105 protein-coding genes and 5 tRNA genes (2 of these 110 running past the window's edge) are annotated in these 114549 nt (G+C 56.5%); 57 read left to right on the top strand and 53 right to left on the bottom strand.

The window, feature by feature from the left end; genetic code table 11:
* The 3 genes in view from GOV89_RS05195 to GOV89_RS05185 are tightly spaced (at most 53 nt apart) and all read left to right on the top strand, a layout consistent with a single transcriptional unit that may run on beyond the window.
* Positions 1-262, top strand: partial view of a sigma-54 dependent transcriptional regulator gene (locus GOV89_RS05195; RefSeq protein ID WP_171179966.1) — the end only. The gene continues 1148 nt to the left of window position 1, outside the view; only the last 262 of its 1410 coding nucleotides appear in the window; the start codon falls outside the window, past its left edge; the stop codon is at positions 260-262.
* 24 nt (positions 263-286) lie between these two features.
* Positions 287-865: a helix-turn-helix domain-containing protein gene (locus tag GOV89_RS05190; RefSeq protein WP_171237685.1), complete on the top strand. Its 579-nt coding sequence runs from the start codon at positions 287-289 to the stop codon at positions 863-865.
* Between the two features lie 53 nt (positions 866-918).
* Positions 919-2082 carry an MFS transporter gene (locus GOV89_RS05185; RefSeq protein ID WP_171237684.1) on the top strand — a complete coding sequence of 388 codons (1164 nt, stop codon included), beginning with the start codon at positions 919-921 and terminating at the stop codon, positions 2080-2082.
* On the opposite strand, the gene GOV89_RS05180 is transcribed toward GOV89_RS05185, so the two are convergent.
* A complete protein-coding gene (locus GOV89_RS05180; RefSeq protein ID WP_171179972.1) occupies positions 2074-2556 on the bottom strand; it encodes a hypothetical protein in 483 nt (160 codons plus the stop codon). The two genes, GOV89_RS05185 and GOV89_RS05180, sit on opposite strands and share 9 nt — an antisense overlap.
* A gap of 96 nt (positions 2557-2652) precedes the next feature.
* Here GOV89_RS05180 and trkA point away from each other — a divergent pair, with 96 nt between their 5' ends.
* The 5 genes from trkA to GOV89_RS05155 all read left to right on the top strand — a co-directional run bounded on the left by trkA (position 2653) and on the right by GOV89_RS05155 (position 7538).
* Complete coding sequence (gene trkA / locus GOV89_RS05175) at positions 2653-4029, top strand: Trk system potassium transporter TrkA (protein WP_171179974.1); 1377 nt, start codon at positions 2653-2655, stop codon at positions 4027-4029.
* Positions 4029-5567, top strand: a complete 1539-nt coding sequence (locus GOV89_RS05170) for a TrkH family potassium uptake protein (RefSeq protein ID WP_171237683.1) — start codon at positions 4029-4031, stop codon at positions 5565-5567. Before trkA ends, GOV89_RS05170 begins: the two co-directional genes overlap by 1 nt.
* Before the next feature lie 131 nt (positions 5568-5698).
* On the top strand, positions 5699-5938 hold the full coding sequence (gene hfq, locus GOV89_RS05165) for an RNA chaperone Hfq (RefSeq protein ID WP_005982826.1): 240 nt from the start codon (positions 5699-5701) through the stop codon (positions 5936-5938).
* Entirely contained in the window at positions 5938-7209 is a 1272-nt protein-coding gene (gene hflX / locus GOV89_RS05160) for a GTPase HflX (RefSeq protein ID WP_171237682.1), read from the top strand. Before hfq ends, hflX begins: the two co-directional genes overlap by 1 nt.
* A 20-nt stretch (positions 7210-7229) precedes the next feature.
* The gene (locus GOV89_RS05155; protein ID WP_171237681.1) at positions 7230-7538 is read left to right on the top strand and encodes a putative quinol monooxygenase; all 309 of its coding nucleotides are present in this window, start codon (positions 7230-7232) and stop codon (positions 7536-7538) included.
* A gap of 1 nt (position 7539) precedes the next feature.
* Here GOV89_RS05155 and GOV89_RS05150 read toward each other — a convergent pair whose 3' ends face one another.
* The 4 genes from GOV89_RS05150 to hemB form a co-directional block, all read right to left on the bottom strand.
* The gene (locus GOV89_RS05150; RefSeq protein ID WP_171234378.1) at positions 7540-7935 is read right to left on the bottom strand and encodes a nuclear transport factor 2 family protein; all 396 of its coding nucleotides are present in this window, start codon (positions 7933-7935) and stop codon (positions 7540-7542) included.
* Between the two features lie 109 nt (positions 7936-8044).
* Positions 8045-10507: a penicillin acylase family protein gene (locus tag GOV89_RS05145; protein WP_171237680.1), complete on the bottom strand. Its 2463-nt coding sequence runs from the start codon at positions 10505-10507 to the stop codon at positions 8045-8047.
* A 170-nt stretch (positions 10508-10677) separates the two neighbouring features.
* Complete coding sequence (locus GOV89_RS05140; protein WP_171179986.1) at positions 10678-11253, bottom strand: YSC84-related protein; 576 nt, start codon at positions 11251-11253, stop codon at positions 10678-10680.
* A gap of 145 nt (positions 11254-11398) precedes the next feature.
* Entirely contained in the window at positions 11399-12397 is a 999-nt protein-coding gene (gene hemB, locus GOV89_RS05135) for a porphobilinogen synthase (RefSeq protein WP_171237679.1), read from the bottom strand.
* A 119-nt stretch (positions 12398-12516) separates the two neighbouring features.
* On the opposite strand from hemB, the gene GOV89_RS05130 reads away from it, so the two are divergent.
* Positions 12517-13041, top strand: a complete 525-nt coding sequence (locus tag GOV89_RS05130) for a component of SufBCD complex (RefSeq protein ID WP_171179990.1) — start codon at positions 12517-12519, stop codon at positions 13039-13041.
* A 21-nt stretch (positions 13042-13062) separates the two neighbouring features.
* Positions 13063-16521, top strand: coding sequence for a transcription-repair coupling factor (gene mfd / locus GOV89_RS05125; protein WP_171237678.1), 3459 nt, complete (start codon positions 13063-13065; stop codon positions 16519-16521).
* Between the two features lie 145 nt (positions 16522-16666).
* Here the strand turns inward: mfd and GOV89_RS05120 are convergent, their stop codons facing one another.
* From GOV89_RS05120 to GOV89_RS05105, 4 genes are all read right to left on the bottom strand, one after another.
* The gene (locus GOV89_RS05120) at positions 16667-18325 is read right to left on the bottom strand and encodes a hypothetical protein (RefSeq protein WP_171237677.1); all 1659 of its coding nucleotides are present in this window, start codon (positions 18323-18325) and stop codon (positions 16667-16669) included.
* 58 nt (positions 18326-18383) lie between these two features.
* Positions 18384-19592, bottom strand: coding sequence for a multidrug effflux MFS transporter (locus GOV89_RS05115; RefSeq protein ID WP_171237676.1), 1209 nt, complete (start codon positions 19590-19592; stop codon positions 18384-18386).
* Between the two features lie 76 nt (positions 19593-19668).
* On the bottom strand, positions 19669-20328 hold the full coding sequence (locus tag GOV89_RS05110; RefSeq protein ID WP_171179999.1) for a DsbA family oxidoreductase: 660 nt from the start codon (positions 20326-20328) through the stop codon (positions 19669-19671).
* The gene (locus tag GOV89_RS05105) at positions 20325-21842 is read right to left on the bottom strand and encodes a class I adenylate-forming enzyme family protein (protein WP_171237675.1); all 1518 of its coding nucleotides are present in this window, start codon (positions 21840-21842) and stop codon (positions 20325-20327) included. The genes GOV89_RS05110 and GOV89_RS05105 overlap by 4 nt, the downstream gene beginning before the upstream one ends.
* Before the next feature lie 65 nt (positions 21843-21907).
* Between GOV89_RS05105 and GOV89_RS05100 the strand changes: the two genes are divergently transcribed.
* The gene (locus GOV89_RS05100) at positions 21908-22531 is read left to right on the top strand and encodes a helix-turn-helix domain-containing protein (RefSeq protein WP_171180003.1); all 624 of its coding nucleotides are present in this window, start codon (positions 21908-21910) and stop codon (positions 22529-22531) included.
* Here GOV89_RS05100 and GOV89_RS05095 read toward each other — a convergent pair.
* Positions 22520-22759, bottom strand: coding sequence for a hypothetical protein (locus GOV89_RS05095; protein WP_171237674.1), 240 nt, complete (start codon positions 22757-22759; stop codon positions 22520-22522). The two genes, GOV89_RS05100 and GOV89_RS05095, sit on opposite strands and share 12 nt — an antisense overlap.
* 543 nt (positions 22760-23302) lie before the next feature.
* The gene (locus tag GOV89_RS05090) at positions 23303-25132 is read right to left on the bottom strand and encodes an extracellular solute-binding protein (RefSeq protein ID WP_171237673.1); all 1830 of its coding nucleotides are present in this window, start codon (positions 25130-25132) and stop codon (positions 23303-23305) included.
* Positions 25133-25433: 301 nt separating this feature from the next.
* On the opposite strand from GOV89_RS05090, the gene GOV89_RS05085 reads away from it, so the two are divergent.
* Complete coding sequence (locus tag GOV89_RS05085; RefSeq protein ID WP_171180010.1) at positions 25434-26207, top strand: 3-hydroxybutyrate dehydrogenase; 774 nt, start codon at positions 25434-25436, stop codon at positions 26205-26207.
* Positions 26208-26271: 64 nt separating this feature from the next.
* Positions 26272-27297, top strand: a complete 1026-nt coding sequence (locus GOV89_RS05080) for a patatin-like phospholipase family protein (protein WP_171180012.1) — start codon at positions 26272-26274, stop codon at positions 27295-27297.
* Here GOV89_RS05080 and GOV89_RS05075 read toward each other — a convergent pair whose 3' ends face one another.
* From GOV89_RS05075 to GOV89_RS05065, 3 genes are all read right to left on the bottom strand, one after another.
* The gene (locus GOV89_RS05075) at positions 27298-27975 is read right to left on the bottom strand and encodes a DUF502 domain-containing protein (RefSeq protein WP_171237672.1); all 678 of its coding nucleotides are present in this window, start codon (positions 27973-27975) and stop codon (positions 27298-27300) included.
* 79 nt (positions 27976-28054) lie between these two features.
* On the bottom strand, positions 28055-28966 hold the full coding sequence (locus tag GOV89_RS05070; protein ID WP_171180016.1) for a pseudouridine-5'-phosphate glycosidase: 912 nt from the start codon (positions 28964-28966) through the stop codon (positions 28055-28057).
* Complete coding sequence (locus tag GOV89_RS05065; protein ID WP_171237671.1) at positions 28963-29856, bottom strand: PfkB family carbohydrate kinase; 894 nt, start codon at positions 29854-29856, stop codon at positions 28963-28965. Before GOV89_RS05065 ends, GOV89_RS05070 begins: the two co-directional genes overlap by 4 nt.
* Positions 29857-30025: 169 nt before the next feature.
* Between GOV89_RS05065 and GOV89_RS05060 the strand changes: the two genes are divergently transcribed.
* Entirely contained in the window at positions 30026-31168 is a 1143-nt protein-coding gene (locus GOV89_RS05060) for a HupE/UreJ family protein (RefSeq protein ID WP_171237670.1), read from the top strand.
* 7 nt (positions 31169-31175) lie between these two features.
* Here the strand turns inward: GOV89_RS05060 and GOV89_RS05055 are convergent, their stop codons facing one another.
* Complete coding sequence (locus tag GOV89_RS05055; RefSeq protein ID WP_171237669.1) at positions 31176-31796, bottom strand: thiamine phosphate synthase; 621 nt, start codon at positions 31794-31796, stop codon at positions 31176-31178.
* A gap of 163 nt (positions 31797-31959) precedes the next feature.
* Here GOV89_RS05055 and GOV89_RS05050 point away from each other — a divergent pair, with 163 nt between their 5' ends.
* From GOV89_RS05050 to GOV89_RS05035, 4 genes are all read left to right on the top strand, one after another.
* Positions 31960-32703 (top strand): RNA methyltransferase, encoded by a 744-nt coding sequence (locus tag GOV89_RS05050; RefSeq protein WP_171237668.1) that lies wholly within the window; start codon positions 31960-31962, stop codon positions 32701-32703.
* Positions 32704-32762: 59 nt separating this feature from the next.
* Positions 32763-33908, top strand: a complete 1146-nt coding sequence (gene ctaA, locus GOV89_RS05045; RefSeq protein ID WP_171237667.1) for a heme A synthase — start codon at positions 32763-32765, stop codon at positions 33906-33908.
* A 4-nt stretch (positions 33909-33912) separates the two neighbouring features.
* On the top strand, positions 33913-35382 hold the full coding sequence (locus GOV89_RS05040) for a carboxypeptidase M32 (protein ID WP_171237666.1): 1470 nt from the start codon (positions 33913-33915) through the stop codon (positions 35380-35382).
* Between the two features lie 447 nt (positions 35383-35829).
* Positions 35830-36525, top strand: a complete 696-nt coding sequence (locus GOV89_RS05035) for a THxN family PEP-CTERM protein (RefSeq protein ID WP_171180031.1) — start codon at positions 35830-35832, stop codon at positions 36523-36525.
* Positions 36526-36632: 107 nt separating this feature from the next.
* Here GOV89_RS05035 and gyrA read toward each other — a convergent pair whose 3' ends face one another.
* A complete protein-coding gene (gene gyrA / locus GOV89_RS05030; protein WP_171237665.1) occupies positions 36633-39356 on the bottom strand; it encodes a DNA gyrase subunit A in 2724 nt (907 codons plus the stop codon).
* Between the two features lie 192 nt (positions 39357-39548).
* On the opposite strand from gyrA, the gene GOV89_RS05025 reads away from it, so the two are divergent.
* Together GOV89_RS05025 and GOV89_RS05020 are read left to right on the top strand one after the other, a co-directional pair.
* Entirely contained in the window at positions 39549-39818 is a 270-nt protein-coding gene (locus tag GOV89_RS05025; RefSeq protein WP_171180035.1) for an usg protein, read from the top strand.
* Between the two features lie 101 nt (positions 39819-39919).
* A complete protein-coding gene (locus tag GOV89_RS05020) occupies positions 39920-40615 on the top strand; it encodes a hypothetical protein (protein WP_171237664.1) in 696 nt (231 codons plus the stop codon).
* Here the strand turns inward: GOV89_RS05020 and GOV89_RS05015 are convergent, their stop codons facing one another.
* Positions 40616-41569: a radical SAM protein gene (locus GOV89_RS05015; protein ID WP_171180039.1), complete on the bottom strand. Its 954-nt coding sequence runs from the start codon at positions 41567-41569 to the stop codon at positions 40616-40618.
* Between the two features lie 165 nt (positions 41570-41734).
* Here GOV89_RS05015 and zwf point away from each other — a divergent pair, with 165 nt between their 5' ends.
* The 10 genes from zwf (at position 41735) to GOV89_RS04965 (ending at position 56614) form a co-directional block, all read left to right on the top strand.
* Positions 41735-43189, top strand: a complete 1455-nt coding sequence (gene zwf / locus GOV89_RS05010; RefSeq protein WP_171237663.1) for a glucose-6-phosphate dehydrogenase — start codon at positions 41735-41737, stop codon at positions 43187-43189.
* Positions 43186-43857: a 6-phosphogluconolactonase gene (gene pgl, locus GOV89_RS05005; RefSeq protein ID WP_171234357.1), complete on the top strand. Its 672-nt coding sequence runs from the start codon at positions 43186-43188 to the stop codon at positions 43855-43857. The genes zwf and pgl overlap by 4 nt, the downstream gene beginning before the upstream one ends.
* Positions 43858-43861: 4 nt before the next feature.
* Positions 43862-45466, top strand: a complete 1605-nt coding sequence (gene pgi / locus GOV89_RS05000) for a glucose-6-phosphate isomerase (RefSeq protein WP_171237662.1) — start codon at positions 43862-43864, stop codon at positions 45464-45466.
* A 185-nt stretch (positions 45467-45651) separates the two neighbouring features.
* Positions 45652-47271: a long-chain-fatty-acid--CoA ligase gene (locus GOV89_RS04995; RefSeq protein ID WP_171237661.1), complete on the top strand. Its 1620-nt coding sequence runs from the start codon at positions 45652-45654 to the stop codon at positions 47269-47271.
* 201 nt (positions 47272-47472) lie between these two features.
* Positions 47473-48678: a site-specific integrase gene (locus tag GOV89_RS04990; protein ID WP_171237660.1), complete on the top strand. Its 1206-nt coding sequence runs from the start codon at positions 47473-47475 to the stop codon at positions 48676-48678.
* Positions 48675-49082 carry a hypothetical protein gene (locus tag GOV89_RS04985; protein ID WP_171237659.1) on the top strand — a complete coding sequence of 136 codons (408 nt, stop codon included), beginning with the start codon at positions 48675-48677 and terminating at the stop codon, positions 49080-49082. The genes GOV89_RS04990 and GOV89_RS04985 overlap by 4 nt, the downstream gene beginning before the upstream one ends.
* 95 nt (positions 49083-49177) lie before the next feature.
* A complete protein-coding gene (locus GOV89_RS22675) occupies positions 49178-49576 on the top strand; it encodes a hypothetical protein (RefSeq protein ID WP_217352139.1) in 399 nt (132 codons plus the stop codon).
* 163 nt (positions 49577-49739) lie between these two features.
* Positions 49740-50129 carry a hypothetical protein gene (locus GOV89_RS04975; protein WP_171237658.1) on the top strand — a complete coding sequence of 130 codons (390 nt, stop codon included), beginning with the start codon at positions 49740-49742 and terminating at the stop codon, positions 50127-50129.
* A 579-nt stretch (positions 50130-50708) separates the two neighbouring features.
* On the top strand, positions 50709-55586 hold the full coding sequence (locus GOV89_RS04970) for a type ISP restriction/modification enzyme (protein ID WP_171237657.1): 4878 nt from the start codon (positions 50709-50711) through the stop codon (positions 55584-55586).
* A 14-nt stretch (positions 55587-55600) separates the two neighbouring features.
* The gene (locus tag GOV89_RS04965) at positions 55601-56614 is read left to right on the top strand and encodes a hypothetical protein (RefSeq protein ID WP_171237656.1); all 1014 of its coding nucleotides are present in this window, start codon (positions 55601-55603) and stop codon (positions 56612-56614) included.
* A 39-nt stretch (positions 56615-56653) separates the two neighbouring features.
* Here the strand turns inward: GOV89_RS04965 and GOV89_RS04960 are convergent, their stop codons facing one another.
* The 4 genes from GOV89_RS04960 to GOV89_RS04945 all read right to left on the bottom strand — a co-directional run bounded on the left by GOV89_RS04960 (position 56654) and on the right by GOV89_RS04945 (position 59537).
* Entirely contained in the window at positions 56654-57013 is a 360-nt protein-coding gene (locus tag GOV89_RS04960) for a hypothetical protein (protein WP_171237655.1), read from the bottom strand.
* Between the two features lie 118 nt (positions 57014-57131).
* The gene (locus GOV89_RS04955) at positions 57132-58043 is read right to left on the bottom strand and encodes a hypothetical protein (RefSeq protein WP_171237654.1); all 912 of its coding nucleotides are present in this window, start codon (positions 58041-58043) and stop codon (positions 57132-57134) included.
* Entirely contained in the window at positions 58043-58912 is an 870-nt protein-coding gene (locus tag GOV89_RS04950; protein ID WP_171237653.1) for a hypothetical protein, read from the bottom strand. The genes GOV89_RS04955 and GOV89_RS04950 overlap by 1 nt, the downstream gene beginning before the upstream one ends.
* 550 nt (positions 58913-59462) lie before the next feature.
* Positions 59463-59537: transfer RNA gene (locus GOV89_RS04945), tRNA-Asn, on the bottom strand.
* A gap of 261 nt (positions 59538-59798) precedes the next feature.
* Here GOV89_RS04945 and GOV89_RS04940 point away from each other — a divergent pair.
* Positions 59799-60209, top strand: coding sequence for a hypothetical protein (locus GOV89_RS04940; protein ID WP_371810606.1), 411 nt, complete (start codon positions 59799-59801; stop codon positions 60207-60209).
* 130 nt (positions 60210-60339) lie between these two features.
* Here GOV89_RS04940 and GOV89_RS04935 read toward each other — a convergent pair.
* Together GOV89_RS04935 and GOV89_RS04930 are read right to left on the bottom strand one after the other, a co-directional pair.
* Positions 60340-60414, bottom strand: a tRNA-Asn gene (locus tag GOV89_RS04935).
* 76 nt (positions 60415-60490) lie between these two features.
* The gene (locus GOV89_RS04930; RefSeq protein ID WP_171237651.1) at positions 60491-61405 is read right to left on the bottom strand and encodes an MBL fold metallo-hydrolase; all 915 of its coding nucleotides are present in this window, start codon (positions 61403-61405) and stop codon (positions 60491-60493) included.
* Positions 61406-61449: 44 nt separating this feature from the next.
* On the opposite strand from GOV89_RS04930, the gene GOV89_RS04925 reads away from it, so the two are divergent.
* From GOV89_RS04925 to GOV89_RS04910, 4 genes are all read left to right on the top strand, one after another.
* Positions 61450-62769: an ATP-binding protein gene (locus GOV89_RS04925; protein ID WP_171237650.1), complete on the top strand. Its 1320-nt coding sequence runs from the start codon at positions 61450-61452 to the stop codon at positions 62767-62769.
* A 98-nt stretch (positions 62770-62867) separates the two neighbouring features.
* Positions 62868-63404 carry a hypothetical protein gene (locus GOV89_RS04920; protein WP_171237649.1) on the top strand — a complete coding sequence of 179 codons (537 nt, stop codon included), beginning with the start codon at positions 62868-62870 and terminating at the stop codon, positions 63402-63404.
* Between the two features lie 297 nt (positions 63405-63701).
* Complete coding sequence (locus GOV89_RS04915; protein WP_171173790.1) at positions 63702-64343, top strand: imm11 family protein; 642 nt, start codon at positions 63702-63704, stop codon at positions 64341-64343.
* A 160-nt stretch (positions 64344-64503) separates the two neighbouring features.
* Positions 64504-65291 (top strand): IS5 family transposase gene (locus tag GOV89_RS04910; protein ID WP_171237648.1). Its coding sequence is split into 2 segments (ribosomal slippage): positions 64504-64843 and positions 64843-65291, totalling 789 coding nucleotides; the frame shifts between segments, so codons are not numbered across the junction.
* A gap of 351 nt (positions 65292-65642) precedes the next feature.
* On the opposite strand, the gene GOV89_RS04905 is transcribed toward GOV89_RS04910, so the two are convergent.
* Positions 65643-65719: transfer RNA gene (locus GOV89_RS04905), tRNA-Ile, on the bottom strand.
* A gap of 107 nt (positions 65720-65826) precedes the next feature.
* Between GOV89_RS04905 and purM the strand changes: the two genes are divergently transcribed.
* The 3 genes from purM to rnd all read left to right on the top strand — a co-directional run bounded on the left by purM (position 65827) and on the right by rnd (position 68738).
* Entirely contained in the window at positions 65827-66873 is a 1047-nt protein-coding gene (purM, locus tag GOV89_RS04900; protein ID WP_171176150.1) for a phosphoribosylformylglycinamidine cyclo-ligase, read from the top strand.
* Positions 66870-67466, top strand: coding sequence for a phosphoribosylglycinamide formyltransferase (gene purN / locus GOV89_RS04895; protein ID WP_171237647.1), 597 nt, complete (start codon positions 66870-66872; stop codon positions 67464-67466). The genes purM and purN overlap by 4 nt, the downstream gene beginning before the upstream one ends.
* A gap of 114 nt (positions 67467-67580) precedes the next feature.
* On the top strand, positions 67581-68738 hold the full coding sequence (rnd, locus tag GOV89_RS04890) for a ribonuclease D (RefSeq protein WP_171237646.1): 1158 nt from the start codon (positions 67581-67583) through the stop codon (positions 68736-68738).
* Between the two features lie 6 nt (positions 68739-68744).
* On the opposite strand, the gene GOV89_RS04885 is transcribed toward rnd, so the two are convergent.
* The gene (locus GOV89_RS04885) at positions 68745-69275 is read right to left on the bottom strand and encodes a hypothetical protein (protein WP_171237645.1); all 531 of its coding nucleotides are present in this window, start codon (positions 69273-69275) and stop codon (positions 68745-68747) included.
* Between the two features lie 139 nt (positions 69276-69414).
* Here GOV89_RS04885 and GOV89_RS04880 point away from each other — a divergent pair, with 139 nt between their 5' ends.
* The gene (locus GOV89_RS04880; protein ID WP_171237644.1) at positions 69415-69825 is read left to right on the top strand and encodes a SufE family protein; all 411 of its coding nucleotides are present in this window, start codon (positions 69415-69417) and stop codon (positions 69823-69825) included.
* Between the two features lie 2 nt (positions 69826-69827).
* Here GOV89_RS04880 and GOV89_RS04875 read toward each other — a convergent pair whose 3' ends face one another.
* Both GOV89_RS04875 and GOV89_RS04870 read right to left on the bottom strand, forming a co-directional pair.
* On the bottom strand, positions 69828-70487 hold the full coding sequence (locus tag GOV89_RS04875) for a DUF1638 domain-containing protein (protein WP_171237643.1): 660 nt from the start codon (positions 70485-70487) through the stop codon (positions 69828-69830).
* A gap of 238 nt (positions 70488-70725) precedes the next feature.
* Complete coding sequence (locus GOV89_RS04870) at positions 70726-71424, bottom strand: B12-binding domain-containing protein (RefSeq protein ID WP_171237642.1); 699 nt, start codon at positions 71422-71424, stop codon at positions 70726-70728.
* A 275-nt stretch (positions 71425-71699) separates the two neighbouring features.
* Here GOV89_RS04870 and GOV89_RS04865 point away from each other — a divergent pair, with 275 nt between their 5' ends.
* On the top strand, positions 71700-72767 hold the full coding sequence (locus tag GOV89_RS04865; protein ID WP_171237641.1) for a PA0069 family radical SAM protein: 1068 nt from the start codon (positions 71700-71702) through the stop codon (positions 72765-72767).
* Positions 72768-72901: 134 nt separating this feature from the next.
* Here the strand turns inward: GOV89_RS04865 and gltA are convergent, their stop codons facing one another.
* Both gltA and gltX read right to left on the bottom strand, forming a co-directional pair.
* On the bottom strand, positions 72902-74197 hold the full coding sequence (gene gltA / locus GOV89_RS04860; RefSeq protein WP_171173804.1) for a citrate synthase: 1296 nt from the start codon (positions 74195-74197) through the stop codon (positions 72902-72904).
* Positions 74198-74319: 122 nt separating this feature from the next.
* On the bottom strand, positions 74320-75720 hold the full coding sequence (gltX, locus tag GOV89_RS04855; RefSeq protein WP_171237844.1) for a glutamate--tRNA ligase: 1401 nt from the start codon (positions 75718-75720) through the stop codon (positions 74320-74322).
* A gap of 78 nt (positions 75721-75798) precedes the next feature.
* Between gltX and GOV89_RS04850 the strand changes: the two genes are divergently transcribed.
* The gene (locus GOV89_RS04850; RefSeq protein ID WP_171237640.1) at positions 75799-77847 is read left to right on the top strand and encodes a ComEC/Rec2 family competence protein; all 2049 of its coding nucleotides are present in this window, start codon (positions 75799-75801) and stop codon (positions 77845-77847) included.
* Here GOV89_RS04850 and lexA read toward each other — a convergent pair.
* From lexA to GOV89_RS04820, 6 genes are all read right to left on the bottom strand, one after another.
* Positions 77841-78539, bottom strand: a complete 699-nt coding sequence (gene lexA, locus GOV89_RS04845) for a transcriptional repressor LexA (protein ID WP_171237639.1) — start codon at positions 78537-78539, stop codon at positions 77841-77843. The two genes, GOV89_RS04850 and lexA, sit on opposite strands and share 7 nt — an antisense overlap.
* Positions 78540-78617: 78 nt before the next feature.
* Positions 78618-79790 carry a gephyrin-like molybdotransferase Glp gene (gene glp, locus GOV89_RS04840; RefSeq protein ID WP_171237638.1) on the bottom strand — a complete coding sequence of 391 codons (1173 nt, stop codon included), beginning with the start codon at positions 79788-79790 and terminating at the stop codon, positions 78618-78620.
* Complete coding sequence (gene moaC / locus GOV89_RS04835) at positions 79787-80260, bottom strand: cyclic pyranopterin monophosphate synthase MoaC (RefSeq protein ID WP_171237637.1); 474 nt, start codon at positions 80258-80260, stop codon at positions 79787-79789. Before moaC ends, glp begins: the two co-directional genes overlap by 4 nt.
* Positions 80260-81072 carry an indole-3-glycerol phosphate synthase TrpC gene (trpC, locus tag GOV89_RS04830; RefSeq protein ID WP_171173816.1) on the bottom strand — a complete coding sequence of 271 codons (813 nt, stop codon included), beginning with the start codon at positions 81070-81072 and terminating at the stop codon, positions 80260-80262. Before trpC ends, moaC begins: the two co-directional genes overlap by 1 nt.
* A complete protein-coding gene (trpD, locus tag GOV89_RS04825) occupies positions 81069-82088 on the bottom strand; it encodes an anthranilate phosphoribosyltransferase (RefSeq protein ID WP_171173818.1) in 1020 nt (339 codons plus the stop codon). The genes trpC and trpD overlap by 4 nt, the downstream gene beginning before the upstream one ends.
* Positions 82085-82666, bottom strand: coding sequence for an aminodeoxychorismate/anthranilate synthase component II (locus GOV89_RS04820; protein WP_171237843.1), 582 nt, complete (start codon positions 82664-82666; stop codon positions 82085-82087). The genes trpD and GOV89_RS04820 overlap by 4 nt, the downstream gene beginning before the upstream one ends.
* Positions 82667-82865: 199 nt before the next feature.
* On the opposite strand from GOV89_RS04820, the gene GOV89_RS04815 reads away from it, so the two are divergent.
* The gene (locus GOV89_RS04815; RefSeq protein ID WP_171237636.1) at positions 82866-84284 is read left to right on the top strand and encodes a divergent polysaccharide deacetylase family protein; all 1419 of its coding nucleotides are present in this window, start codon (positions 82866-82868) and stop codon (positions 84282-84284) included.
* Positions 84285-84340: 56 nt separating this feature from the next.
* Here the strand turns inward: GOV89_RS04815 and trpE are convergent, their stop codons facing one another.
* From trpE to fabI, 5 genes are all read right to left on the bottom strand, one after another.
* Entirely contained in the window at positions 84341-85852 is a 1512-nt protein-coding gene (gene trpE / locus GOV89_RS04810; protein WP_171237635.1) for an anthranilate synthase component I, read from the bottom strand.
* Positions 85853-85863: 11 nt separating this feature from the next.
* Positions 85864-87705, bottom strand: a complete 1842-nt coding sequence (locus GOV89_RS04805; RefSeq protein ID WP_171237634.1) for a peptidylprolyl isomerase — start codon at positions 87703-87705, stop codon at positions 85864-85866.
* An 80-nt stretch (positions 87706-87785) separates the two neighbouring features.
* Positions 87786-88961, bottom strand: a complete 1176-nt coding sequence (locus GOV89_RS04800) for an aminotransferase (RefSeq protein WP_171237633.1) — start codon at positions 88959-88961, stop codon at positions 87786-87788.
* A 64-nt stretch (positions 88962-89025) separates the two neighbouring features.
* The gene (gene gpt / locus GOV89_RS04795; RefSeq protein ID WP_171237632.1) at positions 89026-89535 is read right to left on the bottom strand and encodes a xanthine phosphoribosyltransferase; all 510 of its coding nucleotides are present in this window, start codon (positions 89533-89535) and stop codon (positions 89026-89028) included.
* Between the two features lie 4 nt (positions 89536-89539).
* Positions 89540-90346, bottom strand: a complete 807-nt coding sequence (gene fabI, locus GOV89_RS04790) for an enoyl-ACP reductase FabI (protein ID WP_171237631.1) — start codon at positions 90344-90346, stop codon at positions 89540-89542.
* A 135-nt stretch (positions 90347-90481) separates the two neighbouring features.
* Between fabI and pdxH the strand changes: the two genes are divergently transcribed.
* From pdxH to GOV89_RS04770, 4 genes are all read left to right on the top strand, one after another.
* Positions 90482-91087, top strand: coding sequence for a pyridoxamine 5'-phosphate oxidase (pdxH, locus tag GOV89_RS04785; protein ID WP_171173832.1), 606 nt, complete (start codon positions 90482-90484; stop codon positions 91085-91087).
* 142 nt (positions 91088-91229) lie between these two features.
* Positions 91230-91736, top strand: a complete 507-nt coding sequence (locus tag GOV89_RS04780; protein ID WP_174836485.1) for a cold-shock protein — start codon at positions 91230-91232, stop codon at positions 91734-91736.
* Between the two features lie 6 nt (positions 91737-91742).
* Complete coding sequence (locus GOV89_RS04775; RefSeq protein WP_171237630.1) at positions 91743-92210, top strand: DUF192 domain-containing protein; 468 nt, start codon at positions 91743-91745, stop codon at positions 92208-92210.
* A gap of 43 nt (positions 92211-92253) precedes the next feature.
* Positions 92254-92330 (top strand) — tRNA-Pro (locus tag GOV89_RS04770).
* 11 nt (positions 92331-92341) lie between these two features.
* Here GOV89_RS04770 and GOV89_RS04765 read toward each other — a convergent pair.
* Positions 92342-92776 carry a hypothetical protein gene (locus tag GOV89_RS04765; RefSeq protein ID WP_171237629.1) on the bottom strand — a complete coding sequence of 145 codons (435 nt, stop codon included), beginning with the start codon at positions 92774-92776 and terminating at the stop codon, positions 92342-92344.
* Positions 92777-93318: 542 nt separating this feature from the next.
* On the opposite strand from GOV89_RS04765, the gene GOV89_RS04760 reads away from it, so the two are divergent.
* Positions 93319-96939 (top strand): vitamin B12-dependent ribonucleotide reductase, encoded by a 3621-nt coding sequence (locus tag GOV89_RS04760; protein WP_171237628.1) that lies wholly within the window; start codon positions 93319-93321, stop codon positions 96937-96939.
* Positions 96940-97478: 539 nt separating this feature from the next.
* Positions 97479-97724, top strand: coding sequence for a hypothetical protein (locus GOV89_RS04755; RefSeq protein ID WP_171237627.1), 246 nt, complete (start codon positions 97479-97481; stop codon positions 97722-97724).
* Between the two features lie 43 nt (positions 97725-97767).
* Here GOV89_RS04755 and GOV89_RS04750 read toward each other — a convergent pair whose 3' ends face one another.
* Positions 97768-99312, bottom strand: a complete 1545-nt coding sequence (locus GOV89_RS04750) for a trimethylamine methyltransferase family protein (RefSeq protein ID WP_171237626.1) — start codon at positions 99310-99312, stop codon at positions 97768-97770.
* Positions 99313-99747: 435 nt separating this feature from the next.
* Between GOV89_RS04750 and GOV89_RS04745 the strand changes: the two genes are divergently transcribed.
* Positions 99748-100242, top strand: coding sequence for an outer membrane beta-barrel protein (locus tag GOV89_RS04745; RefSeq protein WP_348540099.1), 495 nt, complete (start codon positions 99748-99750; stop codon positions 100240-100242).
* 3 nt (positions 100243-100245) lie between these two features.
* Here GOV89_RS04745 and GOV89_RS04740 read toward each other — a convergent pair whose 3' ends face one another.
* Both GOV89_RS04740 and GOV89_RS04735 read right to left on the bottom strand, forming a co-directional pair.
* Complete coding sequence (locus tag GOV89_RS04740; protein ID WP_171234334.1) at positions 100246-101433, bottom strand: pyridoxal phosphate-dependent aminotransferase; 1188 nt, start codon at positions 101431-101433, stop codon at positions 100246-100248.
* A 57-nt stretch (positions 101434-101490) separates the two neighbouring features.
* Positions 101491-101835 (bottom strand): MmcQ/YjbR family DNA-binding protein, encoded by a 345-nt coding sequence (locus GOV89_RS04735; protein WP_171237842.1) that lies wholly within the window; start codon positions 101833-101835, stop codon positions 101491-101493.
* A gap of 218 nt (positions 101836-102053) precedes the next feature.
* Between GOV89_RS04735 and cysS the strand changes: the two genes are divergently transcribed.
* The 3 genes from cysS to GOV89_RS04720 are packed head-to-tail and all read left to right on the top strand — an operon-like array spanning position 102054 to position 105864.
* The gene (gene cysS, locus GOV89_RS04730) at positions 102054-103454 is read left to right on the top strand and encodes a cysteine--tRNA ligase (RefSeq protein WP_171173853.1); all 1401 of its coding nucleotides are present in this window, start codon (positions 102054-102056) and stop codon (positions 103452-103454) included.
* Positions 103451-105085: a citramalate synthase gene (gene cimA / locus GOV89_RS04725; RefSeq protein ID WP_171173855.1), complete on the top strand. Its 1635-nt coding sequence runs from the start codon at positions 103451-103453 to the stop codon at positions 105083-105085. The genes cysS and cimA overlap by 4 nt, the downstream gene beginning before the upstream one ends.
* Positions 105082-105864, top strand: coding sequence for a squalene/phytoene synthase family protein (locus GOV89_RS04720; RefSeq protein WP_171234332.1), 783 nt, complete (start codon positions 105082-105084; stop codon positions 105862-105864). The genes cimA and GOV89_RS04720 overlap by 4 nt, the downstream gene beginning before the upstream one ends.
* Here GOV89_RS04720 and GOV89_RS04715 read toward each other — a convergent pair whose 3' ends face one another.
* The gene (locus GOV89_RS04715; protein WP_171237625.1) at positions 105865-107091 is read right to left on the bottom strand and encodes an MFS transporter; all 1227 of its coding nucleotides are present in this window, start codon (positions 107089-107091) and stop codon (positions 105865-105867) included.
* A 97-nt stretch (positions 107092-107188) separates the two neighbouring features.
* Between GOV89_RS04715 and GOV89_RS04710 the strand changes: the two genes are divergently transcribed.
* Together GOV89_RS04710 and GOV89_RS04705 are read left to right on the top strand one after the other, a co-directional pair.
* Complete coding sequence (locus GOV89_RS04710; RefSeq protein WP_171176158.1) at positions 107189-107821, top strand: DNA-3-methyladenine glycosylase; 633 nt, start codon at positions 107189-107191, stop codon at positions 107819-107821.
* A complete protein-coding gene (locus GOV89_RS04705; RefSeq protein WP_171237624.1) occupies positions 107818-108483 on the top strand; it encodes an alpha/beta hydrolase in 666 nt (221 codons plus the stop codon). The genes GOV89_RS04710 and GOV89_RS04705 overlap by 4 nt, the downstream gene beginning before the upstream one ends.
* Positions 108484-108528: 45 nt before the next feature.
* Here the strand turns inward: GOV89_RS04705 and GOV89_RS04700 are convergent, their stop codons facing one another.
* Together GOV89_RS04700 and GOV89_RS04695 are read right to left on the bottom strand one after the other, a co-directional pair.
* Positions 108529-108954, bottom strand: a complete 426-nt coding sequence (locus GOV89_RS04700) for a VOC family protein (protein ID WP_171237623.1) — start codon at positions 108952-108954, stop codon at positions 108529-108531.
* Between the two features lie 32 nt (positions 108955-108986).
* Positions 108987-109592 (bottom strand): rRNA large subunit pseudouridine synthase E, encoded by a 606-nt coding sequence (locus GOV89_RS04695; RefSeq protein ID WP_171234570.1) that lies wholly within the window; start codon positions 109590-109592, stop codon positions 108987-108989.
* Between the two features lie 213 nt (positions 109593-109805).
* Here GOV89_RS04695 and GOV89_RS04690 point away from each other — a divergent pair, with 213 nt between their 5' ends.
* Positions 109806-110393 (top strand): HNH endonuclease, encoded by a 588-nt coding sequence (locus GOV89_RS04690; protein WP_171090203.1) that lies wholly within the window; start codon positions 109806-109808, stop codon positions 110391-110393.
* Here GOV89_RS04690 and GOV89_RS04685 read toward each other — a convergent pair.
* On the bottom strand, positions 110390-110857 hold the full coding sequence (locus GOV89_RS04685) for a disulfide bond formation protein B (protein WP_171237622.1): 468 nt from the start codon (positions 110855-110857) through the stop codon (positions 110390-110392). The genes GOV89_RS04690 and GOV89_RS04685 overlap by 4 nt on opposite strands.
* Complete coding sequence (locus GOV89_RS04680) at positions 110854-111432, bottom strand: YqaA family protein (protein WP_171090199.1); 579 nt, start codon at positions 111430-111432, stop codon at positions 110854-110856. The genes GOV89_RS04685 and GOV89_RS04680 overlap by 4 nt, the downstream gene beginning before the upstream one ends.
* Before the next feature lie 148 nt (positions 111433-111580).
* Here GOV89_RS04680 and GOV89_RS04675 point away from each other — a divergent pair.
* A tRNA-Leu gene (locus GOV89_RS04675) sits at positions 111581-111666 on the top strand.
* Between the two features lie 286 nt (positions 111667-111952).
* Here the strand turns inward: GOV89_RS04675 and GOV89_RS04670 are convergent.
* Genes GOV89_RS04670 through fumC form a run of 3 tightly spaced genes read right to left on the bottom strand, consistent with a single transcriptional unit; the run spans position 111953 to position 113741 of the window.
* Positions 111953-112174 carry a ribbon-helix-helix domain-containing protein gene (locus tag GOV89_RS04670; protein ID WP_171237621.1) on the bottom strand — a complete coding sequence of 74 codons (222 nt, stop codon included), beginning with the start codon at positions 112172-112174 and terminating at the stop codon, positions 111953-111955.
* A complete protein-coding gene (locus GOV89_RS04665; protein WP_171173868.1) occupies positions 112171-112347 on the bottom strand; it encodes a DUF4169 family protein in 177 nt (58 codons plus the stop codon). The genes GOV89_RS04670 and GOV89_RS04665 overlap by 4 nt, the downstream gene beginning before the upstream one ends.
* Positions 112347-113741, bottom strand: a complete 1395-nt coding sequence (gene fumC / locus GOV89_RS04660) for a class II fumarate hydratase (RefSeq protein WP_171237620.1) — start codon at positions 113739-113741, stop codon at positions 112347-112349. The genes GOV89_RS04665 and fumC overlap by 1 nt, the downstream gene beginning before the upstream one ends.
* Before the next feature lie 206 nt (positions 113742-113947).
* Between fumC and GOV89_RS04655 the strand changes: the two genes are divergently transcribed.
* Positions 113948-114511, top strand: coding sequence for a hypothetical protein (locus GOV89_RS04655; RefSeq protein ID WP_171173872.1), 564 nt, complete (start codon positions 113948-113950; stop codon positions 114509-114511).
* 24 nt (positions 114512-114535) lie between these two features.
* Here the strand turns inward: GOV89_RS04655 and GOV89_RS04650 are convergent, their stop codons facing one another.
* Positions 114536-114549, bottom strand: the final stretch of a protein-coding gene (locus GOV89_RS04650) for an SspB family protein (RefSeq protein WP_171173874.1). It continues 445 nt past the right edge of the window; 14 of the gene's 459 nt are visible here — the last part of the coding sequence; the start codon falls outside the window, past its right edge; its stop codon occupies positions 114536-114538.

Genomic DNA, 114549 nt, shown 5'->3' with positions numbered 1-114549 from the left:
GGATAAGACCGAAGATTCGGGCCGCGTCGTTCTGTCGGGTGCTCTGGCAACCTTGCCGCTGCGCGAGGCGCGTGAAGCGTTCGAGCGAGAGTACCTGCTGACCCAGATCAATCGCTTTGGCGGCAATATCAGCCGCACGGCCAGCTTTGTCGGGATGGAGCGCAGCGCGTTGCACCGCAAGCTGAAGTCGCTGGGTGTCGTTACGTCGAACAAATCCGGTGCACGTGTTGCGCAAATCGATGAGCCGGAACCGGCGGAGTAATCCACCGGGACGGCTGGGCTGGCCATGAGGGCTTCAAACGCAGTGAACCGGCTTGAAACCCGCGGCTATCCAGGTTTCGGAAAGCGCCTGAAACGGCTGCGCCGGTCGGTTGGGTTCAAGCAGGCTCATCTAGCTGAATTGTTGCAGGTGGATCAGGCGACCGTTTCGCGGTGGGAAAGAGGCGGTCAGACACCACCGCCCGAGACCCAACAGGCCGTCTTTGCGGCCCTTGGTCCGGCCCGTACTGATGACAGCGCATTGCGGCGGTTGGTCATGAGCTCGTCAGATTGTGTGCATTTGGTAGAAGAGGCCAGCCACAGGTGTCTTGCCTATTCGGCCAGCCGGGCGCGCGATTGGAAAACCAGCCAGAGCGCTTTGCTTGGTGTGTCGCTGTGGCAATTTGCAACGGAGGAAATACAGGCAGCCGAGGCTGAACTCGATGCCGATGGATGGTGGGAGATGCATACGCCCGCGCCAAAGGCGTTCCTGACGTCCGAAGCTGTCCATGACCGTATTCGTATCAGCGCTGGCGAAATCATCTGGGAACGTCTCTATCTGTCTGACGGCACGCCTGTTCGTCTGGTCAGCGGTTCCAGACACTAAGGTCGCATAATTTATGCGTTCCGCGACCGGGCGCGGCACGTTAGAAGCGCCCAATGCTACGGGTATTTCAGGTCCTCATTCTTTGGCTGGCCGGATTGGGTGCGGCGACGCAATTTGCAAAAATTGCAGTTCCGTTTCCCGAGCTTGTCTTACTGTATCCTGATCACACCGAAGCCATGGGATGGTTGCTGTCGATCATCAGCCTGATCGGAGCCTTGCTTGGGGCCTTGTCCGGGGCCATCGTAGGGCGGGTTGGGCCCATGAAGCTTTTGATTTTCGGCTTGTGCCTCGGTGGCGCGATTTCAGTGTTTCAGGCGACATGGCCCGGATTTTACATCATGCTGGCCAGTCGCTTTGTTGAAGGGCTTTCGCATCTGGCCATTGTCGTCGCTGCGCCCACACTGATCGCGCAAATCACAACCGGCAAAGCGCGTAACATTGCGATGGTCCTTTGGAGTACATTCTTTGGCGTCGCTTTCGCACTGAATGCGTGGATCGGACTACCGATGATCGCCGCTTTTGGTCTGACCACGTTCTTCCTGCTGCATGGTTTCTTGATGCTTGGAGTAGCTGGTGTGATCCTGATCTGCCGGATGCGCGTGCAATTTGCCTCTGACACCAAACCTTGGCGGTGGGCAGAAGTGCTGAACGTTCATCTTCGCACTTATCGCTCTCCCTTCGTGTCAGCCCCGGCAGTGGGGTGGTTCTTTTATACGCTGACCTTTGTGTCTTTGCTGGCCATCCTGCCGGGTCGTTTGCCGGAAGACATCAGCGCGCATGTCGCCGGGTTGATGCCGCTGGCGGGTATTGTCCTGAGTTGGATAGCTGTTCCTGTCCTATTGAATGTGATGCCCTGCGTCGCGGTGATCAATCTGGGGTTCGGGCTGGGCATTTTTTCCATTTCCGGGGCCTTCCTTGGCCTGCCGTTGGAGATCGTGTGCGTTCTACTGTTTGCCGTTTTGGGACTCGTACAGGGGGGCAGCTTTGCTGCAGTACCGATCCTGAACCAAACGGCCGAGGCGCAGGCGCTTAGCTATGGGGCCATGGCGCAGATGGGCAACGCGGGAAACTTGCTGGGCACACCGGTTCTGCTGGCGGTTTTGTGGCGCGTGGATGAGGCCGGGATGCTGCTGAGTATAACCGGAATTTATGCGATCGCGATCCTTGCGCATACCGCGCTGGCCCGCCAGCGCGCAGCACAAACCAACTCAGCCTGACTGACCAGGCGAAATGATCTGAAAAGACCCGTCATCGAATTTTACAAAACACGATTGCGTTGTAAGTGGCGGCAATGTAGTTGTGCGCGTTGCAGGTACGCTTGATTTTACGTTTTGCTTGCAGGGCGGCAGGCTGACGGGGCGGAATCCTTTTTGCGCCATGCACTGCGCCTCGACCGTGTTGCGCAGGCCCTGGTTCACATCCACGGTATAGACCCGACCGGGCTGCCACCATCCCGGGGACTGGTAACACCGTCCCCGACCGTCGCAATAGGTGCGCCCGGGCCAGTATGTTGGCGGGCTCTGGCGGATTTGATTGGCAACCGGCACTTCTTGTACCGCCTTAAGCTGGCACTGTGTCGTCTCTTGTTGCAGGCGGGAAACGGTTGCACCTTCGCGGTAATAAAGCGAAAGCGGCCCGCCGCATGAGGACAGCACCATTAGGGTTGCAAGCATAGGAAACAGCGTTTTCATATGCTTATCTTGCCGCAGCCGCACAGAGATGACAATTCAATTGACCGCTTTGGGGGCATCTGTCATTCAATCCTTTCAGGCAGAAGGGCCAGAAACATGAAGGTCATCATATGCGGCGCGGGTCAGGTTGGCTGGCAGATTGCGCGGCACCTTTCGGGCGAACTGAATGACGTAACGGTCGTGGACAACAATCCCGATCTCGTGCGCCGGGCGACGGAAACGCTGGATGTGCAGGGCATTGCAGGGTTTGCAAGCTATCCTGACGTGCTGGAACGGGCAGGGGCCCGCGACGCCGATATGATAATTGCTGCGACCCATTCTGACGAGGTGAACATGGTTACCTGTCAGATGGCGCATTCGGTGTTCTCGATCCAGCGTAAGATCGCGCGCTTGCGCTCCAAGTCCTATCTGGAAGCCATTCATTCGGACCTTTACCGCCGCGATCACTTGCCCATCGATGTGGTGATCAGCCCCGAACGCGAAGTGGCTGCTGCAGCGATGCGTCGCCTGTCGGCGCCGTCGGCCTTTGACACCGAGATTTTCATGGATGGCAAGGCGCAGCTACTGGGCATCAGGGTGGAAGAGGATTGCCCGATTGTGAATACGCCGCTCCGGCAACTGACTGATCTGTTTTCCACACTCAGTTCGATTGTGGTTGGTGTTCGGCGCGAGGGTACGCTGTTCGCGCCTGAATCCGAGGATCAGCTGTTCGTAGGCGACGAGTGTTACGTCTTTACCAATGTGAACGACGTGAACCGCACCATGGAAGTGTTCGGAAAAGCCCAAAAGCGACAGGATCGGGTTGTGATCGTTGGCGGCGGCAATGTCGGTTTGGAGGTGGCCAGAACGCTGGAGGAGCGCGAAAGCCGCGTGCGCGCAAAGGTCATCGAACGCGACCGCCAATGCGCCGAGATCGCCGCCGAAGCGCTGGAGCGGACGATTGTTTTGCATGGGGACGGTTTGGATTCCGGCTTGCTGAGCGAGGCCGGGATCGACCGGGCCGATGCGATGCTGGCCGTCACGGATGACGACCGCACGAACATGCTGGCTGCCGTGCGTGCCAAGGCCGAAGGCTGTGCGCTTGCGATTGCGCTGATCAACGATCCCAGCATGGTTGCCCTTATGGGACCGTTGGGCATTGATGCTTATATTAACCCGCGCGCTACCACCGTCAGCTCGATCCTGCGCCATATCCGGCATGGGCGTGTTAGACAGGTCTATTCCATCGGTGACGCCGAGGCCGAGGTGATCGAGGCCGAGGTTCTGTCGACCTCTCCGATGGCGGGGCAGAAACTGCGCGATATCGATTTCCCCGAGGGTGTGCTGGTTGGTGCCGTGCGCAAAGGAGACGAGGTTCTGCGTCCGACGGGCAGTCTGCGGATTGATGAAAAGGACGTGGTCGCAATCTTTGCCATGGCCAAGGACGTGCCCGAGGTCGAACGTCTGATGCAGGTCTCAATCGATTTCTTCTGATGGCGCGCGCAGGGACACAACAGGTTGGGATTCTGCGGCGTTTACCGTTGTTCCTGCTGATCTGGGCTATCGTGTCGCTGGCCATGTGGATTCCGGCAGTCTATGCTCTGGTGCTGGATGATCACGATACATCGCGGTCCTTTCTTTACTCGGGCCTTCTGGGCCTGTTTCTGGTCGCAATAATTGCAATGGCCTCTTCCAATCGCATTCCACGGCGGGGGACTTTGGGGCAGTTAGCGGTGATGCTGGGCTGTTTCACCATCCTGCCGATCTTTCTGGCGATACCGCTCCATGATGCGCTTGGCACGACCACATTTCTGAACGCCTATTTCGATATGGTCAGCGCGCTGACAACGACCGGGGCTGATCTGTTTCCTGATTACAACCGGCTAAGCGCGCCGCTGCATCTTTGGCGTGCACTGGTCGGTTGGATGGGTGGCTTGCTGATGTGGATTGCGGCCGCTGCGATTCTGGCGCCGCTGTCCCTTGGCGGGTTCGAGGTAACAGCCAAGGGGCAGCCCGGTCGGCCGGTGTCAGGTGTTGCGCAAAGCGAACGCGTGGACCCGCGCGGCCGTTTGCTGCGTGTAGCGCGGGCGCTGGCACCGGTATACGCCGGGCTGACTGTAGTGATCTGGGTTCTTCTGATGATCGCGGGCGAGGCCGGTTTGACCGCCGTTTGCCACGCAATGTCGGTGATGGCCACGTCCGGTATCTCTCCGGTTGGTGGTATGGAGGGGGCGCAGGCCGGGTTTACCGGTGAAGCGATCCTATTTTTGTTCCTGTTCTTTGCCCTTTCGCGCCTGACTTTCTCGACCGATACTGCCGCCACAGGGTTTTCTCGTTTGGACAGAGACCCCGAGTTTCGCATCGGCCTGATGATCGTTCTGGCGGTTGCACTTTTATTGTTTTTCCGGGTGGTGGCCGGCGTCACCGAGATCGGTGGGCAAATCGCTCCACTTCAGGCGTTGCAGGTGATTTGGGGTATGCTGTTCACCGTGCTGGCCTTCCTGACCACTGCCGGGTTCGAAAGTGCGAACTGGAACGATGCGCAGCAATTGTCGGGTCTTGGCACGCCGGGGTTGTTGCTGATGGGACTTGCGCTGATTGGCGGTGGGGTCGCCACCACGGCCGGAGGCGTCAAGCTGTTGCGGGTTTTTGCGTTGTACCTGAACGGTGCGCGCGAGATCGACCGATTGATCTATCCCTCATCCGTCAGCGGTGTCGGGGGCGGCAACCGGCGTATTCAGAGCGACGGAGCCTTTATCGCCTGGATCTTTTTGATGCTTTTCGCTCTGACGCTGGCGGTGTTCAATCTTTTGCTGGCGGCGATGGGGGCCGGATTTGAACAGGCAATGGTGCTGAGCGTTGCCACCCTGACGACGACAGGTCCATTGATCGAGCTGGCGACGGATGTCCCGATCCGGCTGATTGATTTGTCCGCAGGGGCAAAACTTACGCTCTGTGCAGCGATGGTGATTGGTCGTCTGGAAACGCTTGCAATTATTGCATTGATCACACCGTCGCTGTGGCGGGATTGAACCACAACGCCCGGCCAACGTTACCGCCTTATTTTTCATCTGGAATATCTCTGCGCGGCACTCCATACTCGCCCGGAGGGAGCGCGTTGGTCCGCAGCGCGTAGCAAGAACAATGGCGAGATTATAAAAATATGGCTTCGGACAGACAGAATCTTCAGGATGCCTTCCTGAACAATGTACGGAAAGCTAAGGTTCCGGTAACGATCTTCCTGATCAATGGCGTGAAACTGCAAGGTGTGATCACCTGGTTCGACAATTTCTGCGTATTGTTGCGCCGCGACGGACAGTCGCAGTTGGTCTATAAACACGCGATTTCGACCATCATGCCATCACAGCCGATCAATCTGTATGAGGGCGAAGACGCCTCTTGATGGAACATGACCGGAGGCGCACCCGAGCCTGGGTGCTGCATCCCGAAATCAAATCAGATGAACAGCGCCGTGTTCCCGAACCGGCGCTGGCTGAGGCGGTTGGACTGGCCGCTGCACTACCCGATCTGGATGTGATTGGGTCCGAGATTGTGCGCCTGCAACGTGCCCAACCGGGGCTTTTGTTCGGCAGTGGCAAGATCGAGGAACTGACCGAACGGCTGCATGACAGTGAAATCGAGTTGGTTTTGATCGACGGGCCGGTCACGCCCGTGCAGCAACGCAATCTGGAAAAGGCATGGAAGGTTAAGATACTCGACCGAACCGGGCTGATCCTTGAAATTTTCAGCGATCGCGCGCGCACCCGTGAAGGGGTGCTGCAGGTCGAGATGGCGGCTCTCAGCTATCAACGCACGCGATTGGTGCGGGCCTGGACCCACCTTGAACGGCAACGCGGCGGGTTGGGATTCGTTGGCGGACCCGGTGAAACCCAGATCGAAGCCGACCGCCGCGCCATTGACGAACAATTAGTCAGACTAAGGCGTCAGCTGCAGAAAGTGGTCAAGACCCGTACCCTGCACAGGGCTGCGCGCGCCAAGGTGCCGTATCCAATCGTTGCCCTTGTGGGGTATACAAACGCGGGCAAGTCGACCCTGTTCAACCGCTTGACCGGGGCCGAAGTGATGGCCAAGGACATGCTGTTTGCAACGCTTGACCCAACCATGCGTCGCGTCCAGCTTCCTGATGGCCCTGAGGTGATCCTGTCGGACACGGTGGGCTTTATCTCGAATTTGCCGACCGAGCTTGTGGCGGCCTTCCGCGCAACCCTCGAGGAAGTGCTGGGCGCGGACCTGATCGTTCATGTGCGTGACATCAGCCACGAAGAAACGGATGCGCAGGCCCAGGATGTTGAGACTATCCTGACCTCATTGGGTGTCGATGAAGAACGTCCACGGCTTGAAGTTTGGAACAAGATCGACCTGCTCAACCCCGAGGACAAAGACGCCGCTTTGGCGCGGGCTGGACGGGACCCGGCGATATTCTCAATCTCGGCAGTAACGGGCGAAGGCGTTAACCCGCTGTTGGCCGAGATCGCCACACTGCTTCAGGGTGCACGGCACGAGGTTGTCTTGGACCTGTCTTATGCCGAGGGGGACAAGCGGGCGTGGCTGTTCCGTCAGGACGTTGTCCAGGGTGAGGATCAAACCGAAGAAGGGTTCCGCCTGACCGTTTTGTGGACAGACAAGCAAGCCGCGCGGTTTGCGTCGCTTTGAACAAGGTGGAAAGGTCAGCTATGACGGAAAATTCAGATCAAAGAGTGTTCTTGAACGGCCTTATCGATGTACCGCAGGACCGGCTTGAAGACGTGCGGGCAGCTTTGCCGCTCCATATCGCTCTTACACGCGCGGAAGAGGGCTGTATGTCTTTCGAAGTTGTGGAAGATCAGACAACGCCCGGGCGGTTCATGGTGTCGGAAGTGTTTGCAACGCAAGCGGCCTTTGACGCCCATCAGGTGCGAACCAAGGCGTCAGACTGGTTTCAGGTCACGCAGGGAATACCCAGGAACTACACGATAGAAACGGCTGCGGATCGGACACGTTAAGCTATTTGCCGTCAATCTGCCGTTGATAGTCATCTGCGTCGAACCAGCCTAGCGAAGACTTTACAAGATAGTCTGACGTCAATTCCCACTCTTCCCAACCGCGTGCCACAACGTGATTGCCGGTTTCGGCGTGGTTCCCCTCTAGAGTCCAAACAAAAATAGCGTGAGATCCGGCCCATCGCATCATATCGCAGCGGACCTCTAGATCAGGAAAGTCGGCGTAAAAGCCACGAGCCATATCGGCAATCGCTGCGCGCCCTTCTATGGGGTCGCCCCGATTGATCGTGATTTGTCCATCAGGTGCAAAGAAACCGGCAACTGCATCGGGGTCACCGGAACTCCAGGCAATTGCGTAATCCCGCGCAAGATTGTTCAATGTATCCCGAATACTGGCCATATTCGCCCCCCTTTGGTCCCACATAATCGGTGGAATGATCATAGGCGAAAAAGGTTCAAGGTGCCACGATGCCCCAGAAACCGGGGCGAGGAGTTGCCGATTAGGCGGATTATCGCGGGATCAGATTGGTCACGCCAACCGCTGCAGCGCGGGCCAGATCAAGGTCCAATGACATCGGGATATATTCGCCACGCCGCCATAGCTGCGCCTGATCGTCGTAGTAGCGCGACAGGAAATGACCCGATTGACCGGTTGCTGTGATAAAGACCGAGCTGTTGGGATCAGCAAAATCGTACACCCCGCGATACCCGGCACCGTGTACGTTCTGGAACGGATCCGGGCCTTCGCCTGACGTGCGCCCGCGTAGCAGCGTATTGTCGCCACCGCTGGTCGATTGGCGGATGTTCACGAAATAGCGCAGGACAGGCACGTTGCCCAGGACCGGGTGATCATGCGTGGCTTGATGCGCATCGCCCCAGCGCAGGGATTCCAACGCGCTGCCATAGCGCTCAGAAATCCAGATCAGGGCGTCGTCCAGCGCCAGTCGGGCCATTTCGGTACACGTCTCAACCGGGGCGCTTTGTCGTACATCGCACCAGACGCTTGCTCCGTCGATGTCACGATAAACGCGTTCGATGAACAGCGGCTCGACGTGTTTGTATTCGCTGGCCAGTGGCCCAAGCTCATCCGCGATCAGGCGGATCTGAAGAGCGCGCAACCATGCCGCATAGATCAACGGCTCGGGCAGGTGTTCATTCATCTCACCATTCCAGTCTGCCAGCAGTGACAAGGCGATCTGGCGCTGACGTTCCGGTGTGCCCTCGGGGGCCGAGGCACCGGTGAACCACAGGTCTGCGCCGATGAGCGGTAGCAGGGACCGCGCCGTGAAGCTGACGGTATCAAGTTGCGCTTCGACAAAGCTGTCACGGGTATGCACCTCACGCGATTGCATCAGGCGATCCCAGCGATGCACACGCTGTGTATCGCCCCATTCGTAGGAGACATGGTTGGGGAAAGGACGGTCGATAATCTTGTTGTTCGTATTACCCAGAATGCCACCGACCGGGGCAACAAATTCCGGATTGTCCGCATAGGGCAGGCGGCCCTGCCAGCGGTTTGCCTCGATCCAGCCGGGCGTTGGGATGCGCCCGCGGCTTTGGTTTTGCAGATCCCGGCTGGGCATGGCACCGATCAACTTCATCCCAATTGTAGTCCGGTCTACCAGAGACAGGTTCTGGGATGGGGCGATGAACTGCTCGCCCGCTTGTATGGCCTGACGCACGTTGTCCGCATTCATGAGCGCCATAGAAGCGGTCATCGAAGTGTCGCGCGGGCTGAGCGCCGTCCAGGACAGAGACGCCACATGGCCGGGCGGAGTGATGGTCTCCAGCTTGTAATCCGTGCCGGGCAGCACCGGGCCGTTATCTGTCCAGCGCAGCGTTAGTGTGACTGGCGCCTCGTCTTTGATGGCGATGATCGATGGGCGGGTCAGAAATTCTTTGTAGCCATCGGGGGTCAGATATTCCTCTGGGTTGTCCGGGTTCAGCTGTTCTATGTGCAGGTCCTGATCATCCAGATAAGATGAGGTCAGCCCCCATCCCAACCTGTCACTGCGTCCGGTCATAATGGCAGGAACACCGGGTATCGAGGCTCCGATCACACCACCTTTTTTAAGATCAAGATGGGTCAGATACCACACACCGGGGGCTGTGAAACCCAGATGCGGGTCGTTTGCCAGCAAAGTGCCTCCACTTGCCGACCGCGATGGGGCGGCGGTCCAAGCATTGGACGCTCCGGCCAAGCCGCGTTTGGGAAGCGGTGAGAGAGGTGTTTCGGGTATTTCAGTGCCGGCGGCGTAGCGCGGCAGATTGGGAAACAGGGACGCATATTCCGGAAGGGCCGCGATGCCAGGACCGGGGACGTCAGGCAGGATGTCGGCCAGACGCTCGGGGTTGTTCAATATCAAAGAGGTGCGGGCGCGCAGAACCTCATCACTCAGGTGGCCTGAAAGTTGCAAAGCCATCAGCTTGATGACCGCAATGCTGTCGCCCGGTTGCCAGGGCGAGACGGGGGCGTTGAACAGGAACATTTCCGGTGCACCGCGACCCAAAGCCTCCTCATTGATTTCGGTCAGCCTTGCATTGACCCCGGCGGCATAAGCCCGCAAGGCGGCTTTAGTATAGTCATCCTGCACCTCGACCGAGCGATGGGCGAGGCCATAGAGATCCAGCCGCCGCAGCAACTTGTCGATGCGCAGCGTGCGTGTCCCGAAGACTTCGGACAAACGGCCTTGCGCAGTCCTGCGCATCACAGTCATTTGCCACAGCCGGTCTTGTGCGTGGGCATATCCCAGTCCAAAGAACACATCCGGATCGGTTTGGCCCAGAATATGCGGCACGTTGGCGGTGTCGCGAACGATCTCGACAGGGGCGGTAAGACCATCAACTTCAAGGGTCTGGTCGTAATCCGGCAGGGACTGGCTTGCCAGGAAATAGACAAGGCCTATCGCGGCGAGGATCAGAATAATCAGACCCGACGCGATGCGCACCAGCCAGCGGAAAACAAGACCCATTACTGCCCCATATTATCTTTTGGAATAAGGTTGCGCAGAGATTAGAGGATGGTCGGTCTGACCGAAAGAGGAACGCGGCAAGAACCTGCTTGGAAACGCTAATAAATAATTGCCCCGCCGCAGTGTTGTGCTGCGACGCGTGCCATGTGTGGGGGAAGTGGTAATTTGGGTTATGGAATAATGCGCGTGTATTTCGTGCCTTCGATGGTCGCGCCGAATTTCAGACCGGCCTGACCAAAGACCGCCGCCAGCACTGGCGTACGCAGTGTAGTTGTGTCCGTGGACAAAGAATTCCCAGTTGAGTCAACCACATAGCCAATATCGGCGCCGGCTGTCCATCCGCTGGAACGGCGGAAATCGTTCAGTGCAGCTTCGGTCATAAAGAACAGGACATGCGCATATTGCTGCGCACCAAATTGCAGGCCGGCGGTTCCGGAAATTGCGGAATAGTAATCGACCGTCGCCCCGTTGATGCGCAGCGCGCCTTGCCCGTAGGCACCGCCAAAAATGATCAACCCGGCGTCAGTTATCAGGGGCATGACCAACATACCGTTGGCTTTGTTCGCAATCTCAACCGTGTTGGGATATTTCGCGTACATCTCGGTCAGCGTGGCGTCCACGCGGGCGTCGATTGTTGCCGCGTTCGAATTGCCGACGCCGTTGCCGCAGGCAGCCGTCAGGGTCAGACCTGCCATGCCAAAGGCAAAGCCGCGACGGCTCAGTCGGGGGGAAGGGGAACTGCTCATGGTTTTTATATCTCTGTAACTGTGCCTGATGTTGTCGGGTGAACCCGATCTTGTGGGCAAGGATACGCCGATTGGCCCCATGTGTCACGGGAAAGCTGCTCGCCAACGCCAGTTCGTCGGCGAAAAATTGCGAGTCCTTGGGGTTTTAGCCCTGAAGGATGCGCGCAACCTGCGGCGAGAAATAGGTCAGAATTCCATCGCATCCGGCCCGCTTGAAGGCCAGCAAGCTTTCCAGCATCACCTTCTCGCCATCAATCCAGCCATTCTGCGCGGCCGCCTGAATCATCGCGTATTCACCGGATACCTGGTAAGCATATGTCGGCGCGCCAAAGCCGTCTTTCACACGGCGGCAGATGTCCAGATAAGGCATGCCGGGCTTGATCATCACCATGTCCGCGCCCTCAGACAGGTCACGCTCGATCAAACGTAGAGCCTCGTCCGAATTGGCCGGGTCCATCTGATAGGTCTTCTTGTCACCCGTCAGCGCGCCCGAGGCCCCAACGGCATCTCGGAAAGGCCCGTAAAAGGCACTGGCGTATTTTGCTGCATAGCTAAGGATCATTACGTTGTGATGGCCCGCACCTTCCAGCGCGCGGCGCATTTCTCCGATCCGACCGTCCATCATGTCTGATGGGCCGATGATGTCAGCACCGGCTTCGGCCTGAGAGAGAGTCATTTTGACCAATGCCTCTACGGTCTGATCGTTGACAATCTCACCGTCGACAACGTACCCGTCATGGCCATTGATGTTGTAGGGGTCCAGCGCAACATCGGTCATCACGGCGATGTCGGGGGCAGCAGCTTTGATTGCGCGGATGGCGCGATTGGACAGGTTGTCCGGGTTCCAGGCTTCGGCACAGTCTTCAGTCTTCAGTGCGGAATCTGTGTAGGGAAAGATGCAAATCGCAGGTATCCCAAGCGCTTGGGCTTCGACCGCAGCCTTGGCAATCAAGTCAACCGACCGGCGCACCACACCCGGCATCGAGGGCACCGGTTCTTCAATTCCGTCGCCATCGCGCACAAAGACCGGCCAGATCAGGTCATCTGTGGTCAGCGTGTTCTCTCGCACCAGCCCGCGAATTGCCTCAGACTGACGCGCCCGTCGAAAGCGGGTCATAGGGTAGGGGGCAATAGTCAGCTTCATGGCGCGTTCTCCTTGAACATTCGTGCATTGGGTGGCATGAATTCACAAAGGTCTCAAGGGTATCAATGGACGCGCCAACGCGATGAACCCCCCTGAGTGGTTTGAATAAAGGGTTGGGTTTGGACTGGTACTCTTCGATCTTTGAACTCATTGACATGCGCAGCTTTTCGAATCTGTGGTATTGGATTGTGCTGGCGGTATTTTGGTCATCCGCCAGTCATTGGGTGATGGGCATTCCGTATGATTTGGTTGTTCGTGCGCGTCGGATTGGCGGGCAGGTTGAAATCGACCTTCTGGACATTGTGCGCATCCACACGAACCGGATTTTGCTGATCGTAGATATGTCGGGTGCGATCCTCCTGGCGCTTGCGTGCTTTATGCTCACAGGTTTGGCCATGCTGGGTTTCTACTATGACGTAGAGTTTGCACAGGCGGTGTTTTTGTTGGCGTTTCCAATGACTTTGGTGTTGCTTGTGAACATATCGCAAGCTAGACGTCTGCGCCGGCAGGAACTGACGCTGGAAACTGTTTCCAAGACCATTTCACGCTGCAGGCTGTACACGCAGATCATCGGCATGATCTCGATACTGGTCACTTCTTTCTGGGGCATGTATCAGAACATCTCGATCGGCGTTCTTGGGTAGAAAAATCTGAAAGGCGAGGCGATGAAGGCTCCGAACCACGTGACAGTTGGCGGTGCCCCCGAAGGGTTTGACGCGCAGCTCGTACTGAACGAAATCGCCCGCAGCAACGGGCCGGTGGCCCATGTCGCACGAGATGACAAACGGATGGAGGCGATGCGCGCCGCGTTGGCCTTCTTTGCCCCCGACATTCCGGTTTTTGTGTTTCCCGGCTGGGATTGTCTTCCTTACGACCGTGTGTCGCCGAACGCGGATATTTCAGCGGCACGAGTGGCCACTTTGGCGGCACTGGTCCATCAGATGCCGCAGAAATTCGTACTGCTGACCACGCTGAATGCCGCGAGCCAGCGCGTACCCGCGCGCGAGGTGCTGCGCGAAGCGGCGTTTACCGCGCGTGTTGATCAGCGCATCGACGAGACCGCGCTCAGGAATTTTCTGGTGCGTATGGGATTCACCCAAAGCCCAACGGTGATGGAGCCCGGCGACTATGCCATTCGCGGCGGCATCATCGACATCTTCCCGCCGGGCGAATCCGGTCCTGTCCGTCTGGATCTTTTCGGAGACGTTCTGGACGGTGCGCGTCGCTTTGATCCGGTGTCTCAGCGCACCACTGAAAAGCTGGATGTAGTGGAACTTGCGCCTGTATCCGAGGTCATTTTGGACGAGGCCGCTATCACCCGGTTCCGTCAGAATTATCGCATCGAATTTGGCGCGGCAGGTACAGATGATCCGCTTTACGAAGCGGTCAGTGCCGGTCGCAAACATCAGGGCATCGAGCATTGGCTGCCGTTTTTTCACGACAAGCTTGAGACGCTGTTTAACTATCTGCCGAACGCCACAATCACCTTGGATGATCAGGTCACACCAGCGCGTCTGGCGCGGTGGGATACGATTGCCGATCAATACGAAACCCGGCGTCTGGCGCTGGAAAACCGGTCCGGCATGGACACGGTTTATAAACCGACGCCTCCGGGGCTGCTGTACCTTGACGATGCCGCGTGGGAGGCCGCAGTTGCAGATCGCAGGGTGATGCAGTTCAGTCCTTTGCCGCAGGCATCTGGGCCCGGTGTCATTGACGCAGGCGGGCGAATTGGGCGCAACTTTGCCCCGGAACGTCAGCAGGAGAACATCAGCCTGTTTGGCGCTTTGGCCAGCCAAATCACAGCCAAGCTCGACAAAGGCCCTGTGTTGATCGCCTCTTATTCAGAAGGTGCGCGCGAACGTCTGACCGGTTTGATCGAAGATGAAGGTCTGGCCGAGGCCATCCCGGTGACGAACGGCACCCGCATCGGTAAACGCGGTTTGCATCTTGCTGTTTGGGCACTGGAGCACGGGTTTGAAACCCCTGGCCTGACAGTCATCGCCGAACAGGACGTATTGGGTGACCGCCTGATCCGCCAGCCCAAGAAGCGGCGCAAGGCCGAGAACTTCCTGACCGAGACCCAATCTCTTAGCCCCGGTGATCTGGTGGTGCATGTGGACCACGGGATCGGTCGCTATATGGGGATGGAGGTCGTTACAGCCGCAGGCGCCGCGCACGAATGCCTGCTGCTGGAATACGCCGAGCAAGCCAAGCTGTACCTGCCGGTCGAAAACATCGAACTTCTGTCGAAATACGGCCATGACGAAGGTTTGCTGGACCGTCTTGGTGGTGGCGCTTGGCAGGCCAAGAAGGCCAAGCTGAAAGAACGCATTCGCGAGATGGCGGACAAACTGATCCGCATCGCCGCTGAACGTGCCCTGCGCAAGGCTCCGGTGATGGACCCGCCGCCGCACGCGTGGGAGGAGTTCAGCGCACGCTTCCCGTATCAGGAGACCGATGACCAGCTGCGGGCCATTTCGGATGTGATGGAAGACATGCATTCTGGTGCCCCAATGGATCGCCTGATCTGTGGCGACGTGGGCTTTGGCAAAACCGAGGTCGCCATGCGGGCCGCCTTTGTGGCGGCCATGTCCGGCGTACAGGTGGCCGTCGTGGCACCAACAACCCTGTTAGCCCGCCAACACGCGGCCAGTTTCAAGGAACGGTTCCGCGGTTTTCCGCTGGAAGTGCGGCAGCTGTCGCGGTTTGTGTCCGCGAAAGAAGCTCAGCAAACCCGTGATGGGCTGGCACGCGGAACGGTGGATATTGTGATCGGCACCCATGCTCTGCTGGCCAAGACCATTCGGTTTAACAATCTGGGCTTGCTGATCATCGATGAGGAACAGCATTTCGGCGTAGGTCACAAGGAACGTCTGAAGCAACTGCGCAGCGACATTCACGTGCTGACCCTAACCGCGACTCCGATACCTCGGACGCTGCAATTATCGCTGACCGGCGTGCGCGATCTGTCGATCATCGGAACGCCTCCCATCGACCGCTTAGCCATCCGAACATATGTCAGCGAGTTCGATGCCGTCACGATCCGAGAGGCGCTGCTGCGTGAACACTATCGCGGCGGTCAGAGTTTCTATGTGGTACCCCGTATTTCGGACCTGCCGGAGATTGAAGAGTTCCTGAAGGACCAACTGCCCGAACTGACTTATGTGGTGGCGCATGGTCAGATGGCAGCGGGTGAACTCGACGACCGAATGAATGCGTTTTACGACGGCAAATATGACGTGCTGCTGGCCACGACCATTGTCGAAAGCGGGCTCGATATTCCGACCGCAAACACAATGGTTGTTCACCGCGCGGATATGTTCGGTCTTGCGCAACTCTATCAGATACGGGGGCGGGTAGGGCGGTCGAAGACTCGTGCCTATGCTTACCTGACTACCAAGCCGCGTCAGAAGCTGACCGCCACGGCTGAAAAACGCCTGCGCGTTTTGGGCTCGTTGGATACGCTGGGGGCGGGGTTCACACTAGCGTCGCAAGACCTGGACATTCGCGGAGCAGGTAACCTTCTGGGTGAGGAACAGTCCGGCCAGATGCGCGACGTGGGGTACGAGCTCTACCAATCCATGCTGGAAGAGGCGATTGCCAAGATCAAGGCAGGTGAGATGGAGGGGCTGTCGGATGCCGACGATCAATGGGCCCCGCAGATCAATTTGGGCGTGCCGGTTCTGATCCCGGAGGATTACGTGCCCGATCTGGATGTGCGCTTGGGCTTGTATCGCCGCCTGTCCTCGCTGTCGACCAAGGTGGAGCTAGAAGGGTTCGCCGCCGAACTGATCGACCGGTTCGGAAAACTGCCAAAAGAGGTCAACACTCTGATGCTGGTCGTTCGCATCAAGGCTATGTGCAAGCGCGCCGGGATTGCCAAGCTGGATGGCGGCCCAAAGGGCGCAACCATTCAGTTTCACAACGACAAGTTTGCTTCGCCTCAGGGGCTGGTCGAATTCATCCAGAATCAGCGTGGTATGGCCAAGGTCAAGGACAACAAGATCGTTGTGCGGCGCGATTGGAAGAAAGACAGTGACAAGATCAAAGGTGCCTTTGCGATCGCCCGCGACCTTGCTGAAAAAGTGGTCGCGCAAAAGAAAAAGGCCAAAGCCGGTTGAACTGTGGGCAGGGGGCGCTGCCCCCGCTGCGCGTTCCGCGCATCTCCCCCGAGGTATTTGCGGCCAGATGAAGAGACGGATCCCCGCTTAATCTGGCTAAAAATACCTCCGCCGGAGGCATCGCGCTGCAGCGCGATCTATCCCACTAATCACGCATCGCGGCCTGCGCACAGAAGCAAGAGGCCGCCACCATCTGGTCGGCCCGTGCCAAGGCCAGGTCGAGCCGCTGTTTGATTTGGCGGATTTCTGTCGTTTCCTGCCTAGCCGCGAGGCAATCGTGCAACCCCTTCAGACTCCACACGTTGTCGGGGTGGATAGAGGCGCGGCTTAGCGCACCGCACAAGCCCAGATCTTCGCGATATACATCTTCGGCTTCGGCCATATGGCCTTGTTCAAACAGCAATGCCCCAAGCGCGTGGCGGGTGGGCTGCATCCAGCCCCAGGGTTCGTCATAGGGCAAGGTGTCGTCCAACTCGACCGAGCGGCGTAGATGAGCAAAGGCGATTTCAAAGTTGCCCTTGCGATATTCGATCTCACCCCGCAGCATTTCCTGCGCGATCTCGAGCAGATCGACCACACGATTGTTGTGCAGTCTGCGGGTTTCGGGGACGCATTCCTTGGCTGCGAGAAACAGGTTCTCTTCAGCTTCGGCGTGGACGACATCGCCGGTTGCGGCATGAGCGATGGCGCGGGCGTAGTGGGTCGTGGCTGTCAGGGTGCGGTAAAGGTCCGGATCGGAGGGAAGGTCCAGCGCCTTGGCCTCTTCCCAGCGGCCAAACCGGATCAGGATGTGCGGCCCCATGGACATGTAGCTTTCGAAGAAATCAGCCATGGGCGGGCTTTCGATACGCAGCATCTCTTCGGGCGTTGTATCCCAAAGGCCCTGATTGGCGCGCAGGGCGGGTTCGATCTGTCCCAGAAACAGGGCACCGTAAATCGCGAAGTGATAGTTGTGTTGACGATAGCCAGTGTAGATGTTGAACGCGCCTTCACGTTCGTAATACTTCAAGTCAGCTTCCGAGGCTTTTTCATTCCAGTGCACCACATTTTGGTAATGGCCGCACAGCACATCGATATGCGTCGGCATATGCACGAGATGGCCCGCATCCGGTACCAATGTGCGCAAAACATCCCCGGCTTTCAGCGCCTTTTCTGGCGTTGGCGACATCTCCATCAGGTGGACGTAAAGATGCAACAAGCCAGGATGGGACATTGCGTCGGGATCGTTGGCTATGGCCCATTCAAGCACCTCTTGTGCTTCAAGTGTGGCTGCGCCTTCTGCGGGTTGGCCGGTATTCAGATCCCACATCTGCCATGGTGTTAGGTTCAGCAACGCTTCGACATAGATTGTACGAAGGTCGAGGTGATCTTGGTGCGTTGCAAATGCCGCGCGCATTGCGTCAGCAAAGTCATGATCCCACTGGTGCATGTCCTCGATTGGATCGGATTGCGGGTAACGTGCGGGCAGAGCGTGGATCAGAGCCTGCTCAACAGGCGTGCAGTTATCGGCATTTTCCAAAGCCTTCTGCATTGCGTCATGGGCCAGCGTCAGTGCCTTTTTGCGTCCTCGGTCGTCCTGTAAGTCCCAGGGCAGGTTGTAATTCGGACCCGCCGCATAGGCCACACCCCAATGAGCCATGGCGCATTGGGGGTCATGCTCGACCGCGCGTTGAAAACAGGCGACGGCTTCTTCGTGATTATAACCGTAGGTCCAGTTCAGGCCCCGGTCGAACCACCGTTGTGCTTCGGGGTTCGAAGTGGAAACTGGGCAGGTGTATGTACCTAGATCGTAGTAGTCGCTCATTGAAAACCCTCCCCTCAGCTTGAGCGGAGGGTAGCGCGTTTCCAACGGCTTGCACAGGTCAGGCGGGCAGGCGCTCTTCCAAGCGGCCCATATGCAGCATGAGGCCGAAGGCAAGAACGCACATGGTCAGGATGCCGAAAGTCAAAGGTGCGATGGAACCGTCGAACAGCAATCCGATCGGGGCGGCGATGACGGCTGCCAGCACAGTCGAAATTGCCCCGATCACCGAAGCTGCCATGCCTGCAATATGGCCCATAGGCTCCATTGCGATGGCGTTCAGGTTGCCGATTGTCATGCCAGCCATGAAGAAAACCATGGTTTGCCAAAAGACGAACAGCGCAAATGAGGCGTTTGGCGGCAGGTTCGTCATGTTGAGAAGAATGACCAGCGATGTGATGGCGATCTGAGCGCCAAAGGCAAATGTCACCATACGTCGCATTCCGACACGCACGACCAATGCAGCGTTCAGCAAACTTGCCGACCCTGACATCAGGGCGACGAAGCCGAACCAGAAGGGAAAGCTTTCGGCCCGATCATAAATCACATCATAAACCGGCTGCACCATGGTAAGAATAGTAAACAGCATCCCCATGCACAGTGTCTGAACAAAGATCGACAGACGCACTGTGGGGTGGGCAAACATCTCTTGCACGTCGGCGATCATCAGGGGCAGGCGGAAGGGGCGACGGTTTTCTGCGGCGAGGGATTCGGGCAGGCGAACACCCATCCAACTGACAACGATCAGTGCAAACAGGATGAAAGAGACGAAGATGCCGCGCCAGCCGAACAGGGCGATCACACCCGCACCCAGCATTGGTGCGATGGCTGGAACCAGCGTGAAGATCATCATGGCTATTGATACGATTCGGGCCATTTCACGACCGGAATAAAGGTCTCGGATAATAGCCATAGCCACGACCCGCGGACCAGCTGCGCCTAAACCTTGCACAACACGTGCGATCAGAACCAGCTCGAGCGAGGAACTGGCCCACGCAACCGCAGATGCCGCAATGTAAAGAACTGCGCCGCCGAAAATTACAGGTTTGCGCCCCAGCGCATCCGAGATCGGACCGGTAAAGAATGTGCCAATCCCCATGCCCAGCACAAACGAGGTCAGGATCAACTGTGCCCGATTGATGTCATCGGGGCTGAGCTGTGCGCCGATTTCTGGCAGGGCGGGCAGCATTGAATCGATCGAAAAGGCGATAGTGGCGAACATCATTGCGATTAGCGCAATGAATTCCGCCTTCGACATGCGGTTGGTCATGAAGAACTCCTAACCTGTTCGCGCTATCACGGCGGATCAGGTTAAGCCAGACTGGAAATTCGCACAGACCTCTGTGCTATTCTGCAGAGGAGGCCTCAAGTTGAGACATGATCTCGGCGATCACTTTTTCCCACATCTCAGGGGGTTGCGCCCCTGGAACAGCGTGTTGATTGGCCACAATGTAGGTGGGGACCGAACTGACGCCCATATCACGCGAATGGCTGTCCCGGTTGCGAATATCTTCGCGGTCGGCGTCAGATTTCAGCAATTTCATGACGACGGCGGCGTCCATACCGGCGCTGTCGGCGATGTCAGACAGCACTTCGGGGTCACCGATGTCACGGGCTTGCACGAAATATGCATCGAACAAGGCATCGACGACAGCGTTCTGTTTGCCTTCGATTCCGGCCCAATGGATCAGGCGATGGGCGTCCAACGTGTTGGGCGTGCGCTTCATGCCTTCGAAGTCGATCTTCAGGCCCGCATTCTCTGCATGCTCCACCACCGGAGCATAGGCCCGTACCGCACCGTCCTTGCCGCCGAACTTGCGTTCAAGATACTCACGCCGGTCCATGCCCGCATCCGGCATTTCGGGGTTCAGCTGAAACGGATGCCATTCGATGACAAAGGGGTGATCAGGGACATTGGCCAAAGCCTTGTCCAAATGGGTTTTGCCGATATAGCACCACGGGCAGATCGGGTCGGACAGGATGTCGAGCTTGACGGTCTGGGTCATTTGCTTGGTGCCTCGAAATAGGCCGGCAACGCCCGGCGCAGGAGTTTGCCATTTCCGCCGGTTGGCAGGGCAGGCAGGTGGATGAAGGCGCGCGGTTGCTTGTAGCGCGCCAGATTGGCCTCGACATAGGCGCGCAGGGCCGCATCGTCCAGCTTTTCCGGGCCGGTATAGAAGGCTGCTATCACAAATGTGTCCGGTTTGACCTCAATTGCCGCTGCGCCGACCTGCGTGATGCCGGGAAAGCGGGACAGGGCAGCTTCAACCTCGACTGGCGACACGCGATAGCCGCCTGCGTTCATCATGTCATCATCGCGGCCCAGATAGCTGATCTGGCCGTCCACTGCCATTGCGCCCTGATCTCCGGTCAGAAACCAGTCGCCTTGCATCCGCGCCTCAGCTTCGTCGGGTGCGTTAAGATAGGTCAGCATCAAACCGGGGTCCGAGCGGTGTATGGCGATGGTGCCTTCCTGTCCTTGTGGTACTGGGCCATCCGTCCCCAGGATCGCCACGCGACGCCCCGGTTGCGGCTGCCCCAGCGCGTCGCTACGCGCGGGGTGGGTCGGGCTTGAGGAAACAAAGGTCGAGCATTCGGACATGCCGTAGGCTTCGAATAGATCGGTGCCGGTGCTGGAAACCCATTTCTCATGCAGAGCGCGCGAGAGTTTCTCACCCGCGCATAAGCCATGGCGCAGGTCGGGCAATTCCATGTGTTCGGACATTTGCAGCATCTTCCGAAAGACTCCGGGGGCTGCGGCAAAGATCGTCGCACGGTGCTGGCGCAACAAGGTTGGCAGCGCGTCAATACTGGTGCCGCGTTCCGGGATCAGGGCCGTTGCACCAATGGTCCACGGGTCCATTAACCCGGTGCCCAGCGTATAAGTCCAGTTGAACGCGCCCGCGTGGCACAATCGGTCGGTGTCGCGCAGACCGTACCAGCCATCGACCATCATCTGCCGCGCCCAGATTGCCCGGTGGGCATGGGCCACCGCACGTGGCTTGCCTGACGTTCCAGAGGTGTAGACGACATAGGCCATTCGTTCGGGGTCGCCCATGGCAAAATGGGCTGCAGGCAGGCTTCGCATGGAATTCAACGCATCCAACCCAATCTGATTGGGGTGCGCGGCGCAGGCAACGTCGGGGTCGCGCAGAATGGCCGCTGGGGAAAGTTCCGCGATCATTTTGGCCGTTTCAGGCTCGGTCAGTTGCGACGATGTCGGCACAGGAACGATGCCCACTGCAATTGCGCCAAGATATGCGATCGGGAAATCCACTGTATTGCCCAGCCGCATCAACGCAATGTCGCCGGGCTTCAAGCCTGCTTGCAACAACCCAGCGCCAGTTCCCAATACGGCTGCTTTCAGATCGCGAAAGCTCCAATCCTGAGCGCCCGTCTCACGCAGCACGGATAGGGCAACCTTTTCGGGGATGCGATCCGCTTGGCCCAGCACATGCGCCGCCAGATTGAAAGGTGTGGGGCAGGGCTCAGGCGCCCCTTTATCAAAGATGGACAACATGGCCTTTGGCTATCGCGGAGCCTGCCGCGTTGCAAGCGCGGCGGACCGGGCCTATAGAGAGGGGCATGAGCACTCAAGATCCCAAATCCCTGATCCGAATTGCCCGTGACACAGGTGATCATACCGAAGTCGAACCACTGGACCTTGGCGCACGGGTGCGCGAGCTGCGCAAAGCGCGGAATTGGACTTTGGAACAAGCCGCCACGCAGGCGGGATTGGCACGTTCGACCCTCAGCAAGATAGAAAATGGGCAGATGTCGCCTACCTATGATGCGCTCAAGAAGTTGGCGATTGGCTTGGAAATATCAGTGCCGCAACTGTTTACGCCGCCACAACGCGATCAGGTGATTGGCCGTATGGCCGTGACACGATCCGGCGATGGGGCAGCCCATGCAACTGCCACCTATGAACATGAGTTGCTGGCCGAGACGCTGACCAAGAAACACATGCTGCCCTACCGTGCGCGTGTACGGGCGCGGTCAATGGAGGAATTTGAAGGCTGGGTACGTCACGACGGTGAAGAGTTCATGTATGTCCTCACCGGTGTCGTGCGGTTGTTTACCGAGTTTTATGAACCCGTCGAAATGCGCCGTGGTGACAGCGCATATTACGATGGCAGCATGGGTCACAATGTGATCTCCGTCAGTGACGAAGATGCGACGATCCTTTGGGTCACATCACTTGCTTAAAGACGCGTGAGCGAATTCGCGGTTCAGGCCTTCGGTAAACAGGAAATCTTCGACCTCTTCATGCGCTTCGTTAATTGTGAGTTGGTGGCGCTCGGCCAGATAGGCTTCGAACCCCTTTCGATCCTTAGAAACGCGCATCATGTCCTGATCCCGCAAGTTCGGAAAGCGCCGTTTTGCACGTGCGTAGGCCGCGCTCCAGTCTTGTGTAAGATCCGTCCAGTTCATCATCTATGAGCTTTCCTTTTGTAGCCATTAGGACTGCTCTCCCCCGACATCAGGGTACGGAAAGGCTGCCGCAAGGTAAGACATGACAAAATGTCGCACCTATCTTTCGCGATTGATCAGAGGTTTGTTGCCCGCTGCGAAACATCCGCAACGGGCGGACGGGCCTGCATTTGGTGTGAGTGGTGGCGGGCCCGGTTATGCTTTGTCCGGCATTGCCGGATTGTTCAGGTGCAGTGCCGAAATGCGTGAAGCCAGTTCTGCACCTGACCTGGTAAGTACAGGGTGTATACACGTTTTGCCCAGTAAATAAAGGATTTTGAACGGCGCCTCGATTTACTCACCAAGTATTGATAGACCTCAACGAGCTTTGTGAACGTCAAATGGCAGACTTGTGTGACTGTGACGATCTTCCGGTGTGCAGCGATCGGCAAATGGGCGCCGGGTGCCGCAAGGTGTGATCAGCAGAAATTTGCCAAACCCCGTGCATTTTCACCAGGCAAATCGAACCAACCCGGGTTCAGCTGACCCCGGTTGGTTAAAGAGTGTTTAATTCGCGTCGTACCACCAAACGTCGGGCATGTACTGCGGACCGTCACCATAGATCGGCACCGTGTCGGGAAACTTGAGCTCGCGGACATGCGCGATGCGCCCGACATCAAAGCTCCAGATCGGGATCACAAGGCGGCCGGCAGCCAAGACGCGGTCCAGTGCGCGGGTGGCTGTTGTGAAGTCTTCGCGCGTTTCAGATGCCAGCATGGCATCGATCATCGCGTCAACTGCAGGCGAGGATACACCCATCAGGTTGCGCGTGCCCGGTGTGTCGACGTATTCACTGCCCCAATAGAACCTTTGTTCGTTTCCTGGTGACAAGGACAGAGCGCGGCGGAAAGGCGTCATGTCGAAATCAAGCTCGTTCATGCGCGAGGTGTATTGCGCGTCATCGACTTTTTCGACCACCAGCTCGATGCCCAGACGTTCTAAGGCGCGGGCGTAAATCTCGGCAATTGTGCTGACGTCCTGCACGACATTCAGGCTGCCCTGGCTGATCACCATTTCAATCTTGAACGGCTGGCCTTCCACGTTTTTCAACACACCATCCTGAACGGTCCAGCCCGCGTCTTCCAGAAGCTTGACGGCCTTGCGAATGTTGCGCCTGTTCCGTTCTGATCCATCACCTTGCGGCAGTTCATAGCCTTCCAGCGTGCCGGGTGTAAGGTCTGCTTCGAAAGGTGCCAGCAAAGCCTGCACTGGTGCAGGGGCAGGTCCGGGTTGCATCGCCAGATCAGATCCAGAGAAATACGACGAAATACGCGGCTGCGCGCCACCTGTGACAGTGTCGTTGATAAATTCGAAATTGAAGGCAAGGGTCAGCGCCTCGCGCACCCGCCAATCGTCCAGCGGTGGTTTGCGAGTGTTCATCACAAAGCCGGTCATCCCGGACGGTTTGCCATGGGGGATTTCGGTCTTGATCACATCTCCGCGCTGAACAGCCGGGAAGTTGTATTGCTTGGTCCATTTGTCGGCGTTGAATTCGCGTACAGCCGAAAGCTCTCCGGCTTTGAACGCCTCAAATGCGACAGAGCCGTCGCCGTAGAACTCGATCCGTAGATCGTCGAGGTTCATGGTGCCGCGGCGAAACGGGATGTCATTACCCCAATAGTTCGGGTTTCGACGCAGGTTCACATAGCGGCCTGCTTCGTAATCGTCGATCACATAAGGGCCGGTGCCGATTGGAATATCCTGCAACGTGGCGTTTGCAAAATCCTTTCCCTCCCATTGCGCCTTTTGCAGGATGGGGCGCATCCCAGCCAGCAAGGCCAGTTCCCGGTCTGGTTCGTTGAATGAAATCCGAACCGAGCGCGGTCCGGTCTGTTCAATGCTGTCGATCTTGCCCCACAGCCCGCGATAGCGCAGATGACCCTCGGTCCCTAGGGTCTCATAGGACCAGATCACATCTTCGACCGTAACAGGGCTGCCGTCGGAAAACTGCGCCTCTTCGCGCAGGGTGAATTCGACCCAGGACCGGTCTGGTGCTGCCTCAACTGATTCGGCTAACAGCCCGTAAAGCGTGAAAGGTTCATCCCAAGACCGCCCCATCAGGCTTTCATGGGTCCAAAACGGCAATTGCCACGGAGAGGTGCCTTTTTGCAAAAACGGGTTCAAGCTGTTATAGCCGCCGGTGTTTCCGAACACCGCTTTGCCGCCTTTGGGCGCATCTGGATTGGCGTAGGGGAGAGACACAAAATCCGGTGGTAGGGCCGGTTCCCCATACATAGCTATGCCATGAGACGATTCTGCATGGGCGACAGACGTGAGAAAAATGCTGGCGATTCCCGCCGCAAATTGTCGAAACGGTCGGAGAAAATCCGGGCTCATTTTGGAAACAATCCTGCTCTGGCCTTATTTTGTTGGGGATCACCGTAGTGATGATTTTTCTTATTATCAAACTTTTAGCTTGGACGAAGGCATAGAATTGCTTATAAAGGTCTTACTGCTCGATAGGTTTCTTGCCTGTATGAAACCTGCCTCAATAACTTAACGCCCGCTTCGTGCGGGCGTTTTTTTTTGAGCAGATCGGGATGTCCAGGACCTGGGTATCGTTTCCATAGTTTCCCCGTTTTCTTTGCAGGTGCAGCATGGCATGGTGCGCCAGGACATCGCATAAGGGAGATCGGTCATGAGCCTTTCCGGCAAAACGGCAATCATTACAGGATCAAATTCAGGCATCGGTCTGGGGGTCGCGCGCGAGTTGGCCAAGGCGGGGGCCAACGTGGTTTTGAATTCCTTTACCGATCGGGATGAAGATCATGCGCTGGCCGCAGAGATAGCGAAAGAGACCGGAACCAACGCGCGCTACATCAAAGCGGACATGTCCAAAGGCGATGAGTGCCGTGCACTGATCGAGCAGGCAGGGGCCTGCGATATTCTGGTGAACAACGCGGGCATTCAGCATGTCTCTCCGATCGACAAGTTCCCGACCGAAAAATGGGACGCCATTATTGCGATCAATATGAACTCGGCTTTCCACACCACAGCTGCTGCACTGCCGATGATGCGTAAGGCGGGTTGGGGCCGGATCGTCAATATTGCCTCGGCTCATGGTCTGACCGCCTCGCCTTACAAAGCGGCCTATGTTGCTGCAAAGCATGGTGTGGTTGGGATGACCAAGACCGTCGCGCTTGAGACCGCGCAAGAGCCGATCACCTGCAACGCCATCTGTCCGGGCTATGTTCTGACACCTCTGGTCGAGGCGCAGATCCCGGATACGATGAAGGAATACAACATGAGCCGTGAAGATGTTGTGAAGAACATCCTGCTGGAACGTCAGCCCTCGAAGGAATTCGCCACTGTCGAACAGTTGGGCGGCACCGTGCAGTTCCTGTGCTCGGACGCGGCGGCTCAGATTACCGGGACAACGATTTCGGTCGATGGTGGCTGGACCGCACTTTGAGGTTCCATGGGGGCGCAGCCCCCATACCCCCGGAGTATTTCTGAAAAGATGAAGGGGCCGAGGCATGAAACGGATCAATCTGGCATTGCAGGGCGGCGGGGCGCATGGGGCGTTCACCTGGGGTGTGCTCGACAGGTTTCTGGATGAAGAAGACGTCGAGGTTGCGGCCATTACCGGGACGTCAGCGGGGGCGTTGAACGGGGCAGCGTTCAAGTCGGGTATGGTGCACGCCGGGCGCGACGGCGCACGCGCAAGTCTGGATGCGGTGTGGGCGCGTATGGGTGCGATTGGCGATTTGCGTATGGCCCATTGGTTCCGAGGAGTGGAGCCTGCAGCGATTTCCAGAGCTATGGAGTATTCAGTCCCTTATTCCATAGGCGAGGCGTGGTCCCGAATGGTGTCGCCTTACGCCTATGGTCCGTTTTACAGCAATCCGTTGGAGGCGGTGGTTGATCGGTTCAATTTCGCCGAAGTATGCGCAGATGAAGGCCCGCGCCTGTTTGTCTGTGCCACTTGCGTGCGAAGCGGGAAAATCCGCGTCTTTACGGGTGATGAAATTTCAACCGACGCCATCCTGGCCTCGGCCTGTTTGCCGACCTTGTTCAAGGCCGTTGAGATATACGATCCTGAAACCGAGCGGACCGAGGCGTATTGGGACGGTGGGTATACAGGGAACCCAGCGCTTTACCCGTTGTTCAATGACGATCTGCCCGACGATGTGGTTATCGTTAATATCAATCCGCTGGAACGCGATGAGGTGCCTGTCACACCGCAGCAGATCCAGAACCGGATCAATGAGATCAGCTTCAACTCATCCCTGTTTCGCGAACTCAGGGCGATCAGTTTTGTGCAGCGGTTGCTGAAAGAGGGAAAACTGAAACCCGGGGAAATGAACCGTGTACTGGTTCACATGATTGCGGATAACGAATTGATGAACAGCTTGTCTGTAGCAACCAAAACCGTGCCCAACCCGGTCATCCTGCACAAGTTGAAAGAGGCTGGGCGAAGGGCAGCGGATGACTTTCTTGTCAAACACAAAGCGGATTTGGGGCAGAACAGTACAGTTGATCTGCCCGCAATGTTTGGCTGATCACTCGGGCGGCTGCGTCGGATCTTTTTCGTTGGGGTAAACGAGACCTGCCGAGATTACCAGTTTCGCGGCATCTTCAATGCTCATATCCAGCAATATTACGTCTTCGGCGGGAAAAAACAGCAGGAAGCCTGAGGTTGGGTTGGGCGTGGTTGGCACAAAAACGCTGAGCAGTTCGCCCCCGGTTTCAGCGCGTTTGCTGACCTCACCGCGCGCGTTTGTTGATACAAAACCAATGGCCCAAATACCGCGACGCGGGTACTGAATCAGGCAGGCTTTTTCAAATGACCGTTCAGTCTGAGCAAAGACCGTTTCCGAGATTTGCTTGATCCCGGAATAAACCGACCGCACGACGGGCATCCGATCGACCAGACCTTCGGCGAAATGGATCAGTGAACGGCCCAGTATTCCCTTGGCGATCCAGCCTACGAGCACAGTGAAGATCAGGAAGATCACCACACCCACGCCGCGCAGGTTGATGCCAACATATTGTTCCGGCTGGAACTGTTGCGGCACAAGCGGCAGTACGGCGCTGTCGATCCATCCGACCACCGACCAGATCAGCCAGACCGTCAACCAGACAGGTGCAATGACGACGATGCCCGTCAGAAAGGATGCGCGCAGCCGGGACAGCAGGCCGGGGCGGCGGTGGGGCTCTTCGTCGAAAGGTGTGTTCATTGCAGGTCCGAGTGAGCAGTTCCGAATGGTTTCCGTGGTTTAGGTAGTCAATCCCTCGCTTTGGTACAATAGGGCTGCGTCAGCCCTGATGCACCAGCGATTGCGCGATTTTGGCAGCGAGACGTGCATTGTTGCGGACCAGCGCGATGTTCGCGGTCAACGAGCGGCCTTCGGTTTTTTCGAAAATGCGCTGCAGAAGGTATGGGGTCACGGCCTTGCCGGTAATGCGGTGGGCATCTGCGTCGGCCTGAGCCTCGGCGATGATGGGGGCCAGTTCCTCGGCCGGAATCTGATCGGTGGCAGGGATTGGATTGGCAACCAGTTGTCCGCCGGGCAGACCTAGCGCGCGGCGCATGGCGTGGGCTTTGGCGATGGCGTCGGCACTATCCATGCGCAGGGGCGCAGCAAACAGCGATTTAGCGGACCAGAACGCTGGAAATTCATCCTGCCCAAATGCGATGACAGGCACGCCCAAAGTCTCTAGCACTTCAAGCGTTTTGGCGAGGTCAAGGATGGCTTTGGCCCCGGCAGCAACCACCGTGACCGGAGTATGGCCAAGTTCGTGCAGGTCGGCAGAAATGTCGAACGTCGTCTCAGCCCCCTGATGCACGCCACCGATGCCGCCGGTGGCAAAAACCTCGATCCCGGCGTAATGCGCGGCGATCATCGTGGCGGCGACGGTGGTGGCCCCGGTGCCCCCGGTCGAAATGCAAGCTGCCATGTCCGCACGTGAGATCTTGGCGACACCTTGCGCCTGGCCCAGCCATTGCAGTTGGTCGGGCTCGAGCCCCACGTGCAGTTTGCCTTCAATCACCGCCATGGTTGCCGGAACTGCGCCCGCATCACGAATGTCCTGTTCGACCTGAGCCGCAACTTCGACGTTTTGCGGATAAGGCATTCCATGGGTGATGATGGTGCTTTCCAGCGCGACGATGGGTTGGCCTGCGTCTTTGGCGGCGCGGACCTCGGCTGAGTATTGAATGTCGATCACAGTGGGGTTTCTCCGGAAACATAGGTTGCAGCGGCGTGCAGAGCGCGGGTCAGGGCCTCATCACTGGATGCGCCACCGGATTCTGAGGCGATATGGGCCGCCATGAAGGTATCCCCTGCACCGGTCACGCGGGTGACCAGAACGGACGGGGGTGTTTGGGTCAGGATTTCGTCGGAACTGCCGACGGTGGCTGAGTTTCCGCCGTCAGTCACCAGAACGCGTAGCGCACCGCGATCCAGCAGCCCCTTGGCAGCGGATTCGGAGTCGGTGAATTCGCGCTGGCACAGGATGCCAGCCTCTTCGAGGTTGACATAAAGCGTGGCGCGGGCGTGCTTGAGGAAGGGCAGCAGCCGTTCGGCTTTACCGGGTGAGGCCGGGGCCACGCGCAAATCGGCACGGGCAAAAGCAGGGCTTTGGGCAATTTCTTCCAAAAGGTCCAGCGTCAGGTTGCCGTCCAGTGCAATGGGGCCTTCAAATGGTTGGTTTTCATAGCCCAAAGGTCCGTGCATCAAAGGGCGCAGGATCTTTGCGCCTGCCGCTTCCAGTGAATGCGCATCAGCAATGGCTGCGATCAGCCCGTTCGCACCCTCGACCGCCATGTAGCGGTCGGTCGGCAAATCCTGTGAGCGGTAGATGTGATCCGTCACCATACCAAGACGCGAACAAGAGTGGACAAGTTCATCGCCTTCGGGATCGCGCCCGATGGCTGTCAGCAAAGTGGGGGTCATACCAAAGCGCACCAGCGTCATGGCGATGTTCATAGCAACGCCGCCAGGCAGGCGCGTGATCCGCCCCGGCACGTCGGAACCTTGCCGCATTGCGCTGGCCGACCGCCCGATCACGTCCCAAAGGACCGATCCGATACATAGGATATTGCTGGTCTGAGTCATGGGGATGTCATGCCGCAGCGGTGATGCCCGTGCAAGTCAGAACGTAACCACCGTCAGATATTCCCGAACCACCCGGCATTTACGCCTTTTGCGCTTGCGATCCGAGACCTGCATGGGAACAATTGACCACAATGATTGGTGATTTGTTTCTTTTTCCGGAGCGTTTCTTATGAACGTTCGTGTATTTCGGGCCATCCTTCGTGTCTTTGCCCTCTTTGTACTTAGCTGTTTCGTCTTTGCGTTCCTTTCTTCAAGCGCGGTGAGGGCGCAATCTGACCAACCTACGTTGATTGATTTCTGGATCGCTGATGAAAAGCTGTTCCTTGAGGTTGGATTGAATGCTGAAGCACTGTTGCTTGGGTTTGATCCAACACGGCATGAAGTTCTTTCCGGGGATCCGCAGTATCTGACACTGCGGCAGATGGCGGCATCGGAACTGGAGCCACAGATCAGAGCGTTTGTTGAAACGTGGGTGCAGGACGTCGAAGTCCAGGTTCCCGAGCATTTGAAACTGACTTTGGAACGCGTGGTTGTCTCTGAAGGCGGTGGTCAGGAAGAAGCGCGTGTTACCAAACTGCTGCTAACAGCACCTTTTCCGGATCAAGCTTCGAACCTGAAACTGCGCTGGCCGGTTGATGGCGGGCCGATTGTGCTGCGGCAGCAGGGCGTTGCCGCCCCCTATACCAGTTACTTGGCGGCTGGTGAAGCCAGCCCTCTCATACCATTGCGCGGAGGGGCATCCTTGACGCCGCAACAGACACTACAGACGTTTTTTGCGTTGGGGATCGATCACGTCATAAACACGCCGTTCACACCGTGCTTGCTTGCCCTGGTTCTTGTGTTTCTGTCCTTGTCCTTGCGAGCAGTCGTGGCGCAGGTGGTGTTTCTGTCAGTTGGCGTGTTCGTTGGGCTTGGCTTGGCTGTCTACGACGTGTTGAACGTGCCGACCTATGTTGGTTTACATGCGCCGACGGCGTTCTTCATCGGGCTGGCGTTGTGGAACCTCGTGGCACGACGGTTGCAGGTCGCGCGGCTGTTGACGGTGTTTGCTGGCGGAACAGTGTTTGGATTGGCTTTGGCCAGGGCTCTTAGGGCTATCGGCGTGCCGCCGGACCATCAGTTTCCAGCGTTGTTGGGGTTTGGGTCTGGGGTTGTGGTGCCGCTGGTTTTGGCTGCCTCGGCTGCGTTTGGACTGGCGCTGTTGTTTGCTGGCCGTTCGCACAGGACCCGCAGCCGGATTGCAGTTCTGGCCTCAATCCTGATTGCAGGGCTCGGGGTGTATTGGCTGGCCGAGCCCTGGATGCTGCGTTGATGCAGGGTTAGGACATCCCTGCTGTCAGAGTGTTAAGCGCGCCAAGCGGATCGTCGCTGTTCCAGATTTCGTCCCCAATGCCGAAGAAATCGGTGCAGGGGGCAAGGTCGCGGATCAGGTCGGGCGTTAGCCCACCTTCGGCCACAACCGGAACTTCGATCATCTCGGACCACCATTGGAACAGGTCCTTTTCTGCGCGGGTACCATCGCCCAACGTGGCCGTGCCAACAGGTCCGAAGGCCACGTAATCAGCCCCGCTTTCACCTGCTGTCATGCCATCATGGCTGGAGGCACCGCAGAAACTACCAACAATTGCATCTGCGCCCAATTCCTTGCGCGCAGCCCTGACGGATCGAGCCGCGTCGTCCAGATGCACCCCGTCCAGACCCAGACGCTGGGCCAGCAGCACGTGGTTCGAAATAACTATGGCCACATCACGCGCATGGGCGACTTCCCGGCAAGCGTCGGCCGCGCGGGCGATTGTGTCTTCGTCGCTTCCGGCCAGCGCCAGGCGGATGCAGGCGATGTCGGCCCCGTCCAGTACCGTTGCCAGCTTGTTTGTGAAGGTGCTCAACTCGATGGTCGGAGGCGTGATCAGGTAAATCTGCGGCTGCTCGGGGGTGTCCATGGGCGCGTCCTTCGGTTTTTGGTCTTTGGCGCGGTTTAGCGGATTGCGGCGGGGAAGCAAACTTTTATGCCTGCCGAGGCGGTATTTGGAAACAGAAGAAAAGGATCGGGTTGCCCTGTTGACGCCGTCGGATTAGAGCGGGCGGAACTTTTCGGAGACAGCCATGCCCAGCGATACATCTCAGCCATCCTTCGTGCTCGTGCGCCCGCAGATGGGCGAAAATATCGGCGCCGCCGCGCGCGCGATGTGGAATTTTGGTCTGGACCGTATGCGCATCGTGGCCCCACGCGACGGCTGGCCGAATCCCAAGGCCGTGGCCATGTCCAGCGGGGCAGGGCGGTTGCTGGATGAGGCGCAGCTTTTTGACGATCTGGCAGGATCGCTGGCTGACAGCACGTTTGTCTTCGCAACAACAGCCCGACAGCGCGGGTTAACCAAGCCGGTCTACAGCCCAGAACGTGCGATGCAGATCGCGGCTGAGAAAGTCGCAACAGGTGAAAAAGTCGCCGTGTTGTTCGGTCCTGAACGCGCAGGGCTTGAGAATGAGGACATCGCAAAGGCCAACGCGATCATCTCGGTTCCGGTGAACCCGGAATACGCCTCGCTGAACCTGGGGCAATGCGTGTTGCTGACCGCCTATGAGTGGATGCGCCAGACCGGAGACGTGGTGCATGAGGCCACCGATCTGGGCAAGGGCGACTGGGCCACAGGGATCGAAGTGGAAAAACTGGTCGAGCATTATGAGGATCGTCTGGAAGAGGCTGGGTTCTTCTATCCCCCCGAAAAAGCGGAAGGAATGAAGGTAAACCTGCGCAACCTGTGGTCGCGGATGCGGATGACTCGCGCCGATGTGCAGATGCTGCATGGGATCATGCGGCAGATGGTCCGCTGGAAAGACAAAAGCTGAGGCTGGACCTATCTTCCACCAAGCCCTAGCTTGCGACAAAATCAGGACATGAGGACAGCATGAGCGGTAAGCGCAGCATCTTCGAAGAGGTCTCGGACACCGAAAAACAACAAGCCGTGCAACCGGGAATGATCGACCGGGGACGCCGCGGCGCGCGTCAAGCGATCCGCGTTTGGCTTATGATCCTGTTTGCCCTGGTCGTCGTGATGATTGCGGTTGGTGGCCTGACACGCCTGACCGACAGCGGCCTTTCGATCACGGAATGGCGTCCGATCACCGGGGCCATCCCGCCGATGAATGAGGCGGACTGGCAAGCGGAATTCGATAAATACAAGCAGATCGACCAATGGCGCATCCAAAACCAATGGATGGAGTTGAATGATTTCAAGTTCATCTACTGGTGGGAATGGGGCCATCGTCAACTGGGCCGCGTGATCGGACTTGTCTGGGCCATTGGCTTTTTTGGCTTTCTTGCAGCGCGCAAAATTCCAACCGGCTGGACTGGTAAGCTGTTGATTCCGGGCCTGTTAGGCGGTGTTCAGGGTGCGGTCGGCTGGTGGATGGTCGCCTCAGGCGTGACGCAGGGTGAGGGCATGACCGCCGTTGCCAGTTATCGTCTAGCCACACATTTGGGTCTGGCTTTTGTGATTCTGGGCTTTCTGGCGTGGTACATCTTTGAATTGGGCCGCGAAGAACGCGACCTGATGCAGGCGCGCCGCGCGAAAGAGGCCAAACTGTTCTCACTGTCCACCGGTCTGATGCATTTCGCCTTTTTACAAATACTCATCGGCGCGCTGGTTGCTGGGATTGACGCCGGGCGGTCTTACACCGACTGGCCCTTGATCGGCGGGCAAGTATTCCCACCCGATGCCACAGCGCTGGAGCCAATGTGGCGGAACTTCTTTGAAAGTCCCGGATTGGTTCAGTTCATTCACCGCTGCGCGGGGTATCTGCTGTTCATCTTCGCTTTCATCGTCTGGCGTCGTGGCGGGTCCAGCGCGCATCCGCAGACACGTTTTGCCTTCAATGCCGCCTTTGCCGCGCTGGCGTTGCAGGTTGTCGTCGGCATCGTGACCGTGGTCTACGGCGCACCCTGGCAGATTGCGATCTTCCACCAATTCATGGCCGTTGTCGTCTGGACCCTGATCCTGCGTGCCCGGTTCCTGACCGCTTATCCCATCGCAACATCCCTGCGCGGAGTTTGATCCAATGACCGCTTTCAATGAACTCATGGCCTTTCAGCGTGAAACCTCGGCTTTGGGCCAGATTGCTGGGCGGCTGGGTTGGGATCAGGAAACTGTCATGCCGCGAGGGGCTGCCCCACAACGGGCCGAAGAAATGGCTGCAATTGAGGCGGTGCTGCATGCGCGCCGCTCCGATCCGCGTGTGGCGGAATGGCTTGAGCAAGCCGCGCCACAGGACGAAGTGGGTAAGGCCCAGTTGCGTGAAATCCGCCGGGCCTATGAGCGTGCGGTGAAAGTGCCTGCTGATCTGGCAACAGCGATCGCCCGTGTGACATCCGCTGCGCAGGGGTCTTGGGCGCAGGCGCGGGCGGATGAAGACGTCTCGGCCTTTCTGCCGGTGCTTGAAGAGGTCGTGTCACTCAAACGGCAGGAGGGCGAAGCCCTTGCGCAGGGCGGGGACGTCTATGACGCCATGGTCGAAGATTACGAGCCCTACACGACCGGCACGCAGATTGCGGCCATTTTTGATGAGATGCGCCCACGTTTGGTTGCCCTACGCGCCGCAGTATTGGATCGCCCGGAACCGGCAGCCCTGAATGGCAGTTTTGATGAACGGACCCAGATGCGCCTGACGCAAAAGCTGGCGACGACTTTTGGGTATGATCTGAACAATGGCCGTGTTGACAAGGCGGTGCATCCGTTCAGCTCGGGCAGTGGGCTGGATGTGCGCATCACCACGCGAACCAGTGAAACGGACCCGTTCAACTGCTTTTATTCCACGATACACGAGGTCGGCCACGCCGCTTATGAACAGGGTATCGACAAAGCTTATTTGCTGACCCCGCTTGGGAACGGCGTGTCAATGGGCGTGCATGAAAGTCAAAGCCGCATATACGAAAACCAATTGGGTCGTTCGCGTGCCTTTACTGGGTGGCTGTTCGGACAGATGACTGAGGCATTCGGCGATTTCGGTATCGCTGACGCGGAGTCGTTTTACGCTACGGTAAACCGTGTTCATAACGGCTATATTCGGACCGAGGCTGATGAAGTGCAGTACAACCTTCACATCATGTTGCGCTTTGATCTGGAACGCGCACTGATGGCCGGAGACCTGCAAGTGAGCGAGCTCGAGGCCGCCTGGAATGACAGGTTTAAAGCCGACTTCGGCTATGCGGTCGACAAACCTTCGAATGGCTGTTTGCAGGACGTGCATTGGTCGGTTGGATTGTTCGGGTATTTCCCGACCTATTCGCTGGGCAACGTTTATGCAGGATGCTTGTTTCAGGCGCTGCGTGCGGCAGTGCCAGGGCTGGATGACCGATTGGCCGAGGGTGACACCTCGGGTGCGACGGGCTGGTTGCGCGAACAAGTTCAACAACATGGCGGGCTTTATGCACCCCGCGATGTCATTGCACGCGCCAGCGGTGTAGAGCCGGGGCCAGAGCCTTTGCTTGCGTATCTGGAAAAGAAGTTTGGGGCTTTGTACGGGCTGTGACCTGAGAATTCGGTCTCCGGACTGCGTGCAGAAAGGCCGGATTTCTTTGGTAATGCGGCCGCGACAACGGTGATTTTTTTCGTATTTCACCTTAGACGGACCGTTCCAGAGATGATTGCCGTTGGCGACGTCAATACCGCGCGTGTGACACCATATCGCGATCCAGTACGTGAGGCATCATTGACTTGGTGTTCACGCTTGACAGGCCTTTATAAGATAGGCCCGGATCGATTTTTGGGGTGTAAGGAATTGTATTATAGAAAGCTGAAAATACTTCCAGTCAGCGTCACCGTTTCAACATAGGTAACAATGTTGAGGGGATTTGCCCTAAATGAGGAAAAAGGGTGGCCAAATTGTGTCCGGGATACTACGTATTTTCAAGTCTATGTAGCACTCTAGTTGGAGTGCGAATTTGTAAAAAGTGTTTCAAGGGTAGGGGTTAAACACATGGCACTGAAACGTAATGTGGCCGCGGTTGCCTTAGTTGGGGTGTTGGCTGGTAGCGCCGCCTCGGCGTTGAGTGTGACAGCTATTTCTCCTTCATGGCAGAACGTGAATCCAACGACTGGTATTACGGAAAGCAGTTCTGGTTCTACGATCTCGCTGCGTTGGGGCGGTGGCAGTAACCCAAGTGGTTATGATTTTACGCCGACGGGAACACCAATATTGAATCTTTCGCCGGACACAGCTTTTGACCTGGGACAGTTCACGCACCTCAACTTTCCGATTCCGGGGGACGTACTGAGTTCGGTCGATCTTGTCGTCGATCTTCAGATCGGCGGCGGACCTCTGGTGTCATCAACCTTTTCACTGACACATAATGAGACCTTGAATCGATCGGCAAATTGTCCTCAGGATCCAACACCTTGCAACGATGTTGTGACAATTGCCAACACACTTGGTTCTCAGAACTTCACCTTTGGTGGACAGAACTATGTGTTCTCGGTGCTTGGCTTTTCACAGGACGGTGGTAACACGATTTCCACTGGATTCAGTACGGTGGAAGAGGCGCAGAACTACGCAACGCTTTATGGTCAGTATACGATCGCGCCTGTTCCGCTGCCAGCAGCCGGGTGGCTGCTGCTTGGAGGTATTGGTGGGCTGTTCGCATACGGACGTCGCCAAAAGCGCAAAGCGGCTTAGGCAAGGTTTCTCCACCACGCGTTCATTCGTGCGGTGTAGACTTTTCGAATACAAAAAACCCGAGGTCATCGAACCTCGGGTTTTTCTATTTCCAAAGGTTGGAACGATTACTCTTCTGTCTCGTCCTCGCCTTGATCGGCGATCCAAGCCACGCTGACAACCTCTTCGCCCTTACCGGTGTTGAAGACCCGCACTCCGCCCGCGCTGCGGGATCTGAAGGAAATCCCATCCACCGGCACCCGGATCGACTGACCTTTGGACGTGGCCAGCATGATCTGGTCATCGATCTCGACCGGGAAGGACGCCACAAGCTCACCGCCGCGCATCGCCTTGTCCATGGCGGCGACGCCCATACCGCCGCGTCCGCGAACAGGATAGTCATGGCTGGAGCTCAGCTTGCCTGCGCCGCCAGTGGTGATGGTCAGGATCAGGTTCTCGGCTGCCGACATCTGAGCATAGCGTTCCTGCGTAATCGAGCCCGGCGCGGCTTCGTCTTCGTCCACCTCACCGTCATCGGCAATGCCAGCCACGGCGCGGCGCATCTTGAGGTAAGCTGCGCGTTCATCCGGGTCGGCCTCAAAGTGCCGGATCACAGACATCGACACAACGCGGTCGCCATTGGTAAGTTTGATGCCGCGCACACCGGTGGACTCACGTGAGTTGAAGACACGTACATCGGTGGTGCGGAAGCGGATTGCACGGCCTGAATTGGTGACCAGCATAACGTCTTCATCTTCCGAACAGATGCGGGCATTCACCAGTTCAACGCCCTCGGGCAGCTTCATGGCGATCTTGCCGTTGCGGCGGACATTGGTGAAATCCGACAGTCGGTTACGACGTACGTCACCCGCGCTGGTGGCGAAGACGATTTGGAGGTTTTCCCACTCTTCATCCGGCACATCCACAGGCATGATCGCGGCGATAGATACACCGGTAGGAATTGGCAGGATATTGACTATGGCTTTGCCTTTGCCGGTCCGGCTGGACTGCGGCAGACGCCAAGTCTTGAGTTTGTAGACCATGCCTTCGGTGGTGAAGAACAGCAGTTGGGTATGCGTGTTTGCCACGAAGAGGTTGGTGACGACATCCTCTTCCTTGGTCTGCATTCCCGACAGGCCTTTGCCGCCACGTTTCTGAGCACGGAAATCGGCCAGCGGTGTGCGCTTGATGTAACCGCCTGAGGTTACGGTCACGACCATATCCTCACGCTCAATCAAGTCCTCGTCTTCCATGTCGCCGGACCAGTCGACGATCTCGGTGCGGCGGTCGACAGCGAACTTTTCGCGGACGTCGCGCAGCTCATCACCGATGATCGACATGATGCGTTCGCGCGAGGAAAGAATATCCAGATATTCCTTGATCTTGGCTGCTAGTTCTTCCAGCTCGTCCGTGACCTCTTTGACACCCAACTGGGTCAAACGTTGCAGGCGCAGTTCCAGAATTGCGCGGGCTTGAACCTCGGTCAGGTTATAGGTGCCATCGTCGTTCATCTTGGACAGAGGATCGTCGATCAGACGAAGATAACCTTCGATCTCAGCAGCAGGCCAGCGGCGGGTCATCAGCTTTTCGCGCGCTTCGGCGGCGTCTGCCGAGGATCGGATCGTGGCGACTACCTCGTCCACGTTCGACACGGCCACGGCCAGACCACACAGAATGTGGCTACGCTCGCGCGCTTTGCGCAAGTCGTAGGCGGTCCGACGGGCAACAACATCCTCGCGGAAGTCGATGAAGGACGTCAGGAATCGGCGCAGGGTCAACTGCTCGGGTCGGCCGCCGTTCAGCGCCAGCATGTTGCAGCCAAAGGAAGTCTGCATCGGAGAGAACCGATAAAGCTGGTTCAGAACCACCTCGGGCGTGGCATCGCGCTTCAGTTCGACCACGACACGCACACCGTTGCGGTCGGATTCGTCCTGCACGTGGCTGACGCCTTCAATACGTTTCTCGCGCACCGCTTCGGCGATCTTTTCGATCATCGAGGCTTTGTTTACCTGATACGGGATCTCATCCACGACAATCGCATAGCGATCCTTGCGGATTTCTTCGACACGAGTCTTGGCGCGGATGATGACGCTGCCGCGACCTTCCAGATAGGCCTTGCGCGCACCAGATCGGCCCAGCATGACGCCACCCGTTGGGAAATCGGGGCCGGGGACGTATTCAATCAACTGCTCTGAGGTCAGGTCAGGATCGTCGATCAGGGCCAGCGTGGCGTTGACCACCTCCCCCAGATTGTGAGGCGGAATATTGGTCGCCATACCCACGGCGATACCACCGGCGCCGTTGACCAGCATGTTCGGGAAACGCGCGGGCAGAACGGTTGGCTCTTTGTCTTTGCCGTCGTAGTTGTCCTGAAAATCAACCGTCTCTTTTTCGATATCAGCCAGCAGTGCGGCAGCCGGTTTGTCCATCCGCACTTCGGTATAACGCATGGCCGCTGGGTTATCGCCGTCCATCGAACCAAAGTTGCCCTGACCGTCCAGCAAAGGCAGCGACATCGAGAAATCCTGCGCCATCCGCACCAGCGCGTCATAGATAGCTGAGTCCCCGTGCGGGTGGTACTTACCCATTACGTCGCCAACCGGGCGCGCAGACTTGCGGTAGGCTTTGTCATGGGTGTTCCCGGTTTCGTGCATCGCATACAGAATCCGGCGATGCACCGGCTTCAGGCCGTCACGCAAATCCGGGATCGCGCGGGATACGATGACCGACATGGCGTAGTCCAGATAGGATGTGCGCATTTCGGATTCGATGGAGACCGTCGGGCCGTCATACACTGGGCGCTCTGGCGGGGTTTCGTCCATGTTTTCAGGAATTTCTGGCGTATCGCTCACGTAAACTGCCCGATCTTTGGCTTGGGTCTATATCTTGTGGATGCACCTTATCAGACCCGGCACATAAGGTGCAAGCAAGCAGCGCATTGAGTGCGAAAAACCACGGTAACGTCCCGGTAACATATTGTTATCCAAGAATTAGAAGGTTTCTGTGCTAGCCTGAAGAGACCCTGCAACAAACCAGAGGTCCGCATGAACCCAAGCGAAACCGAATTGATGCTAAAGGGGTACGGTCTGACAACGGCGGAATTCTTCTACCATATGCCCGACTATATCCACGTACTAAACACGTTCATCTGGCAGGACTACGACCTGGCGCCGGATCATCCGAAACTGTTCGAATTCATCGATTTCTGGCAGCGAGAGATTGAAGGTCCGCTGCATTCGGTCAAATTCACCCACCGCAAGATGATTGCACCGGGTGAGTGGCGTAACATGGTTGGCGAGTTTCGCGTGAATTGAGTGGTCGGTAATGCCTGACTGACCATTGAATTACCCGTTTTCATTTAAGGCAAGTCGGGTAAGGTGACGGCCAATCTGTTGCTGCCACAGGAAAACAAACCATGACAAAAGCCTTTCTTTTTGCTGCGGCGCTTTGCCTAAGTGGTCCCGCTTGTGCCGAAGGCGTTCTGGACAAGATAAAGAAGGGTGCTGAAAACACCGCAGAAGCGATCGGTCGCGGCGCGGAAAGCGTCGGTGATACTGTCAACAAAGGCGCTGCGGTCGTCGATGAAACCATCGATTCCACGTCGGACTTGCTGTCCAACGAAGCAACGCCGGAAGAAACGCGTGCCAAGCTGGACGTGATGGCAGGAGAAATCCTTGATCAGTTGCTTGCCGAAAACCCCGAAGCGCAGTCACTCTATGACGTCAGCGCAGGTTATGCGGCCTTCGACTCGCGCAAGATTTCGGTGTTTCCGGTATCGGCAGGGTATGGGCGCGGTGTGGCCGTTTCAAAAGACACTGGTCAGCACACCTATATGAACATGGGCACGGGTGGTGTGGGCGCGGCCATCGGCATTGGCGGCTTTGAGACCAAGTTTGTGATCCTGTTCGAAAGCCGTTCAGATTTGGACAACTTCATTCTCCATGGCTATGACGCGACGGCTGAAACCGGCGCCATGTATGGAGAAGACAAAAAGGGCGAAACCGTGCGCTTTAGCGATGGGCGCTCTTTCTTTGTGCTCAGCAAAAAAGGATGGCGCGTATCGGCAGGTGCGTCCGGCACCAAGTTCTGGAAGTCGCCCGAATTGAACTGATCAACCCGAGCAGCTTGCGCCGCCAAGAACGCAAAACTTGGCGCAGTGGGGATGGTTAAGGTGAACATCCGCCTCGGCTTCGGCCAGGCTGTGCCCCATCTCGAATTCGGGCTCATAAGGCAGCAACGTGCAGGCCAGAACGGCAGGGCGATCCGCACCTTTGCGTTTGACCACCATGCGCGAATTGGCACACATCACCGCATTTGGGGATTTGTCCAGAATTCCCCAGCACGCCGTCGTAATTTCAGGCACTTCCACGGATTCGTCCATCTCGGGGAATAGAACGGTCTGAGCTGGATTGTTCGGGTCGATGTCAAAGTCATGCCGGGCGAAGAACGCAGCATAACCAGCGCGGCTTTCTGCATCCGTGTCTCCCCACACCGACCTGCCTGCGATCGCCATGTTGAAACCGTGATCGCGCAACCACTCCATCCCGGTAACGGTTTTGTCGAAACTGCCCTTGCCGCGCTCTTCATCATGCAGGTCGGGGCGGTAGTGATCGACTGAGATGCGCAGCGTAAGCTTGTCGTTGTATTTGCTCTGCAACTCCAACAATCCTTCTCGCATCTTGCGGCGCATCATCGGGGCCATCGCATTGGTCAGAATCAAGACCTCATACCCACGTTCCAGCGCGGCACGAGTCATCTCGATCATCTCGGGGTTCATGAAGGGTTCGCCGCCGGTAAAGCCGATCTCGCGCACGGGCCAATTGCGCTCGTCGATCTGGTCCAGATAATCACGGATTTCATCCGCGGTCAGATAGACCAAAGCATCATTGGTCGGGCTGCTGGCGATATAGCAGTTCACGCATTCGATGTTGCACAGCGTACCTGTGTTAAACCAAAGCGTGTCTGGCTGGGTCAGTGAAACTGTTGCGCGGGTCTGCCCGTCTGCTGTCACCAGTTTGTCTTGGAACTTGCCGATATTGGCAAGCTGAGGGGCATTGTCTTTCATTCCCGCGTCCGGCTTTTGCTGAAATCTTTGGTTCGAACTAGCGTGTTGTCGGGGATTTGGTAAGGGTGACGCGGCGGTTCTAACAGAGTTTTGATGATCTTTGAGTTTTCATTTTTGGTTGCGCTAACATTGGACATGCAAGTTGGGTCGGGTTAAGGACAGCTTATGGTTTCACGCGTCATCCCTGTTGATCCTTTTGATCTGATTATTTTCGGCGGCACTGGTGATCTGGCGCAGCGGAAAATTCTGCCTGCCCTGTATCGTAGGTTCTGTGCCGGGCAATGGCATGATGACACGAAAATCCTTGCAGCAGCCCGGGCGAACCATACTGCGGAAGAGTTTCGCGAGATGGTTGCCGATTCTTTGCGCCAACATGCGCCGAAGCGGGCGCAGGACAGCCGGGCGCTGATCGGGTTTCTGCAGCGGGTTGACTATGTGCCTCTGGATGCAATGACAGCAGAAGGCTGGGATGTTCTGGGCCAAAAGCTGTCATCGGACCGCATAAGGGCGTTCTACTTCTCGGTTGGTCCAAGTTTGTTCGGCCCGCTGGCCGAGCGGGTCAGGGCGCATAATCTGGCGACGGACGACACCCGCATCGTGGTGGAAAAACCGTTTGGCCATGATCTGGACAGTGCGCGGGCCCTGAATGCCACGCTGGCTGCGCATTTCGACGAGAGCCAGATTTACCGGATCGACCATTATCTGGGCAAGGAAACCGTGCAGAACCTGATGGCTGTGCGCTTTGGCAACATGCTGTTCGAACCCTTGTGGAACAGCCAATATGTCGACCACATTCAAATCACGGTTGCTGAAACCGTGGGGATTTCCGGGCGTGAGGAGTATTACGAGCGCGCAGGCGCAATGCGGGACATGGTGCAGAACCACCTGATGCAATTGCTCTGCCTGATCGCGATGGAACCTCCGGCCAAATTTGATCCCGACGCGGTGCGCGACGAGAAACTCAAGGTAATCCGGGCGCTTGACCAGGTAGAGCCGCATCACATTGTGCGCGGCCAGTTCGCTGCAGGGCCCGAGGGTCCGGGATACCGAGACTGCGTTGGCAATCCGCGTTCAACCACCGAAAGCTATGTGGCGTTGAAGGCCCACATCAGCAACTGGCGGTGGGCCGGGACGCCGTTCTATCTGCGCACGGGTAAGCGGTTGGTGGCGCGGTCTTCGGTGATCAATGTGATGTTCAAGGACGCGCCGCATTCGATCTTCGGGGAAGAAGCCGGACGGCACGCCAATGCATTGTCGATCCGTTTGCAACCCAATGAAGGGATCACCCTGAAGGTGACGATCAAGGAACCGGGGCCGGGTGGGATGCGTCTGGTCGATGTCCCACTGGACATGAGCTTTGCCGAAGCCTTGGGACCCGAAAATCAGGACCCGCCAGATGCTTACGAACGGTTGGTGATGGATGTGATCCGGGGCAACCAGACGCTGTTCATGCGCGGGGACGAGGTCGAGGCCGCCTGGGCCTGGACCGATCCAATCATCGCTGGCTGGCTGGCGCGCGGCGACGTGCCGAAACCTTATGACAGCGGCAGCACAGGGCCGGGCGACGCCGAGCTGCTGATGAAACGAGATGGTCGCCGTTGGCAAGGAATCAAGCCATGAATATTCAGGAATATGCAGACCGCGAAATGCTGGCCATCGACGTGGCAAATGCTTTGGCGGGCGATCTGGAGGCTGCATTGTTGCATCATGACACTGTTGCGCTGGCCGTTCCCGGTGGGACAACGCCGGGGCCAGTGTTTGACAGCCTTTGTGCAGCGGACGTGGCGTGGGACCGTGTGCGAGTTTTGCCAACAGATGAACGGTGTGTACCTGCCGATCACGAGCGTTCCAACGAGCGTCTGATTCGCGAAAGACTGCTGACGAACCGGGCGTCTGTTGCGCATTACATTCCGCTCTATGTACCCGGTGCGGAACCCGAGGCGGCGTTGCCCGAAATCGAATCTCTGATTGCGCCGGTGTTGCCGTTGTCGGTTCTGGTTCTTGGAATGGGTGATGACATGCATACGGCTTCGTTGTTTCCGGGTATGGAAGGGCTGGCTCAGGCATTGGGCAGTGATGCGCCTACATTAACCGTCGCGCGCACCGAGGTGCAGCCCGAGGCGCGCATTTCCCTGACCGCGCCGGTCCTGGATGGGGCATTGTCCAAGCACCTGATTATCTACGGTCAGACCAAGCGCGACGCGTTGGAAAAAGCCATGTCGCTGCCACCGGAAGACGCACCAATCGCCGCTGTGCTGAGCGGTATGACTGTCCATTGGTCGGAGTGAACACATGCAACTGGACGCTTTGAAGGCATTGGCAGACGCGGACCGCCGTATCTTGGACCTGTTTGAGGCGGACGCGAACAGGGCTGTGGAATTTTCAGCTTCGGCCGGGGATATGCATTTTGATTACTCCAAGACGCAGATCGACGAAAGCGTGCGCGCGGGGCTGATCCAACTGTGCGAAGACGCCGGTCTTGCGGCGCGGCGCGATGCGATGTTTGCGGGCGAAAAGATCAACGAAACTGAAGGGCGCGCGGTGCTGCACACGGCCTTGCGCAATCTGGACGGTGGGCCGGTCGACGTGGATGGTCGGGACGTCATGCCCGAGGTTCTGGACACGCTGCAACGGATGCGGGTTTTTGCCGAGGAAGTGCGCGGTGGTGCGATTGCGGGGGCAGGGGGCAGCTTTACCGATGTGGTCAATATCGGCATTGGTGGGTCGGATCTTGGTCCTGTCATGGCAACACATGCGCTGGCTCCGTATCATGATGGGCCGCGTCTGCACTATGTTTCGAACGTGGATGGCGCGCATATCGCTGACACGCTGCGTCAGTTGGATCCGACACGGACTTTGGTGATTGTCGCCTCGAAAACCTTCACGACCATTGAGACAATGACCAATGCGCGCACGGCCCGCGCCTGGATGTCCGAAGGCGGAGGCGATCCGTCCCGGCAGTTTGCCGCCGTATCCAGCGCATTGGACAAGACGCAGGCGTTTGGCATTCCCGAGGCGCATGTGTTCGGTTTCGCCGATTGGGTCGGTGGGCGCTATTCGGTCTGGGGGCCAGTGGGCCTGCCGGTCATGATCGCTGTTGGCTCAAACGCGTTTGACGCGTTTCTGCGTGGTGGGCAGGCGATGGATCTGCATTTCCGCTCGGCGGATTGGGCTGAGAACGTGCCCGTCATGCTGGCGCTGGTCGGTATCTGGCATCGTCAGGTTCTGGGCCATGCCAGCCGCGCCGTGCTGCCCTATGATCAGCGGCTATTGCGGCTGCCAGCCTATTTCCAACAGTTGGAAATGGAATCGAACGGCAAATCGGTGGCGATGGATGGTTCTTCCCTGACTGTTCCGTCGGGCCCTGTGGTCTGGGGGGAACCGGGCACGAACGGTCAGCACGCCTTCTACCAACTGATTCACCAGGGTACGGACGTTATCCCATGCGAATTCATGGTTGCGGCCGAAGGGCACGAACCCGAGCTGACCCATCATCACCGCTTGCTTTTGGCCAATTGTCTGGCGCAGTCCGAAGCCCTTATGCGCGGCCGGTCACTGGACGAAGCCCGAGACCGCATGGCGGCAAACGGGCTGACAAGTGCGGAACTGGAGCGGCAGGCGCGACATCGGGTTTTCCCCGGTAATCGTCCGTCCACCACTCTGATTTATCCCAAACTCACACCATTCGTACTGGGTCAGATCGTTGCCCTGTATGAGCACCGGGTGTTTGTCGAAGGTGTGCTGTTGGGTATCAACTCTTTCGATCAATGGGGGGTGGAGCTGGGTAAGGAGCTGGCCACGTCGCTTGGCCCCATCGTGGATGGTGAAGAAAGCGCCCAAGGCAAGGACGCATCCACCGCTGCGTTGGTCGCCTATGCGTTGAAACACCGGGATTAACGCCTCAAAACGCAGCCTGCTGCACTAGTGGGCTGCATTCTTTTATTGTCAGACAATTAAATGCTTGGCAGGGTTCCTTCCTAGGAAACGACTGGATTGACGCAATGGGGCACGCCCCTAGCTGTTAATGTCAGATGGATAAGGCAGGGGACATCGAAGACCCTGCCAACGACGGGAGGATGTCCATGCTGGGACAGATGATGACGCAGCCCCTGCTGATTTCGTCACTTATTGATCATGCGGAACGCTACCACGGCCAAACCGGGATAATCTCGGTCGAAACAGACGGTACGATTTCCGAGACCAACTGGTCCGAGATTGCGGTGAACGCCCGACGCCTGGCATCAGCGCTAACAAAACTGGGATTAGAGCCACAGGACAGGATCGGAACCCTGGCCTGGAACAACCGGCGGCATCTTGAGATTTACTATGCAACCTCCGGCGCCGGCTATGTCTGCCACACGGTCAATCCGCGCCTGTTCCCCGAGCAACTGACCTATATCATCAACCACGCTCAGGATCGTGTGCTGTTCTTTGATGCAACATTCATCCCGTTGGTTGCTGCGCTGCACGATGCGCTTACCGAAGTCAGGCACTTTGTCCTCATGGGCCCACGCAATGAAGAGGCAGCGTCACAGATCCCCGGTTTAGTGTTCTATGATGAACTGATCGAAACAGGAGATGCTGGCTTCACATGGCCTGATCTGGATGAAAACACGGCATCAAGCCTGTGTTATACCTCGGGCACGACGGGCAATCCCAAGGGCGTGCTGTATTCCCACAGGTCGACCCTGCTGCACAGCTTTGCGTCGAACACAAAGGATGTGATCGGTTATTCTGCGATGGACGTCGTCATGCCCGTCGTGCCGATGTTCCACGTCAACGCCTGGGGATCGCCCTATGCCTGTGCAATGTCGGGGTCGCGGATGGTCTTGCCGGGACAGGATTTGCACGGCGAGGCGCTGGTCAACCTGATCGACACCTATGGTGTGACCCTGGCCATGGGTGTGCCGACCATTTGGCAAGGTTTGCTGGCCCATGCCGCCAAGTGCGGGACCGAGTTGAAAAGCCTGGATCGAACTGTGATCGGGGGCGCGGCCTGTCCGCCTTCGATGATCGAAACCTTCCGCGAAACCTATGGGGTCGACACTGTGCATGCCTGGGGCATGAGCGAGATGAGCCCGCTGGGCACAACAAACTACCCTCTGGCCAAACATCTTGAGCTACCACTGGAAGAACAACATGCGATCCGCCTGAGTCAGGGCAGGCCGCCCTTTGGGGTCGAGCTGAAAATCGTCGATGATGATGGCAATGATCTGCCGCATGACGGCGAAACTCAGGGCGATCTGATGGTGCGGGGGCATTGGGTTCTAGACAGCTATTTTATGCTGCAAGATCAGCAGCTTCTTCAGGATGGCTGGTTTGCCACCGGCGACGTCGCCACGCTGGACCCGGATGGCTATATGACCATCCGCGACAGATCCAAAGACATTATCAAATCCGGCGGAGAGTGGATCAGCTCCGTTGAGCTTGAGAATATCGCAGTCGCGCATCCCAAGCTTGCAACCGCCGCCGTGGTGGGCGTACCGCACCCGAAATGGGACGAAAGGCCGCTGCTGGTTGCTGTAAAGGCTGAAGGGGCAGACCCAAGCGAAGACGAATTGCTGAGCTTCTTCGATGGAAAGATCGCCAAGTGGCAAATCCCGGACAAGGTGGTCTTTGTCGATGCACTGCCGCTGAACGCAACCGGGAAAGTCCTGAAACGCAACCTGCGCGCGGATTTCGAAGACGCCCTGACGGGTTAACTTCAGTTAAGGGAGAAGATGGCTCCGGCGGTAGGGATCGAACCTACGACCAATTGATTAACAGTTAATTGGTCTTAAGTGGCCTAGTGAGATAACGCTATATAAACAAAGACGCTTGCGTGCATTCGTCTTACTAACTACGCTTATAATACGCTGTTTGCGAACCACAGTCGAACCGAAGTCTAAGATCCGAGGACGAAAATGATCGCAGAAGTTGTCGAGCTGCCTAAACGCAGCAAGCCCCGCTCAAGCACCCGGCGCGAGCGGCTGACCGAACCAAAGCTCCGGGCAATGAAACCACCGACCAAAGGTGAGCGCATTGTTTGGGACTTCGATGTGCCCGGGCTGGGTGTTCGGCTGACTTCCAAAGGCTCGAAGGCGTATGTTGTCAAACGCTGGAACCCTGAGAAGCGACAGAGCGTCAAGGTATCGCTCGGCCCTGTAGGCAGCATTTCAATCGCAGTAGCAAGGGCCAAAGCTCGGGAGCTGCTCGAAAGCAAACACGACGACCTCAACACCGCCCGCAAAATAAATGACGCTGACAACCTCACCGTCCGCGCTGCTTTTGATGCGATGCTGGCTGACAAGCAGGGCATTCGCTCGGTCGATGCGTATCAGTATTTCTGGAACAACTATGTCGAGCCGACCGGGCTGGGGTCGCTGCGGCTAAAGTCTGTTGGAGTTGTCGAGATTGAAACACTGGTGATGGAACCTTTGCTCCAAGCTGGCAAAACCACCACATCCGACCGAGTGCGTGCCATTCTCTCAATGACCTGGCGTCGCGCAATGAAGCGCGGGCAGGTCGTTGGTAATCCCGTCTCTGCTATTCCGTTGAAAGCAACCGAGACCCGCAAGCGCACACTCAACCCGAGTGAACTACGAGCATTCGTCGATGCACTGGACGAGGGCGTTGTCAATTCAGTCTGGTGCGACTTGTTTCGCCTTCTCCTGGCAACCGGGCAGCGCAAGGGCGCGACAATGGCAATGCGATGGACTGACCTGGACCTAGATGCAGGTCGCTGGACTATCCCTTCAGCCCAGAGCAAGAACAAGCGCGACACGACTATCACGCTAAGCAAGAGCGCCCTGGATGTGCTCGCTCGTCGTCGCATACAAGACCCAGGCGCGACCTGGGTATTCCCGTCGAACCGCAACCCTGCAAAACACATATCCGCACCGGAGAAGGCGTGGCGCAAGTTGTGCGCTACTGCTTGCATCGATGGCGCCACACCGCACGACATTCGGCGCACCGTGGGCACCAAGGCCGGTAGGGCGGGGCTGAGTGCCCACCAGATTGCCGCATTGCTCGGACACCAGAGCATCCAGAGCGCCAAAGCTTATGTTCACCTCGAAGGGGCGAGTCAGGAGAGCGCAGAAGTAGCCGACTTGTTGGGAGATATGCAGTGAAGGTCGCTGCCCCTATCCAGCCGTCTAAGCTTCCAGACCTGGTGATAGAAGAACCAACCGGGCCGAGCGGCCTGCCTTATCTGCGCACCGGCTACGCCCAAGGTAAAGCGGAGATGCTCGCATCAATGGCCGAGCATTTCTATCGGGATCGAGTGGCTGCAGGGCAAAGCATCAAGGCAAGCCGCATCGCTGCTGGTTTGGATGCTGGTGCGGTTGTCGCGGCAAGGCCCGACCTGTTCACCCCAGCCCAAGTCGCACGCGCAGCTCAGAATGGTGGCTCGGCTATCTCCGCCCATACGCTGAAAGTGCGGATGGCGCGACGCTCTGAGCGAGAGAAGCAGACTGCTGTAACAAATCACGACCTGTCGGCAGGGCTGACACCCGAGCATTTCATTTTCGGATGAGCTAACGCTTTGTAAAAAATTACCGATTTACGCACCCTCCCGCGCACGCATTTTTCTGTTTTGCTGGTCTCCAGGCTAACTAATCGGAGACGAAAATGATGAATAAGAAGGAAAAAGCCGAGCGCATCCGAAACAAGCAGAACGGCGCAAAAGGGGCTGCGAATGTCGCGCCTCTTGTTATGCGACCACCACTGAAGGTCAGCAACGACGAGCTCGCAGCCTATGCGAAAGTGCAAGCTGAGATGGTTGTCAGCGGTCGCTCTGGGGCAAATGGTGGACGCACACTGGACGAGCTGGTTGTCCTGCCCGGTGAGGCGTTGATTACTCGGTCGGAGCTGGCCCGGCTCTGGGGCACGACTGTTGGCACGCTCTCAAAATGGGCTTCTGAGGGTAAAGGGCCGCGCTACCTCACTAGCGGGGCAAACGGCTGGGTTAGATATCAGATGAACGATGTACGGGCCTACACCGACGAGTTGACGGTGGAGGCCAGCTGACACAACCGCACGCGGCTGGTGCTGAAGCCGGTCGCAGAAACGAGCGGGGGTCAGAGTAAAGCCCTAACCCCCAACTAAAACGCACTTGGTTCGCCAAAACCAGACCGCCTCACACAGGAGATATGGTAGGCGGATCGGGTGCACGACACAAGAGGTTGTGCAAATGAATATCCAAAACCCCAAACCCGTTTCTTTTAAGTCCCTGTGGGACGCTGGCTATACCAACTTAATACCCGTGTCGCGGGTTGGCGGTTGCATCCAACCTGGCAGCTCGCTTCAACCCGAGGGAATGGGCAAAGCGCCCGCGAAACTGACCAGGCAGAACACCTGGGTCGGTATGGGCGGCTGGCAGAACCACCAGGCAACCCAAGAAGACATTGCAGCCTGGGACACCTGGCAGGCCAACATCGGGATGCAGATGGGCGCTCAGACAGTCGCCCTGGATGTCGACATTCTCGACGAGGCGCTAGCAAAACAGGCAAAGGATATTGTGCTATCTAGAAAGCTGGCGCAGCGTTCGTCGTCTTTAGGGCGTAGCCCGCCGCGCCGCTGAGGGCACTTGGTGTTACCAGTATTGCGGCGAGCCGTTCGAAATGGAACGCAAAGTGCACGAAACCCGATGCCGCAAGACCAGCCTCTGTCGCACTATGGCGTATTACGACCGCTGGAAAGTCTGTCACGAGCAAGTTTATCAGAATGCCCAGGCAGGCTACGACCGGACAGAAGCCCAGCTCGGCCCCGACCTCCCTTGGACTATTGAGGCACGCAAGACCCTCGAGTGGGCCACATCGCGCCGAGGCTTTGGAACGCGCTCTGACGCGACAGCCTGGGTTACAATGCCCGGATGAGCGCTGTGCCATCCCGCAGACAAGCCGAACAGATGATTTTCCGAGATACCGCCCACGTTGGCAGACTGGGCGTAAAGGCCAAGTGCCTTGCAGAGCTCCCTTGAAAACTTGGTTTCGCCGATACCAGGAGAACCAACCAAAAGCGACGGTCGGAACCGGATGACATCGGTTCCCATGCCCCAGTTCAATTCGATGTCGTTAACAATAGAGGAACCGCTTGACCTCCTGAATACGTAGGAGTTTGTTAAGCGCAAGCAATCATAAGAACAAAAAAGGTATTTTCGATGCTGGATTTTTCTCTCGACGAACTTCTCAACTCATACAGGGAAGCGGCAAACACAGAGCGAGAAAAAGGCACGTATTTCGAGCGCTTGGTTCGTTCATACCTACTGACTGATCCTGCTCAATGCGAACTATACAGTGATGTTTGGGATTATTATTCCTGGGCGCAGGAAAATGGTTGGCCTGGCAAAGACATTGGCATTGACCTGGTTGCGAAGCTGCGCGACGGGGATGGATATGCGGCTATTCAATGCAAGTTCTATTCTGAGCAGAAGGTTATTCAGGCGAGCGACGTTGCTGGGTTCCTCGCGGCTTCTGGCAAAGACCCTTTCAATTTAAGGGTTTTCGTAGATACAACCGAGACAGACTGGAGCGAAAACGCGGTTGAGCTTGTTCGAGAGCAGACAATTCCAGTTCTTCGGATTTCGCTTGAGGATTTGCGTGAGAGCGCTGTGGATTGGTCCACATTTCAATCTAAGTCTGGCGATGTTGATCTTCGTCCCAAAAAGGAACTTCGCCCTCACCAGGAAGAAGCCCTGAAATCCGTCGAAGACGGATTTCAAACCTCGGACCGTGGCAAACTTCTCATGGCCTGCGGTACTGGGAAAACCTTCACAGCGCTGAAAATAGCCGAACACATAGCGGGCAAGGGCAAACGGGTACTTTTCTTGGTTCCGTCTCTCGCATTGATCGCGCAGACCGTTCGGGAGTGGACCGCAGACAGTAAGACACCGCTTCGGTCATTCGCTGTTTGCTCCGATGTTCAGGTCGGAAAACGTCGCAAAAACTCTGATGACATAGCGGAGATCGAGGTTCACGAGTTGGCTTTCCCAGCCACAACAAACGCGGACCAAATTGCTGCACGCGCCGGACACTCCGACCCCGAGAGAATGACGGTCGTTTTTTCAACCTACCAATCAATTGATGTTCTGACACGGGCACAAGAAGCCGGACTGCCCGAGTTTGACCTTATCATTTGCGATGAGGCACACCGGACTACGGGGGCGAAGTTCGGTTACACAGACGACAGCAATTTCGTGAAGATACATGATGATGCAAATGTCAGAGGCAAAAAGCGTTTGTACATGACGGCGACGCCTCGCGTTTACGGAGACGCCGCAAAAGCTAAAGCCAATGACGCAGCTGTTGAGCTGTGCGACATGAACGACGAGCGCATCTATGGTCCGACATTCTTTCAGCGAGGCTTCGGCTGGGCGGTCGAGAATGGACTGCTGACAGATTATAAAGTGGTTGTGTTGGCTATGGATGAGGCTGTCGTTGACCGTGCAGCTCAGAACCGCCTGAAAATAGCTGACAATGAGCTAAAGCTGGATGACGCTTCACGTATTATTGGCTGCTACAGGGCTCTCGGAAAAATGGGGGATGAGAAAGACTGGTCTTCCGACCCAGCCCCTATGAAACGCGCGCTGGCGTTTTGTCGAGACATCCGTTCCTCGAAAATGGTTGCAAATGAATTCGGACCGCTTGTTTCTGATTTCAATGGCGAAGATCCCCTGTTTGAAGACTTGGACAAGGACGAAGCAGAGAACCTTCGATGCGAAGTTCGTCACGTTGACGGAACCTTCAATGCAAAGACCAGAGGCGCGCTGCTGCATTGGTTATCTGAGGAACCGGAAAAGGACACGTGCCGCATACTTTCTAACGCCAGGTGCCTAAGCGAAGGTGTCGATGTACCTGCGTTGGACGCAATTCTCTTCCTTCATCCTCGGAAGAGCCAAATTGACGTAGTCCAAAGCGTCGGACGGGTGATGCGTCGTGCGCCTGAGAAGAAGCTGGGTTACGTCATCCTCCCAATCGTCATACCCGCAGGTGTTAACCCGGAAGATGCACTGGATGATAACGAACGATACAGAGTTGTCTGGCAGATATTGAATGCGTTGCGCTCCCATGACGAACGTTTGGAAGCAACCATCAACAAGATGGACCTGGGAGTTGATGTCAGTGAGCAAATTGAGGTCATTGCAGTCACTGACAACTTGCCGGACCCCAAGGCAGACGACGCTGGTCTGGAAGTTGGTGGCGAGGAGACGGCCGATGACGAAATCGAGTTCGAAATCGACACCGCACCAAAGCGCGACGAGGAACAACTAAACTTCATTTTCGATGAGCTGCCAGCAGCTATCCGAGCCAAGATTGTTCAGAAGTGCGGCACGCGAACATACTGGGAGAAATGGGCGACAGATATAGCCGAGATCGCTCGAAAACATATTGTCCGCATAAAAACAATCATCGGCTCTGGTGACGCAGAGAGACAGATATTTGATGAGTTTCTCGAAGAGATCAGAGATGACCTCAACGACGGAGTAACGGAGGACGAGGCCATAGAGATGTTGGCTCAGCATCTCATAACTAAACCTGTTTTCGAAGCTCTTTTTGAAGGCTACGACTTCGTAAAGAATAACCCTGTGTCTCAGGCGATGCAGACCGTTTTGCAAGTTCTTGAACCTAAGCATCTGGAGAAGGAAGCCGAGAGCCTTGAAGGCTTCTACGCCAGTGTCAGGCGGCGCGCTGCTGGCATCGACAACGACGAGGGTAAGCAAAAAATTATTGTGGAGTTATACGAAAGCTTCTTCAAGGACGCGTTTCCCAAACTTCAAGAGAAACTGGGTATCGTCTATACGCCGGTCGAAATCGTGGATTTTATTCTCAATTCGGTGAACGAAGTTCTAGAAGCCGAGTTTGGTCAGAACCTCGGTTCTGAAGGTGTCCACATCATTGATCCTTTCACGGGCACGGGCACGTTCATTACCCGCCTTTTGCAGTCCGGTCTCATCCCCAAAGAAGTGATGGAGAGAAAGTTCCGAGAGGAAATTCACGCCAATGAGATCGTTCTACTCGCTTACTACATTGCGGCCATCAACATCGAAGCAGCATACCACGACGTTATGGGTGGTGAGTATGTTCCCTTCGAAGGCATCTGTCTTACTGACACCTTCCAGATGTACGAGGGCCAGGACGACATGATTGCCCAGTTGCTGCCCGACAATTCAGAGCGTCGTCAGCGGCAAAAGGACTTGGACATTAAGGTGATTGTCGGAAACCCACCATATTCTGCGAAACAAAAGTCTGCAAACGACAATGCGGCGAATGTACCCTACGCTAACTTGGACTCGAGAATCGAAACTACATACGCAAAGTCGAGTGCGGCAACAAATAAGAACGACTTATATAACAGCTACATTCGAGCCTTCAGGTGGGCTTCAGATAGAATTGGAAGTGAAGGTATTCTTGCCTTTGTTACTGGAGCTGGATGGCTTAGTAAGCCCTTTGCAGATGGAATGCGAAAACACCTGAGAAACGATTTTTCTAAGCTTTATGTCATAAACCTCCGTGGCGATATTAGACGGGACATGCTATCAAAAGGCGCTGCGGGTGAAGGTGGCAACGTCTTTGCGCAAGGGAGTACTACGGGAATATCCATCGCAATTTTCGTAAGAAAGCGAGATGAGACCGATTCACAAATTTTCTACCACGACATCGGTCTGAACCTGAGTACTTCAGAAAAGCTCGAGGCGCTGCGCTCGAACGGTAGTTTACAAGGGTTATCGGCATCCGGCGGCTTTGAACAAGTCGAGCCAAGTCAAAAGGGATATTGGATTGAAAAAGGCGATGAGACATACGGCCGTTTCATGCCGCTGGGAGACAAGAAAAAGCCCCCAAGCCCAGCAATTTTTGCAAATTACTCCCTTGGTGTCGCTAGCGGAAGAGATGCTTGGTGCTACAACTTCAGTGGAGCTCAACTAGAGGAACAGGTTTCATCTCTAATTGAATTCTACAACGACGAAGTAGCCCGTTATGAAGTATCGGGTGGGACGGTAGAGCCGCAAGATTTTGTCCAAATAGATCTGGGCAAGATGAGCTGGAATAGGAACGCTCTTACAGATCTTTCAAAAGGCAAGCGTTACGACATTGGTGACGGGGAAATCGTACCCGCTTTATATCGGCCATTTGTTCGGTCAAACTTGTATTTCTCACGACAGCTCAACGCAATGCTTTACCAGAACCTTAGGATTTTTCCTGAACGAGGTGCAGACAACCGCGTCATCTCCGTTACCGGAGTCGGTCCTAGGAGTGGTACGTTCAGTGTTATAATGAGTAACTTGGTTACTGACTTGCAATGTATGGACAACGGGCAGTGCTTCCCACTTGTAGTGTATGAGCCAAGAAATGGTTCAGATGACCTTTTTGCCGATGCAAGCAACACGTTAGAGCAAAGGGATGGTCTAACGGACGCCGGACTCAGGCACTTCCAAGCCGCTTATCCGAATGAAAGTATTTCGAAAGACGACATTTTCTATTACGTGTATGGGTTGCTGCACTCGGAAGACTACCGTTCGCGCTTCGCTGATAACCTCACAAAGGAACTACCCCGTATACCCTGCGTCAAGAAAGTAGGAGACTTCTGGGCATTTAGCAAAGCCGGACGAGAGTTAGGCGACCTGCACGTCAACTACGAAACCGTAGAACCCTACGAGGTCAAAATTGAACAGGGTGATTTACGTCTTCCTCATGTTGATGATGAAGCATCATACTTCCGCGTTGAAAAAATGAAGTTTGCGGGCAAGCGCCCAAATCTCGACAAGACCAAGGTGATTTATAACTCTAACATCACGATGGCTGACATCCCCTTGGAAGCTTACGACTACGTCGTAAACGGCAAACCAGCGCTTGAGTGGGTTATGGAGCGCCAGGCAGTAAAAACTGACAAGAAAAGCGGCATCGTCAACGATGCCAACGACTACGCCAATGAGACAATGGAGAACCCGAGATACCCATTGGAACTCTTCCAGAGGGTTATAACGGTGAGTTTGCGCACGATGGAGATTGTCAGGTCGCTGCCTGCACTGGACATCGACTGATATTGAGAAACCAAATGAACATTGAGCGGGAAGTATCTTTACCCGATAGCTTACGCCCTTCGGAGATCTTGAAGTTCTCAATCGAACTACAAGCTCTCGAAGATGCGGACTGCTACACCTTTGACTTTGGGCGAACGCGATGGTTCCCGCCTTTCTCGATGCTTCTTTTATCAAGCATGCTTAGAAGATTTAAACAAAGCCATGAAGGTGCCCGAATGCGTGCGCGAAATCACGAAAATCACGAGTACGCCGCGCATTTGGGTTTTTTTCAGTCATTCGGGCTTGGTCATGGAAACCGGCCTGGAGAAGCGGTCGGCAGTGATACATATGTGCCAATCCAACAATTGCTTGTTCACGAAATTCAGGACTACGCTTTCGAGAGTTTTCGCGAGGTCGGAGACGTCATCGAAGAGAAGTCAAAGAGACTGGCAACACTTTTGTCTCGTGAAGAAGAAGGCCCCCTTTTTCAAACTCTGACGTTCTCCATCAGGGAAATCGTACGGAACATTGTAGAACACAGCGAGTCACCTGAGATCTTGCTCTGTGGCCAATACTGGCCTTCGAAAGGCCACGTCGAGGTAGGTATCGCTGACTTTGGTATCGGTGTGAAAGAGGGCTTGGCAGGTAATGTTGAATACAAAGATCTCAATGATCGAGAAGCCCTCTACGCGGCACTGATGCCGGGAATATCGGGTAACCCTTTCGCGGGTATGGGAAATGACTATTGGCAGAATTCTGGCTATGGTTTGTACATGACGAACAGAATTTGCCGAAATGGTGGAAGCTTTTTTATTTGTTCAGGTAATTCTGGAGTAAGACTTACTTCGACAAGAAAGCAAGACATCGAATGTGACGTCACCGGCACTTCCGTACGATTATTTTTGAACACCAATTATCTCGCTGATCTCGCGGAACAGTTGCAGCGCTTTAGGGACGAAGGCGAAGAAGCGGCCAACAAATTTGACGGTACAAGCACCGGTTTCGCGTCCTCGGCATCGACCATGCTTTCGCGGGATTTTGAGGAGTAGAAACGTTTGACGAAAAAAGCTGTTTTTGGGGCAACTGTGTCAGATCCTCTGAGATGGGTCAGAAATGAATAAGTAAGTTTCAAGACCCGATTCAATAATCTCGACATCTAGTGGTATGAGATGGCTGTTAAGCCGTCGGAAATAATCTGCAAGGCTTTCGCCGGTTGCTTCGTTAATGTTGTGCTGGACTGCCAAGATTTTTCGTTCACCTCTTTTAGCGGTCAAGAAGTAAAGCATCTCTTGTCGCCAAGTGGTCAACTTGGCTGACGGTACACGGTTTGTTTCCGCCCAGGGGTGGGCTTTGCACTCAACAAGGACACTGCCATCCTGTGTTCCCAAATCAAATACTTTTTCTTTGGAGTTGTTGCCGATACCGCAATGAACCTTGACACCCGGCACTAAATTAAGCCCTTACTTTGCAAAACAGCCTCTCACTGTTCGCTCAAAATCCCGACCGACTTGAGTATTAGATATCGAGCCATTTTGTTGAAATCACTTGTTCGACATGCGTTCTGCCCTAGCCAACTTTAGTTGGCGTTGAGGGCGATTGCAGTGCGACCAACAGATCGCCGACCTGACGCACCCCTACGAGGATTTCCTTGTTTTGCGCCGTGCGGTAGTTGTCGAACCTTCGGAGAAGCCGTTGCTCGTGGTTGTAGGCTTCGATCTCGGCATTAGGCCCCAAGAACTCCACTTTGTGCAAAACCTCCCACTCGGGCTCGCCGGGAACTCTGTGGTGATTAAATGAATTTACTCGATGAACTACGTCGTTTGATTTGCCAAGTTGATAGACATCTGTATTTCCGAGTCTCGCGAGATATGTAAACGAAGACAGTGACATTTCCCTTTTTGGCACGCTCACATTGTCGGTCGGTCGAGGACCAGTAAACCCGACTTTCTTGGCAGTTTCGCGCTGGAAATGAGATGATTGGGGAGACGTTGCAACAGATATTGGACGACCATTTTTATGTAACTCTGAGAGAAGTGCATCGGCCATCGGTGTGTCGGTTAAATCTACCAGGCGAGATTGCATCGCCATCGTGTTAACTTCTTGGGCCCAATTCCAACCTGGTACTAAGTTTTTCGCGATTGGACGGCTGTCGATGTAGTAAGCCGTATGGGACAGCATAGCTGATTTCCAACGTTCCTTGTCTTCGTCCGACATGAACGAGAACTCTGCCGTGCTGGTCTCGCGCTGAGCAGGCAGCATAGCATTGAGCACCCGCCCGCGGTCTTCCTCCACTGTCGGCTCTCCCAAAGTACAAAGAGAAAAAATCACGTCATCGGGTGAGGTTTCTTTGCAGGCAGTTCGAGCAGAGCCTGGTTGATTGAACAATGTTGCCGCATTGTTTTCGAATGCACCCCACACTGACGTTATCCAGACCTTTCGTGGTTTGATTGCAAACGGATGTTCTCGGTCCTGTTGCATCAGTCGCTCTCTACATTGTCACGTTGCCACCATTCAAGAAGATCATTCTTGCTGTTGTCTACACTAGATTGTGTTCTTTCCCATACATAAGCCATTCCGGCCAAACCATCGTTACCGAGGCTGTCAACCTGGGATATCGCCCAGTCCCAATGGGCCTCCCAATCAATGTCCAGTAACTCGATGGATCGCAGTTCATCCATCGTCGGCAAGGCCTCTTTAGCAGCCGCTAATGTCTGTGCGGGTTTCTCTCTGGCTGCTGTCCAAACTTCGTCGTGGGTCGGCACTTTCATCGAGCACACTGTTGCCTGATCATCATTTGGCTCAAGCGAAGGGTCAAATGCTCTGCTCAGGGCATTCATATCCTTGATGGTTTCGCAAAGGTCGTAGAGTTCGAGCGCCGTGACACCGACAATAATTGCAGTTCCGGCGTAAGGAATTGACTCTCCGACAACGGAGCCAGCACTACGTTTTGCAGTCGCTGCCGCACGTTTGGAGATTAATGCTGTTGTGGAAAGGACGGCAGCCTTGGCGGATGTTCGTTTGCCCTTGTGTACAACCATTTTTTGGGTTGAAGCATCCAATGTAGTCAGACGTAGCGCGGCAAGGTCACCTGAGAGGGAAGTTACACGAGACTTAAGTTCACGATTGAGCTTCTTCTGATGCGCGAAGTCCTTCTGGAGCGTCTTGGTTTCGTTCGCATGACGAGCCGCGACGGATTGATTGCCAGTAACAGTTTCGAAAGCGATGGAGGCGAGGTTGTAAGCAGCACCTCCGGCCATAACAAGCAAATTGAATACAAGAGACATCACCAGAAGAAACGTTGCGACTATCATCCAGATGGTTTGGAAAATCTTAAAGAACTCTTTCATAGTTCGCGGCATCCATGCATTTGCGCGGCAATTGACCATTAGATGAGAGGCGATTCTAAGGAAGCCTTTCTGCGGGATGCCAATTACTTGTTGGTTTCGGCCAAAAGTTGCTGGAGGCGTATGCTGTAAGCTTACGTTCAATTTTAGTACTGAGATATGAGAGTGACACCCATACAGTTTCTCAAATGGGCACCCCCCTGACCAGCCCCTCCCGGGGTCGGGTCCGGCCTAAAGCATTCACATCAATCAAAGCCGCGCTCGCAAGACCTCTCAGGTCTTTGCTTAGCACGGAGTAACCAAAGCTGCCTTCGCTGAAAGCGGTATTATCGCTCTCTCATGGACTTGGCGCCGACCCAGGAACCAACAACGACTGAGTGCGCTCGAAACCCCTGTGGTTCGCCGTGGTTCGCGTTGTTGATGAAAGGAAAGGGCGACTCACTCGAATCTGAGTGGGCTTTCGGCAACGCTTCAATTCTGACTATCGCGAACCATGCACGAACCACAGCATAAAGCAAATATGGCCCAGATGTGCATAACCTATTGGAAATATTGGCTCCGGCGGTAGGGATCGAACCTACGACCAATTGATTAACAGTCAACTGCTCTACCGCTGAGCTACGCCGGAACGGTTCGCGCCGTATAGCAATCGAATTCCCGGTCGTCCAGTGCAGGCCGCAAGTTTTTTCGAAAAATTCAGCAGCAACAAAGCGAGGTCCAAAAACTTGTTCTAACCATGCCGGAAGACGCGCAAAATGTGCTGCGCGAAAACTACGAAGCGGCCTCTGTGATTCTAGAATACGGCTCTGGCGGATCGACTGTTTTGGCCTCAGAAATGCAAAACAAAACTGTGTTCAGCGTAGAAAGTGACCGAAGCTGGACCCGAAAAATGAGGCGCTGGTTTCGCGAAAACCCACCCAACACCGGGACCGAAGTTAATATATCCTGGGTTGATATCGGTGACACCAAGAAATGGGGGTTTCCGGCAAATCAAGACAAATCAGGACGGTATCCCAGATATCCTTTGTCAATCTGGCAGAGCGAGGGGTTCAAGCATCCGGATGTTGTGCTCGTCGATGGCCGGTTTCGAGTCGACTGTGCTTTGGCCACCGCATTCAATATTACACGGCCCGTGACCCTTCTTTTTGACGACTATGGAGATCGACCGCGAATGCAAGCAGCGGAAGAATTTCTGGATGCACCAGAACTTGTCGGCCGCATGGCTATATTTAGGGTAGAGCCCATGCAAATCCCGGCGGATCGCCTTATTCGGGTTATTCGCCTGCTAACGGTACCCTGAAGCGACGACTGAAGTGGAAATTGATTTGATAATCCAAAGAGCGCCGGAAAACGGAAACTGATATAGCAGTGGACGAAAGTACGGGCTCTCGACCGATCTATTTGTCAACTTCTTGGATTGTCAGGATTATTGGCTCCGGCGGTAGGGATCGAACCTACGACCAATTGATTAACAGTCAACTGCTCTACCGCTGAGCTACGCCGGAACTGAGGCGCATATAGCAACCCGGATTCCCGGCGTCCAGAGGGGAAGCGCGCGAAGCATGAAAAAATTTTGACCTGTTATGCGACGCGATGAAAAACCGCCGAGGCAGACATTTTCCCGCGCGAAAGGACCCTGTTTTTCCCATTCAGATCAACAAGGTGCGCAAAGACGTTGCGTTCCGCGGCGGGCAGCAGGGCGGCGGGTGTTTCGGTATAGATACGCTCGGCCAACTGCCGGGCCGTGCCATCTGCCTGTTCCAGAGCCGTCAGAATCTGTGCCTCGCGGGATTGTCTGTGTTGGATCAACCAATCCAGACGTCCGGCAGGGTCTGTGATTGGCGCGCCGTGCCCTGCATGAAAAACTGACCAGGCGCGGGCGCGCAGGCGGTCGCAGGCCGCCATGAAGTCCGTTAAATCTCCGTCCGGGGGTGAGACCAAAGAACTGGCCCAACCCATCACGTGGTCAGCTGTGAAACAGGTGTCCTGCCAGCCGAGCGCAATATGATTTCCCAAGTGACCCGGGGTGTGGATGACCTCCAACTGCCAGTCATTTCCGTCAATGACTTCGCCGTCTGCAACTTCAACATCAGGACGAAACGCGGTGTCGATCCCTTCGCCGCCCCCTGTCATACCTTGCGCGACCAAACGGGTCATGACATCGCTTCGCCCGGCCTCTGGTCCGCCGAAGGCATAGATCGCTGCGCCTGTCCGCTTCGCCAGTGGGGCGGCAAGCGGTGAATGATCCAGATGCGTGTGCGTCACGATGATGTGGCTGATTCTCTGCCCAGGAGTCAGAGCATCCAGAATAGCGTTCAGATGCGCCTCGTCTTTGGGGCCGGGGTCGATCACCGCGATGTCTCGGTCTCCCAGCAAGTAGGTATTGGTGCCACGATAGGTCATGGCTGAGGGATTCGGGGCCAGAATACGTCTCAACCCGGGTTGCAGATCGACCGCGACACCTGCGGGTGGGTTGAAATCGTCAGGTGCCTGCATTCTGTGCTCTTTCTCTTATCCGGACGGCCCGCTAGGTTTAGCCCATGTCTTCGCAATGGCTCAAACCCTATCTGCCTCGCAGCCTCTACGCCCGGGCAGCCCTGATTCTGGTTCTTCCGGTGATCGTGCTGCTGCTAGTGGTGGGTATTGCCTTTATCCAAAAGCATCTGGAAGACGTTACCGGGCAGATGACCCGCGCGGCGTCACGCGAAGTGACTTTGATCACGACGATGATCGCCGATGCCGAAACGCAGCAGGACGCTCTGGCCGTTGTGCGCCCCGATTTGCGGGCCCTTGAAATGCAGGCGCGTTTTCTTGACGTGAACGAAGAACCGATGATTGGGGCGCGGCGCTGGTATGATTTCATCGCGCCACAGGTCCAGTCCGACCTTCAGTCAAACCTGCCCGATCTTGTGGCTGTCGCCTTGCCGACAAGTCGCGAAGCGCGGGTGTATTTGCAGACACATCTTGGGGTATTGCAGCTGACCTTTGATCGGCGCAGGTTGTCCCCAGTCGCGCCGCATCAGTTGATCGTGACAATGGTATTTTTCGCCGTGATCATGACTTCCATTTCCTTTCTATATATGCGCAATCAATTGCGGCCGATCACACGGCTGGCCGATGCGGCGCAGGCCTTTGGGCGTGGAAGGGTCGTGCCCTATACACCCGGCGGCGCCATCGAGGTTCGTGCGGCAGGAAATGCGTTCCTGGACATGCGCGCCCGGATCGAACGTCAAATCGAACAGCGGACGCTAATGCTGTCGGGTGTCAGCCATGATCTGCGCACACCGCTGACGCGACTAAAACTTGGACTGTCTATGCTGCCCGAAGACGAGGCCGCGCCTTTGCAGCAGGATGTGACGGAAATGCAGTCCCTGCTTGACGCGTTTCTGGATTTCACGCGCGGAGCTGCGGAAGGCTCCCCAGAAGAGGTGCAGCCAGATGTTTTCATTCGCCAGATCGTGGAGGATGCCAAACGCGCCGGGCATCAGGCCGAGCTGATTGGGGTTGAGGGGCAGGGGGCAGTGCTGCTGCGCCCTATGGCCATTCGCAGGGCCGTTGAAAATTTGATCGGAAATGCGGTGCGCTATGGATCACGGGCTGACGTCAGCTTGACACTGAATCCCAAGTCCATGCGTATCCGTGTCGAAGATGATGGCCCGGGTATTCCAGTCGAGGAACGCACCGAAGCGGTCAAGCCTTTCACGCGGCTTGATCCGGCACGGAATCAGAACAAGGGCAGCGGAGTAGGTCTTGGTTTGGCGATTGTGGCGGACATTGCCCGTGCACATGGCGGTACATTGCGCCTGGCAAAAAGCGAGCGTTTGGGCGGTCTTTGCGCGGATATTATCATAGGTCGATAGCAACACGACTTGTTGCTAAAAAGTGCATGCAATTTTGTGCTTTTGTATAAGCATGTCATTCTGATCCCAGTTTTCTAACGACGTGGGGTTCAGAGAAAATGATTAAAGCAGCTCTCAGCAATATCGAGAAAATAGTCGTTACCGTCACTTCATTGTTTGCTCTTGTTCCGATTACGCAATTCGCGCGGGAAGCCGAAGACCGAAAATTCGAACGTATGGCCAGCTTCATTGCGCTTGGCGACACATGCAGCAATTGGATGCAGGAAGAAGTGATCCAGGGTATGGCGTTTGAGTTAAAGCATTTTGTCAAAGAAGACACAGACGAATTCGCACCAATTCCAGTCCAGATCAGAGCAAATCAGGTGATCTATTGCTCATATGTTCTAGATTACTTCCAGGCCGAGTTTGCGAAAGTCTATGGCCCGCCAGATCCGGATCAGGACTATTTCGAACCAACTGCGGACGAATACTTGGCCATGCTGTATGACGCATCACATTGGTCCGTTCCGATCGACTTTGAAGACTATCTTGTAACGATCCGAAACCTGCCAAATTCAGCTGGGACACACGCGTTCTATGAAACGCAGAGTCCTTGGTGGCTGGCTGGTAGTGTAGAAGAGTTTCTTAAATACTAGCGCCCGAGGTTTAACTCGCAGACAGGCCGCAGGTTGCTCCGAATTGTGGGGCTGGGCTTAGGATGTGTCACCTAATACCCATACCAACACCCCACAACCGTGACGGTATGGAAGTCGCTACTTGATCGCCGCTTTGATAGGCAGTTTGAGTGTGACAGCGTGGATGCAACGGTTCAGAAATTCTCTTTAAGAATAATGCTGTCCGAGAATTAAAACCACGCAACAGAAAGTGAGGTAACGATGTCAAATTAAACCAGACAAACAGATGGCGAGCCCTGTGTGTGGATTGCGACGACAATGAATCGCAGCGGTGTGATCCAGTCCATCCTTCGCAAGGAGTTTGGGTTAAGCTGGAGGGAAAAGCGCTCGGCGGACCATGTTGAATGGTCAAAAAGGATGGTTCAGGAGTCCGCTCTTGGTTGGAAGCGGGGGGATATCCTGACAAAAGAACAGGTTGGCGAGGTTTGGTACTTTAACTCCAAAGCTGAATATTACACCGCACCGTTCATTAGTGGCGGTGGCTATCCCTTGGTGTCTGAATTCACAAAGGCGGTATTGGAGCAGTTTGATCTGGGCAATACTGTTTTTCACCCATTGAAGCTGATGGATTCGACCGAGTCCCATCTGACCACATCCGAGCCATATTATTTTCTGAACGTGGGCAACAAACGCTCCATGGGCAACTACGATGCTCTAGGGCCAGAAGGTGATATTCGTTCGCCTCTCGATAACATCGGAAACGGAATCCGGTATCTGCCCAGAAGCAGTCGCGAATCTGAACTCGTCGTTGTGCCGGAGGCAATGGATGGTCCTGATATTTGGGTTGATCCGCTGGTACCCAAGCTCTTGTTTTTGTCTGACCATCTCGTTGCCGGTTTGAAAGCTGCGGGCGTCGACAAGGGCTGGGGTCTTGTTCGCTGCCGTGTCGGCACGCTCTGATATCTGACTTAATTCTCTAGAATATTTGAACCAGAAGGCATTTATCCATGGGTGAATACACTTTTAATGTCCATCATATTATTCCCCGCAAAGTGTTTAGGTCGTGTTGACAAAAGGGATTCACATCGGGCTTTGGGCATGATTCAAGCTAACATCTGCGATGGAGACCAGCTTGGCACGAGATTTGATGTCGGACGAGGAGTGGGCGTTCTTTGAACAGTTCATTCTTTCCGTTCGCGCCCCGAATGGGCGAAAACCTACCAACCACCGCCTTGTTCTTGACGGCGTTTTCTGGATAGCACGTACCGGCGCGCCGTGGCGGGACCTTCCTGAAGAGTTCGGGAAATGGTCGAGTGTCTATCAACAGTTCCGGCGTTGGACACTTGCCGGCCTCTGGGAACAGATCCTGGAGGCGCTGATCGAGAGCAGGATCGTTCCAGATGCCCTACAAATGGTCGACAGTACCGTGGTTCGCGCCCATCATCAGGCAGCGGGCGCTAAAGGGGGACTCCGCGACAGGGTTTTGGTCGCTCAAAGGGTGGCTTTACGACCAAGATCCATCTCCGGGTGAATGCGGCCGGTCTGCCGATGAGAACTGACATCACACCTGGCCAGACGTCCGATTATCTTGGCTTCGATCTCATCATGGACGACAATCTGCCGGAACCTTTAGTACTGCTGGCGGACAAGGGGTACGATGCCGACAGCACTCGCGACCAAATGCGCAGCCGATATATCCAACCTGTGATCCCAATGCGGAAGTCGCGAAAGAAGCGCGTCGGTGTTGATCGCCCACTGTATCGACTACGGAACCTGGTTGAGAGATGCTTCAACAAGCTGAAGAATGCCCGCCGTGTCGCGACACGTTACGACAAAACTGCTGAAAGCTTCCTCGGCTTCGTCGATATCACGTCAATCCGCATATGGCTCCGCCATTTGTCAACATGACCTAGTCACGGTCGCTTCCAGATTGGGAAGCGGCAGCGCATGTTTGGGCAAAAGCCCACGGGTTGAATCGAAGAATCCAGTGGTATTCAAGATTACAAAGCTCAGCTCGTGGATCTGCGTTCTCGCCGATGCGTGGCGAAACCCCAAAACCATAGGGCGGCTATCAAAGAGTGGCTGGAGAGAAATGACATTCCGGCACTGGAAAAACGGCCAGGGTGGTTTGAGGTGGATTCGATAAAAACTACTGAGTTCGTTGGGTAGTACATTATATATGTGGCTGCTTCATTTTGAGCCGCATATCGTACCCCGCCGGTGTATTATTTATATAAAACAATAACTTAGCGGTGATCTTGGTAGGCCCGGCAGGACTTGAACCCGCAACCAAAGCGTTATGAGCGCTCTGCTCTAACCAATTGAGCTACAGGCCCGCCACGGCGTCTTGCCTATCACGGTGAACGCCCGCGTCAAGCCTGACCGTTGCAACATGATGCACAATCGACTAACCCGCCCGCAAAGCATTCATGAGGGACCGACCATGACAGCGGGTAAGAACGGAATCACCTATGCCGATGCAGGCGTGGATATTGACGCGGGCAATGCTCTGGTCGATCGGATCAAGCCCGCCGCCAAACGGACCAACCGCCCCGGCGTGATGAGCGGGCTGGGTGGCTTTGGCGCATTGTTCGATCTGAAAGCAGCGGGGTATCAGGATCCCATTCTGGTTGGGGCAACCGATGGCGTGGGCACCAAGCTGCGGATTGCAATTGATACTGGCGTTGTGGATGGGGTTGGCATTGATTTGGTGGCCATGTGCGTCAACGACCTGATCTGTCAGGGGGCCGAACCGCTGTTCTTCCTGGACTATTTCGCCACCGGAAAGCTGGATACCGACACGGCAGCGCGGATCATCGAAGGCATTGCCGAGGGTTGCGCGCAATCCGGCTGTGCGTTGATCGGGGGCGAGACGGCTGAGATGCCGGGCATGTATCCCGATGGTGACTTTGATCTGGCCGGGTTCTCGGTTGGTGCGATGGAACGTGGTGCGGATTTGCCCGCTGGTGTTCAGTCGGGTGATGTGCTGCTGGGCCTGGCTTCGAACGGGGTCCATTCCAACGGTTATTCGCTGGTGCGTAAACTGGTTGAGCTGTCTGGGCTGGGCTGGGACGCGCCGTCGCCCTTCAGCGCTGGCACCTTGGGTGAGGCTTTGCTCACGCCCACACGCCTCTATGTCAAACCGGCGTTGGCTGCTGTCCGCGCCGGTGGTGTTCACGCGCTGGCGCACATTACAGGCGGTGGTCTGACCGAAAACCTGCCGCGTGTGTTGCCCGAGGGGTTGGGGGCCGAGATCGATCTGGACAGCTGGCAATTGCCGCCCGTCTTCAGCTGGATGGCGGAAACTGGCGGTATTGTCGAAGCCGAAATGCTCAAGACCTTCAATTGCGGTGTTGGCCTGATTGTCGTGTGCGAAGCAGACAAAGCGGATGAGCTGTCGATCTTGCTAAAAGACGCCGGTGAGACCGTTGCACGGATCGGCACCGTGACTGAGACGCCCGGCGTTGCCTATTCGGGCAAACTGCTGTGAGCCACAAGCGCGTCGCGATCCTGATCTCCGGGGGCGGGTCGAACATGGTGTCGCTGGTCGATAGCATGATCGGTGATCATCCGGCGCGGCCTTGTTTGGTGCTGTCTAATAATGCGCAGGCGGGCGGGCTGAAAAAAGCTGCAGACCGTGGCATTCCGACCGCAGTGGTCGATCACCGCCCGTTCAAAGGGGACCGCGCCGCGTTTGAGGCCGAGCTCTTGAAGCCCTTGCAAGAGGCACAGCCGGACATTGTGTGTCTGGCGGGTTTCATGCGCGTGCTGACGGGGGATTTTGTGTCCAGGTTTCAGGGGCGGATGCTGAACATCCACCCTTCTTTGTTGCCGAAGTACAAAGGCTTACATACGCACGCTCGTGCAATTGAGGCCGGGGACGCCGAGCATGGTTGCTCGGTTCATGAAGTCACCGCAGCGCTGGATGATGGCCCGATTTTAGGCCAGGCTCGTGTGCCTGTTGAGCAGGGTGACACGCCGGATACGCTGGCTGCGCGAGTCCTGGTTCAGGAGCATGTGCTCTACCCCGAAGTGTTGCGCCGTTACGCAGAAGGCAACAGGTCGCCCGTCCTGTTGCCCTGAACCCGCTCTGGGTGATTTACACCCGCCCGATATTCGGCCTATGGTCGTCGGTAACGCTCGGGACGAAGAAAATAACGGGCAGTCACAAAACCAAGAGCGATACTAGTACGGCGCATGAAAACCCTGACGACGACGCAAGAGCTGGCCGACTTCTGTAAGGCCGCCGCAAGCTATCCTTATATCACTGTCGACACTGAATTCCTGCGCGAGCGGACGTATTATTCCAAACTCTGCCTCGTGCAATTGGCGGTCCCTTCCGAAGACGAAGACAGCGCGGTTCTGGTGGATCCCTTGGCTGATGAGCTATCGCTGGAACCGCTGTACGAGCTGTTCCGCAACGAAGATGTCGTCAAGGTTTTCCACGCCGCTCGTCAGGATCTTGAGATTTTCTGGGTTGAGGCAGGTGTGTTCCCCAATCCTTTGTTCGACACACAAGTCGCAGCGATGGTTTGCGGCTTTGGTGAACAAGTCGGGTATGAGACATTGGTGCGCAAAATCTGCAAACAGGGCGTCGACAAGACCTCTCGGTTTACGGACTGGTCTGGGCGTCCGCTGACAGACGCGCAGAAATCTTATGCGTTGGCTGATGTCACCCATCTTCGCAAGATTTATGAACACCTGGCGGCTGAACTTGAAAAGACAAAGCGCAGCCATTGGGTAGGGGAAGAACTGCGGACGTTGACGCAACCCACCACCTATGACATCCGCCCGGAAGAGGCTTGGAAACGGGTAAAGACGCGGACAAACTCGGCCAAGTTCCTGGCCGTGGTGCGGGAATTGGCCCAGTTCCGCGAAGCTTATGCGCAGGAAAACAACGTTCCTCGGAATCGGGTTTTCAAGGATGATGCACTGATCGAATTGGCGTCAACCAAACCCAAAACGCCCTCGGATCTGGGCGGATCGCGGCTGTTGCTGCGCGAGGCAAGAAAGGGCGCGATTGCCGAAGGTATTTTGACGGCTGTAAAACGCGGGGTGAATTGCCCGGCGGATATGCTGCCAAAGGTCGATACGTCGCGCGATAAGCTGAAGGTCAACCCGGCATTGGCCGACTTGCTGCGGGTTCTTCTGAAATCCAAGACAGAGAGCTCCGGCGTAGCCGCTAAACTGATCGCCACCAGCTCTGAACTGGATCAGATCGCCGCTGGCGAGCGCGACTTGCCCGCGATGTCTGGCTGGCGGTTCGAAGTATTCGGCGAAGACGCGCTGAAGCTATGCGAAGGCAAGATCGCTTTGGCTGCTAAAGGGCAGGCGGTCAAGGTTGTGTCGCTTTAGAAGGTTTTAGCGCCGTCGCGACTCTAACGCGTTCTGCTGTCCAACCACACGCACCAGTCGAATGCCTTCAAGATCCTGACGACTGACATTCACAGCGTCCGACACCATGCGGGTACGTTCGGATCCTTGAGGTGTTTGCGCGCTGGGATAGTTCACGAGGAACTCAAATTCCATTGTGCCGTTTTTCTCGTTCTCTTCCGAGTTCACACGAACCAGGCGGGCATTGTATGCGCCCTGACGGACAGCCGTTCCCGACGCATAAATGATGGCACCGGTTGGGGTGGGATCGATGCGCAGCTCGTCAATCTGACCGATTGGAATGCTGGTGTCCGCGATATTCGGGCGCGAAAACAGGCCCGTGCCTTGTCTTTGCTGAGGAACCAAAGCGTCAGCTGCGTTAGGGTCCGGCGGCGTTTCAGCTTCTACCGATCTGCTTGAGCCAAACCAATTCGACGGGTTCACCCGAGAATCACGCCAGCTGCTGCATGCAGTCAAGGTCAGCGTGGCGATGATAAGAACGGACAGAGATTTTTGCATGGACCCACAGCTTTTCACACGAATACAGGCAATGGGTTAGCGCAAATTCCTCGCGTTGAAAAGCCACCGCGGGGCTGGACAGCAGGTGGTCGTCGGCATAGGTCACAGTTGGTACCGAAACCAAAAGGATCGCCGCACCATGGCCACGCCCGCCTTTGAAGACGTTGTCGAGGACTTCGAGTTTCTGGAGGACTGGGAAGACCGGTATCGCCATGTCATCGAACAGGGCAAGGCGATGGACCCATTGGATGACGCGTTCAAAGTTCCAGCAACAAAAGTGAACGGGTGTGCCAGCCAAGTCTGGCTGCATCCGATGATCGAGTCCGGTGTTTTCAAATTCGATGGCGACAGCGACGCGCTGATCGTGCGAGGGCTCATTGCTGTCCTGCGCTCCTTGTATAATGGTCTGCCCGTAGCCGAAGTGCCCAAGGTTGATGCTGGAGCAGAACTGGCGCGTTTGGGGCTGAATGATCATCTGTCTGCACAACGGTCCAACGGCCTTCGTGCCATGATCGAACGCATACGGCAGGTGGCCCAGGAAAACGCGTAAGGTCAGGTCGGACGGTTTGCCCAATCTGACAGCGTGGTTTCCAAATCGCCATAGCCGGTAAAGCGCCGCTCGAACTCCAAACCCATCCTGTCCGCGCATTCTCGCGCACGTTCCGTGAGGTCCGGATCGTCGATCTGCGCTTGATAGATCAGTTTGGTGTAGTTGCCGAAATACATATCCCGCAGCTCTGGGTGTCGATCCAGACCCAAGGGTTTCCAGACAAAGGCGTCAAATTGCCGGGCCAAAAAGTCGGTCAGGTAAAAGGCCGTGGTCTCATCCTCGCCGCGCGCCTCAAAGGCTTGGTTGCCTTCGAAGAACGAGTAACAATGCGGGCCCTTGACCATCTCGACCCCCAGCTTTTCACAGGCTTGTTGAAGCAGGCCGCCGGTCCCGCAATCTGCGTAGACCACATAGATTTTGTCGAATTGGTCCCGGTGCTTGGCCACAGCGTCTTCCACAGCTTGCGTGATCCGTTCCGGGTGGACATGAAGAATCGCAGGCAGGCATGTCAGCGCCATGTGATCCCAGCCGTTACGCGATTTGATATCCAGAATCTCTTTGGCCAACGCCCCACATGCGATCAGCAGGATACGGCCAGATTCGGTGTCGGTGTAGCCTTTGGTCGTTAGGCTGGCATCATCAGGCAGAACGTCGTTTGACATTGTATGGCGTCCTCTGGGGTTGCTCACAGAAGAGGATGAATTTGACCTGCCGGCAAGCCTTGTTCCGACCTCTGATCGTAAACTGCCGACGTCTTCGGTTTGGTCCCGCCAAAATAGGTTGTGGTCAGAGACCTGCGCAACTTGGCGATTGCGCTTGTTCCAAAGATATGAGCCCGAGCTTCTAAATGAAAAAGGGCCGCCCCAATCGGGCGGCCCTTCTGTGAAAATGTAAGGCGGATTAGCCAGCCAGCTGGTTGTGCTTGCGGCCTACAAAGTCCTTCGCAGTTTCCACGGCAACCGCCGCGTCACGGCAGTAAGCATCTGCACCGATGGCATTGCCAAATTCTTCGTTCAGCGGCGCGCCGCCGACCAGAACGATATAGTCATCGCGCACACCTTGTTCGACCAACGTGTCGATAACTACTTTCATGTAAGGCATGGTTGTGGTCAGCAGGGCAGACATACCCAGAATGTCGGGCTGTTCGGTTTCAAGTGCTTCCAGGTAATTCTCGACCGGGTTGTTGATGCCGATATCGACAACTTCAAACCCTGCGCCTTCCATCATCATCGACACGAGGTTCTTGCCGATGTCGTGAATGTCGCCCTTGACGGTGCCAATAACCATCTTGCCAACGCGTGGCGCGCCGGTTTCTGCCAGCAACGGCTTCAGGATCGCCATGCCACCCTTCATGGCGTTGGCGGCCAGCAGAACTTCGGGTACAAACAGGATGCCGTCGCGGAAGTCATGGCCCACAATGGTCATGCCACCGACCAGAGCTTTGGTCAGAATGTCATAGGGGGTCCATCCACGCTCCAGCAGGATGTTGGTTCCTTCTTCGATCTCTTCTTTCAGACCATCGTAGAGATCGTCGAACATCTGCTCGACAAGTTCGTCGTCGTTCAGTTCGGACAGGATGATGTCTTCTTCGTCGGACATGGGGTATTCCCTGTGCTGGGCGGGCCATCGGCCCGTGGTGGCATTTTTTCCGTTTTGGCCAAAACGTCGCATTCTGACTGTGACGATTGCGACGTCGGTCGTTTCGGGACCGACCTATATGTCAAAAAATCACGTGGCTCGAATGAAAAATCCGCATGATAATCGTGCATTCGGTTTGATCGCGGCTGTTTGGGGCGCTTTCATGAGGAGACTTGTACAAACCCGGGCGCAGGTTTATGTTCCAAGTGGGAACAAAAATAGAACAAAGCGCCAAAATGACTGTTGTACCAACCATAAAGGCCAGAGGAACTAATTCGAACGCCACTGGTCGGTTCGAGCGTTTTGCAACCGTAGCCACCGATGATGGGTGGGAGATTGACGAATCCCCACCGCCTTTGCGCACCGAAACAAGGGACGAGGTGGCGCGCAGTGCGATTACGTACAATCGGTCTCCGGATTTGCCGTTTGATCGATCCATCAATCCATATCGCGGTTGTGAACATGGCTGTGTCTATTGTTTTGCCCGGCCCAGTCATGCCTATCTGGGATTGTCCGCAGGGCTGGATTTCGAAACCCGCCTGACAGCGCGTCCCAACATGAGCTGTGTTCTGCGAAATGAATTGTCGTCCAAGTCTTATAAGGTCGCTCCGCTGGCTATAGGTACAAACACGGACCCGTATCAGCCGATCGAGAAAGATCGCCTGATTACAAGATCCTGCCTTAAGGTGTTGCACGAGTTCAACCATCCGGTTGCAATTGTCACCAAGGGCGCTTTGATCGAGCGGGATCTGGACATTCTGACTGAAATGGCCAGCCGTGGATTGGTGCGCGTAGGGATCTCGCTGACCACTTTGGATCCCGCTTTGTCGCGTCGGATGGAACCTCGTGCACCGTCACCGCAGCGGCGTCTGCGCATGATCCGCACACTGACCGAGGCCGGGGTTCCGGTGCGTATGATGACATCTCCGATTGTGCCCGGCCTGACGGATCATGAACTAGAGAACCTGCTTGAGGCGGGACAGGAGGCAGGAGCAGATGCCGCCAGTTGGATCATGCTGCGATTGCCGCGTGAGGTGTCGCAGTTGTGGCAGGATTGGCTGGCCGAACACCAACCGGCACGGGCGGAAAAAGTGATGTCCAAGCTGCGCGACATGCACGGTGGGCGGGACTATGACCCGCGCTGGGGCCACAGAATGCGGGGTGAGGGTGAGTACGCCGGAATTATTGCCCAAAGGTTTTCCAAAGCTTGCAAGCGGTTAGGGCTTTCTGTGAAATCTGCCCCTCTACGTTGCGATCTTTTTGAAATTCCGCCGCAACCCGGGGATCAAATGAGCTTGTTCTAAAGCCTAAATACACCCCTGGGCTGACCGCTGAATAATATCGCAAAAGCAATTTCTTATACTGATTTCGAAATGCCCGATTGCAAAAAAGACCCTGGTTAAACCAGGGTCTTAAATATTTGTCGAAGTTTGGAGAATCAGCGGTTTTCGATATCCACGTAATCCCGCAGTGTCTCGCCCAGATACAGCTGACGCGGGCGACCGATCTTGTTCTGAGGATCGGCAATCATCTCTTTCCACTGGCTGACCCAGCCTACTGTGCGCGACAGAGCGAAGATCGGCGTAAACATGGATGTTGGGAAGCCCATCGCCTCAAGAATGATCCCAGAATAGAAATCGACATTCGGGAACAGTTTCTTTTCGGCGAAATACGGATCTTCCAGCGCTTCTTTTTCCAGTTCTTTAGCGACCTGAAGCTTGGGATTGTCGTCAATGCCCAACAGGTCAAGAACTTCGTCTGCCGACTGTTTCATCACTTTGGCACGCGGGTCGAAATTTTTGTAGACACGGTGACCAAAGCCCATAAGACGGAACGGATCGTCTTTATCCTTGGCGCGGGCGATATATTCGGGAATGCGATCAACGGTGCCGATCTCTTCCAGCATTTCAAGACATGCCTGGTTGGCGCCCCCGTGGGCAGGACCCCACAAGCACGCAACACCGGCTGCGATGCAAGCGAACGGGTTCGCACCCGAGGACGATGCCAGACGCACGGTCGAGGTCGAAGCGTTCTGTTCGTGATCCGCGTGCAGAGTCAAAATCCGGTCCATCGCGCGGCTGAGGATCGGGTTGACCTCATAATCCTCGGCGGGAACGGCAAAACACATGCGCAGGAAATTCGACGCGTAGTCCAGGTCGTTGCGCGGGTAAACGAACGGCTGACCGATGTGGTATTTGTAGGCCCAGGCCGCAATTGTCGGCATCTTGGCGATCAGACGGTGCGAGGCAACCTCGCGCTGGTGCGGGTCCGAGATATCGGTCGAATCGTGATAGAAGGCCGACATTGCCCCGACAACACCGACCATGATGGCCATCGGATGCGCATCTCGGCGGAAACCGCGATAGAAATACTGCATCTGCTCGTGCAGCATGGTGTGACGGGTGATCGTGGTTTCGAACTTTTCCAGATCCTTTGCCGCAGGTAGTTCCCCATAAAGCAACAAATAGCAAACTTCGAGAAAGTGCGATTTCTCGGCCAATTGGTCGATCGGATAACCCCGATGCAGCAGCTCACCTTTTTCGCCGTCGATATAGGTGATGGTGCTGTCGCAGCTAGCGGTCGAGGTGAAGCCTGGATCGTAGGTGAAAACCCCGGCTTGTCCGTATAGCTTGCGAATATCAACAACATCAGGGCCGGCGGTCGGGGAATGAACTGGCAACTCGTATTCTTTGCCGTGAACAGTCAGAGTGGCTGTTTTGTTGCTGTCAGTCATAGTCGTCCCTTCTTCAATCATGCGCACGCCGGACAGACCTCCGGCGATACGGGCAACGATTGCGCGCGAACGCGCAATCCGGGTGTTAGCGGAGCAGCGTTACCCGACTATGAAGATTGGGTTTATTTCGCTGCCTCAGAAAGCCGCGCCAAGGTTTCATCCCGCCCCAGCACCAGCATCATGTCAAAAACCGAAGGTGTAACGGCCCGGCCTGCCAGTGCGGCCCGTAGCGGACCCGCCAGCTTGCCGAACTTGAGCTCCTTTGACTCGGCAAAGGAATTCAGGGCCTCCTCCAGCTCGTTCCGGGACCAGCTAGCATTTTGCAGCTGCGGCGTCAATTCCGACAGTATACCATCGGATACAGATGACAGCGCCTTCTCCGCCTTCTCATCCGGGACAATTGGGCGTTGGGTTAGCACAAAATGCGCTTTTTCAAGGAGTTCTGGGAAAGTACGCGCCCGATCCTTGAGGCAATACATCGCACGTTCCAGATCACTGGATTGTGTCGAAGTGAGAGCAGGAAGGTTCGCTGCCGCGAGGTAATCTTCAATTTCCCGCCGCAGCGCAGCATCATCTGAGATTGCAATATGCTGTCCGCAGAGATTTTCCAGCTTTTTCAGATCGAAACGGGCCGGGCTTTTTCCGATTCCGTCCAGATCGAACCACTCTTTTGCCTGCGCATCCGTGAAGAATTCGTCATCACCGTGACTCCAGCCTAAACGCGCCAGGTAATTGCGCATTCCAGCCGCGGGATAGCCCATGGCCTGGTATTCCTGCGCGCCCAGTGCGCCATGACGTTTCGACAATTTCTTGCCGTCGGGCCCGTGAATCAGCGGGATATGTGCCCAGACCGGAACGTCCCAGCCCATTGCCTCATAGATCATCATCTGACGCGCGGCGTTGTTCAAGTGATCGTCGCCGCGAATAACGTGGGTGACGCCCATGTCGTAATCGTCGACCACCACCGCCAGCATGTAGACGGGTGTGCCGTCCGAACGCAGCAGGATCATATCGTCCAGTTGATCATTGCGGATGGTGACATCGCCTTGAACCTGATCGCGGATCACGGTCGCACCGTCTTGTGGCGCTTTGATGCGAATGACAAATGGCGCATCGGGATGTGTTGCCGGATCAGCGTCGCGCCACGGGCTGCGGAACAGGGTTGATTTACCTTCGGCCCGCGCCTGTTCGCGGAAGGCGGCGATTTCTTCCTGAGTTGAGAAGCACTTGTATGCCTTGCTTTCGGCCAACAGTTGATGCGCAACCTCAGCATGCCGGTTTGCGCCCTCGAACTGGCTGATCACGTCACCATCGTGGTCCAGTCCCAGCCACGCCATACCTTGAAGGATTGCGGCAGTCGCTTCAGGTGTCGAGCGTTCGCGGTCGGTGTCTTCAATCCGCAGCAGGAACTTGCCGCCACGACCCCGTGCATAAAGCCAGTTAAACAACGCGGTACGCGCGCCGCCAATATGCAGAAAACCTGTAGGTGAAGGGGCAAAACGTGTGACGACCTGGTCGGACATGGTGGGGATTAACCTTTTGGTAACCGTATCTGGCATAGTTTGACGCCTGTCTAACGAGCCCGAAGGACGGGGGCAACCATGCGTGTTCTTGCACGGGTTGAGGCCGCGCTGCTGCACCAGACTGGGTACATGTTCCCATGGACGCCGGTGATGCTGGCAACCGGGATTGGCCTGTATTTCGGCATCCGGGCAGAACCTGCCATGCCGGTTTACGCTGGTCTGGTTTGTCTATGCTTGGCTTTCGTCTTTGCGCGCCGCTGGCTTGCGCCGGGGGTGGGGTCGTTGGCCATCGGGGGCGCGCTGATCGCTGCCGGTTTCTGTCTGGCAGGTGTTCGCGCCCATATGGTGGCAGAACCGGTTCTGTCGTGGCGGTATTATGGCCCTATCGAGGGGAGGGTCGTCGCCATGGATCGGTCTGCCTCGGATGCGTTGCGGTTGACGCTTGATCAGGTGCGCATAGGGGACGTGCCGCAGGAGCGAAGGCCGCAGCGCGTCCGTCTTTCCGTTCATGCCCCAACCGGACCTATTGCACCGGGGCAGAGGATTATGACGACGGCGCATCTGTCTCCACCACAAGGGCCCGTAGAACCCGGCGGGTTCGATTTCCGCCGTCATGCCTGGTTCCAGAGTTTAGGCGCAGTGGGGTACACACGCGTTCCTGTTCTAGCCATTGCGCCCGCATCAGACGGGGTCAAAGGAGTACGGATAACCGCAATCCGAATGGCCATATCGCAGCGCGTGAAAGAAATACTACCTGGTGAAATTGGTGGCTTTGCAGCAGCAGTCACCACCGGGGATCGCAGTGGTATGGGGCAAGATACGCTATCGTCGCTGCGCGCATCGAACCTTGCACATCTGCTGGCAATCTCGGGGCTGCATATGGGGCTGCTGACGGGATTCGTATTTGTGGCTTGCCGCATCTGTCTGTCGTTACTCCCGGCGCTTGCGCTGCACTTGCCTGTGCGAAAAGTTGCCGCTGTCTGCGCCTTGTGCGCGGCGATTGTCTACCTGATGTTGTCCGGCGGAAATGTCGCGACCGAACGTGCCTTTGTCATGGTTACGGTCATGCTGGGAGCGGTGCTGATCGACCGCAGGGCGATCTCTCTCCGCGCCGTGGCGGTTGCGGCGGTGATCGTTCTGCTCCTCAGGCCGGAATCCCTGTTAAGTCCGGGATTCCAGATGTCATTTGCAGCAACCACAGCTCTGGTCGCCGTGTTCGGGGCGCTGCGCGAAGTGGGTCCCTTGCCTGGACCGAAATGGATTAAGCCGGTGGTTGGCGTGCTGATGTCCTCGGCCATTGCCGGGCTTGCGACGGCTCCGATCGGTGCCGCGCATTTCAATACCATGTCGCACTACGGTCTTTTGGCGAATCTGCTCTCTGTTCCGGTTATGGGCTTGTGTGTTGTTCCAGCGGCGGTTGTCGCCGCGCTATTGGCTCCTCTGGGGCTTGAGGCGATTCCCCTGACAGTGATGGGGTGGGCATTGCAGTGGATTTTGACGGTGTCACATTGGGTTTCGAATCTGCATGGCGCACAAGGTTATGTGGTCAGCCCGCCGTGGTACGTTCTGCCTGTTATCGCCCTGGGCGTTTTGTGGATCGCGCTGTGGCAGGGACACGCAAAGTGGATTGGGATGTGCCCGATTTTGGCGGGCTTTCTGCTGTGGACTGCGGGGCACCGCCCCGACGCCCTGATCGCCGAAACCGGAGGTTTGGTGGGTGTTATGACTGAAGAGGGTCGCGCGTTAAGCAAAGGCAAAGGCAGCGGGTTTGTCGCAACTGTTTGGCTTGAGAATGACGGGGATGGTGTCGATCAGTCACAGGCTGCGCTCAGATGGCCCGAGACGAACGCAATCCAGCGCTACCTGATGAAAGATCAGGAGATTATCCACCTGACTGGCAAAAGGGCTGCAAACGGGTTTGACGAATGCAAGGCAAACCAGATCATAGTCTCTGCTGTGGCTCTGAATTTGAAGGGGCCGTGCGGGGTCTTTGACCCCGATCGCTTGTACGAAACCGGCAGCTTGTCTGTTCTGAACGGAAAGCTGATATCAAGCGCCGAGCTAACGCGGCAAAGGCTTTGGTCCCCAAACGCGACCGGGGACCTTCCGTCCAAGCAGGATCAGTAAGTCCGGATCAAGCCAACAAGGCGGCCTTGAACCTTGACCTTTTCTTCAGGCAGAACGCGCGTTTCGTAGACCGGGTTGGCAGCTTCAAGCGCGATGGCATTGCCCCGGCGGAAATACCGCTTCAACGTCGCTTCTTGATCCTCGACCAGAGCAACCACGATGTCGCCGTTATCTGCTGTCGACGTTTCCCGGATCACCACTACATCACCGTCGTTGATACCCGCGTCGATCATCGAGTCTCCACGAACCTCCAACGCGTAATGCTCGCCCTTGCCGGAGACCATGGGGCCGGGGACGGCGACATGGTGCGAGACATGGCTGATGGCCTCAATGGGAACACCAGCCGCAATCCGACCCATGACCGGCAGTTCCAGCGCGTCGACTGAAACGGGTTCCACATTCGCGGGGCGACGACCTTCCGGTTTGTCACCTTCGATAACCCGCGGCGAAAACCCGGTTGTGGGTTCGCCCCCAAGGCTTTCAGGAAGTTTCACAATCTCAATAGCGCGGGCGCGATGGGCGAGGCGGCGGATAAACCCGCGTTCTTCCAGAGCGGTGATCAATCTGTGGATGCCGGATTTCGACCGCAGATCAAGCGCGGCCTTCATTTCGTCGAAACTGGGCGGAACACCGTCCGCCTGCACGCGTTTGTGGATGAATTCCAGCAAATCCAATTGCTTCTTGGTCAGCATCGCTCACACCTCGTCGCTCATGCGTTTTCTTTTGTTCTACGCATGTTCACGTTTTGTGTCAACGGATTTGAGAACATCTCAGATCGGCAGGTACTGAACCGTTTCCCCGATTTCACGGGCGGGATCGTGCGGTTGTCGGACCAAAAGCGCATTTGCTTGAGCCAGAACGCTGAGAAGCGAGCTGTCTTGATCTGCAGAGGCTTCGATGCCCGTGTCGCTTAGAACTGCGCGCATGTAGTGCTCTCGCGGTCCGTTTTCCGACAAGGGAGCCGTGAGCAGCGCTGTACGGAAAGTCGGAACCACGTCGTCCAGGCCAAGCATCAGGCGCACCATCGGTGCTAAAAACAGATACCCGCACACCATGGCGCTGACCGGGTTGCCGGGCAAGCCCACAATAGCCGTTTCGCCGATACGACCGGCCATCAGTGGTTTTCCGGGACGCATTCGGATCTTGTAGAACGACCGCTCCATCCCCAAACCCTGCGAGACATCTGCGACAAGGTCATAGTCACCAACCGAAGCGCCACCGATTGTGACGACAAGATCGGCCCCGTGCGCCAAGCCAAATGCAGTTTCAAGCGAGGGAACGGTATCGCGCGCAATGGGCAGAACGCGTACCGATGCACCCAGACCTTCAAGCAGCGCCTGCAAACCGAATGTGTTGGAGGCAATGATCTGATCTGGGCCCGGCTCTTCTCCGGGCATCACCAACTCGTCGCCGGTGGAGATAAGTGCAATCACCGGTTTGCGCGCAACCGTAACGCGGGGAGTGTTCATTGCGGCCATAAGAGCCACATCTTCGGCCCGGATCAAACGTGGTGCTGAAATGGATGTGCCGATTTCAAAATCTACGCCAGCTGGCCGGATATTGGTTTTGGGGCCGGGTTCGTCGGTGATCGTGATCAGGTCACCACGTCGATCTGTGTCTTCCTGAATGATCACAAAATCCGCGCCCTCGGGCACTGGCGCACCGGTGAAAATGCGCACCGCCTGACCGGGACCGACCTGGCCATCAAAGCGATGGCCAGCCGCGGATTCTCCGACCACCTTGAACATGGCGTGCAGCTCAACTTCGGCGGCCTTTACGGCATATCCATCCATCGACGATGCCGCGAAGGGCGGTTGGTTCCGCCCCGCCACAACATCCCGCGCCAATACACGCCCGGCGGACTGTGCCAGAGGAACCTCTTCCGAAGGTAAAACCCCCACCAGATCGAACAGCAGGGCGCGCGCCTCTTCGACTGTGATCATTTCGCCTCGTAACGCCCTGATTTACCGCCATCTTTCAAGAGAACGCGGATTCCGCCAATCTCCATCGCCTTATCGACGGCCTTTGTCATGTCATACACTGTCAAAGCCGCGGTTGAGACTGCGGTTAGGGCTTCCATCTCAACACCGGTCTGTCCCGAGGTCTTGACCGTGGCCTCGATCTGAACACCCGGCAAATCAGGATCAAGGGTCAGTTCAACCGCCACTTTGGTGATTGGAAGAGGGTGACACAACGGGATCAAGTCGGGCGTCTTCTTTGCGCCCATGATGCCCGCCAGACGGGCGATGCCCAGAACGTCGCCCTTTTTCGCGCGGCCTTCAGAAATGATTTCAAAGGTTTCCGGCTCCATCCTAATGTGCCCGGCAGCAACGGCGACACGGTCTGTCACGTCTTTGTCCGACACATCGACCATATGCGCCTGACCTTGAGCGTCAAAATGGGTCAGCGGCATCACATCACTCCGGGGATCAGAGGGTTGGACAGGATATGACGCGTGGCGGCTTCAACATCATCCTGCCGCATCAGGCTTTCACCAATCAGGAAGCACCGTGCACCATAGCGCGCAATGTCCTTCAGATCATCCGGTGTTCCCAGGCCGCTTTCGCAAACAATTGTGCGGTTCGCTGGTACCAGCTTGGACAGGCGTCGCGTGGTGTCCAATGTTGTCTCGAAGGTCTTGAGATTGCGGTTGTTGATGCCGATCAACGGGCTTTTCAACTGGGTGGCTCTTTCCAGTTCCGCTTCGTCATGCACTTCGATCAGAACATCCATACCCCAATCAAAGGCAGTTTGTTCCAGTTCAGCCGCCTGATCATCACTGACCGAAGCCATGATGATCAAAATGCAATCGGCGCCCAAGGCGCGGGCTTCGATCACCTGATAGGGGTCATACATGAAATCCTTGCGCAAAGCGGGCAGCGAAGTCGCCTCGCGTGCCTGCGTCAGATATTCCTTTGCGCCCTGAAAGCTTGGGGTGTCGGTCAGCACGGACAAACACGCAGCACCACCATCCTCATAGGCTTTGGCCAGTACAGGCGGGTCGAAATCCGGACGGATCAGACCCTTGGACGGGCTGGCTTTCTTGACCTCGGCAATCAGGCCATAGCCTTGCCGCGACGCGGATTGCAAAGCTGTGGCAAAGCCACGGGTTTCCGATGCGGCCCGTGCTTCGCTCTCCAGTGTTTCCAGGGATTTCTGTGCTTTGTCGGCTGCGACCTCTTCCAGTTTGTAGGCTTTGATCTTGTCCAGAACGGTTTCGGTCATGCGGCTTCCTGTGTCTTGCGTGCCAGAGCGGCGATTTTTTCTTTGGCTTTGCCGCTGTCGATGCTTTGGGCGGCCATGGCGACACCGTCGCGCAGATCGCTTGCCGCTTCGGCGACGACCAAAGCGGCAGCCGAATTCAACAGTACTGCATCGCGATAAGCGGATGGGGCACCGTCCAACAGAGCGCGGAATGCGACGGCGTTCTCTTCTGGTGTGCCGCCGATAATGTCTTCGAACGGATGTACCGGCAGACCTGCGTCTTCGGGGTGCAGTTCGACCTCTTTGATCGTGTCATCTTCCAGCGCAGCGACCCAGCTGATTCCCGTGATCGTGAGTTCATCCGTCCCGTCCGATCCATGCACCAGCCACGCGCGGTCTGATCCCAGCAGACCAAGCGTTTCGGCCATTGGTCGGATCAGGTCGCGACTGAACGCGCCGGTCAATTGCCGCTTGACGCCTGCGGGGTTGGTCAGGGGGCCAAGGATGTTAAAGATTGTACGCGTGCCCAGTTCCTGGCGTGATGGCATTACGTGGGCAATGGCCGGGTGATGCATCGGTGCCATCATGAACCCAATTCCAACTTCTTTTAGAGCATCTTCAACAACTTGGGGACCAACCATGACGTTGATGCCCATCTGACCCAGGGCATCGGCTGCTCCTGATTTCGAACTGAGGTTCCGATTGCCATGCTTGGCAACGGTGACACCGGCACCGGCAACCACAAAAGCCGTCGCGGTCGAGATGTTCAGTGTGCCTTTGCCGTCGCCGCCTGTGCCCACGATGTCCATCGCTCCGTCCGGAGCTTTGACGGCGTTGCACTTTGCCCGCATCACAGCGGCGGCAGCGGCGTATTCATCGACGGTTTCACCACGTGTGCGCATGGCCATCAAAAGCCCACCGATCTGGCTGGGCGTGGCTTCGCCATCAAACAGGATGGCAAAGGCTTTTTCAGCTTCGTCACGAGTCAATGGACGATCGGCCGAAGCTCCGATCAGCGGTTTCAGCGCGTCGCTCATGCGGGGACTTTCAGTTCTTGTAGGAAGTTCTTGAGCAGGGCGTGTCCATGCTCGGAGGCGATGGATTCCGGGTGGAATTGAACGCCATGTATGGGCAGTTCCTTGTGCTGCAGCCCCATGATGGTGCCGTCTTCCAATTCAGCCGTGATCTCAAGACAGTCGGGCAGGGATTCACGCTCAACAATCAGCGAATGATAGCGGGTCGCTTCAAAGGGTGAGGGCAGACCAGCAAAAACACCTTTTCCGATGTGTTGCATCGTGCCCATCTTGCCATGAACAATCTCGTGACAGCGCACTACTTTGCCGCCAAAAACCTGACCGATGGTCTGATGCCCCAAACAAACCCCCAGCAATGGTGTTTTGGTTTCTGCGGCGGCTTCAGTCAGCGCCAAGCAAATCCCGGCCTGATCCGGGTCGCAGGGGCCGGGGCTTAGCAGGATACCGGCGGGGTTCATAGCCATCGCTTCCTGTACATCAAGCGCATCATTTCGGCGAATAACCATTTCGGCACCAAGTTCGCCTAAATAATGTACCAAATTGTAGGTAAACGAGTCGTAGTTGTCGATCAGCAGCAGCATATGGGCACTTATCTTCACTTGGGCATTTCAGGCTGGCGATGCAGCCCCGGGCCACGGTATAATGTCCGCACATACATGCTCAGGCTTGGGCGGCAGCGTCAAGAGGACATACCGTTTCTGACGCGTTCAATTGGCCGAGCGCCACACCAGATGGCGCAGAGCTGGACGAGGCAGAGAAAAGAGGCGAAAGGCAGAAAAAATGGGCGGATTTTTCGGAGGAATGGTCGCCGGGGCGATCGTTGTTTTGATCCTGGGCGTGATCGTGTCGCTCAAGACGCCGATGGTCAATACGCCGGTTGTTGTAACCGAAGCACCGGCTCCGGTAATTTCCGAAGCACCTGAAGCACCGACTGAGGTGGCCGAAGCGGTTTCCGATGCCGATGTGGTGGAATTGGCTCCGCGTGGGCTGGAAGCCGCCGATGACTCAACCGAGGATCTGGCTGACTTGTCCGGGCTTGAATCGTCTTCGGACACGCAACCAGAAGTGGGCGCAGCGGCTGAGGCCGTGGACCAACCAGAGGCCGCGGTTGCGACTGAAGTGTCAGTTGTGACCGAAGCGCCTGCAGCGCCGCCAGAACCCAGCCTTGCACCTGCGGCTCCGCAGGACGAGGCAGAGCCAGCCGTAATCGACGATACACCGACCCCTCCCGTGGAAGAGCCCCAGACAACCGAAGTCGCGCTTGTCGAGCCGGAACAAGACCCATTGCCTCAAACGACGGTGGACACTGAAGAGGTAAATCCGTTTGAAAGCAGTCCGATTGCGGTGGAAGGGGATGAAGAAATTCTTCCGCGCAAGTTGCCGCGTATCGCGGTATTGCCGCAGATCGGCGGCGAACAGGAAGTACCAGTCAGCTCAACGATTGGAAAACGCGTTGTTCCTTTGACCGAACGGGATGATGAGCCAGTGGTCGAGCAAGCCTCGGCAGAAGAAGCGGCACCAGCGGACAAGCCGATCGAACGCTATGCCGCGAAGTTCGAAAACCCCGAGGCCAAGCCCTTGATGTCCATCATTCTGATCGATGATGAGGGCGCGTTTGGTGTCGAAGCGCTGCAAGACTTTCCCTATCCAATCAGCTTTGCCGTTAACCCGTCCGATCCTGATGCGGCGGAAAAAATGGCGCGGCACCGCGCGGCCGGGTTCGAAGTCATGGCGCTTGCTGATTTGCCTGAGGCCGCAACCGCTCAGGACGCCGAGGTGTCCCTGTCGGTCTGGCTGGATACTCTGCCCGAAACCGTTGGTATTCTGGAAGGGGTAGACAGCGGCATTCACGGCAATCGCAAGTTGGCCGATCAAGTTGCGGAAATTGCTGCCGGAACTGGCCGGGGATTGATCACGCAGGACAATGGGTTGAACACCGTTCAAAAACTCGCGGCCCGAAACGGAACTCCTTCAGGTGTCGTGTTCCGTGACATCGATGGTGCGCGTCAGGATCCGAAGGTCATGCGTCGTTTTCTGGATCAGGCCGCGTTCCGCGCCGGGCAGGAAGGTGCTGTAGTCATGTTGGGGCGGGTCCGTCCCGAAACGATTTCAGCATTGTTGCTTTGGGGGTTGGAAGACCGTGGCAGCCGCGTCGCCATGGCGCCGATTTCTGCGGTCATGATGAAACAGGTACAGTGACTGGCATAAAACAGAAAATGAGGGCGGCGATCTTTTGATCTGCCGCCCTTTTGCGTTTAGCTGTTTCCGTTTCCGGTGAAACGCGCGGCATCCGCCGCAGCGCGTCGTATCGCGTTGGATTTATGGACGGTTTCCATGAATTCGGCTTCTGGATCGCTGTCATAAACAACGCCGCCGCCCGCCTGAATATAAAGCGTTTGATCTTTCACAATTGCGGTGCGCAGCGCGATACACATGTCCATGTCGCCGCCCGCGCTGAAATACCCCACGCCACCGCCATAGACGCCGCGTTTTTCGGGCTCCAACTCGTCGATGATTTCCATCGCGCGCACTTTGGGCGCGCCAGACACTGTGCCCGCTGGCATCCCGGCAAAGAATGCGTCAAGCGCGTCTTTGTCTTCGGCAAGTTCACCCACCACGTTTGACACAATATGCATTACGTGGCTGTAACGTTCTATGATGAACTCTTCAGTCGGGCGCACCGTGCCAATCTTGGCCACGCGTCCGGTATCGTTGCGGCCCAGATCCAGCAGCATCAGGTGCTCGGCCAGCTCTTTCTTGTCGGCCAGCAGATCCAGTTCGTTTGCCTTGTCTTCTTCCGGCGTCGCGCCACGGGGGCGGGTGCCGGCGATGGGACGAATGGTGACTTCACTACCGAACACGCGCACCAAAATCTCGGGGCTGGCACCGACGACCTGAAAACCACCGAAATTAAAATAGAACATGAAAGGCGACGGGTTGGTGCGCCGCAACGACCGATAAAGCGCAAAGGGTGGGAGAGGAAATTCCTGCGTCCAGCGCTGCGCGGGGACAACCTGGAAAATATCACCCGCGCGGATGTATTCCTTGGCCTTTTCAACGGCTTCCATATAGCCGGACTTGGTAAAGTTCGACACGGGCGGTGAAACTTCGCGCGCGTCCCCAAGATCGCGGGTTTCCGCAGGCATCGCACGTTCCAGATCGCGAACCGCATCCATCACACGTTCGGCGGCTTGTGCATACGCAGCCTTGGCGGATTGACCGTCGCTGGCCCAAGCTGGTGAAACCACGGTCACTTCGCCTTTAACACCATCCAACACGGCGATGACGGAAGGGCGCAGCATAATCGCATCGGGCAGGCCCAGAGGGTCAGGGTTTACGTCTGGCAGGTATTCCACCAGCCGGACCATGTCATAGCCCAAATATCCAAACAGCCCGGCTGCAGCCTGAGGCAGGTCATCCGGCAGGTCGATGCGGCTTTCGGCCAGCAAAGCGCGCAGGTTGTCCATCGGGTTGCCGTCTTGGGCCGAGAACGCCTCGGAATCGAACCGGGCAGAGCGGTTCAACTCGGACGCGTCACCGCGACACCGCCAGATCAGGTCGGGTTTCATACCGATGATCGAGTAACGGCCACGAACTTCGCCGCCGGTTACGGATTCCAGCATGAACGCATCTTTCTGTGCGCCCGTCAGCTTGAGCATCAGTGACACGGGCGTGTCCAGATCAGCGGCAAGCCGTGTGTAGACCACCTGATTTTCGCCCGCTTCATAAGCGCGCGCGAAGGTGTCGAATTCGGGTGTCAGTGCCATTTCGGTCTCGTTTAAAAGCTCGATTGCACGGCATTCAGCGCCTGTTGGTCGACGACCGGGCGCGCGCGTGTCTGTGCATCGCGCACATAAGCGTTGAAAATATTCTGTGACAGGGCCTGATTCATCTGAGCGGAAAGGGCTTCACGCAGTTGGCGAAGCTCGTCTGTATCTGCCGGAGGCAGAACTTCATCCAGGCGCACCAGCAACGCTGCACTGTTGCCACCAATGACACGCAATTCGCCAGGTTCCATCTGGAACACTTCGTTCATGAAATCCGCAGGAACGTCATCCAGAAACGCCGTGCGGGTCAGGGCATTTTCAACACGGAAGGGCAGGCCGGTGGCTGTAAAGTCACCATCTGTTGCAAGCTGTGTCAGAACCGCATTGGCCCGTTCTTCCAGCGCCTTGTTTGTTTCGGCCTGAAGCCACGCGGCGGCCACGCGATCACGCGCGCTGTCCAGCGGCTCGGGGCGACGCGGCAGCACCTCGTTCAGGCGCAGAGCAAAGATCGACCCATCTTCGAGGAATGCGATTTCCGGGAAATCACCTTCCTGCACAGCTTCGGCTGCGACGCGGAACCCGTCATAGGCCGCGACATCATCCACGCTTTCGCGGGTCCAGTCGATCTGACCCAGCTCCATTTCGGTCTCATCCGCCAGTTCTTCCAGTGTAGCGCCGCCAGCAAGCATGTCGTTGATATCTTCGGACTGCGCCTCGATCAGGCGGCGCGCACGCTCGGCCGCCAGCTCTTCCCGCAAGGCCGGTTCAGCTTCTTCGAAGGGCACATTGTTGGCTGCCAGAGATCCGTTGATCCGGAACAGGGCCGGACCAAATACCGACGGCAAGGGTCCAACAACAGCATCCAGATCGGCCGCAAATACAGCATCCGCTGCTTCGCCCAGATCCTCACGTGTCACGTCGCCCAGATCGATGTCGTTCAATTCGAGATCGCGGTCGCGGACCAGCTGTTCAAAGGTAGTGCCACCCACCTCAAGCTGGGCTTTAGCTTCGCTTGCAGCTTCCTCGTCCGGGAAATTCAAGCGCTCAACCAAGCGGCGTTCAGGCTGGTTGAACTCAGCAGACCGGTCGTCATAGAGCGCGCGCAGGGCGTCCTGATCCACCTCGACACTGTCGATCAGCATCGCAGGGGACAGGATCGCATAGGTCAGTTGCTTGGTGCGGGGCAGTGTGAACAGAGCACCGTTTTCATCATAATAAGCCTGAATCTGCGCCTCGGTCGGATCGGCAATCGAAGATTCCAATGCTTCGGTCCCGACGGTGGCCACCGTAAAGCTGCGCCGAGCGCCGATGTAGTCCGTCATCGTATCCGTTAGAGTGGCTGGCATTTCGACGCCGCCCATGATCGCGCCCTGAACGATCGTACGCGCCGATTCCTTACGCAAATCAGTTTCGAACTCGGAATCGGTCATGCCGATCTGTTCCAGCTGAAAAAGATAGGCTTCACGGTCAAAGCTGCCGTCCACACCCTGGAAGGCCGGGATCGCGACGATGTCTTGCTGTAGGTTCTCGTCCCCGATGGAAATACCCAGTTGGCCGACTTCGTTGTCCAATGCCGCCAATGCCGTCAGACGGGCCAGGGCATTCTGATCAAGCCCCAACTCGCGTGCCTGCGACATCTGCAATGGCTGGCCGGTTTGTGCCTCAACCGCGCGGATTTCGCGCTGCAACTCGCGCACATACTCATCGACCGAGATGCTTTCGTCACCCACATGTGCGACGGTTCGGACCGTACCGCTGAGATTGGTGGCGCCAAATCCCGCAAGGCCCAGCATCAGCAGGCCCATCAGAATCCAGACAAAGGTTTTAGAAAGACTTTTAGCGCCTGCGGCCATGGTGCCCTCTTGTTATTGCGGCAGCGTTCTGCCCTGTCGGTTGCGGCCCTGAATACGACGCACACCGCCGAGGGGCAAGCTTAGAAGGACAGGCCCTGCAACCGGTCGAACAATTGACCCAATCCCGCACGGTCCAGATTGGCGAATGCTACACGGACTTGCCGTTTTCCAGCGGGGTCATGGGCGGGCATGAACATGGTGCCGGGCAACAGGAGCACGCCTGCCTCAGTCACCAAACGGCGTGCCAATTCGTCTGACGGCATATTGAAAGGGTGTTCGAGGTAAGCAAAATACGCCCCAAGCCCCAAAAGACGCCATCCTTGGGCCTCAAGGGCGGGCATTCCATCTTTAATTGCGGCTCTGCGGTCGAGAATTTCGTCTCGTTCACCCGCAAGCCATTGTGATAGGTTCTGCATCCCCCAAAGGGCTGCAAACTGGCCGATTTGGCCAGGGCAAATGGCAACAGTGTCGAGGAATTTCTCGACCTCGGCCAGAAGAGAACGGCTTGTGGCTATCGCACCAACTCGGTGGCCTGTCAGGCGATAGGCTTTAGAGAAGGAATAGAGATGAACAAGCGTCTCATCCCAAGCCGGTTGTTGGAACAGATCGTGGGGCGGGCCGCTGCGGCTATCGAAATCGCGATAGGTTTCGTCCACGATCAGGCGAAGACCGCAGTCGCGTGCAAGGTCAAAAAACGCGCGGACCAGATCGGAAGGGTATTCCACGCCGCCGGGGTTGTTCGGCGTGACCAGGGCGATGGCGCGTGTTTTTTCGGTAATCAGAGCGCGCGCCTTCTCTGGATCGGGTAGCAGGTCATCTCCGGTTGGGAGGTCCACAGCCTTCACCCCAGCCATGTCCAACCACATTTTATGGTTGAAATACCATGGCGTTGGCAGAATCACTTCATCATCCTCATCGGTGATTGCCGAGATCACGGCCGAGAATGCCTGATTACAGCCCGAGGTGATGGCGGTCTGAGACGCGTCAACGCGCCCGGCGTAGTGCGCGCTGATCTGGGCCGCCAATTCTGTGCGAAGATCGTCGTTCCCCAAGACCGGCCCATATAAATGCGCGTTGTCTTCCTGCACGGCAAAATCTGCCATTGCCTGTCGCAGAGCAAGCGGAGGCGGGTCAACCGGCGCGGCCTGGCTGACATTGATCAGTGGGCGGTCTGCAGGAAAGTTGACACCTTCGACCCATCGTCGCGCCTCCATCACCGGAGGAGGGAAAGTGGCGCTTGTGCGAGTCTGGGTCATGGTGTGCCAGTCTTTATGCGAGGCTCCGCCTCACGCTTCTAAGTATTTGAGAGCAGAAAAGAGGTTAGTCTGTCCCACGATAGGGTTCGACATATTGCAACGCCATGTCCCAGGGGAAGAAGATCCACGTGTCCTGACTGACCTCGGTGATGAACGTATCTACCATCGGGCGGCCCTTGGGTTTCGCATAAACCGTCGCGAAATGCGCGTTGGGGTACATTTTGCGGACCAGTTCCAGTGTTTTACCGCTGTCTACCAGGTCGTCGATGATCAGAACGCCAGTTCCGTCGCCCATCAGATCCGCGTCGGGTGCCTTCAAAACTTCGGCCTCGCCTTGTTCTTGATGGTGATAAGACCGCACGCTGATCGTATCGACGGTGCGGATGTCCAATTCGCGGCTGACGATCATCGCGGGGGCCATACCGCCGCGCGTGATAGCCACCACTGCGCGCCAGGCACCATTTTCAGGGCCTTGCCCGTCAAGCCGCCAAGCCAAAGCGCGCGAATCGCGATGGATTTGATCCCAGCTGATGTGAAAGCCTTTTTCGTGGGGCAGGCGGTCTTTGGCACTCATGATATCAGCCCTTTTCCACGTCGGGTGCATCGACGGCCTTCATGCCGACAATGTGATAGCCCGAATCCACGTGCAGGTTTTCTCCGGTCACGCCGCTGGACAGATCCGACAGCAGGTAAAGGGCTGACTTGCCCACATCGTCGATGGTCACGTTGCGACGCAGGGGCGAGTTATATTCGTTCCACTTCATGATATAGCGGAAATCGCCGATGCCGCTGGCCGCCAGCGTCTTGATCGGACCGGCAGAGATCGAGTTGACTCGGATGCCGTCTTTGCCCAGATCCTCGGCCAGATACTTTACCGACGCTTCAAGTGCGGCTTTGGCGACGCCCATTACATTGTAATGCGGCATGACTTGCTCGGCACCATAGTAGGTCAGGGTGACGGCGCTGCCGCCTTCGCCCATCATCTTTTCGGCGCGTTGCATCACGGCGGTGAACGAATAGACCGACACATCCATGGTCAGTTTGAAGTTCGCCCGGCTGGTATCGACATAACGTCCGCGCAACTCATTTTTGTCAGAGAAGCCGATGGCATGAACCACAAAGTCCAGTTTGCCCCATTTTTCTTCCAGCGCGGTGAATAGCGCATCGATCGACGCCTCGTCGCTGACATCACAGGGCAGAACGATTTCACTGCCCAATTGGGCGGCCAGCGGGTCGACGCGCTTTTTCAAAGCATCGCCCTGATAGGAAAAAGCAAGCTCGGCCCCGGCATCGGACAAGGCGCGGGCGATTCCCCATGCGATTGATTTGTCATTGGCCAGTCCCATGATGAGGCCGCGTTTGCCGGCCATCAACTGATTTGACATGTGTGGTTCTCCGCCTGTCTTCGCGATGTGTTGAGTTGGTTTATGCCATTGGTAGCGTTGCTTCAAGGCCGTGCGCTCTTGCTCGCAGCGGGTTCTCGCCTTAGGTTCGTCTTTAATACTTTCCAGGGGATGGAAATGACCGAGCGTGATGGCATATTTGCTGGCTCCGATCCGTTTGAAATAGCGGGCCGGTGGCTTGCCGAGGCTGAAAAGACAGAATTGAACGATCCCAATGCGATCGCGCTGGCCACCGTCGACTCGGATGGTTTGCCGAACGCGCGTATGGTTCTGCTCAAGGAAATCGAAGCGGATTCTTTTGTATTTTATACGAACTACGAAAGCGCAAAGGCCACCGAACTGGATGCCGCCGGGAAGGCCGCATTTGTCATGCATTGGAAATCTTTGCGGCGACAATTGCGTGTTCGTGGTACAATCACCCGCGAAGATGGGCCTCAGGCGGATGAATATTACGCATCGAGGTCGCTGAAGAGCCGTTTGGGGGCCTGGGCGTCGAAGCAATCTCAACCCCTATCAAGCCGTACAGCCTTGATGGCTGAGGTGGCCAAGGTGACTGCTAAGCTGGGTCCGAATCCGCCCCGTCCACCGTTTTGGGGCGGGTACCGATTGACGCCTACTGAAATTGAATTCTGGGCCGACGGGGCATTCCGACTTCATGACCGGTTCAGATGGAAGCGTAATGAGCCGGGATCGGTATGGCATGTGGAAAGGTTGAATCCATGACGTTCACGTGTCGTGAAATGCAACAGACCGAAAATAAACAGTTTTTTCAGCTTGAAATTGCCTGCCATTCCCATAAACAACAAACCCTTAACGAACGGCTAAAATTCGCGATGGGAAAACCGTGCCAGAAGACCTGAACAATATGTATCGCGTCCGTGGACACGTTAAATGGTTCGATCCCGCCAAGGGGTACGGATTTGTCGTGTCCGACGAAGGTGGTCCGGACATCCTGTTGCACGTGAATGTGTTGCGCAATTTCGGCCAGAGTTCTGTCGCCGATGGCGCGGGGATTGAAATCATGACTCATCGCACGGACCGTGGTGTTCAGGCGGTTGAGGTCGTTGCGATTGATCCTCCGGAACGAACCGACTCGATGATGTTGGCCGATTTTGCCGAACTGGACCCGGTGGTTATTGCCGAGGCCCCGTTGGAAGCGGCACGGGTTAAGTGGTTCGACAAAGGCAAGGGATTCGGTTTTGCGAACGTCTTTGGTCGGGGCGAAGATGTCTTCCTTCATATAGAAGTTCTGCGCCGGTCAGGCCTCGCTGACCTTCAACCGGGCGAAGCGCTGGCCATGCGTGTAATTGATGGCAAAAGAGGCCGGATGGCAGCTCAGGTGCTGGCTTGGGAAGCCGCACTGGACGGCTGATTTCTCATGGGACGGTTTCTGACGCTTCTGACCCTGTTCTTTACGCTTTGGGCAGGTGGGGCGTTTGCCGCGTGTCGCGCTGATCAGGTTTCTTTGCGGAATGACGCGGCGACGGTACGATTTGACATCGAACTGGCGGTGACACCGCAAGAGCGTTCGCGAGGGTTAATGTTTCGCGAGTCACTTCCGAATCGATCCGGGATGCTGTTTGTTTTTGACCCGCCGCAACCCGTAGCTTTCTGGATGAAGAACACACTGATTCCGCTGGATATGATCTTCGTGGATCGAACTGGCACAGTTACACGGGTGCATGAGGGGGCGATTCCCGGTGATCTGACCCCAATCGAAGGCGGAGATTCCGTATTTGCAGTGCTGGAAATCAACGCCGGACTGTCCGCACGCTATTCAATTACGCCGGGCACGCAGATGCAGCATGAAATTTTTTCGCAAGGTCCTGCAATTTGGCCCTGTTAGGGCTTTTCAAATCAGATTGGCATCGTTAGGAAGGCGCACGGTCCGGGGCGTGGCGCAGTCTGGTAGCGCACCTGTTTTGGGTACAGGGGGTCGTAGGTTCGAATCCTGCCGCCCCGACCACTTCCTCAATATCATGAGGGCAATCCGCCCATGGCTTGAAACAGCCTGCTGATCGATTGATCCAGGGTGGGGCTTTCCAATGGCACTTCGACTATGGATCCGTCTTTCTGCGGAACTTCAAAGAACACGTTAGCATCCACGCGGTATCCCGCTGCGTTTTTGGTAGATGTTAAGCGCGTGACGCTTTGCGGCAGGTCCTGTGGATTGCCATCATAGTTCAGAATCAAAAAGGCGGATGCTTTTGCAGGCAGGATTTCGTAACACTCGAACTTCTGGTTTCCTGTTTTCTCAAAAGATTCCCCCGGCCCGGTACAACTGGTTTCGAAGCTTTCGAACAATCTTTGGGGATAGGTGTCAAACTGTGCGCTGCGTGATGCAATGGGCACATCTTGTGGTGCGCAGGCCACGATAAAGATCAGGATCAGGTTAAAGGCTAACAGCTTCATCAGGTTGGACCTTTTTAAAATCGAACGAACTGGCGACTCGTGAACGCGATGGGTTGCGAGGAAATGCAATTGATTCCCAACCAGCTTAATCGGCACCGTCTTGGTTGATCAAACACGGATAACTATGCTGGTAAAAACGGGAATTCGTTTTGAGACTTAAAGGTTTCGGCGGAATTTTGCCGTGGATGATCCTGTGGAGGAATCGCGCGCAATTGGGTGGCGGACTTGAAACGTTCTCAGGTCAACAAAAAAGATTTCAAAAAAGACGGAAAAAGGGCGTTGACCTTCTATGGGTTCATACGTCAAATTGTATGAGCCGAAGAGATTGCCACAATATCTGGTGTTCAAACTGGAAGAGGCAGCAGGCGAGGGTCGGAAAGCACATCTAATTTAAGTGCGCCGTTTTTGTGGTTTTTCCGCTGTCTTTGACAGCGAACGATACCCTTGTCCGTAAGACTCTGGGCGTTGTGGGCGGCACCCTGCAACACAAGATTTGGTGTCGGGAACTGAACATTGGGCGGAATTTAACCAGGGCTGCGGACATGAAGATTGAAAGAAAATTCACCAAACCAGATCAGGATGCCTACTCGGACCTGGATTTTGTGTCTGCAACGTCTGAAATCCGCAATCCGGATGGAACGATTGTTTTCCGTCTGGACAACATCGAAGTGCCCGCAAGCTGGTCGCAGGTGGCAAGTGATGTGATTGCTCAGAAATACTTCCGCAAGGCAGGTGTTCCCAGCAAGCTGAAAAAGGTCAAAGAAAGGGACGTTCCAGAATTCCTGTGGCGTTCGGTACCTGCCGAAGGTGCGGAGTTTGACGGAGAAATTTCGTCCAAGCAGGTGTTCGACCGTCTGGCAGGTGCATGGGCCTATTGGGGCTGGAAAGGCGGCTATTTCTCGGATGAAGAAGACGCGCGCGCCTATTTTGACGAGATGCGTTACATGCTGGCGACCCAGCGTGCTGCTCCGAACAGCCCGCAGTGGTTCAACACTGGTCTGCATTGGGCCTATGGGATCGACGGTCCGGCGCAGGGGCACCACTATGTAGACTACAAAACCGGCAAGCTGACGAAATCGAAATCCGCCTACGAACATCCGCAGCCGCACGCGTGCTTCATCCAGTCTGTCGACGATGATCTGGTGAACGAAGGCGGCATCATGGACCTGTGGGTGCGCGAGGCGCGCCTGTTCAAGTACGGCTCGGGCACCGGTACCAACTTCAGCCATCTGCGCGCAGAAGGCGAAGCGCTGTCAGGTGGCGGCAAATCTTCGGGCTTGATGGGCTTCCTCAAGATAGGCGACCGCGCTGCTGGAGCGATCAAATCAGGCGGGACAACCCGTCGAGCAGCAAAGATGGTGATCGTTGATGCGGATCACCCGGACATCGAGCAGTTCATCGAATGGAAGGTGATCGAAGAGCAGAAAGTGGCTTCGATTGTTGCCGGATCGAAGATGCACGAGAAGATGCTGAACGGTATTTTCGAGGCCATTCGTTCGTGGGACGGATCTGCTGACGACGCATATGATCCGAACGCAAACGACGCCTTGAAAAAGGCGGTGCGCGAAGCGAAAAAGGTTGCAATCCCAGAAACTTACATCAAGCGTGTTCTGGATTACGCCAAGCAGGGCCATGACAGTATTGAATTCCCGACCTACGATACAGATTGGGATTCCGAAGCTTACAGCTCGGTCTCGGGTCAGAACTCGAACAACTCGATCCGCGTCACCAATGCGTTCCTGACCGCTGTCGAAAAGGACGCCGATTGGGAACTGATCAACCGCACCGACGGCAAGGTCGCCCGCACCGTCAAAGCACGTGACCTGTGGGAAAAGGTCGGTCACGCCGCATGGGCCTGTGCCGATCCAGGCATCCAGTTTCACGACACAGTAAACGAATGGCACACATGCCCCGAGGACGGCGAGATTCGCGGCTCGAACCCGTGCTCGGAATATATGTTCCTAGATGACACGGCTTGTAACCTGGCATCGATGAACCTGCTGACCTTTCTGAAGGATGGTGAGTTCCAGGCAGCGGATTACATGCATGCCTCGCGCCTGTGGACTTTGACGCTGGAAATCTCGGTGACGATGGCGCAGTTCCCGTCCAAGGAAATCGCAAAGCTGTCTTACGATTTCCGCACACTGGGTCTGGGTTATGCCAACATCGGCGGTTTGCTGATGAACATGGGCTACAGCTACGACTCGGATGAAGGCCGTGCGATCTGTGGTGCGCTGACCGCGATTATGACTGGTGTGGCTTATGCAACCTCAGCCGAGATTGCTGGGGAGCTGGGACCGTTCAAGGGGTACGAGCGCAATGCCGACCACATGCTGCGCGTCATCCGCAACCACCGCCGCGCGTCGCAGGGGGTTACCGAGGGTTATGAGAAGCTGGCCGTGAAGCCAGTGCCTTTGGATCACGGTAACTGCCCGGACAAGCGTTTGGTCGATCTGGCCATGTCGGCCTGGGATGAAGCGCTGAGCCTGGGTGAGAAGAACGGCTATCGCAACGCACAGGCCACTGTGATCGCACCAACCGGCACTATTGGTCTGGTGATGGATTGCGACACCACCGGGATCGAGCCGGATTTTGCTCTGGTCAAGTTCAAGAAGCTGGCCGGCGGCGGCTACTTCAAGATCATCAACCGCTCGGTGCCGTCGGCGCTGGAAAAGCTGGGTTATTCCTCGTCTCAGATCGAAGAGATCGTGGGCTACGCAGTCGGCCATGGCACCATCGGCAACGCGCCGGGGATCAACCACACCTCGCTGACCGGTCACGGCTTTGGCCCCAATGAGCTGGCCAAGGTGGACGCCGCGCTGGAAAGCGCCTTCGACATCCGGTTCGTCTTCAACCAGTGGACACTGGGCGAGGATTTCTGCACCGGCGTTCTGGGCATTCCAGCGACCAAGCTGAATGACCCGACCTTCGACCTATTGCGCCATCTGGGTTTCACCAAAGCGGACATCGACGCAGCCAACGACCACGTTTGCGGAACCATGACACTGGAAGGCGCGCCGCACCTGAAGAAAGAGCACTACGCGATCTTCGACTGCGCCAACCCGTGCGGCAAGAAAGGCAAGCGTTTCCTTGGGGTTGATAGCCACATCACCATGATGGCGGCGGCGCAAAGCTTCATCTCGGGGGCGATCTCGAAGACGATCAATATGCCGAATGACGCGACCATCGAGGATTGCCAGAAGGCATACGAACTCAGCTGGTCGCTGGGTGTGAAAGCCAACGCGCTTTATCGTGACGGCTCGAAACTGTCGCAGCCTCTGGCAGCGGCGCTGGTCGAGGATGACGACGAGGCGGCTGAGGTGCTGGAAAGCGGCTCGACGCAGGAAAAAGCCGTTGTTCTGGCCGAGAAAGTGATCGAGAAGGTTGTGGTCAAAGAAATGATCCGCAGCCATCGCGAAAAACTTCCTCATCGTCGCAAGGGCTATACCCAAAAGGCAATCGTGGGCGGCCACAAGGTCTATCTGCGGACTGGTGAGTTCGAAGACGGCAAGCTGGGCGAGATCTTCATCGACATGCACAAGGAAGGCGCTGGCTTCCGGGCGATGATGAACAACTTCGCCATCGCCGTGTCGGTCGGCCTTCAATACGGCGTACCGCTGGAAGAGTTTGTCGATGCCTTCACTTTCACCAAGTTCGAGCCGGCTGGGATGGTGCAGGGCAACGACTCGATCAAAAATGCGACGTCGATCCTTGATTACATCTTCCGCGAATTGGCCGTGTCCTATCTGGATCGCACCGATCTGGCCCATGTAAAACCCGAAGGTGCGACCTTTGATGATCTGGGTCGGGGCGAAGAAGAAGGTGTGTCCAACATCTCGGAAATCAGTGAAAGCGCTGCGTCCAAGTCGTTGGAAGTGCTGAAACAAATCAGCTCGACCGGTTATTTGCGCAAACGTCTGCCTCAGGATCTGGCCGTGTTCAATGCGGGTCAGGCAGACTTGGGCGGTATGGCTGAAACGGCCGCTGCTTTCGAGGCACCCGTTGCGGAAAATGCTGTGGCCACGGGAATGGACGCCCGCACCAAAGCCAAGATGCAGGGTTACGAAGGTGACCCCTGCGGTGAATGCGGAAACTACACGCTTGTCCGCAACGGCACCTGCATGAAGTGCAACACCTGCGGCGCGACAAGCGGGTGTAGCTAAGTTTTAACGCCCTGGCACCCCGGGGCGTAGGGGTCGGACGCTGCCCTAGGTAACCGACCCCGACGAATACGGAGAAAGGACGTAAGACTTACCTGATGACCTTTCTCCACTCGGCTGACATGCCCGTGTTGGCCGGGAACAGGGTGGGGCGGAATATTTGCTCCCTCCCACTCTTTCACGGGGCGGGTGCGCTCGTCCCATGCGCAGTCCAGGCCGCAGGCAAAAAAACACCGGGCGGTCAACGATATGAGCCTGGAAGGCGAAACTGACAGGGGGCTTCGGCCCCCTTTCTTTTTTCGCGCGGTCGCTGTTCTAAGCGGTGTTTCGCCAGATCGTGCGCGGCGCGTGTGGCAAGACCTGCCGATACAGGTCTGGCGGAATTTTGCCCGGCGGCACTTTGCGATGCCGACTCGGTCAAACACGCAAGGATTGGCGCGAATCCCTGCTGGTCGCGCTATGCGGGTGACGTGGTGCGAGGCTATGTTGTTTCTGGGGCTTGTCCGGACAAAAACAAAACCAACCTATCAGGAGGCACCAAAATGAAACCGCAGTATTTGATTGGAATTTCCATCGCTGCTCTAACCTTGCCGGGACTGGTCTCGGCCCAATCTACAGCCGATGCCAATGGCGATGGCGTTCTGACCATCGAGGAAGTTCAGGCTGTCGTACCGAATGTAGACGCCGATACCTTCTCGGCGATGGATGCCAATGGTGATGGCGCGTTGGACGCTGACGAAGTCGCCGTTGCGCAAGAGGCAGGGCTGCTTCCGTCAAGCGATGGATAAATCCGTGGGTGGCCCGATTGGTTTCGGGCCGCCCTTCCGCCCACTAAGTGGGCAGATGAATTTTGAACTTTTCGCGCAGTTCCATGTCCAGCAGCGGATCGAACTTGGCCTCGGATGGCGCAGACAGAATTTCTTCCTTGCGCGCCGTTGCCTTGTCGATCAGGTCCGGTTTGCCAAGCTCGACCCATTCTTTTGGCGACGATCGATCTCCGAATGTGGGATAAACGTAGTCAGCTTGCATCCGGCTGAGCGTAGCTTCCGTTCCAAGATAGTGACCAGGGCCGCCCATGCAGACCTCGGCCATCTGGTCCAGAGCTAGGGTTTCATCGTTCACTTCGATGCCCCGTACGCAGCGCTGCGCCTGACCGATCAGGTCATCGCTGAGGATCAGGCTTTCAAAGCAGAAACCCAACAAAGAGGCGTGCATGCCCGCCGCTTCGTAGACCATGTTCAGACCGGACAGACCCGCCATCACGTTGGAACACATCTGCTCCCATCCGGCTTGCATGTCCGGCAGTTTGGAATCCGACGCTCCGGCTGCTGCTCCGCCGGGTAGGTTGTAGAACCGGTGCATCTGTGCGCATCCAGCCGTCAGCAACGCCTGTTCGCCTGACCCAATGGACATCGCACCTGTCCGAAGGTCCAAGCCAAAGGGCCAGGTGCCAAAAACGGCTGGTGCTCCGGGACTTACGGCGTTTACGTAAACCAGTCCGGCAAGGCATTCGGCGGTCGCTTGAGTGATGGCTCCGGCTATGGTCGACGGCGCTGTGGCACCGGCCATCCCGGCTGAAAGAAGCAGGACAGGCATTCCGGCCTTGATGCACTCCTCCATCACTTCGCAGCTTTCAGTGGCGAACTTCATGGGGGGAACCACAAAGCAGTTCGAATTCGATACAAATGGCCGCTCGCGGTACTTATCCTCACCACCCGCGATCATGTAGATCATCTCCATCGCGGGCGCGACGTGGCTGGGTTCCGTGAACGATGTCCCGATGTGTTTGAAAGTGCCGGAACAGCTGGCGTAGATCGTGTTCAGGTCCATTTCGAGGTTATCCACGATGTCGCGGCAAACCATAGGGCGTTGAACAAAGTGAATGTTATCAAGTTGTTGGCAGATTCGCGCGGCATCGTGTAGGTCCTGCACAGTTGAATCGCGGTATTCCCGCCCATGCACGTCGACCATGGACACGGCAGCGCCGGCAGTGCCGTAGTGAACTTTGGTGCCTGACAGCTCAAGATCGGTTTTTCCATCACGGCTGTACAATGTAACCGCGCGGTTAGCCTTGGCGATAGTGTCCTCGACCAAAGCGCGTGGAAATCTAATGCGTCCATCGTCCCCAAGGGTGCAGCCTGCATTTACAAGGTAGTCGATACCGCTTTGCGGGGCGTCAGCCAGACCGATGGTTTCCAGCGCGGTCAGTGCGGCCTCGTGAATACGTTCAATTTGTGCCTGCGTCAGAACATTTAGAACTCCGCCCTTCATTCCAGGGCGCACGGGGCGAAGATGGTCGGGCAGGGCCGTTGCGCGGGCGGCACGGCGTGCAGCGCGGCCTCCGCTGCGTGACGTGTTGCGGGATTGGTCGTTCATGTCTTGATCCGGTTGTTGAGTGATGCTTTGGGGTGCGGAATATCCCCTTACGGCCGTCCCCGAGCGGCACGTCCACGATCCGCACCAATGGTGCGGCTGATCAGGCTGATTTTCCAGTCGTGGTCTGTCATTCGGGTTCTCAACTTCTGGCCTGAGCCTTCCAAAACACTAAGACACAATCTGTCCTGTTTACGACCTTTGTTGGTTTTTGCAGCTCATCGTGACGGTTTACTGCGGGATAAAGGAGGATCGGGCAGATTTTCTCCCGTTTTGGAAGAATTCTGTTATACTGCATTCACTTACTTTTGAGTTTTGTGACCCTGGAATTGAATTCTGATGAAGCGAAACGCAGATTAGAATAAGTTTGCGTCTTTAGATCGAAACAAGAGCGACATAATTTTGTACCCATGCAAAAAACCTCTTTCTGTCCTGTTCGTGGCGACCTGTCTCGCCAGCGCAGGCCCGGTTTTTGCCGAAGATTGGACAGGTGGTTATGTGGGCCTCAGCTTTGGATATGCGGATGCGGATGGACCGGGCGGCTCCAGCGGTGATGACACCGCTTTTGGTGCGCATATTGGTTATGATCAGGACTTTGGGAATTTTGTCCTGGGTGGTGAGCTGGAATACAACCGGCTCTCGTTGGATTTGGGCTCGTCCCAAGGCAGTTTGGACAGCATGACTCGTCTGAAGCTGCGCGGTGGATATGATTTCGGCAACGCGCTTGGCTATGTGGTTGTCGGGGCGGCGCGGGCTGAAACCTCGGTCGACAGCGACACGGCAGCGGTTTACGGCATCGGCGTGGCGTACCCGATTGGAGAAAACTTTGTGATCAGCGGCGAGGCGTTGCGGCAAAACTTCGACGATGTCACCCGTTCCAGCGGCAGTCTGGATTCCAACGTTTTCAATTTACGAACAACGTTTCGTTTTTGAATACTATTCCGCAGCGTGACGCTGCGCGAGCTGTTCGGCAAAAGAGCACAGCGTTTTCAGTGCGCTAGCAAAACGGTTGTCTTCAACAGTCATGGCCACCCGAACATGCCCGGCGGCGGCTGAGCCAAAGCTTTCTCCGGGCATGACGGCAATGCTGTGCGTGTCCAACAAAGCATTGGCAAAACTTTCCCCGGACAACCCGGTCTTGCGCACGTCCAGCATCAGGTACATCGCCCCCTGTGCGGGCACCAGGCCAACGGTGGATTGATCCTGAAGAATCGCCACGGCCTGTGAACGTCGACGACGAAACGGTGCGGCGATCTTTTCCTCCAGCTCGTGTCCTGCGGTCAGAGCATAACTGGACGCGTCCTGTATGAAGCCTGGTACGCCATAGGTTGTGTGGGTGGCCAGATTGATCAGATGGGCGATGACCTCTTCGGGGCCGACAATCCAACCACAGCGCGATCCCGTCATGGCATGGGATTTGGACATGGAACCAATGACAAGCGTCCGATCCTCCATACCGGGTAGAGCGCGCGGCGACAGGTGTTCTCCCTGCCAAACCTGCGTGTCATAGACTTCATCCGAGATCAGCCACAGGTCGCGTCGCTGGCAAATTTCGGAAACGTCTTCAAGCGATTGGCGGGAATAAACAACCCCGGTTGGATTGTTTGGTGTGTTGATCAAAAGTGAAACAGCACCGTCAGCCGCAGCATCGATCCGTTCGGCGCAGGGCTGAAAGGCGTCTTCTGCTGCGGTCTGAATTGCGCGGGCAACTGCTCCGACCCCGCGAATCGTTCCGGGATAGGTGGCGTAATAGGGATCTAGGAACAGCCCCACATCACCGGGATCGCAAACTGCCATATGGGCCGCAAACAGTGCAGACTGGCCGCCGGGTGTGATCATAACGTTGTTGCGCGTTGTTGGGACGCCCGTCCGCGTTTGCACCCGTGCCGCCACTGTGTCGCGCAGAAGATCTGTTCCGGGCACCATGGCATAACCCGTATGTCCTTCGCGGGCCGAAAGGTCCATGGCATGCAGGATCGATGGATCGGTTCGGATGTCATGTTCGCCGATCGTCAACTCGGTCACGGCCTGACCTTCGCTCAGCATCCGTCGGGCCCGATAGAACACGTCCCAGCCGTCGCTGCCGCCGCCTGTAATCTGCGTGATGCGTTTAGACAGTTTCATACCACTGCTCCGGGATAGCTTTTGGCTGAATGGGACAGAGCGGCTGAGCTTTGTCAATCAGCTTCGCGGCGGCAATGTCGCTTGCAGCTTTTTAGTCAGCGATGCCCGGACAATGTCGTATGACACCGTCAGGCGGTGGCGCAGTTCCTCAGGATCAGCATCAAACGGAAGGCGCACCCAACTGCGGTGGAAATAGGGGGCTTTCACGCCCACACCGGCATCAATCACCATCTGGGCCGTTTCCACATCGGGTGTTTTGACGGAAACACCATCGTTCGCTGTACCGATGCAGGCAAACATCTTGCCACCGATTTTCCACGCATCGTGCCCGCCGCCCCAGGGGTCCGACAACGCGGCCCCGGGGAATTCCTTGCAAACCGTGTTGACGTAATCTCGGTCCATGATCCGCACGGTGACTGAGGCGACGTGCAAACTCAATACTTGGCTTGAGGATCAACCCGTGCTAACCGAAGGACATGAACCCGATGACCTGCATCATTATCTGCTGCATTACCTGCTGATTTATCAAGCGGGCCGGTTTCTTTCGTTTTCATCCCTGAGACAAGTTGCTAAGCCCGCGCCAACGCGCAAGCACATGCTGTTTCTGAGGAGCCCGACCGATGACGACGATCAAGCTGCACAACACACGGACGCGGACGAAGGAAGACTTCGCTCCGATCGACCCTGAAAATGTGCGGATGTATGTCTGTGGTCCGACGGTCTATGACCGCGCGCATCTGGGCAACGCCCGCCCGGTGGTGGTGTTTGATGTGCTGTACCGCCTGCTGCGTCATGTCTATGGCGCGGATCACGTGACTTATGTGCGCAATTTCACCGACGTCGACGACAAGATCAACGCCACCGCGCTGGCGCGTAAAAAGGCGGGCGCGGAAGGCTCGTTAGAGCAGTTGGTACAGGAACGATCTGACGAAACCATCGGCTGGTATCTGCACGATATGGGCGCTTTGGGAACTCTTGAACCCAACGAGATGCCGCGTGCGACCCAATACATTGACCAGATGATTGCAATGATCGAGGATCTGATCGTTAAGGGCCATGCCTATGCCGCCGAGGGCCACGTGCTGTTTGCCGTCGACAGTTGGAAAGAGGGCTATGGCAAGCTGTCGGGCCGCTCGGTCGATGACATGATCGCAGGCGCTCGGGTCGAGGTGGCACCCTACAAAAAGAACCCGATGGATTTCGTGTTGTGGAAGCCGTCAACCGACGAACTGCCGGGTTGGGACAGCCCGTGGGGTCGGGGGCGTCCTGGTTGGCACATTGAATGCTCGGCCATGAGCTATGAGTTGCTGGGCGAGAGCTTTGACATTCACGGCGGCGGCAACGACCTGATGTTCCCGCACCACGAGAACGAGATCGCCCAAAGCTGCTGCGCGCACCCGCAAGGTGAGTTTGCGCGGGTTTGGCTGCACAATGAGATGCTGCAGGTCGAAGGGAAGAAAATGTCCAAATCGCTGGGCAATTTCTTCACCGTGCACGATCTGTTGGAACAAGGCGTGCCGGGTGAGGTGATCCGGTTTGTGTTTCTGCAGACCCATTACCGCAAGCCGATGGACTGGACCGAGAAAAAGGCGCGTGAGGCCGAAGCGACGTTGCGCAAGTGGCGGGCGTTGACAGCGGGCGTCGAGCCCGCCGCCAGCGCGGCACCTGCGGTGGTGGTGGCACTGAGCGATGATCTGAACACTGCAGGTGCAATGACCGAGTTGTACCGTCTTGCATCGGACGGTGACGCAGAGGGTCTGTTGGCGAGCGCGCAGTTGCTGGGGCTGTTGCTGCCAGAGATGGGCGCGTGGGCGGATACGGCATCTGTTGACTTGACTGCACATGCTGACCGTTTGGCCAACGCACGGGCGTCCGCCATGCAGAACAAGGACTTCTCGGAAGTTGACCGCCTCAAGGCCGCGTATATCGCGGCAGGGCTTGAAGTGCGCATGAGCAAGGAAGGTGTGGAACTGGTGCCCGGTGCCGGGTTTGATGCCTCCAAGTTGGAGGAGGTCTTATGACCAAAGAACGCCTCTACCTCTACGACACCACCCTGCGCGATGGGCAACAAACGCAGGGCGTTCAGTTCTCCACCGCCGAAAAGGTGCAGATCGCTCAGGCTCTGGATACTTTGGGAGTGGATTATATCGAAGGCGGCTGGCCCGGTGCGAACCCCACCGACAGCGCGTTTTTCGAGGTTGCACCGAAGACCTCAGCCCGTCTGACGGCGTTTGGAATGACCAAGCGGGCAGGGCGCTCGGCCGAGAATGATGATGTGCTTGCAGCCGTGATGAATGCGGGCACGCAGGCCGTCTGTCTGGTGGGCAAATCGCACGATTATCACGTGACCCATGCGCTGGGGATCTCGCTTGAGGACAATGTCGAGAACGTCCGTGCCTCGGTCGCACATATCGTGGCGCAGGGTCGCGAAGCGCTGTTTGATGCCGAACATTTCTTTGACGGCTACAAGGACAACCCGGATTATGCGGTCGCGGTCTGCCGCGCCGCGCTGGACGCTGGCGCGCGTTGGGTGGTCCTTTGCGACACAAATGGAGGCGCTTTGCCGTCGGACGTTGGGCGGATCGTATCAGACGTGATCGCAGCAGGTCTGCCCGGTGATCGGTTGGGTATTCACACACATAACGACACCGAGAACGCGGTGGCCTGTTCCCTGGCGGCCGTAGAAGCAGGTGCGCGCCAAATTCAGGGCACCCTGAACGGTTTGGGCGAGCGTTGCGGGAATGCCAACCTAACCGCTTTGATCCCGACGCTGCTGCTGAAGGAACCCTATGCTTCGCAGTTTGAAACCGGCGTCAGCCTGGATGCTCTGGCGGGGCTGACCCGTATCAGCCGGATGTTGGATGACGTTCTGAACCGGGTTCCCAGCAAGCAGGCGGCCTATGTGGGGGCGTCTGCCTTTGCGCATAAGGCCGGACTGCATGCCAGTGCGATCCTCAAGGACCCATCGACCTATGAACATGTCGAGCCTGCAAGTGTGGGCAACTCACGCATCATTCCAATGTCGAACCAGGCCGGGCAGTCGAACCTGCGCAAACGTCTGACCGAAGCCGGGTTGAGCGTCGAGGCGGGTGATCCCGCGCTCGGTCGGATCCTTGAACGGATCAAACTGCGTGAAGCGGATGGGTATTCCTATGATACTGCGCAAGCCAGTTTCGAACTGTTGGCGCGGGACGAGCTGGGACAACTGCCCGAGTTCTTTGAAGTCAAACGCTACAAGGTCACGGTTGAGCGGCGGAAGAACAAGTACAACAAGATGGTCAGCCTGTCCGAGGCTGTTGTTGTCGTGAAAGTGGACGGTGAAAAGAAGCTGTCCGTCAGCGAGTCCATGGACGATTCCGGCAGTGACCGGGGGCCTGTGAACGCTCTGGCCAAAGCCTTGGCCAAAGATTTGGGGCGGTATTCGCAAGTCCTGTCAGATATGCGACTGGTCGACTTCAAGGTGCGGATCACACAAGGCGGGACCGAAGCGGTCACGCGTGTCATCATCGACAGCGAAGACGGGCAGGGGCGGCACTGGTCTACCGTGGGCGTCAGCGCGAACATAGTCGATGCATCGTTCGAGGCTTTGCTGGATGCGATTCAGTGGAAACTGGTGCGCGATTGCGATCCGCAGAAGGCAGCAGCTGAGTGAGCGCGGTCTTTGACGACGACGTCAAAGCCTGTGCCGCGCTGGTGCAACGGGCTGATCCTGACCGGTTCCGTGCCGCAATGGCAGCCCCGGTGGCGGCCCGTGCCGTTCTGTTCCCGTTATACGCGTTGAACGTCGAAGTGGCGCGCGCGCCCTGGGTCACGCAAGAACCGATGATTGCCGAGATGCGGCTGCAATGGTGGCGCGACGCTTTGCAAGAGATTGCCGAAGGCGCCACTGTGCGACGGCATGAAGTTGTAACGCCCTTATCGCGTGTGCTTTCGCCTCATCTGGCCGGTGTTCTGGATGAATATGTGGCTGTAAGGCGTTGGGATATTTATCGGGATCCGTTTGAAGGCCAGGAACACTTTGACGCTTATATCAACCATAGCGCGGGGTCTTTGTTTGTGGCCTCTGCTCAAGCGCTGGGTGTCGCGGACGAGGATGTGTTGCGCGATTTTGGTTATGCCGTTGGTGTTGCAAACTGGCTTCGCGCGACCCCCGAGCTGGAAAACAGGGGTCGGATACCTTTGTTGGACGGCACCCCGGAAGGTGTGCAAACCCTTGCGCAATCTGCGCTGGAGCGTCTTAACAAGGCCCGGGCAAACCGGGTTGCGATCTCTGTCGAAGCCCGTCCAGCGCTTGCGGCAGGGTGGTTGGCTGAATGGGCGTTGAAAGAGGCTGTTGCGCGGCCTGAACGTGTTGCTTCTGGCAGTTTGATACCGGGCGAAATGCGGCAACGCTTGTCCCTGATGTGGACGGTCAGCAGTGGGCGCTGGTGATCAGGCCCGTTCCGGGTCGGCGGGACGCAGCACCAGCCACAGCAACGCGCCACCCGCTAATGTTAGCAACGGAACCATGGCCAGGTTAACCGCTGTCCAGCCTTCGATCGCAGAGCCGCCCGAGCAGTTCATCAACCCGCCTGAGGCCAGCGAGGCCAATGTGACACCTCCGAAAACCAGCAGGTCGTTCAGGCCCTGCATCCGGCCACGCTCTTGCGGGTCATGCGAATCTGCCAGCATCGTCGTTGCGCCGATAAAGCCAAAGTTCCACCCAATACCCAGCAGAACAAGCGCGAGGAAGAAGTTCCCAAGTTCAACCCCTTGCAAGGCAACAACCCCGGCGCTTGCTAAAATGGCAAGGCCTAGTGCCACGATCTTCTCTACCCCGAAGCGGGCGATCAGATGGCCGGTAAAGAAACTAGGGATGTACATGGCCAACACGTGGCTTGTAACGATATCCGCTGCGTCGTTGGCCGAGAATCCGCACCCAACGACGGCCAGCGGGGTCGAGGTCATTACAAGATTCATCAGGGCGTAAGACACCATCGCACAGATGACCGCGACTGCGATACGTGGTGTTTTCAGCAACTCAAGCCGTGAACGTCCTTTGGGCTCGTTCTCTGTGGGTTTTGGTGGTGTTGGGATGTCGAGAAAGAAGAACAGGCCAGAGCCCAGAACGTTAATCCCAATCACAGCCAGATAGGTGCCCAGAAACGGAATGACATAGGCCTGAGAGGTGAGTTTCACGATTTGTGGGCCGATAATCGCCGCAGCCAGTCCCCCGGCCATCACGTATGAAATGGCCTTAGGGCGGTACGCGTCTGACGCTGTGTCCGCCGCAGCGAACCTATAGAACCCGTGTGCGCTCATGTAGATACCTGTCAGCAGGCTGCCAACAAGGAAGATAGGGAAAGAGCCAAGGAACAAGCCGTAAGCTCCGATCAGCCCACCTAACGCGCCAGCGGTTGCTCCAACAAGGAATCCGGCACGACGGCCCCAGCGCTGCATGATCGCCGAGATCGGCGTGGCCGCTAGCATGGAACCCAGAACAATCAAGGAAATGGGCAATGTCGCAAGGCAAGGGTTTGAGGCCAGCGACTGGCCTGCCAGCCCCCCGACAATGAACATCATGGGCATCTGTGCACCCAGAATGGCCTGTGCGGCCACCAAAACAGCTACGTTGCGCTTGGCCTGACGGTCGTCTGGAAGGGCTGAGGTCATTGTCATGGGCGAATGGTTATCGGCTAAGCCTTTGGGGTACAAGCGGCTTGCATCTGCGGCACATGCGCCTAACGTGCCCATGAACACCGAGCAGGGAGGCCGCATGTCCGTAGGCCGCATCATCGAAACGCCAGATTGCGTGGCCGAAGGCGCCGAATGGCTGGCGCAAACTTGCCCGCGCATGGCCTATGCCATCGAACAAACTGGCCCTTTGCCTCTGCGCCGCCGCCCCGATGGTTTCGCACAACTGCTCAGCGCTATTGTCAGCCAGCAGGTCAGCGTAGCTGCCGCGCGTGCAATCTGGAAACGGTTGCAGGACGCGAAACTGACCGGTCCACGCAAGATTATGTGGGCCACAGATGAAGATCTGCGCGCCGTGGGTCTAAGCCGTCAGAAGATCCGCTATGCACGGGCGTTGGCTGAGGCGCGCATTGACTTCAAAGCATTGCGCGACGCGCCTGACGACGAGGTGGTTAAAACTTTGACGCAGGTGTCCGGGATCGGCGTCTGGACGGCCGAGATTTATGCGATGTTTTCCCTGGGCCGCGCCGACGTGATCGCACCCGGTGATCTGGCGCTGCAAGAGGCCGCGCGTGTCCTCTATGACCTGCCCAAACGCCCGACGGACAAGGAACTGCGCCAAATGGCCGAAGCGTGGTCGCCGTGGCGCTCGGTTGCGGCGCGGGTGCTGTGGGCCTATTACCGGGTTGATAAACAAAGAGAAGGGATCAGATGACACGGGTTTTGAATGCGCTGAGGAAAGAGCCTGTTTCGGGTGACACGCGATCAGTCGTGGTGTTCGTGCATGGCTATGGCGCAAACGGCGCCGACCTGCTGGGGTTGGCCGATCCGTTGGGCGAGCATTTGCCCGATACTCTGTTTGTAGCCCCAGATGCACCCGAGCAGATTCCGGGGATGCCGAACGGCTTTCAGTGGTTCCCGATTCCTTGGATCGATGGGTCGTCCGAAGAAGAGTCGCGCCGGGGTATGGAAATGGCGGTTGAGGACTTCAACGCCTTTCTGGACGCCCTGATGGTGGACGAAGATGTACTGCCCGAGCAGGTTGTGCTGTTTGGCTTCAGCCAGGGCACTATGATGAGCCTGCACGTTGCGCCGCGCCGCGAAGACCCCGTGGCTGGGATCGTCGCCTTTTCTGGCCGGTTGTTGGAACCCGATCTTCTGCCCGACGAAACTGTCAGCCGGATGCCGGTCCTGCTTGTGCATGGTGATGCGGACGACGTCGTGCCACCGCAATCGCTGCCCGAGGCCGCTGAAGCCCTGCAGGCTTCGGATTTCAAAGAGATATACGCGCATGTCATGAAAGGCACCGGCCATGGCATTGCCCCCGATGGTTTGAGCGTCGCGCTGGCTTTCATGCGCGACAAGCTGAGCCTTTAACTTTACCATCCAGATCAGCGGAACGCCTTGGTGTTCCGTGCAAGATCAAGACCAAAGATGCGCTTCGGCAAACTCGATCGAGTTTCCCGCCGGGTCGCGCACGTACAAAGACCGTGCACCGCCGGGCCAGTCAAACTCGGCATCCACGGGGATGTTCCAATCCAGCAGGTGTTTGCGCATCACTGTGATTTCATCGCGTGACAAAACAAGACACACATGTCCGGGGCCGCGCGCACCATGAGGTGGGACAGGCATGTCAGGGTTGAGGGGCGGCTGTTCTGTTTGGTTGGGGTTAAAGATAAGCAGAACAGATCCGCCGATGCGGTAAAATACATGGCGGTTGTTGATGCACTGAATACGCTCAAGCCCTAAAACCTCGCTATAAAACTGTTCCGCCGCATCCAGATTGTCTGCGTAAAGCGCGGCCTCCAGAATGGCCGAAGGGGCCGGGATATCTGGCGTGAGTTTCATGCCCCAAGTATAACAGAAAAGGGCGGGTTTTGTCACCGGCGCGGACGTCGGTCACGTTTGCGTTGCGGAGCGGTGTTCAAGGTGGGCATCGGCAGGCTGTCCCATTGACCGGGCCCCAGATCATCCAGTGTCCAGTCTCCGATACGATAGCGGATCAGGCGCAGGGTTGGCAGACCCACTGCCGCCGTCATGCGCCGCACCTGCCGGTTCTTGCCCTCTCGGATGGTCAGTTCCAGCCAACTGTCGGGTACGCTTTTTCGTTCCCGGATAGGTGGGATGCGAGGCCAGAGCCCCTCGGGCTCATCAATCTGCCGTACCTTTGCGGGGCGCGTCTGGCCGTCCTTCAACTCAACCCCGTTCCGTAACGCTTTCAAGGCGGCCTCATCAGGGATGCCTTCGACCTGAACCCAATAGGTCTTTGCCATCTTGTGCTTTGGATCTGATATCTGAGCCTGCAGTTTTCCGTGATCAGTCAGCAGCATCAAACCTTCGCTGTCACGATCCAAACGACCAGCGGGATAAACGCCAGGCAGGTCGATGAAATCGGACAGCGTGCTGCGCGGGCTTTCGGCATCGGCGCGGTCGGTAAACTGCGGCAGCACGTCATATGGTTTGTTGAAGCGAATGAACCAAGACATGACCCGCCCATAGCCCGAAGGACGCACCCGGTGCAAGTTGTGGATAACTGTCATGTGACTGTCACAGATTCGGCTTACCCAGTCTGCGACATATTGTGGAAAATCAGGGCTTGTCAGAGTTTTAACACGATATATAGTTATCTTAAGGCCGGGGCGGGTGCTCTCCGCTCTGGTGTCACAAACGGGCAGCCGAGAGCGAGGAGCGATTCTGTGATGGACGGAGATTTCAGGACCGAATTTGTAAGAGAGCCGGGTATGCTCAAACAACACCCGGCCCTGGTTTTGAACGCCGATTACCGCCCCTTGTCCTACTACCCGCTGTCATTGTGGCCCTGGCAAGAGGCGATCAAAGCGGCCTGGCTGGATCGGGTCGACATCGTGGCCGAATATGACGAGGTCGTCCGAAGCCCGAGCACCGAGATCCGAATACCCTCGGTCGTTGTTTTGAAAGACTATGTAAAACCCAGAAAGCGCGTGGCCTTTACGCGCTTTAATTTATTTTTGCGGGATGAATTCCGCTGCCAGTACTGCGGCAGCCGCGATAACCTGACATTTGACCACGTGGTCCCACGCGCGGCAGGCGGCGTGACCAGCTGGCAGAACGTGGTGGCAGCATGCAGCCCGTGCAATCTGCGCAAAGGGTCCAAATCGCTGCGTCAGGCGGGGATGACATTGCGCAAACCGCCGCGTCAGCCTGATGCTGAGGCTCTGCGCAATATCGGTCGGAAGTTCCCGCCCAACCACCTGCACGAAAGCTGGATCGACTTCCTGTATTGGGATGCGGAACTGGACGAGTTTTAAGCGCGTGCCCGCCAGGCCGCGATCCAGATCAGCATCAGCACTGCCGAAGCGATGGCGTTCCACCCTGCCATCGAGATACCGAACATCTCCCACGGAATATCGTCGCATCGCACCAGCGGCGCGTTCATGATCTGATCGAACAGGTCATCGGTGCTCAGCCCGCTGATATCGCCCGAGGTGCAGCTGCTGGGGCCTTCCCACCAGCCTTGTTCGACGCCAGCGTGAAAAACGCCGATGGCCGCGGTTGTTGCAGCCGCAGCTGCACCCAGCAACGGCAGGATACTAAATCTTGGCAATGCCAGCGCGACCGCACCGATCGCGATAGCCACTGCGTGCGGGTAGCGCTGCCAGATGCACATCTTGCACGGTGCAAGCCCGCCCAAATGCTGAAAGCCGAACGCCGCCAATAAAAGGGCTGCTGAGCCAATCGTGGCCAGAGCCACAAGTCGGGATTGTTTTGTCATAAATATTTAACCGCCACGAACCCGCCAAAGAGTAGGATGATGAATAGCGTGAACATAAGACCCAGACGCTTTTCGATAAAGTCCCGGATCGGTTCGCCAAAGCCCCAAAGCAGGCCGGCAACCAGAAAGAATCGCATGGCACGCGCCAGAATCGATGTGGCGATGAAGGTGCCCAGCGGCATTCCGGTCCAGCCGGACATGATGGTGATGACCTTGTAGGGGAAGGGCGTTACGCCTGCGGCCAGCACCGCCCAGAAGCCGAAATCGTTGAAACGCGTGTTGAACTCTTCCATCGCGTGCGCCTTGCCCATGGATTCCAGAATGGGCTGGCCGATGCTTTCATAGAAAAACGCTCCAATCGCATATCCCAGCATCCCGCCCAACACCGAAGCCACCAACGCGACGGTCGCAATCAACCAGGCGCGCGATGGACGCGCTAGAATCATCGGAATCATCAGGACGTCAGGAGGAATCGGAAAAAACGAGCTTTCGATAAAGGCGACGATGGCCAAGGCCCACAGGGCATGAGGGTGTTCGGCCAGACGAATGGTCCAGTCATAAAGCGATCGTAACATATACAGTACTCAAATCCCGTTTAGCGGCCCCAAGAAGGCAAACCATGCACCTGACGGACCGTCAACCGCCCAGATTGAAACAAATGGAATATGGGATGTTTTTTGCCTCTGGACCTTCCCGCGCTTGGGCGCTAATCCAGTGTCGGTGGCCCAAGTGGCGGAATGGTAGACGCAGGGGATTCAAAATCCCCCGCCTTCACGGGCGTGAGAGTTCGAGTCTCTCCTTGGGCACCACATTTTCTTTTAACCTGCTATTTGTTTCTCGTGATCAGATAGTTGCGTCGCTTTGTTGTCATGGCTTTTGATGCGCTGCCTTGAAACGCGCGATTGATCTGCCTTGCGAAAACTTGAGTGCAAAAAACGAAGCGGCAACGATTTGGTGTGGTTTTCTTCAACGCCTAAAATCTGAGCGGTCCAAGAAAACGAGTCAGGGGAAAAGGGAAACAATTACGGCGCTGCGCTTCAATTGTTCACCGCATGTTTTTAACTTCATGGCCAAAGGCGAAGCCGGACATATGCCTCAAACCTTGTTCTGATACCATTTCAGAACAAACACCCGAATGGCCGAAGCAAGGCCAGTTTCAGGATCGCGTTCAACATCAATTTCAGCGGCCAAAACATTGATCGGAATACTTTTTTCAGCAGCTATGTCGCGGAAAGCTCGCCAGAATTCATCTTCAAGCGACACGGATGTTCGGTGACCCTTGAGTGTCAGAGAGCGTTTGATTGGGCGGCCGCTCATTCGTCTAACTCGCGCTTGTCGAGTTCGCGCTTCAGCTTGTCCCGTTCGAACTTGACGATTTCTTTCTCGGCCTTGGTGCGTCCGAAAGCGACAGCATTCTGATCCGCGCGGGCTTTCTTTTCAGCCCGCGCTTTTTCTTTACGATACCGGTTCAGGTTAACCGGCTTGCCCATCAGTCTTTTGGACCAATCATCTGCTCGGGGCGGACGACGGCGTCAAAGGTTGCTTCGTCCACAAAGCCCAGCGCGATGGCTTCTTCCTTGAGGGTTGTGCCGTTCTTATGCGCCGTCTTGGCCACGGTGGTGGCGTTGTCGTAACCGATAGTCGGTGCCAGCGCTGTCACCAGCATCAGCGATTCCTTCATCAGCTTGTCTATGCGTGGCTCGTTGGCCTTGATTCCCATCAACATCCGCTCGGTAAAGCTGTCAGAGGCATCACCCAGCAGTTGGATCGATTGCAGCAAGTTGTAGGACATCATCGGGTTGTAGACGTTCAGCTCGAAATGACCTTGGCTGCCTGCGAAAGTCATCGCAGCGTTGTTGCCCATCACGTGGGCGGCGACTTGGGTCAACGCTTCGGCCTGTGTCGGGTTCACCTTGCCGGGCATGATCGACGAACCGGGTTCGTTCTCGGGCAAGATCAATTCGCCCAGACCCGACCGCGGGCCGGAGCCCAGGAAACGGATATCATTGGCGATTTTGTAGCAGCTGCCTGCAATCGTCGCCAAAGCACCGGACAGGAAGACCATGGCGTCATGGGCCGCCAATGCTTCGAACTTGTTTGGCGCGGTGACGAAGGGCAGGCCGGTAATATCGGCCATGTGGCCTGCGACGGCCTCGCCCCAACCGTGCTGGGTGTTCAGTCCTGTGCCAACAGCGGTACCGCCTTGCGCCAGTTCGTAAATCCCAGGCATCGCCGCGTGAACGCGGGCAATTCCCTGACGGATTTGATGAGCGTAACCGCTGAATTCCTGTCCCAGCGTCAGAGGCGTCGCGTCCTGCGTGTGGGTCCGACCGATCTTGATGATGTCTTTGAACTCTTCGGCCTTCTGCTCCAGTCCTGCGGCCAGTTTTTCAAGACCCGGAAGCAGCACGTCACGCACGCTGGTCGCGGTGGCCACATGCATGGCGGTGGGGAAGGTGTCGTTCGACGATTGACCCATATTGCAGTGATCGTTCGGATGCACCGGGTCTTTTGAGCCAATCACACCACCCAAAATTTCGATGGCGCGGTTTGCAATGACCTCGTTGGAGTTCATGTTTGATTGCGTGCCCGAGCCTGTCTGCCACACGACCAGCGGGAAATTGTCATCAAACTTGCCTTCGATCACTTCACCTGCGGCTTGGATGATTGCGTCGGCGATCTTGGCGTCCAGCTTGCCAATGGCCTTGTTCTGCATGGCGCAGGCTTTTTTGATCACGCCCAGCGCGCGTACGATAGCGACGGGCTGTTTTTCCCAGCCAATAGGGAAATTCATGATCGAACGCTGCGTTTGTGCGCCCCAATACTTGTCGGCAGGGACCTCTAGCGGGCCAAAGCTGTCGGATTCGGTGCGGGTCTGAGACATCTGTCACTCCGTCTGGTATGCAGTTGTATGCCGTTTAGCCGCAGCAAAGCCATGAAGCAATCGGCCAGTTGGGCGCACCTTAAACTCAGGCGTACCAAAGGTATAGGTGCCGGGGTGCGTCACTTTAATGAGAAAGAGATGGATTGTGCCATTGTGCGCAGCCCCCTCTGAGCTACAATAGAAAGGTGAATCCCGTGGAGGACAAAATGCCAAATTTCCATAGATTTGCACTAGCCAAAGCCGTCGCGGTCTTTGCGGTGTGCATGGTTTGGTTGTCCGTGTTCAGCGTGTCCGCGCGCGCGGCGGACATTGCGCCGTTTGTCGGGGATTACATTGGGTCTGCAAACGTTGTGGATGCTGATGGCACCTCTACCCCGCGGGATATGAGCGTTTCTATTTTCGAAACCGAAGACGGGTTTAATGTGAGCTGGCGTACCACAACCTATAAGCTGGACGGGCGAGTAAAGAACCAAAAGTTCTCAATCGACTTTGTGCCTTCGGGGCGTGGGGATTTGTTTTCAGCCGCAATGAAGCGCAATGTGTTTGGCCACGAAGTGCCGTTGGACCCGATGAAAGGGGAGCCTTTTGTTTGGGGTCGAATCGTTGGTGATACGTTGACAGTTTATTCCTTGTTCATTGATTTGGATGGCGGGTACGAATTGCAGCAATACGATCGTACGCTTGCAGAAGGCGGGTTGAACTTGTCGTTCTCTCGTTTCATCGAAGGTGTGAAATCACGGTCGGTCGAGACTTTCCTACAAAAGAAATAACCCCGCGCGTGGCGGGGTTGAGGTCTATTTGCGGAAGC

It is taken from the genome of Ruegeria sp. HKCCA5763, assembly GCF_013034545.1.
GTDB lineage: Bacteria > Pseudomonadota > Alphaproteobacteria > Rhodobacterales > Rhodobacteraceae > Ruegeria.
This window is presented reverse-complemented; position numbering and strand designations above follow the sequence as displayed.

Excerpts from the sequence above, each read along its gene's own strand:
- GOV89_RS05040 (WP_171237666.1), top strand. The coding sequence starts at position 33,913 with ATGACCGCTTTCAATGAACTCATGGCCTTTCAGCGTGAAACCTCGGCT.
- GOV89_RS04865 (WP_171237641.1), top strand. The coding sequence starts at position 71,700 with ATGACTGTTGTACCAACCATAAAGGCCAGAGGAACTAATTCGAACGCC.
- GOV89_RS05080 (WP_171180012.1), top strand. The coding sequence starts at position 26,272 with ATGAAACGGATCAATCTGGCATTGCAGGGCGGCGGGGCGCATGGGGCG.
- zwf (WP_171237663.1), top strand. The coding sequence starts at position 41,735 with ATGGTTTCACGCGTCATCCCTGTTGATCCTTTTGATCTGATTATTTTC.
- GOV89_RS05170 (WP_171237683.1), top strand. The coding sequence starts at position 4,029 with ATGGCGCGCGCAGGGACACAACAGGTTGGGATTCTGCGGCGTTTACCG.
- trpD (WP_171173818.1), bottom strand. The coding sequence starts at position 82,088 with ATGAGCGACGCGCTGAAACCGCTGATCGGAGCTTCGGCCGATCGTCCA.
- ctaA (WP_171237667.1), top strand. The coding sequence starts at position 32,763 with ATGAGCGGTAAGCGCAGCATCTTCGAAGAGGTCTCGGACACCGAAAAA.
- GOV89_RS04930 (WP_171237651.1), bottom strand. The coding sequence starts at position 61,405 with ATGCAGGCACCTGACGATTTCAACCCACCCGCAGGTGTCGCGGTCGAT.
- GOV89_RS04690 (WP_171090203.1), top strand. The coding sequence starts at position 109,806 with ATGGACGGAGATTTCAGGACCGAATTTGTAAGAGAGCCGGGTATGCTC.
- hflX (WP_171237682.1), top strand. The coding sequence starts at position 5,938 with ATGGAACATGACCGGAGGCGCACCCGAGCCTGGGTGCTGCATCCCGAA.
- GOV89_RS04655 (WP_171173872.1), top strand. The coding sequence starts at position 113,948 with ATGCCAAATTTCCATAGATTTGCACTAGCCAAAGCCGTCGCGGTCTTT.
- GOV89_RS04820 (WP_171237843.1), bottom strand. The coding sequence starts at position 82,666 with ATGCTGCTGCTGATCGACAACTACGACTCGTTTACCTACAATTTGGTA.
- GOV89_RS05020 (WP_171237664.1), top strand. The coding sequence starts at position 39,920 with ATGACAAAAGCCTTTCTTTTTGCTGCGGCGCTTTGCCTAAGTGGTCCC.
- GOV89_RS04685 (WP_171237622.1), bottom strand. The coding sequence starts at position 110,857 with ATGACAAAACAATCCCGACTTGTGGCTCTGGCCACGATTGGCTCAGCA.
- GOV89_RS04920 (WP_171237649.1), top strand. The coding sequence starts at position 62,868 with ATGATTAAAGCAGCTCTCAGCAATATCGAGAAAATAGTCGTTACCGTC.
- trpC (WP_171173816.1), bottom strand. The coding sequence starts at position 81,072 with ATGACCGAAACCGTTCTGGACAAGATCAAAGCCTACAAACTGGAAGAG.
- GOV89_RS05190 (WP_171237685.1), top strand. The coding sequence starts at position 287 with ATGAGGGCTTCAAACGCAGTGAACCGGCTTGAAACCCGCGGCTATCCA.
- gpt (WP_171237632.1), bottom strand. The coding sequence starts at position 89,535 with ATGAGTGCCAAAGACCGCCTGCCCCACGAAAAAGGCTTTCACATCAGC.
- GOV89_RS04975 (WP_171237658.1), top strand. The coding sequence starts at position 49,740 with ATGAATATCCAAAACCCCAAACCCGTTTCTTTTAAGTCCCTGTGGGAC.
- GOV89_RS05145 (WP_171237680.1), bottom strand. The coding sequence starts at position 10,507 with ATGGGTCTTGTTTTCCGCTGGCTGGTGCGCATCGCGTCGGGTCTGATT.
- GOV89_RS05115 (WP_171237676.1), bottom strand. The coding sequence starts at position 19,592 with ATGACCAACCGCATGTCGAAGGCGGAATTCATTGCGCTAATCGCAATG.
- pgl (WP_171234357.1), top strand. The coding sequence starts at position 43,186 with ATGAATATTCAGGAATATGCAGACCGCGAAATGCTGGCCATCGACGTG.
- GOV89_RS04950 (WP_171237653.1), bottom strand. The coding sequence starts at position 58,912 with ATGAAAGAGTTCTTTAAGATTTTCCAAACCATCTGGATGATAGTCGCA.
- rnd (WP_171237646.1), top strand. The coding sequence starts at position 67,581 with ATGAAAACCCTGACGACGACGCAAGAGCTGGCCGACTTCTGTAAGGCC.
- hemB (WP_171237679.1), bottom strand. The coding sequence starts at position 12,397 with ATGAAGCTGACTATTGCCCCCTACCCTATGACCCGCTTTCGACGGGCG.
- GOV89_RS04880 (WP_171237644.1), top strand. The coding sequence starts at position 69,415 with ATGGCCACGCCCGCCTTTGAAGACGTTGTCGAGGACTTCGAGTTTCTG.
- fabI (WP_171237631.1), bottom strand. The coding sequence starts at position 90,346 with ATGTCAAATCAGTTGATGGCCGGCAAACGCGGCCTCATCATGGGACTG.
- GOV89_RS05105 (WP_171237675.1), bottom strand. The coding sequence starts at position 21,842 with ATGTTGTCCATCTTTGATAAAGGGGCGCCTGAGCCCTGCCCCACACCT.
- GOV89_RS04990 (WP_171237660.1), top strand. The coding sequence starts at position 47,473 with ATGATCGCAGAAGTTGTCGAGCTGCCTAAACGCAGCAAGCCCCGCTCA.
- GOV89_RS22675 (WP_217352139.1), top strand. The coding sequence starts at position 49,178 with ATGATGAATAAGAAGGAAAAAGCCGAGCGCATCCGAAACAAGCAGAAC.
- GOV89_RS04710 (WP_171176158.1), top strand. The coding sequence starts at position 107,189 with ATGTCCGTAGGCCGCATCATCGAAACGCCAGATTGCGTGGCCGAAGGC.
- lexA (WP_171237639.1), bottom strand. The coding sequence starts at position 78,539 with ATGCTGACCAAGAAGCAATTGGATTTGCTGGAATTCATCCACAAACGC.
- GOV89_RS04815 (WP_171237636.1), top strand. The coding sequence starts at position 82,866 with ATGGGCGGATTTTTCGGAGGAATGGTCGCCGGGGCGATCGTTGTTTTG.
- GOV89_RS04995 (WP_171237661.1), top strand. The coding sequence starts at position 45,652 with ATGCTGGGACAGATGATGACGCAGCCCCTGCTGATTTCGTCACTTATT.
- GOV89_RS05085 (WP_171180010.1), top strand. The coding sequence starts at position 25,434 with ATGAGCCTTTCCGGCAAAACGGCAATCATTACAGGATCAAATTCAGGC.
- GOV89_RS04940 (WP_371810606.1), top strand. The coding sequence starts at position 59,799 with ATGAGGCGCTGGTTTCGCGAAAACCCACCCAACACCGGGACCGAAGTT.
- cysS (WP_171173853.1), top strand. The coding sequence starts at position 102,054 with ATGACGACGATCAAGCTGCACAACACACGGACGCGGACGAAGGAAGAC.
- GOV89_RS04885 (WP_171237645.1), bottom strand. The coding sequence starts at position 69,275 with ATGCAAAAATCTCTGTCCGTTCTTATCATCGCCACGCTGACCTTGACT.
- GOV89_RS04915 (WP_171173790.1), top strand. The coding sequence starts at position 63,702 with ATGAATCGCAGCGGTGTGATCCAGTCCATCCTTCGCAAGGAGTTTGGG.
- trkA (WP_171179974.1), top strand. The coding sequence starts at position 2,653 with ATGAAGGTCATCATATGCGGCGCGGGTCAGGTTGGCTGGCAGATTGCG.
- GOV89_RS04925 (WP_171237650.1), top strand. The coding sequence starts at position 61,450 with ATGTCTTCGCAATGGCTCAAACCCTATCTGCCTCGCAGCCTCTACGCC.
- pgi (WP_171237662.1), top strand. The coding sequence starts at position 43,862 with ATGCAACTGGACGCTTTGAAGGCATTGGCAGACGCGGACCGCCGTATC.
- GOV89_RS04665 (WP_171173868.1), bottom strand. The coding sequence starts at position 112,347 with ATGGGCAAGCCGGTTAACCTGAACCGGTATCGTAAAGAAAAAGCGCGG.
- GOV89_RS05075 (WP_171237672.1), bottom strand. The coding sequence starts at position 27,975 with ATGAACACACCTTTCGACGAAGAGCCCCACCGCCGCCCCGGCCTGCTG.
- GOV89_RS04755 (WP_171237627.1), top strand. The coding sequence starts at position 97,479 with ATGAAACCGCAGTATTTGATTGGAATTTCCATCGCTGCTCTAACCTTG.
- GOV89_RS05015 (WP_171180039.1), bottom strand. The coding sequence starts at position 41,569 with ATGAAAGACAATGCCCCTCAGCTTGCCAATATCGGCAAGTTCCAAGAC.
- GOV89_RS05110 (WP_171179999.1), bottom strand. The coding sequence starts at position 20,328 with ATGACCCAGACCGTCAAGCTCGACATCCTGTCCGACCCGATCTGCCCG.
- moaC (WP_171237637.1), bottom strand. The coding sequence starts at position 80,260 with ATGCCGCTGACCCATTTTGACGCTCAAGGTCAGGCGCATATGGTCGAT.
- GOV89_RS05090 (WP_171237673.1), bottom strand. The coding sequence starts at position 25,132 with ATGAGCCCGGATTTTCTCCGACCGTTTCGACAATTTGCGGCGGGAATC.
- hfq (WP_005982826.1), top strand. The coding sequence starts at position 5,699 with ATGGCTTCGGACAGACAGAATCTTCAGGATGCCTTCCTGAACAATGTA.
- GOV89_RS04760 (WP_171237628.1), top strand. The coding sequence starts at position 93,319 with ATGAAGATTGAAAGAAAATTCACCAAACCAGATCAGGATGCCTACTCG.
- pdxH (WP_171173832.1), top strand. The coding sequence starts at position 90,482 with ATGACCGAGCGTGATGGCATATTTGCTGGCTCCGATCCGTTTGAAATA.
- GOV89_RS04695 (WP_171234570.1), bottom strand. The coding sequence starts at position 109,592 with ATGTCTTGGTTCATTCGCTTCAACAAACCATATGACGTGCTGCCGCAG.
- GOV89_RS05050 (WP_171237668.1), top strand. The coding sequence starts at position 31,960 with ATGCCCAGCGATACATCTCAGCCATCCTTCGTGCTCGTGCGCCCGCAG.
- mfd (WP_171237678.1), top strand. The coding sequence starts at position 13,063 with ATGAAGGCTCCGAACCACGTGACAGTTGGCGGTGCCCCCGAAGGGTTT.
- GOV89_RS04870 (WP_171237642.1), bottom strand. The coding sequence starts at position 71,424 with ATGTCCGACGAAGAAGACATCATCCTGTCCGAACTGAACGACGACGAA.
- GOV89_RS05060 (WP_171237670.1), top strand. The coding sequence starts at position 30,026 with ATGAACGTTCGTGTATTTCGGGCCATCCTTCGTGTCTTTGCCCTCTTT.
- GOV89_RS04780 (WP_174836485.1), top strand. The coding sequence starts at position 91,230 with ATGTATCGCGTCCGTGGACACGTTAAATGGTTCGATCCCGCCAAGGGG.
- gltX (WP_171237844.1), bottom strand. The coding sequence starts at position 75,720 with ATGTCCGACCAGGTCGTCACACGTTTTGCCCCTTCACCTACAGGTTTT.
- GOV89_RS04775 (WP_171237630.1), top strand. The coding sequence starts at position 91,743 with ATGGGACGGTTTCTGACGCTTCTGACCCTGTTCTTTACGCTTTGGGCA.
- GOV89_RS04955 (WP_171237654.1), bottom strand. The coding sequence starts at position 58,043 with ATGCAACAGGACCGAGAACATCCGTTTGCAATCAAACCACGAAAGGTC.
- gltA (WP_171173804.1), bottom strand. The coding sequence starts at position 74,197 with ATGACTGACAGCAACAAAACAGCCACTCTGACTGTTCACGGCAAAGAA.
- GOV89_RS04970 (WP_171237657.1), top strand. The coding sequence starts at position 50,709 with ATGCTGGATTTTTCTCTCGACGAACTTCTCAACTCATACAGGGAAGCG.
- GOV89_RS05140 (WP_171179986.1), bottom strand. The coding sequence starts at position 11,253 with ATGAGCAGTTCCCCTTCCCCCCGACTGAGCCGTCGCGGCTTTGCCTTT.
- GOV89_RS04805 (WP_171237634.1), bottom strand. The coding sequence starts at position 87,705 with ATGGCCGCAGGCGCTAAAAGTCTTTCTAAAACCTTTGTCTGGATTCTG.
- GOV89_RS04700 (WP_171237623.1), bottom strand. The coding sequence starts at position 108,954 with ATGAAACTCACGCCAGATATCCCGGCCCCTTCGGCCATTCTGGAGGCC.
- GOV89_RS04705 (WP_171237624.1), top strand. The coding sequence starts at position 107,818 with ATGACACGGGTTTTGAATGCGCTGAGGAAAGAGCCTGTTTCGGGTGAC.
- GOV89_RS04715 (WP_171237625.1), bottom strand. The coding sequence starts at position 107,091 with ATGACAATGACCTCAGCCCTTCCAGACGACCGTCAGGCCAAGCGCAAC.
- GOV89_RS05025 (WP_171180035.1), top strand. The coding sequence starts at position 39,549 with ATGAACCCAAGCGAAACCGAATTGATGCTAAAGGGGTACGGTCTGACA.
- GOV89_RS04765 (WP_171237629.1), bottom strand. The coding sequence starts at position 92,776 with ATGAAGCTGTTAGCCTTTAACCTGATCCTGATCTTTATCGTGGCCTGC.
- GOV89_RS04670 (WP_171237621.1), bottom strand. The coding sequence starts at position 112,174 with ATGAGCGGCCGCCCAATCAAACGCTCTCTGACACTCAAGGGTCACCGA.
- trpE (WP_171237635.1), bottom strand. The coding sequence starts at position 85,852 with ATGGCACTGACACCCGAATTCGACACCTTCGCGCGCGCTTATGAAGCG.
- GOV89_RS05180 (WP_171179972.1), bottom strand. The coding sequence starts at position 2,556 with ATGAAAACGCTGTTTCCTATGCTTGCAACCCTAATGGTGCTGTCCTCA.
- GOV89_RS05185 (WP_171237684.1), top strand. The coding sequence starts at position 919 with ATGCTACGGGTATTTCAGGTCCTCATTCTTTGGCTGGCCGGATTGGGT.
- GOV89_RS05035 (WP_171180031.1), top strand. The coding sequence starts at position 35,830 with ATGGCACTGAAACGTAATGTGGCCGCGGTTGCCTTAGTTGGGGTGTTG.
- GOV89_RS05150 (WP_171234378.1), bottom strand. The coding sequence starts at position 7,935 with ATGGCCAGTATTCGGGATACATTGAACAATCTTGCGCGGGATTACGCA.
- GOV89_RS04850 (WP_171237640.1), top strand. The coding sequence starts at position 75,799 with ATGCGTGTTCTTGCACGGGTTGAGGCCGCGCTGCTGCACCAGACTGGG.
- GOV89_RS04965 (WP_171237656.1), top strand. The coding sequence starts at position 55,601 with ATGAACATTGAGCGGGAAGTATCTTTACCCGATAGCTTACGCCCTTCG.
- GOV89_RS04750 (WP_171237626.1), bottom strand. The coding sequence starts at position 99,312 with ATGAACGACCAATCCCGCAACACGTCACGCAGCGGAGGCCGCGCTGCA.
- GOV89_RS04735 (WP_171237842.1), bottom strand. The coding sequence starts at position 101,835 with ATGGACCGAGATTACGTCAACACGGTTTGCAAGGAATTCCCCGGGGCC.
- GOV89_RS05100 (WP_171180003.1), top strand. The coding sequence starts at position 21,908 with ATGAGCACTCAAGATCCCAAATCCCTGATCCGAATTGCCCGTGACACA.
- GOV89_RS05065 (WP_171237671.1), bottom strand. The coding sequence starts at position 29,856 with ATGACTCAGACCAGCAATATCCTATGTATCGGATCGGTCCTTTGGGAC.
- GOV89_RS05120 (WP_171237677.1), bottom strand. The coding sequence starts at position 18,325 with ATGAGCGACTACTACGATCTAGGTACATACACCTGCCCAGTTTCCACT.
- fumC (WP_171237620.1), bottom strand. The coding sequence starts at position 113,741 with ATGTCTCAGACCCGCACCGAATCCGACAGCTTTGGCCCGCTAGAGGTC.
- GOV89_RS05055 (WP_171237669.1), bottom strand. The coding sequence starts at position 31,796 with ATGGACACCCCCGAGCAGCCGCAGATTTACCTGATCACGCCTCCGACC.
- purM (WP_171176150.1), top strand. The coding sequence starts at position 65,827 with ATGACAGCGGGTAAGAACGGAATCACCTATGCCGATGCAGGCGTGGAT.
- GOV89_RS05095 (WP_171237674.1), bottom strand. The coding sequence starts at position 22,759 with ATGATGAACTGGACGGATCTTACACAAGACTGGAGCGCGGCCTACGCA.
- cimA (WP_171173855.1), top strand. The coding sequence starts at position 103,451 with ATGACCAAAGAACGCCTCTACCTCTACGACACCACCCTGCGCGATGGG.
- GOV89_RS04875 (WP_171237643.1), bottom strand. The coding sequence starts at position 70,487 with ATGTCAAACGACGTTCTGCCTGATGATGCCAGCCTAACGACCAAAGGC.
- GOV89_RS04740 (WP_171234334.1), bottom strand. The coding sequence starts at position 101,433 with ATGAAACTGTCTAAACGCATCACGCAGATTACAGGCGGCGGCAGCGAC.
- GOV89_RS04680 (WP_171090199.1), bottom strand. The coding sequence starts at position 111,432 with ATGTTACGATCGCTTTATGACTGGACCATTCGTCTGGCCGAACACCCT.
- glp (WP_171237638.1), bottom strand. The coding sequence starts at position 79,790 with ATGATCACAGTCGAAGAGGCGCGCGCCCTGCTGTTCGATCTGGTGGGG.
- GOV89_RS05155 (WP_171237681.1), top strand. The coding sequence starts at position 7,230 with ATGACGGAAAATTCAGATCAAAGAGTGTTCTTGAACGGCCTTATCGAT.
- GOV89_RS04800 (WP_171237633.1), bottom strand. The coding sequence starts at position 88,961 with ATGACCCAGACTCGCACAAGCGCCACTTTCCCTCCTCCGGTGATGGAG.